The following is a 115,343-nucleotide window of genomic DNA, read 5'->3' as shown; positions in this document are numbered from 1 at the left end:
TGGTACTGCACACGAGAGTGTGTGGGAGAGTAAGACACCGCCGCAAAACCAACTTCACGAAAAGGAGGAGACCACGAAGCCGTGGCCTCCTCCTTTTCACATTCATGACATACTGACACGCATGAGCGTGCTTACCGATCTACGTGTACCCATCCTGTGCGCACCCATGGCAGGCGGACCATCGACCCCCGAACTCGCCGCTGCAGTCACCAACGCTGGGGGCTTAGGCTCCATCGCAGCTGGCTATCTCAGCCCGGAAGACTTCGACCAGATCCTGACACAAACGCGTGAACTCACTGACCTTTTCAACGCGAACATCTTCGTCCCCGAAACAGTTCGGTCAGACACCGATAACCTCAAACGCTACGCAACCGCACTCGGAGAAGCATTCAGCGAAGCAGTAGACGTCCCGGAGTTCAACGACGACCACTTTAGAGACAAGATTGACATTGTTCTCGACCACACACCCGCGATTGTCACGTTTACATTCGGCCTGCCAGACGCCGCAATCATCCAACGTGTTCAATCCAACGGAAGCCACGTAGGCGTCACAGTAACTAGTACGGCAGAAGCAGTGGCATCGGTCAAAGCCGGAGCAGACTTTCTCATCGTGCAATCGACGGAAGCCGGCGGGCACCTGTCGGTTCATCGACAAGACCAGGCAGTGACGCCAACCGTACTTCCGGTCTTAGTGCAAGAAGTACGCAATAAAGTCTCTGTGCCACTTGTGGCAGCCGGGGGAATTGGTACCGTGCGGCAGGGACAGCGAGCCCTTGACGCTGGTGCCCAAGCCGTATCCATCGGCACGCGTTTTCTCACTGCCGCTGAAGCCGGAACCAAACCTGCGCACGCACACGCGCTGATCAGCAGGGAGTTCTCGTCAACGGTGCAAACCAGGGCATTTTCTGGACGCATTGCACGCGGACTCGCCAACACGTTCACCTCCACTATGGAACCTGAACAGATTGTGGGATACCCACATGTTCACTACATGACGTCGCCTATCCGCAAGGCGCACGCCAACGACCCGCAGATGCTCAACCTGTGGGCTGGCACCGGCTTCACCCACTGTGTGACGCAGACCGCGAGCGACATTGTGCGCGAGTTCTCGGCGTTGAGGGTTGATCGTCGACACGGGTAGAGTAGATGTTCGATCGACATGAACGGAGCGTAGTGAACAACTTTAAGGGACGTCGCCCAGCGCGTCGTGGCGGACAGGATAGACGGCGCCAGCAGCAGCCCGGAAAACACTCCCGAGGATATGACCGACCTCGGAAGATGAAAGAACCCGAACTGCCGGAAGGCGTCTCAGGGCGCATTCTTTCCTCCTCCGTTCACCAACAGCTCACTCCGCTTTCGCGCGAACACCGTGAAGTCGTCTCCAACCACTTGGCGGCCGCGGGAACCCTTATCGACTCCGACCCCGAGGCGGCATACCAGCACGCCCGGTACGCAGTCGAATCAGCAGGTCGGATTGCGGCCACGCGCGAAGCACTAGGGCTCGTCGCATACCGCCTGGGCAAGTACGACGAAGCCCTCCGCGAGCTCCGCACCCACAAACGCATCACCGGAGCAACCGAGAACATTCCCGTCATCGCAGACGCCGAGCGCGGGCGCGCAAAACCCCAAAAAGCTCTGGACATGTTCGCAGAGGCGAAGCAGTCAGATTTCGACCCGCAAACGTGGATCGAATTCGTGCTCGTAGTGGCCGGGGCACACATGGACCTGGACAACTTGCCAGCGGCGAAAGCTCTCATCGAAGCACAAGGGTTCACCGGACACGCCCCCGGGTCGGCAGTCCGACTCTTAAGCATGTATGCGGATATTCTGCGCGCTCAAGGCGACACAGAAACCGGCGACAAGTACGAAGAACTCGCTCGGCGTACCGCGCAACGCACCAACGTTCTCTTCGGTGACGAAACGCCAGACCCCAACGAGGGCATCCAGATCATCACGATCGAAGAAGAACCGGAAGAAGAATCAGAAGAAGAACTGGCTGAAGAAGAACCAGCGACAGGAGAACCCGACGAAAAGCCGGAACCAGAGGACACCTCGGCGCCGGACCCCAACGTTGACGTCGAAGACGAATTAGACGAAATCCTGGAAGAAGCCGGCATCGACCCAGAAACCGTTCGCTAAACATGTACGACGCGATCCTTCTTGACCTTGACGGTGTGATCTACCGGGGGAAAGAACCCATCCCGGGGGCATCGCAGGCTCTGCAAACGTGGCACAACGCCGGCACTCCGTACGCGTTCATCACCAACAACGCGGCACGTGACGTCGAAGAAATCGCGCAGACGATTGCGTCGTTCGACATCCACTGCACGCCACAGCACGTGCGGACGTCCGCGCAAGCTGCAGCCGAAAAGCTCGCGCACGACATCGACACCGACTCCGCTGTTCTCGTTTTGGGCAGCGAGTTCTTGCGTTCATGTGTCGCGTCGCACGGGTTTAGCGTCATCACCCCTGACAACCGCGACTGGCTCACCCAGAACACTCCGGCGGCAGTGGTGCAAGGGTTCGGCCCAAGCACCACGTGGACAGACATCTCCTGGGCCATCACGGCCGTGCGTAACGGCGCCCAGTACCGTCCAACGAACCCGGACAAGGCCATCCCCACCGGCCGGGGGATCATGCCCGGAAACGGGACGTTCGTCGACATCGTGGCCAGATTCAGCGGTGCCACCCCCGTGTACGCTGGCAAACCCGAACCCACCATGCTCACCCAGACCATCGACGCGATGGGCGCGTCCAATCCGCTCATGGTGGGGGACCAGCTTGAAACCGATATCGAAGCAGCCGTGGCAGCCGGGATCGACTCGGCACTCACACTCACGGGCGTGACCAGTATCGACGCCGCATTGCGTGCTCCGCAGCACCAGCGCCCCACCCGGATCGTGTCCGGGCTACCTGATCTGCTGGAAGAGCTCCCCGTCGCCGAGGTGGGCCCCACCGAAGCGCGGTGTGGTTCGGCTTCCGTGCGGGTTGAGGCGGGTGTCGTGGCCCACGACGGAGATCCGTTACTGGCAGCGAACGCAGCCCTGGCTTACATGCACGCCCACAACACTGGCCTGGACGCCGGCACCTTGAGCGGGCAACTGTGAACTGGGAACAGCGCGCCCAGGAGATTCAAGCGTTACCTGGGGGAGACCTCGGCGAGATTGGTACCGCAATCACCCAACTGCACGAACTTCTTGACTCCATGGCCACAGAGCTGGATGGGTTACGGCCCTAGTGCCCAGGCTCGACACCGAACTGGTGGCCCGCGGACTCGTCGCCTCGCGTAACCGGGCCGCCCGCGAAATCGCAGCAGGCAACGTCACCGTCAACGGTCATCCAGTGACAAAACCCAGCCACGCAGTAGGGCCCCATGACCAGCTGGCGCTCACCCAAGCAGACCCGTGGGTAGCGCGGTCGGCGCACAAACTCTTAGGCGCGTTCAGTGATCTGGGAATTGACCGGGTAGACGGGCTGACATGCTTGGACGCGGGTGCCTCTACAGGCGGATTCACTCAAGTCCTGCTCACAAACGGAGCTGCGCACGTCTACGCAGTGGACGTGGGCCACGACCAACTCCACGCGAGCCTGCGTACCGATCCGCGCGTGACGAACCTCGAAGGGCACAATTTGCGTGAACTCACCCCAGAGTGGACGCGTGGCGAAGTAGACCTGGTTGTTGCCGATGTGTCCTTTATTTCCCTCACGCTGTTCATCGACCGGCTCATGCACGTCACACGCCCCGGCGGGCACCTGCTCCTCATGGTGAAGCCCCAGTTCGAACTGGACCGTTCGGCCTTAGACAAACACGGAGTGGTCACCTCGGAGCAGAAACGGCACGAGGCCGTCGACCGGGTTATCACGCACATGCGTTCGGCAGGTGCGCACATTCTGCGAACCCACGAATCTCACCTTCCTGGACCCAGCGGAAATATCGAGTATTTCGTCTACGCTGAAAGTCCGGTAGTTTCACAAGGGGAGGTGACATGAGAAATATCGTCGTCGTTTTGCACCCGCACCGTGCGCACGCCAGACAGGCGGCGCTGAACGTGTGCTCGCTTCTGCACGCAGAAAATGTCACCCCAGTCATGTCCCACGACGATTACGCCGGACTGGTCAGCTACGAAGGCGAACCGTCGACCCCCATCAAAGTGCTGTCGGCCAATGAACTCGAAACCGCAGACCCTGAACTCATCATGGTCTTGGGAGGCGACGGCACCATTTTGCGCGCGGCCGGCATGTACCACGAAACCGCGGTCCCCATCATGGGAATCAACCTGGGCCACGTGGGATTCTTAGCCGAGTCGGAACGCAAGGAACTCGAACAAGCCACCCAAGCCGCCATCATGCGCCAGTACTTTGTCGAACAGCGCATGGCGCTCGACATCTCCGTCACGCAAGACGGCCACCTGCTCCACCGCGATTGGGCTCTCAACGAAGCCACGATCGAAAAGGGGCGCTACTCCTCAATGATCGAAGTAGTCGTGGGGGTGGACTACCGGCCCGTGTCGTCGTTCGGATGCGACGGGGTCATTTTCGCAACCCCCACGGGCTCCACCGCGTACGCGTTTTCTGCCGGTGGCCCGGTTGTGTGGCCGGAAGTCGAAGCGCTCCTCATGATCCCCATTTCTGCCCACGCGCTTTTCACAAAACCGCTGGTGGTGTCGCCGCGTTCACGCTTGGGCGTGGAGTTCATTCCCACTCAGTCGCACACCGACGCGCAACTGTGGTGCGACGGACAACTTCGGTTCAAAGTCCCCGCAGGTGCCCGCGTCGAAGCCGTGCGTGCGCAAAAGTCCGTCTCGCTGGCTCGACTCAACCGCGACCTGTTCACCGACCGCCTCGTGGCTAAGTTCCAGCTTCCCGTCAGCGGGTGGAGGGGGCCACAAGCGTGATCGAGTCACTGTCGATTAACAACATGGGCGTGATTGAAAACGCCCACGTGGACTTGCGCCCAGGCTTCACCGTGGTGACCGGTGAAACAGGTGCGGGAAAAACCATGTTCGTGTCCGCGCTGAACCTGCTCACGGGCGCACGGGCAGAAACCCAGGCCGTGCGCACTGACGCTTCCAAGGCCGTTGTTGAGGGGATCTTTTCCGTAGATTCCCAGCCCGAGGTCGTCGACCGGGTGGAGGATGCCGGCGGGTCCGTAGATGACGGCGAGTTGGTGGTCACCAGGACGATTCCCACCTCGGGACGGGCCCGTGCCACGGCCGGCGGACGCACGGTACCTATCGCAGTTCTTTCCCAAGTGGGGGAGAAGCTTGTGAGCATGCACGGCCAGTCGGAACAGCTGACGTTGCGCTCCGCGTCTAAACAGCGCGAACTGCTGGACACATACGGTGGCCAAAAGCTGGCGCGCGTGCGTGACGCATACGTGAACGCATTTGAGGAATGGAAACGTGTTCAAGCGCGAGCACAAGAGTTGCACGCGAGCGAACAGGAACGCAACGTTCGCATTGAATATCTCGAAGGGGCGCTTGCACACATTGACCGGGTTCGCCCGGTTGACGGTGAGGATCAGCAGCTCAAAGGAATTGTGCTGAAGCTAGAAGCCGCCGATGACGTGAAACAGACAGTCCAGACGGCATGCGACATGCTGGTCAGCGACGGTTTTTCCGAAGCCCCCACAGTCGTAGATCTGTTGCACCGCGCAGCCGACCACGTCAACCACGCACGCGCTCACGACGAAGCGGTGAAAGAACAAGCCGAAGCCCTGACGGCGTTGGCCCTGTCCGCATCGGACGTGGCCTCTGAGCTGTCTGCGTACCTCGCGAGCTTCGCGGAACTCGATGACGTGTCGCTCGAAGATACGCACACGCGAATCGCTCAGCTGGCTGAACTCGAACAGTACGGCGAAGACGTCGAGGCCGTTCTGGAGTTTGAAACGAAAGCCGGTGAAGAGCTCCTTCAGTTGCGTGCCGACAGTTCTGACCTCGCTGGGATCGACGAACAACTCAGCCAGTGCGAAACTTCATTGCACGAGCACGCCCGTGCGCTCACCGAGGCTCGCACGAGTGCCGCACGCGACTTTACCGACGCAGTTCAGGGAGAACTCACCGCCCTTTCCATGCCACACGCCCGCGTCATCTTCGATCTTGAACCCACGGAGCCCGGGCCCCACGGAGCAGATACGATCCGCCTGCTGTTTTCCGCTCACGGGGGAACCGCGCCGGGCGATATCTCCAAGCTGGCCTCCGGCGGTGAACTTTCGCGCGTGATGCTTGCGATTGAAGTGGTGATCGCGCGTGCGCACGCATTCCCCACGTTCATTTTCGACGAGGTTGACTCCGGCGTAGGCGGTGCCGCAGCTACTGAAATTGGGCGCCGCCTGGCGCTTCTTGCACGACACAGCCAGGTGATTGTTGTCACACATTTAGCCCAGGTTGCGGCATGGGCAGACACACATTTGGTGATTCGCAAAGACGATTCCAACCCCTCCGGAGCAGTCTCTGGAGTGACAGAAGTCGCGGATAATCAACGCGAAGCCGAACTGGCTCGCATGTTGGGTGGGGTGAGTGACTCCGCCGCCGCGCGTGAACACGCAACGGAACTCATACAGACGGCCCGCGCCCAGAAACAGGGCTTTGTGGGCTAAACATGTCACAATGATTCGATAATGACGCAAAAGAAGGACCCGCGCATTCAGCTCGACTCGCTGGTAGGCGAGTTCGCGAGCGAACTTGGCGCCACGTTACACGAACACCCGGACCTCGTTGAGTCCGACATCGAGCTTCCTGAACTTCCTCAGTCGCTTCGCTCACGGCAAGCACTGGTTGTGGTCGCTGGCGCGCACTACAAAGAAGACCTCGAAATGTTGCGCGGGTACATCAAGGAATACAAGCCAGTCCTGATCGGCGTCGACACAGGTGCCGACGCCCTGCTGGACGCCCGGCTCACGCCCGACATTATTGTGGGAGACCTCAACTCGGTCGCCGATGCGTCAGCGAACTGTGGCGCACTGCTCTTAGCCCACTCACCTGACGAGGACGGTTCCGCAGGTACGGAACGCATGAAATCGCAAGAGCTGAAGTATCACAAGCTTCCCACTCTGGGCAGCAACCGCGACGCAGGTTTGCTCGTGGCAGATTCGCTGGACGCGCCTCTTATCGTGGCCGTCGGAAGCAATGACGTGCTCACCGACATGGTCGACGACGATGCGACCCTGTACGGCCCCAGTCTCATCACCCACTTACGCTTGGGAACTCGCCTGATCAATGCAAAAGGTGTCTCGCTTCTGTACCGGCGGCAGTTCTCCAACTGGTTCTTGGCAGGACTGGCGTTAGCCGGCCTGTTCGCCCTGTTTGTCGCACTCATGGCAACCGCTGCCGGACAGACCTTCTTGGGTCTTTTGGGTGCGCAATTCGATGGATTCTTTAGCTGGATAGGTAATCTCTTTTCGTGGTGATACCTCCCCGGATGGAAGGACAACTGTGATTGATTTTCGCTATCACCTAGTGAGCATCATCTCTGTGTTTTTGGCACTGGCCGTAGGGATCGTCCTGGGCGCAGGGCCACTCAAGCAACCCATTGGTGAATCTCTTCAGTCACAGGTCGATTCGTTGCGTTCTGACCGCGACGATCTGCGCACCAAACTCGACACCGCAAACGGTTCAATCGACAAACTGAACACGTACATCACGGAGTCGGCCCCTGCGCTTCTCACCGACACTCTCAAGGGAACGAAAGTCACCCTGGTCTCAACCCCAAACACACCCTCGCAGACCATCAAGGACGTGCAAGGGCGCCTAGAAGATGCCGGAGCCTCCGTGAGCGACGGGGGACAGCTTACTCCTGAGTCACTCAAACCTGAAGAGAGCGAAAAAGCAATCGAAGCTCTCAAAGAGATCGACCCCAAGCTTCCAGCCGACCCACGTGAGGCATTCGAGAAAGCGATTGCTCACGCCTACGCCGGTGAACATGAAGGCGCATATAACGCTGATCAAGCCACCAAAGTGATCGACGAACTGCGCTCGGCTAAACGCCTCAACGGCGGAAGCTACGCACGTGCCGACGTCGTGGTGTTCCTCTTAGGCGACTCCACTGAAGAAGACGCGCAACCCGTAGACGACTACACGGGACTGCTCACTGAACTTGGCGCAACAGCACCCACCGTTGCGTCTGGCACAGTGGACAGCGGAAGCCAGGGCGCCGTGAAACAACTGCGTGACCGCAAGGTTCCCGCTACCACTGTCGACGGCGTTGACCTTTCAGCTGGCACCGTCATTACAGCCCTTGCAGTTGCCGATCTCCAGTCCACCAAAAAACACCAGTCATACGGGTTCGCTGACAGTGCAAAAGCACTCGTGCCTAATCCACTTCCTGAACCTCGCAAAGGCTGATCTTGAACTCGGGTGGAATTCGATAGGCTAGGCGTATGGGTCCCACCGGTGAAAGGAACACAATGAGTGAACTGCTACCTGCAGACACACGCATTATGCACGTTCTGACTGACGCTAATTCGGTTCTCGCAGAAGTAGCACGTCACGCAATTCAGGCACAGCTCGACGCTGGCTACCGTGTGGCAGTTGCGTCGCGCGAGTCGGTTTTCAAGGCCTTGAACGTGGCCGGCGACCGCTTGCGCCACATCGAAATCGGAGCAGGTGCAGGCTTTCGCCTGGATGACCCAAACACGGCGCTGACACTGCACAAGTACTACCGACACATCGACCTGGTCCACGCGCACGGTCTGCACGCTGCAGCTCTTGCCGGCGCTGGTCTGACCGGCCTGCCGCAGTCCATGCACCCGTCGATTGTCGCTTCGGTAGGGCGTGACGGCAGCATGCTCGCTGACGCCCAGGCACAGATCGTCGCCAAAACTGCCACGGTGGTTTTGGGAACCACAGAACCTATCGTCGAAAAGTACGTGGACACTGTTGCGGTCGTGGAACGTGCCCAGTTGCTCTCAAGCGACGTTGACCCGGTTGCTCAGCCACGGCTGTCGCGCGAAGAGGCGCGCGACCTGCTCGATGTTCCGTCTGGTGCGTGGCTGGTGTCGAGCCCTGTCGCTCTCATTGATTCCCCTGCCGTGACCACCATCGCCGAGGTGGGTGTCCGGTTGGCAACGTACCGCTCCGACCGCTCGTGGGTGTTCGCACTGACCGGTGGCGGACGTTCCCGCTCTACGGTGCGCAGCGGAATCGTCGACAGGGTCGAGCACATGCGTTTGGCAGAAGAAGTGTCCACGGTCGATGTTTTGGCAGCGTCCGATGTCGTTGTGGCGTCTGACCGGATGACTACGGTTGACGCTGAACGTCTCATGCAGTTGGGCCGTCCGGTTGTGTTCGTCGGCTCGGAACAAAACGGTCGCATGTACGGCGACGGTGTTCCACAGTTCGCGCCAGACGACGTGGACGGTGCGCTACACGCTGTTGCGGAACTTATCGACCGCCCGGCCCTGCGCGTGCAAAACGGAATCCACGCTCACGACCGCGTGAGCACTGCGCGCCACACGTTCATCGCTGACCACCTCTTGAGCGTGTACGCACAGGCGCTTGTCCTCAACGACGACTAATGCGCGACCAGTACGTCGACACGCACATTGTCGACAGCTCGGTGGTTTTCACTGGTGCTGTGTGGGACGTGGTTGAACAACGCTTCGTGCTACCAGGAACTGACACCGCACTCACCCGCCAGGTCATGCGCCACCCGGGTGCTGTGGCCGTTGTGGCTCTCGACGACGACAACCGCGTCATGCTCATGCAACAGTACCGGCACCCGCTACGAGTCATCGAGTGGGAGGTTCCCGCTGGACTTCTGGACCACGCTGGAGAAGAACCACACGAGGCCGCTGCAAGGGAACTGCGCGAAGAAGTCGACTTAAGCGCCAAAACCTGGAACGTACTAGCCGATCAGCTGACCTCACCAGGCGGGTCCTCCGAGGCGCTGCGCATCTACCTGGCCCGCGATGTTACTACGCATCCCGCCAGCGAACGCACGGCTGAAGAAGCTCAGATCAAACCTCACTGGGTGTCCTTGAACGACGCTGTCAACGCGGTGATGGCCGGCCACATCACAAACGCAACCGCCTGCTTGGGCATTCTGCACGCGGCCAGGCACGCGGAGACCGGCTTTACGAACCTGCGTCCAGTCGATGACCCGTGGCCCGCACGTGACCACCTGCTCAACGGATTCCTGAACTCGTGACCGGGGCACGGCACGGGGCAGGCCTCCTGCCGGATGCCCCCTCGGGTCTCATCCGCCCCGTGAGTGAGTACCTCACGTACCTCCAGCTGGAACGCGGAAGCTCACGCAACACCGTCGACGCCTACGCCCGCGACCTCGCAAAATACGTCACCTACCTTGCAGACGCAGGGGTCAACGACCTCGGGGCCGTCACTAGCGAACACGTTGCCGGTTTCATTGAGCACATTGCGCACCAGAACTTTGCCGTGACGTCCAGAGCCCGGATCACGGTAGCTGTGCGCAGGCTCCACCACTTCACGGCTGCCGAAACCGGGGGAGCGAGCCCCGCCGATGACGTGCAACCACCTACGGACACGATGCGGCTTCCCAAAGCGCTGAGCGTCGACGAGGTGGGCCGGCTCATTCACGCTGCCGGCGACCCACACAGCGCCGACCCCGCCCAGTTGCGTGCCGTCGCTTTAGTGGAATTCCTGTACGCCACCGGCGCTCGCATCAGTGAGGCCGTGGGGGTTGACCGTGACGACGTCGATGTGGACGCCGGCATTGCGCGCGTGTACGGAAAAGGTAACAAGGAACGCCTGGTGCCGTTGGGCTCCCACGCTATCCAAGCGTTGGGGGCGTGGTTGACGCGCGGCCGGCCTGCGTGGGCCGCCTCAAGTCCCGCTGTTTTTCTCAACGCCCGAGGTGGCAGACTGTCCCGCCAAAGCGCGTGGGCGATCGTGAAAAAGGCGGCCGAGGTTGCCGACGTTCCGGGTGTCACTGCGCACTCGCTGCGGCATTCGTGCGCGACCCACTTGGTGGAAGGTGGGGCGGATATCCGAATTGTCCAAGAACTCTTGGGGCATTCGTCCGTGACAACCACTCAGATATACACTCAGGTCACGAGCCAAGCGCTGAAAGAGGTCTATGCATCGACCCACCCCAGAGCGCGATAGGGTGAAAGAAGATCGTTTCGAAGAAAGGCACGTGCGTGGAAGAACAGGAACTCGGACCCACCGGCCGGCCGGTTCGACAATTTCCGGAACCGCCACCGCTTGAAAGCCACGGTCCCGCACGGATCATCGCGATGGTCAACCAGAAAGGTGGCGTGGGTAAGACCACGTCGTCGGTCAACTTGGGTGCCGCTTTAGCGGATTACGGGCGTCGCGTACTGCTGGTCGACTTCGACCCACAGGGCGCACTGTCGGTGGGCCTGGGGCTCAACCCGCACGACTTGGAACAGAGCGTGTACAACGTGCTCATGTCGAGTCGCGTGAACCCGTCAGACGTCATCCAGCACACGGAACACCAGCTCATTGACGTGTTGCCGGCCAACATCGACCTGTCAGCCGCAGAAGTTCAGCTGGTCAACGAGGTAGCGCGCGAACAGGTGCTGGCCCGGGCTCTAGACAAAGTCGCCGACGAATACGATGTCATTCTCATTGACTGCCAGCCCTCCCTGGGGCTTCTCACCGTCAACGCGTTGACGGCAGCGCACGGTGTCATCATTCCGCTTGAAACCGAATTCTTTGCTCTGCGCGGTGTGGCCTTGTTGGTCGAAACAATTGAGAAAGTTCAAGACCGCCTCAACCCAGGTCTTGAAATCGACGGTATTTTGGCCACCATGTTCGACGGGCGCACCCTGCACGCCCGCGAAGTGATCTCACGTGTTGTCGACGCGTTTGATGACAAAGTGTTTGAAACCGTCATCAACCGCACCGTGAAGTTTCCAGACGCCTCCGTGGCCGCCGAACCTATCACCAGCTTCGCACCCAAGCACTCGGGCGCGGAGGCCTACCGGCAGCTGGCTCGTGAACTCATCTCCCGAGGTGGGGCTCCCTGAGCCACGAATTTGTTGTTGAACTCGACAACTTTTCCGGCCCGTTCGACCTTCTGCTTGGGCTCATCAGTAAACGTAAACTCGACATTACCGATGTAGCCCTCGCGGAAGTCACTGACGAGTTCGTCGAACACGTTAACGTGCTTACCACCTCGGCCCAGGAAGCCGGCTGGAGCACAGCCAAAACCCTGGACCAACTCTCCAACTTTCTGCTGGTCGCCTCCACCCTGCTTGACCTTAAAACCGCGCGCCTGCTGCCCGCCGGGACGGTCGAAGACGAACTCGATTTAGAACTCCTCGAAGCCAGAGACCTTCTCTTTGCGCGACTCTTGCAATACCGCGCGTACAAAGCCGTGTCTTTTGAACTGGGCGAACGGATCACCCAAAACGGATATTCGGTGGCCAACAGCGGCAACATGAGCGATTTCCAGGGCGTTCTGCCGCCTCTCATCATGTCGGCGACACCGGATATGTTGGCCGCCATGTATGCGACCGTGTTGGCGCGCGACACCACGCCGCCCACCGTGTCGATCGACCACATTCACCTCCAACACGTCAGCGTTCCCGAACAACGCGCCCATATTCTTGGTTTGCTCACCGAACGTGAGACGATTACATTTGATGAACTTGCCCAGACGGCCGACTCCACCCTGGTGGTCGTCGCACGGTTTTTAGCACTGCTGGAGTTGTTTAAAGCCGGCACAATCGATCTGGACCAAGACGCACCGCTGAGTACACTCGTCATCTCCGGGAGGACACATGACACCACTGACCACACGGATTGAAGCGATCCTGACGGTCATTGGCGAACCGGTGACCACCGACGAACTCGCAACCGCACTTGACGCCAATCCTGAAGACATTGAGCAGGCGATTGAAGAACTACACGACGAGTACTCCACCGGACGCGTCAGCGGTTTCGAGATCCGCAAGTCAGCTGGTGGGTGGCAGTTCTATTCGCGGTCAGAACACTACGACACCGTCAAACAGTTCCTGACTCGCGGCCAAACCGCCAAGCTCAGCCAAGCAGCCCTGGAAACCTTGGCAGTTGTCGCCTACGCACAGCCCGTGACCCGCGCGCGCATCGCAGCCATTCGAGGCGTTAACGTCGACGGGGTGGTGCGCACGCTACTCATGCGCGGTCTCATCGTTGAAGCCCCAAAAACAGAAGGCCCCACCCAGTTCGTCACCTCCCACGTGTTTCTATCAGCCATGGGAATCGACAGCCTCGACGAACTTCCAGCAATCGCACCATTCCTCCCAGAAGACGTTCCACAAGAAGCCACCTTTGACACGAAGGAAACAACGTGAACTTTGACAAGAAGCGCCCCAGCCGCAAACAGCGCGAAGCTAACATCGCCCGCGCCCAGAAACAAACCACCTCGGACCCACACACCCAAACCGGGGTGCGCCTCCAAAAAGTCATGGCGGACGCCGGACTGGGGTCGCGACGCACGTGCGAACAGATGATCCTGGACGGGCGCGTGGAAGTCGACGGCCACATCGTGATCGAACTGGGTACCCGAATCGACCCCTCCAAGCAGCGCCTAGTGGTCGACTCCATGCCCATCGAGGTGAACTCCGAAAAGGTGTACTTCGCACTCAACAAACCCTCCAAGGTCGTCTCGTCCATGGGCGACCCCGAAGGCCGGCGCAACCTCGACGAGTTCGTCCGCGACCGCACCGAACGCCTCTTCCACGTGGGGCGCTTGGACTACGAAACAGAAGGGCTGCTCCTTCTGACAAACGACGGGGACATGGCCAACCGGCTCACCCACCCACGCTATGAAATCCCCAAGAAATACCTGGCCCAAGTCAAGGGACCCGTTGCCAAAGATGTGGGCGCTCGCTTGCGTGAAGGAATTGAACTGGACGACGGCATCAGCCGGGTGGACTCGTTCAAACTCATCGACTCCCAGCCCGGGGTGGCCTTGGTGGAAGTGATTCTGCACTCCGGGAAAAACCGGATTGTTCGACGCCTGCTCAGTGCTGTGGGCAACCCGGTCTTACGCCTGGTGCGCACCGAGTTTGGGCCCATTGCCCTTGCAGAACAGCGCCAAGGCAAAATGCGGCAACTGCGCCCGGAAGAGGTTTCAGAACTCATGAAAGCTGTTGATCTGTGAACGTACACATTGTAGGGACTGGGCTGTTAGGCACCTCGCTTGGCCTGAGCTTGTCCCGGCACGGTTACCGTGTCACCCTCGAAGACCTTTCACCCACGGCCGTGCAGCTCGCCGCCGACATGGGAGCCGGCGAAGCGGATCACCCTCAGGACCCCGACGTCGTTGTCATTGCCACGCCACCCGACGTGGTCGCACAGGTCATTGTCGACGCACTGCGCACATGGCCCAACGCCACCATCACCGATGTCGCAAGCGTCAAAACCGCCATTCTGGACGCAGTCAAACAACACACCCGCGATCGGGAACTGGACCGTTACATCGGTTCACACCCCATGGCTGGCCGCGAAAAGTCCGGCGCGATCGCAGCCCGGGCCGACCTGTTCATGGGCCGTCCGTGGGTCGTGTGCTCCGACGAAGACACCCCACAGGAGCGCTTGGAACAGGTCGTGACAATCGCGCAGGCCGTAGGTGCCTCGGTCATGCACCTGGACCCGCTGTTCCACGACTCCTCAGTCGCACGAGTCTCCCACGCCCCGCAAGTCGTGGCCTCGATCATGGCTGCCCAGCTGATCGACATGCCCTCAGAAGGTGTTGCGCTCGCCGGTCAGGGGCTGCGAGACACCACCCGGATTGCGGATTCTGACCCGGGGTTGTGGACTCAGATTTTGGCGGGTAACGCCGCCGAGGTGGCAGCGGTGTTGCGTGATATCCGCAGTGATCTGGATAGAGTGATCGACGCGTTGGACGTGCGTCCGGGATCGCTGCGAACGATCGCCGGTTCGATTGCAGCTGGAAACGACGGCCGGGCTCGGATTCCCGGTAAGCACGGAATGGCACCGGCAACCTATGAGACGGTCACGGTGTACGTGGACGACGCACCGGGAACGCTGTCACGGCTGTTTGCCGACATCGGTGGCCTGGGTGTGAACATTGAAGACATCCGGATCGACCACGCCACGGGCGTTAAACTGGGTAGCGTCGAACTTTCGGTAGTGCCCGCTCACGTGCAAGTTCTTGTGCAAGGCTTAAGCGAAAACGGGTGGCGTCTACCGGAGCAGGCTCTCGATCCCAAGGAGGAAAAGTGACCGTTATTGCTATCGATGGCCCCAGCGGAGTTGGGAAGTCCAGCGTTTCGCGTGAGGTTGCGCGTCGTAACGGCTTTGGGTACTTGGACACGGGGGCGATGTACCGGGCGATGGCGTGGCTGTGCTTGCAGCGTGGAGTGAGTGACCCCGGCGACGTGGTTGAACAAATCCGTGGCGTGGACTTCGAAATCTCGACCGACCCAGAACACGCTTCCGTCGAGGTCGACGGGATCGACGTCACCACCGACATTCGGTCAGAAGATGTCTCTACGAATGTGCAGGTTGTTTCAAGCGTGCCTGACGCTCGCGAAGAACTCATCGGCATGCAGCGTGACATCATTTCTCGCGTGAGCGCAGACAAAGGCGGGATCGTCGTTGAAGGGCGTGACATTACTACGGTCGTTGCACCCGACGCCGATGTTCGGATTCTTATGACCGCCCGTGAAGACGTGCGCATTGCTCGTCGGGCAGGCGAGATCCACGGTGAAGCAACCGAAGAGTCAGTCGAGGCCACCCGCGCTCAGGTCGCTGACCGTGACCGCAAGGATTCAGCAACCACCAGCTTCCTCACGGCGGCCGAAGGCGTCCACACGCTGGACACCACCCACATTGATTTCGACGAATCGGTTGAGGCCGTCATGGGGCTCATTCACCAGGCGGACGGCGGTAACAAGTGACCAAGGAACCCGAATTTTCGCCCGTTCCTGACGAGGATTTCCACGAACGCTTCTCCGCTATTGATGGAGACGAAGAACGGCTCAGAGAAGAAAGTCTGCGAGCCGGCCTCGACGACTACGAACTCGAGGACGAAGACCGCGAACTTCTGGACCGTTCCCCGGACGACCACGACGCGAGTGGCCCCACGGGACCGTCACCGATCCTCGCGATTGTAGGCCGTCCAAACGTGGGTAAATCCACGCTGGTAAACCGTATTTTGGGCCGACGCGAGGCCGTGGTTGAAGACGTGCCTGGTGTGACCCGTGACCGCGTGAGCTACACGGCTCACTGGGCTGGCCGCGACATCACCCTGGTGGACACCGGCGGATGGGACATCGATTCGAAGGGGATGGCCTCACGGATCGCTGAACAAGCTGAAATCGCGGTCGAACTCGCCGACGCCGTTGTGTTCGTACTCGACGTACACACCGGTATCACCTCGACCGATGAGCACATTGTTCGCATGCTTCGCCGCACCGGTAAACCGGTGATCGTAGCGGCGAACAAGGTTGACGATGAGCGCTCGGAGTTGGCCGCGTTTGAGCTGTGGAACCTGGGGCTGGGCGAACCGTCACCGGTTTCGGCTATGCACGGCCGAGGTGTCGCTGACCTTCTGGACCGAGCTGTCGAAACTCTCCCCGCCGTGTCCGAAGTCGACCAGATGGTGGAAGAAGGCGGGCCGCGCCGGGTGGCTCTCATTGGTCGCCCGAATGTGGGGAAGTCTTCGCTTCTCAACCGCCTTGTAGGTAGTGAACGTGTCATGGTGGACAACGTGGCTGGAACCACCCGCGACCCCGTGGACGAACTGGTGGTCTTGGGGGATCGGCAGTGGCGTTTTGTGGACACGGCCGGTATCCGTAAGCGGGCACGGCAGTCGTCTGGGGCTGACTATTACGCCGCCTTGCGTACGCAGACGGCTTTGGAACGCGCCGAGGTGGCATTGGTTTTGTTGGAAGCCGACCAGCCTATCTCGGAGCAGGATCTGCGTGTGATCAACAGCGTCATTGAAGCTGGTCGCGCCCTGGTTTTGGTGTTTAACAAATGGGACTTGCTCGATGAGGACCGGCGTCTCGAGCTCGAAAAGGAAATCGAGCTACAACTTGGTCACGTGTCGTGGGCGCCACGTGTGAACATTTCGGCAAAGACGGGGCGTCACGCCGACAAGCTGGTGCCCGCCCTCGACGCGGCCCTGAAAGGATGGGATACGCGGATTCCGACCGGTCGTCTCAACGCTTTCTTGGGCGAACTCGTTGCCGCGAACCCTCACCCGTTGCGCGGAGGAAAACAGCCACGCATTCTGTTTGGAACGCAGGCTCACCCGCGTCCGCCCAAGTTTGTTCTGTTCACTACGGGATTCTTGGACCCGGGGTACCGGCGGTTCATTACGCGTCGCTTGCGTGAAACGTTCGACTTCACGGGAACCCCAGTTGAGATCAACATGCGCATTCGCGAGAAAAGGAAGCGCTAGTGGACACTGATTCCACTCGCCAGCCGATTCTTCCGCGATTCCTCATCATTGTTTTAGGACTCGCGGGTTTGGCGTTTGGAATCCAGTTTGTGCAAGGGCTGCAAACGATCGTGGCCCCTGTGTTCTTGGCGCTGAACCTGGTGGTCGTGGTGCATCCGCTGCAGGCGTATCTGATTTCTAAACGCGTGCCAGCGATTGTTGCAGCGTCGATCACTGTGGTGTTGGTCATGGCTCTGTTGGTTGCGTTCTTTGGGCTCAACGCGTGGGCAATCGCCGAACTGGTCATTGTGCTTCCCAGCTATTCGGGAAAACTGGCGGAACTCTACGGGGACATCATTGGCGTCACCACATCGTGGGGACTTACCCCCGAAGTCATCCAGAGCCAACTCAACGCATTCGATTTTTCGTCCTTGACCGACGCGGCCCTGAAAGTGCTGTCAAACGTGTCGGCCATTGTTGCGTTGTTGACCACGGTCATCATGACGGTGTTCTTCGTGATTATGGATTCGCTTCAGTTCCCGGCTCGTTTACAGGCGATCAGCAACGTGGCCCCACAGTTCACCTACGCCATGCGCTCCTTTGGGCAGGGCGTGCGACGCTACTGGATCGTGGCTACGATTTTTGGTCTGATCGTGGCGGTCTTCGACGTCATTGCTCTGTGGATCATTGGTGTTCCGCTCGCTTTAGTCTGGGGTGTTCTGGCTTTTACCACCAACTACATCCCCAACGTGGGGCTCATCATTGGCCTGGTTCCACCCACCCTCATGGCGCTTCTAGAAGGAAGTTGGTGGGACGCATTCTGGGTCGTCGTCGCGTACTTGACGCTCAACTTCGTCATCCAGTCGATTATCCAGCCAAAGTTCACAGGCGAATCGGTGGGCGTGACCCCCTTTATCTCGTTCCTCTCGCTTCTGTTCTGGTACTGGGTCTTAGGGCCGCTGGGCGCTCTTCTGGCCCTGCCTGCCACCCTGTTGGTCAAGGCACTCTTGGTGGACGCTGACCCTCGGGCGCGGTGGATCAACCTGCTGATCTCGTCAGGTTTTAACCGGCACACCGGCAAAATACTCGCCACGTCTGGAGCGCCCATGGGCCCGGAACCGGAAGCCACCTCGGAAACAGAACCCACCGCGGAACCTGCACCCACCTCGGAACCTGCACCCACCTCGGAGCCGGAAGAGGACCCACAAACCAACTCGGGAGATGCAGAAGGCCCCGAAAACCCGGGAACCACCTCGGGGGACGCCATAAAATAAAGCATGGCTGAAATTCTTGAGATCCATCCGGAAAACCCTCAACCACGACTCATTTCATCTGTTGTTGACGTGATCACAAACGGCGGTTTGATCGCCTACCCAACGGACTCGTGCTACGCGCTTGGGTGTTCGCTGGACAACAAGGACGGCATCGAACGCATTACGCGGATTCGGCAGTTGAACGCGAAGCACCACTTCACGCTCATGTGTCACGACTTTGCTCAGCTGGGCCAGTTTGTCATTGTCGACAACAGCGCCTTTCGTACCATTAAAACGCTCACGCCTGGGCCGTATACGTTTATTCTCAAGGCCACAAAAGAGGTTCCCCGGCGCATGTTGCACGCCAAGAAAAAGACTGTGGGAGCACGCATTCCGGACAATCGACTGTCGCTGGATCTGATTGAGCGCGTGGGGGAGCCGATCCTGTCGTCCACCTTGCTGTTGCCGGGTGAAGATGAGCCTTTGACTGATCCGGTTGATGTGGAAGCGCGCATTGGCAAGCTGGTTGATGTCATTGTGGCTTCGGGGGTGCCTGGAACTACTCCGTCGACTGTTGTGGACTTCTCCAGTGGCGCTCCCGTTGTTAGGCGCGTGGGGGCGGGGTCTATCGATCTGTTCGACACGGTCGACGAGGACTGAACACACGTGAGAACCGGTTGCGTCTAAACGAGTGTTCAGTTAAGAATGTGATAGACCACACAGACGTGGAGAATAGAGGTTGATTGTGAATAGAACTGCAATTGTCACCGGTGGAGCTCGCGGAATTGGCGCGGCTATCGCTACTCGTCTCGCACAGGACGGGCACAACGTAGCCGTCATCGACCTGCGCGAAGAAGACACTCAAGCCGTTGTCAAAGAGATCGAAGCGGCAGGCGGAAAAGCACTGGGAATCGGTGCCGACGTTACCGACGAAGCCTCCGCAACCCAAGCCGTTGAACGTATCGCTGAGGAACTGGGCGCGCCCACCATTCTGGTGAACAACGCAGGCATCATTCGCGACGACATGCTCTTCAAGATGCCACTGGACGGCTTCACCAAGGTCTTGGACGTTCACCTCACGGGTAACTTCATCATGACTAAGGCCGTGCAGAAATACATGGTGGAAGAAAAGTTTGGTCGCATCATTTCCATGTCATCCACCTCGGCGCTGGGTAACCGTGGGCAGACCAACTACTCGGCAGCAAAGGCCGGGATTCAGGGCATGACCAAGACGTACGCGTTCGAACTGGGCAAGTTCGGCGTGACCGCAAACGCTATTGCTCCTGGATTCATCCAAACCGACATGACCAAGGCCACGGCAGAACGCCTGGGCATGGACTGGGAAGAGTTCGTCAAACTCAACGTCTCCCAGATCCCTGTTGCACGCCCAGGTGTCCCAGAAGACATCGCTCACACCGCGTCGTTCTTGGCTTCAGAAGGCGCCGGATTCGTTTCCGGTCAAGTCATTTACGTCGCCGGTGGGCCACGCAACTAAAGGAGACGACTCATGACAGACGCAGTCATCGTTTCAACTGCACGCACCCCCATTGGTAAGGCTTACCGCGGTGCGTTTAACAACACGCAGTCGCAGACACTCGCTGGTCACGCGATCGAGCATGCAGTCAAGCGCGCCGGTCTCGAAGGTGGCGAAGTCGAGGATGTCGTGATCGGTGCAGCTCTTCAGCAGGGTGCCCAGGGCGGTAACGTGGCACGTCAGGCCGCAATCCGCGCGGGCCTGCCTGTTGAAGTGTCCGGCATGAGCGTGGATCGCCAGTGTGCCTCTGGCTTGATGGCGATTTCGATTGCTGCCAAGCAGATTCTGGTTGACGGTATGAATGTCGCTGTGGGTGGTGGCGTTGAGTCCGTGTCGCTGGTTCAGAACGACAAGATGAACACGTTCAAAACCAAGGACCCGTGGATCGTTGAGCACCGCCCGGACACGTACTACTCCATGTTGGAAACCGCCGAGGTCGTGGCTAAGCGGTATGGCGTGTCCCGTGAGGCTCAAGACGAGTATTCGTACCAGTCGCAGATGCGCACGGCGGCAGCCCAGGAAGCTGGGAAGTTCGACGACGAGATTGTTCCTTTGGAATCCACCATGCTGGTGCAGGACAAAGAGACAAAAGAGATCTCGGAAAAGACGCTGACGCTCACCAAGGACGAAGGTAACCGTCCGTCCACAACGCTTGAAGGACTCGCAAGCCTCAAGCCGGTGCTGGAGCCCAGTGAACTGTCCGACACTCCGTGCATCACCGCTGGAAACGCGTCACAGCTTTCCGACGGCGCATCGGCAGCAGTTCTCATGAGCGATGCCGAAGCCTCACGCCGTGGCCTGGAGCCACTGGGCATCTACCGAGGGATCGCAGTTGCGGGTCTGGCGCCTGACGAAATGGGGATCGGACCGGTGTATGCGGTTCCTAAACTGCTCAAGCAACACGGGCTGACGGTCGATGACATTGGCCTGTGGGAGCTCAACGAAGCGTTTGCTGTTCAAGCTTTGTACTGCCGTGACCGTTTGGGAATTGACCCGGAAAAGTACAACGTCAACGGTGGCGGTATTTCGGTTGGACACCCGTATGGAATGACGGGCGCGCGCCTGACCGGGCACGCACTCATCGAAGGTAAGCGACGCGGCGCTAAATACGTTGTTGTCACCATGTGTGTTGGTGGCGGCATGGGCGCTGCAGGACTGTTCGAAGTCTGTTAAAAACCCTGACACCGGGTGGCCACCGCGCCACCCGGTGTCTTTGTCACAAAGGAGTGACCCATGAGCTGGATTGACGAAAAACCTTGGCTGAAAACCGCCTACGACAACCCTGAAGACGCAACTCCTATTGCTCTCACACCTCCGCTGGACCTGTGGATTGACGCGGTTAACGAGGTTCCTGAACACCCCGCGATCTACTACTACGGAACCGAACTCACATATAGTGACGTCGACCGCATGAGTAACGCGTTCGCCGCATACCTTTCCCACAACGGTTTTGGTGAAGGCGATCCACTGGGTGTGTACTTGCAAAACGTCCCGCACTACATGGTCGCGGTTATCGCCGTATGGAAACTTGGCGGAGTTGTCGTCCCACTCAACCCCATGTATCGGGACGAACTCGACCACATTTTCAGTGACTCCGGGGTGAAAGCACTCGTGGTTTCATCAGCGGCGTACATGGATCGAGTAAAGGACCATGCCGGGCACATTCCGCTGGTGGTGACGGTGGGCGAACACGATTTCGTCACCACCAACGAACCGGCCATTTTCGACATGTTCCCGCAACAGATCGACACTGGCCAGCCTGACTTCCTCACCGTTCTCAAAGAACATGACGGTGCCACGGTCCCCGTGAACAAACGCGCACACGACCCAGACGCGGTAGGCCTCATCGGGTACACCTCGGGAACCTCTGGCAAATCCAAAGGCGCGCTCTTGCCGTTTAAGGGGCTGGGCGTCAACTCACTCATGCTGGTGCACCGCTATAAGTTCGAACCCAAGCTGACGTTCTACCAAATGGCTCCGGTCTTCCACATCACCGGATTTGTATGCATTTTCTTGTCTGCAATCTCCACCAAAGCCACTCTGGTGCTCAACTATCGCTTTGACCCTGCAGTTGCGCTCAAGCAATTCCGCGAAACGCGCCCGGTCTACATGGCCGGGCCAGCCACAGCGTTCACGGCACTGCTCGCTCAGCCGGACTTCACGCCGGACGACTTCAGTTCCTTCCGCTCCATCATGTCCGGTGGGGCCGCCCTTCCTGAAGGCCTTGTCAAGAAGTTCGAAGAACGCGCGGGCATCTACGTAGGTCAAGGGTACGGGCTGACGGAAACCAGCGCTCAGTGCATTACCGTTCCCCACTGGTTGCGCGCCCCCGTGGACCCGGAGTCGGGCAACCTGTCGTGTGGTCTGCCCAGTGTGGACGCGCACGTGCGCATTGCTCGTGAAGACGGCTCCGACTGCGACCCAGGCGAAGTGGGCGAAGTCTATGTCAGCGGCCCCATGGTGGCGCACTGCTACCTCAACAACCTAACGGCAACAGAAACCGACATTCCGGACGGCGAACTCCACACCGGCGACGTGGGCTTCATGGACAAAGACGGATGGGTATACATCGTGGACCGCAAGAAGGACATGATCAACGCCTCCGGCTTCAAGGTGTGGCCACGTGAGGTCGAGGATGTCCTGTACCTGCACCCGGCCGTATCGGAAGCCGCCGTTGTGGGTGTCCCGGACGACTACCGCGGTGAAAACGTGGTCGCGTTCGTGACACTTCGGGCCGGCGAGGACGTCACTGAAGATCAGATCATCGAACACTGTCGCAAACACTTGGCGGCCTACAAAGCGCCACGCCAGGTGAACTTCATCGACGCACTGCCCAAGACCGCCTCGGGCAAAATCCTGCGCCGCGAAATGCGCGCGGTCGCCGCGGACCACTAACTTCCACTGCGATAGAAAAACCACAAAACCCACACGCACGGGCTAGCCCACTACAATTGGGGCCCGTGCGTGCTGTTGATCGTGACATTCTTCGTTTGGCGCTTCCGGCTTTGGGAGCGCTCGCTGCCGAACCCATCTTCCTCCTCGCCGACACTGCGATGGTAGGCCACCTGGGGAAGGACGCCTTGGCGTCCTTAGCCCTGGCCGGTGTGGTAGTGCAGACGGTCCTGGGACTCATGATTTTTCTCGCGTATGCGACCACCCCGCGTGTGGCCAGGTTTGTGGGCGCAGGGGATTACAGGCGCGCCGTGAGTGCCGGGTTTGACGGCATGTGGTTGGCCCTGGTGGTGTCCGTCGTTCTGGTGGCCGCCGGTCTGCCCCTGTTGGGCCCGGTTTTGCGCATGTTTGATCCCTCGCCCGAGGTGTTCGCCGGCGCCCTCTCATATGTCACCGTGTCATGGTGGGGACTGCCGTTTATGCTGATCGTGATTGCTGCGACGGGACTGTTGCGCGGTATGCAAGACACGGTGACGCCACTCGTCGTGGCGGCTGGCGGGTTTGGCCTAAACATTGGGCTCAACGCCGTGTTCATTTACGGAATGGGCTTAGGTGTTGCCGGTTCGGCGTGGGGGAGCGTGCTGGCTCATGCCGCCATGTGTTCTGTGTACCTGGTTTTCGCCGGGCGGGCAGCCCGGCGCCACAACGCCTCCTTGGCACCTGACTGGTCGGGAGTGTTGTCAGCGGCTTCCACCTCGGGCTGGCTTCTCATCCGATCCGCGAGCCTGCGCGCGGCTCTCATTGTGCTGGTATCTGTTGCCAGCGTGATGGGCACCGTGAGCCTGGCGGCTGTGCAGATTGCCCAGACCCTGTTCAACTCGCTTGCGCTGGTGCTGGACTCGCTGGCGATCGCCGGGCAAGCCATGATCGGACTGTACGTGGGTAAGGACGACACTCAGAAGGTGCATGTTGTCAAAACCCGCCTGATTGTGTGGGGTGTGGGCTTTGGAATCGTTGTGGGTGTTGTGCTCGCTGTTGTGAGTCCGTTTGTGGGCAGGGCGTTTACGTCCAGTCCCGAGGTCGTTTCCACTGTCACGGGCCTAGTGCTGATTCTGGCGGTAAGTATGCCTCTGGCCGGGTACGTGTTTACGCTTGACGGGATTCTTTTGGGCGCCTCGGATGCCCGGTATTTGGCACTGGCGCAGTTTGGTGCGGCTACCGGATTTGCCCTGCTGGTATGGGCGGCGATGGGCATGAGTTTCACGATCAGTACCCTGTGGGCGTGCTTCTGTTTTGGGTTCATGGCTTTCCGTGCCGTGGGCTTGGGGGCACGGATGCGCGGCGAAGGGTGGATTCGTCGTGCGCGCGCCGTTGCGGTACTCGACGCAAAGCAGAAGGAACATTAGCCTGGTGCCATGAACTTTAGTGGTGCGACAGAGCCGTCGACAACGCAACTTTTAGAACCGTTTCTCATGCAGTGCATTAACTGGCCGGGCACTCACACCAATTTTGACGAACTCGACCCGCACGTGCGTGCCTACGTTGAGGACTGGGGCAAAGAAGGCGACCACGCACTGATCGCGTGGGAAGACGACCAGCCTGTGGGGGCTGCGTGGGTCCGTTACTTGCCCCATGGGTACGGGTATATCGCCGACGATGTTCCTGAACTCGCAATTGCGGTCATTCCGGAGTTTCAGGGCCGGGGGATTGCGACCAAGCTCATTTCTAAACTCCATTCCAAGCTGTATGACGAAGGAATCGAGTCTGTGTCACTGTCGGTGAACCACGCCAACCCGGCGGCCGCACTGTTTGCCCAGTTGGGCTACATTACTGCCGGTGTTAACGGTGATTCGAGCTTGATGATCGCCTCGACCTAGAGCGGTTCTCAGGCGGTTCTTATAACAGCCCGCCTGGGAAAGGCGGGAGTGACTGTTCGTAGAGCCACGGCGTGAGCACATCGTTGGCACCTTCGCCACAGACCTGATTCGTCATGGTGAGGAAATCCGTTGTGGTGGCGTTCGCATGCTTATATGTCTGTGTCCAGGCGCGCAGAAGCGTGAAGAACTTCTCATCGCCCACGTGATGGCGCAGGGAATGAACTGCCAGCGCGCCCTTCTTATACACCCGGTCGTCAAACATGTCTGGGGCACCGGGATTAGTGAGAATGAGCCCAGGCTTGAGCTTGAGCAAGCCCCAGTGGCGCTTGGCATGACTCGAAGCCGCTTGGTGACCCTTGGACTCCGCCCACAGCCATTCGGAATAACACGCGAAACCTTCGTTGAGCCAGATATCTGACCACGTGGTGAGGCTGACAGAGTTCCCGAACCACTGGTGGGAAAGCTCGTGCGCCACTAAACGTTCGGCTTCCCAGGACTGGCCAACATGGTTGGGCCCCAGGATGGAAAGTGGTTGGCTCTCAAGCGGGATTTCTAAGTGTTCGTTGGTGACGACCACGCCGTAACGGTCAAACGGGTAGGGGCCAAAAAGGTCCTCAAACACGTTCATCATTTGGTGCTGCAGGCTCAAGAAGTTCTGTGCTTTAGCCCAGTTGTGTTCGGCCGTTGCAAGCGCCATGGGAATGCGAGACGCTTTATGCTGGCCAGGCTCCAGGGGTCCCATCTTGTAGGGGCCGATCTGGACGGTAGCCAGATACGTGGCCATGGGGACATTGCACTCCCAGACCCATTCGGTGCGCGATGCTTTGCGCCGGGTAGACGTGAGCGTTCCGTTCGCAATCGACACGTAGTCGGAGTCCGAGAGGATCGTGATGGTGTACGTGGACTTGTTCCGCGGGTGGTCGTTGCACGGGAACCACGTGGATGCGCCGTTGGGTTGACCGGCAACCAGCACGCCCTCTTCGAGTTCTTCCCAACCCACATCGCCCCATGTGCCCATGGCAGGGGCGGGATTTCCGTTGTAGCGAATCTCGGCACGAACTGGCGTCCCCGGAGTAAGCGCGGACCGGACGGTGACTTGACCCGGAGACTGCTTGAACCTGGTGGTCTTGCCGTTGACATACACCTTGGTGACGGTAAGACCAGACAAGTCGAGTTTAAAAGAACTGACCGCTTCGAGAGGTTCGATCTGGAGTGTGGCAATTCCGTTTAAACGGTTTGGGGCAGTGTGGTAGTCCAACCGCAGATCGTAGTGTGCAACTTTGTACGAAGTGCTCCCGCTCTGCGGTAGATAAGGGTCGGTCACGTAAATCCTTTACTCTTGGTCAACAGGCGCATCGACCCAGGGGACAACTGGGTTGCCTGTAAAGTACGCGTTCGCGGGAACAAATTCTCCACGCATCACAAGCGACGTGGGCCCCACGGTAGACGACCTGCCCAGTGTGGCGGCCGGCAAGATAACGCTGTTTGGCCCAAGGGTAGCACCGTCCTCCAAGGTCACCGCGTCAAGGGACATGACACGGTCGTGGAAAAGGTGCGTTTGGACCACGCATCCACGGTTCACCGTGGAGTTGTTCTCCAAGACCACCAGATCGGCTTCTGGCAACCAGTACGTTTCACACCACACGCCGTGGCCAATCTTGGCCCCGAGCGCACGCAAGTACCACACGAGAGCCGGCGTTCCCACAGCCTTTCGGGTAAACCACGGGGCAGCAATGAGCTCAACAAAGCAGTCAGCGACCTCGTTACGCCAGATAAACGAGGACCAGAGCGGGTGTTCACCAGCAGGGATACGACCCACAAACAACCACTTGGTCACCACGGCAACACCGGCGGCAACAGCGCCCGCGCACATCATGACCAGTCCGGACAACACAATGGCCCACACAGCTGACTGTGTCGCTTGAGTAATCCACATAAGCGAAAGGATCACGCCAGCGACCATGAGACCAGCGACACCCACGGACAACAGACGCAGAGTCTCCCACGCTCCACGCGCCACCTTGAGTTTCTTGGGAGGTGCGTACGTGAGCGATTCGTCGGCCGCCACCTCGGCGCGCCGGAGCTCAACAGGAGGCGAACCGATCCACGAGCTACCCTTCTTTGACTTGGGAGGCGCTGCCGACAACACCGCAACCAGGGAGTTCTTCGGAACCCTGCGCCCGGCTGCCGCAATTCCAGAGTTACCCAGGAAGGCGCGCTTACCCACTTTGGCGTGGCCAATACGCATCCACCCGTTACCCAGTTCGTAACTGGCGACCATGGTGTCGTCGGCGAGGAACGCGCCGGAAGCGATGTGCGTCATCTTGGGAACCAACAGCACCGTCGAAGCTTCGACACCTGAACCCACCTTGGTGCCCAACAGTCGCAACCAGATGGGCGTGATCAGACCGGCGTACATGGGGAACAGTAGATCCCGGGCCATGTCCATGATGCGTTCGGTAGCCCAGACCCTAAAGCCCATGAGCGAACGCACGGGATACGTGCCTTCGCGCAAACCAATCGACAGCGTGCGCACCGCAATGAGGACAAACAAGGCGGTGAAAACAAACCAGATGAGTGCCAGGGCCGGTGACCATGCGAGAAGAGTCAGCGGCTGAGTGACAACGTCAACACCGTACATCCACAGCATGAGCGCAATGGGCGGAACCGCGGCCAAATACGGAATAGACGCGTGGAGGATCGAACCGACCGCGTAGAGCAAGAACGGCAAGTGCGCACGCTTGCTTGGCGGTGCCGGCCAGCGATGGTGTTTCTTCGATGTGCGCTGAGCAGGGGACCCGGAGTACACCTGCTTCTTGCGCACTTTACCCGTCACTGCCGAGCCCGGAGCGACACGGGCTTCTGCGCCCACGCGCGTGCCGGGCATGAGAGTTGAACGGGACCCAACAACGGCGTACTTGCCCACGTGAATGGGGCCAACCCGCAACAGATCTCCATCGACCCACCAGCCCTTGAGATCCACCTCGGGCTCAATTGCGGCACCCTCTTCCAAGGTGAGCATGCCTGTTACCGGCGGGATGGAGTGGAGGTCGATATCGCGCCCCAACTTGTTACCCAGCAGGCGCGCGTACCACGTGACCCACGGGGCAGAACCAACCGAGACGGCAGAGGCGTTGTCGGCGATGTGTTCGGCCAACCACAGGCGCAAGTGGACCCACCCGGAGCGCGGATACACGCCGGGTTTGAGGTTGCCCAAGAGCAGACGCGCACAGCCAGCTGAGACCAACATGCGCCCCCACGATGTGACGAACACCAGGTAGAGAACACCGATCAGCCACCATGACGTGGTGATGACAGGCGCGCCCATGAGTGCGAGCACGTTCATTGCGGCCAGCGTCATGACGATCCAGTGCATCGCCGCCAAAATGTGGACCGGAATGCCCAAGAGGGTCTGCATCCACTGCATGAAGCGACTGGTGCGCTTCACGGTGCGTTCGGAACGCTGGGTGGTGGGTTCGGTTCCCGTACACATTTCAGCGAGTGCGCCGAAGCGTGGGTGTGCGTAAATGTCACCTACGGTGATGGTCGAGAAGTTGGTGCGCAAGCGGCTCACCAGCTGAGCCGCGGCCAAGGATCCGCCACCGGCGTTAAAGAAGTCCGTGTTCATGCCGGGTGCTGCGCCCAGGGTGGCCTCCCACTGTTCGGCGATCCAGGCGTATTCGGCTGGGACATCACCGGTGTCCTCGGAGGTGTCCATGCCTGGAAGAGGCCAGGGGAGTGCGTTGCGGTCAACCTTGCCCGAGGTCTTGGTTGGCAGATCGTCGACGATGGCTAGGCGCGGAACAAGGGCAGGTGGCAACACGTCACGGAGTTGCTGGGACCAGGTTTCGAGCTGCTGCGCGTCAGCAGTGACGCCGGGTGAGGGTGCCAAATAACCAATCAGCAGTTGAACCCCGCCAGAGGTGGTTTTCACCGCGGCCGCGCCACCGTGAACGTCGGGTAGCGATTGGAGGGCGGCGTCGACTTCACCCATTTCAATACGGCGGCCACCCAGTTTGATTTGTTCGTCGGCTCGGCCGACGAAGATCAGACCGGCTGGGTCGTTGATGACGAGGTCACCGGATCTGTATGCGCGCTCCCAGCCGAGCGTTTCCATAGGAGCGTATTTTTCGGCGTCCTTTTCTGGGTCCAAATAACGCGCGAGCCCCACCCCGCCGATGATGAGTTCACCCGTTTCACCTTCGGCAACCGGGATGCCGGTTTCTGGGTTGACGACGGCCAGATCCCACCCGGCCAGAGGAAGACCAATACGCACGGGCTCTTCGCCCAGCGGGGCAGCACACGCAACCACGGTGGCTTCGGTGGGACCGTATGTGTTCCACACTTCGCGGTCCCCGTCAGACAGACGCTGAGCCAGTTCAAGTGGGCAGGCTTCGCCACCAAAAATGAGGAGGCGCACATTGTCCAAAGTTTCTGGTGGCCACAGGGCTGCCAGCGTGGGGACCGTGGAGACGACCGAGATGCGCCTACTCGCAAGCCACGGGCCCAAGTCCATTCCGGACTTCACCAACGCGCGGGGAGCCGGAACCAGGCAGGCTCCGTGACCCCACGCGAGCCACATTTCTTCACAGCTCGCGTCGAATGCCACCGACAAGCCGGCTAGCACTCGGTCGGATGGACCCAACGGTTCGTCCTGGCAGAAAATCTGTGCTTCGGCTGCCACGAACGCGGCCGCGGACCGGTGTGTGACGGCAACACCCTTGGGTTTGCCCGTAGATCCCGAGGTGAAAATCACCCAACAGTCGTCCTCGGGGACCGGGGCGCGAAGTTCGGGTGGCGTTTCGCGCGTGGTCACTTTGGTGATCGTGGGGCCGTCGGTGATGACGGCAGCGACATTGGCTTCTTCGAAGACCGTACGGGCACGCTCGTCCGGGTCGTCAACATCGACAGGGACGTAGGCCGCGCCGATCATGAGCACCGACAAAATCGACACGTACAGATCAACGGAACCAGAGGAGACGCGAACACCCACCTTGTCGCCTGGCCCCACCCCGTGCTCGTGCAGAGTGAGTCCAAAGTTACGCATCTGCTCAATGAGCTCCGCGTATGTGAGAACTGTAGTGCCGTCGTCGATCGCTGGAGTATCCGGGTGCTCTGCGACGTTCTTTAAAATGAGGTCGACAAGGGTTCCGGGTTCACTTGCGAGGTGACCGGCCGGAAATTGAGGCTCGTACGTGTTCACAGACCACCTTGGGTAGGGCTTTGAGATCGCCTTAATGGTACAGAACTAAACCGCTGGAGTTAATTTGGAGGAACGGGAGTGGATGCGCGAATCGTGAGGGACACCGATGCTTCAGCAGACCACATGCTGACTCAACTTGTGGCCCACCACTACGGTATCAACCCACATGACCTGCAGGTTAAATCGCACGCGCGAGGTAATCCCATCGTCACCGACGGTAACCACATCGTGGAATGTTCCGTGTCCCGATCACACCCTTACACGGCTGTTGCAATTCTCACACCAGGGGAAACGGGCTGGATCGGCATTGACATTGAACCGGCAGATGCCCTCACAGTTCAACCCCACACTTTCACCCACATCCTGGGACCCCACGAACGGCCGCACTTTACAGACCTTCCCGAGGACGACCTCGGCCGGGCTCTTCTGCGCGCCTGGGTGCGGAAAGAAGCAGTTCTCAAAAGCATGCACACCGGATTTGGGGCGTTAGAACCCGCTCAGATCGAATGCGGGCCACCCCAGAACGCCGACTGCACATCACACTCCTGGATCACCGTGACCGACATGGTGACGAAAGAATACGTGGCTGCGCTCGCGGTCAATCCAGCAGGTGGCAACGGCAGTGAGTAACATGCGTAACTAGCACGAGAGAAAGGCACGCATGACGGAATCGGCTTTTGACCAGGCAATCGCGGTGAGCTTTGACGGCAACCGGGCACAGGCCAGCACACACCCCAAGTTTCACAACATGGTGGGCCCGTTTGGCGGGATCACTGTGGCCACCATTTGCCACGCAGTCCAGACCCACCCTGGCGCCCAGGGGAGGCTCGCAGCAGTCACCACGAACTTCACGTCACCTGTGCGCGACGGCGACTATGAGCTGGAACTGGAGTGCGTGCGTACCAACTCGTCGAACCAACACTGGGTGGTGAAGGGGCACCAAGGTGAGGACACGCCACTGACGGCCACAGTGTTGCTGGTCGCCGAGCGTGGCCAGTTGCGCGCAAACGAGATTCCGTTCCCTTCTGTGGCAGCGCCGGAAGAGTACCCGGTCGCCGACGGTGCGGGACGGCCCGAATGGTCAAACAACTACGAACTGCGGTTTGTCGAAGGTGGCTGGGAACGGATCCAGGAAGGGCCGCAAGAGGACACCACATCCACGTACTGGCTACGACACGCAGATGGCCGCCCATGGGATTACGCGGCCCTTGTTGCGGCTTCCGATTCGTTCTTCCCCAGGTCCTTCCTGCGCGCGGGACGTCCACTGCCAGCCGGCACCATCACGATCACCACATACGTGTCGGCGGACGCGCACGTGCTGGAATCGGCAGGCGCGGACATTCTGTGTTCGGCGCGTGCGCAGTGGTTTGGGTCTGGTCTGCACGACCAAACAGCTCAGCTGTGGACGCGGTCGGGCGAGGTGCTCGCTGTCAGTCACCAGCTGGTGTACTCAAAGCTGTAAGGCGGGCCCTTTGTTCGCTGTCGCGGGCTCTTTACTCCTGTGGGCGTGAAGGCAAACGCGACAGACCTTCGAGGAGGAGGTCGGTGTCGCCTGCGAAGCACACGCGTACCCACCCTTCACCGTGCTGTCCAAAAGCGGTGCCAGGGGCTAGAGCTACTTTGTGTTCGAGCAAGAACTGTTCGGCCCATGTGCTCACGTCACCACCCGTGGCGTGTGACATGTTGATAAACAGGTAGATCGCACCGCGCGGAGTGAGGTACTCGATGTTCTTTGCGTCCAGGACTTCGCGTGCGCGGGCCAGGTTTGTGCGGTAGTGCTCAAGCGCCTTGTGGACTTCGTCCTGCGGGCCTTCAACCGCGGCGAGCGCCGAGTACTGTGCTGGGGTATTCACACACGACACGTTCGCTTCCTGCAAAGCGCCCACGCGAGTGGTCATCCCAGGGGGCGTGACCAAGTAGCCCACGCGACCGCCTGTGATGCCATAGGTTTTTGAAAAGGAATACACGGACAAGACGCGGTTGTCGTTGTCGAGGGTAGCCGGCGAAATGAACTCGCCGTCGAACACCAGGTACTCGTAGACTTCGTCGCTGATGACCCACAGGTCGTACTCCTTTGCGAAGTCCATGAGGGCGACCATGACGTCGCGTTCAAAAACAACACCCAGAGGGTTGGACGGGCTGTTGAGCAAGATGGCTTTGGTGTTGGGAGTGACCAGTTTTTCGAGGTCTTCGATCTGAGGAATGAAATCATTTTCAGACTTCAAGGGATAACCCACTGGGGTCGCGCCCACTGTGCGTGGAGTCATGAAGAACGTGGCGTAACCGGGGTCAGGCACAAGAATTTCGTCACCGGGCCCAAGTGCCAGGCTCATGGCCATGTGAAGCGAATTAGAACCACCAGCGCCGATGTGAATCTGGTCGGGGTCCACAGGGTATTTGTTGAACTCGGTGACCTTCTTTGCCAGTGCGCGCCGCAGTGGCATGATTCCCGAGTTGGGCGCGTAGCGGATCATGCCGTCCTTAAATGCGCGAGCTCCGGCTTCCAGAATGTGTTGGGGGACAGGAAGATCGGGTTCCCCCACGCTCAAAGGAATGACGTCGTCGAGTTCAAGAGAGAGCTCGAAGATGCGACGGATCTCGGAGTCAGGGAAGCTGTGCGCTGTCTGGCTGAGTTTGGGCATGTGTAGTCCTCATTGATTACGTCTTGAAGGTGGCAGATGCTGGGTCAGTCGCTACCACTCACTGAGGCATGATTTTAAGCACTAGCTTACTCTTCATCAATAGCCACATAATCATGATCGTCAGGAGCCCAACGAACATGTTCCACAGGGAGCCCTGCGCTTCAGTGATGATCACGATAAACGGCAAAATAATCGCCTGCAGACAGTAAGCAGTGAGCGAGTACTTTCCGAATGGAACTAAGACCCAGCCCAAGAACTTCATAATGGGGTCGCGCAGGACGTGGAAGAACGCGAGGAGCCCACCAAACCAGATGAACGCCAAGATCATGCGCCCTGGTTGCATGGGGAAGTTGGAGAAGGTGCCGTTGCCCCAGTGGTGGAGGTTCGTTTGGAATTCGCCCAGACCAAGCTGGTTCATCAGGTGCTCTCCATGGATCGCAATCCCACTGAGCACCATTGTTACGGCGGTGACGGATACGAGTCCCACGATCATGACATTGCGCCACGTCACGTGCTCAGCCATCCAATTTCGAACCGGTGTGAAGACATAACCCAACGCCGCCGCCAGGAAGAACAACAGCTGCCACTGGACGACCGCCTCGGGCGTTTCAAAAAACAAGCTGGAGGCGTACACAAGCACCGACGCCAGAACTGCCACCCACAGTTTGCCCTTGCGAACCAGCCAGAGGAATACAGGTGTCACCAGCAACATCACCGCGTACATGCGGAGGAAAAAGATCCATGCGTGAAATGTGCGCATGAGTAGGACGTTCACAACGGTGCTACCCACCGTGGTGTCTTCGGGAGGGAGAGAAGGCAGGGTATTCACGTTGTCCGGGGGAACCAAGGCCGTGATCGCCATGAGGAAAAGAGTGATGCCCACACCCCACAGATAGAGCTTGAGGGCGCGTCGCCACAGGCTCTTCGTGACCTGCCACAGGTCCTTGTGACGTCCCTTGTACGCGCGAATAAAACCGATAAGGAAACCGGAAATGAGGAAGAAGCCTTCTGCCGAACTCACCCACAGCCAACCCTTGCCTGAGAAGAATGCAAGAGGGGAGGGCCAGTAAGCCAGATGGTCAAGCGTAATGACCATGATGAAGAAACCCCGCAAAAGGTCGAACTCAATGATTCTGCGGGAAGTAGCGCGTTTTGCCATGTGTTGTTATGAATCCTTCCGTCTCTGAAGGATAGCCCACAAGACCTTGTCGAACAGACTCTGTTGAGCCGTGTTTTGCTCAGGGTGACGCCACGCTTGACCCGTGGACTTGCGGGCGATGTCGTCGGCAATCGCGTCGCCGATTTTGGTGCAGTCCTTTCTAGTGAAACGTGTGTCCAGAATCTCGTTCCAGTAGTGCACAACTTCGCGGTGATAACTGTGCCCGCGACCACCGGGGAGTTGAACCGACCGCGGCATATCCGCCAGGAGTTGCCAGAACGTGAGCCACGGGAACCACACAACATAGGGGCTCACATCTTTGCCCCGTGGTTCGCGTAGCCAGTCGGGCTTGCGGAACATTACGGACGGTGACCACCAGACCACCGGATCGGACGGATGCTGCGCGTATACGATGCGCGACCCAATCCACGGGCGATACGGGCCCAACGGAGACTCTTTGAGTTGCTTGGGCTTCTGCACGAATCGGATGCGGCTCCCGCGGCCAATCACCGGTTGAATCTCGGGGGAGAGGACGTGACGCGATGCGATGAGGCCTTTAAAAATGGGGGTGGTGCGTGGAGTCCCCGTCCACAGGGCGCCGTCCACGCGCTGACGCATATCGGTGATGCTAGTGAACGCGCCGTGTCCGCCCAAGGCGCCCAAGGATTCGCCGGTCACGTAAATGCGGGGGCGTTTGCCTAATGTGCTGACGTGACGCTCAACGGCCTCAAGTAGTGCGCGGCTGGCGTAGATTGCTTGATCGCGGTGGATGAGGAATGCCAGCCAAGAGCCTGCAAAGCTGTATTGGATTGCGACCGATGCGCAGTTTCCTCCCATGAGGTATTCGAAGGCTTCGATTGACCACTGTGGGGTCCAACCGGATCCGGTGTTGGTGACCAAGAGGAGGGCTTCGCGGTCGAACGCTCCCGCGCGGTCGAGTTCGCGTACGGCTGCGTCGGCTGCGTCCGCGAGGTCGGGGTGTGACAGGCGCCCAATGAAGACTCGGATGGGTTCGTGGGCGGCGTCGGTGGGGGTCTGTGATTTGCCCGAGGTGCGTGACAGTGTCGCTTGGATGCGGCCTTTGCGCGGGCCCGAGGCGACGAAATCACGGCCGTGGTAACCCAAAGTGGAAAAGGGTTCTTGTGAATAACGCGAACCGGAGCGTTGAGGTTCAGACGGGCGGCGGGCGAGTGACGGGCGGGCAAAGTCGGAGCGCACGGCTTCTTCGGCGAGCCTGAACAGCAGTGTGGTGATGAGTTTGCGTGATGAGTAAATCATGGCGCCGGCGGACAGCGTCGTGATGAGCAGTTCGGGCATGAACGGCAAACGTGTGTGGAGTCGGCTTTCGAGGAACCGACGGAACCGGTTCATCCCCAGGGACGCAAGGTCTAGACTCAGCCAGCCGAGTTCGCCTACGAGGTAACCGAATACGTGCTCACGAACAGACCTAGTGTGGTCGTTGGTGCGTTGCGCAATATCTTCTTGTTCTCGGACAGAACGCGAGATTGCGAATGCGGACCCCGCGCCTGCGAGGGATAAGAGCGCAATGTTGCGACTCACGCTTTGTGTGGCGGGACGGGCAATGCGGAAGCCGATGCGGTGGGATTGTGAGAGGTGTGGCGGTTGCGAAGAGCCAGCGGTGTTTTGGCGATTTCGGTTGAGTAGAGCGTAGGCGAGTTCGCCGATTTTCTGTCCCGCATACGCATTGGCTGCCACATTAATGGCAGTCATCCACCACGTGCGGGGAACGAGACTAGGAGTAAGGGCGGTCCAAGAACTTGCGTGACCAAAAGCGGCGGCAATGCGTTTCACCACGTGTCGCTTTCTCTTCGCTTCAAGGGGTGCATCGCTTAAGAACGATAATTAAAGACTACACAAATGTCGGGCTAGCGGGATTTGAACCCACGACCTCTTGACCCCCAGTCAAGCGCGCTACCAAGCTGCGCCATAGCCCGTATATGCATTGCGCACGAACTCCGACAGTCTACACATGCGCCACAAGCAAAAGCAATTTGCTTTGCCAGCAGGTATTTTAACTGTATATAGGTGGCGCAAATTACACGGACGTGGGCAAAAGTGCTAGCCTTCATGTGTTCAGCTGTTTGCACTATCCACCACGATAAGCTGAGAACAGCTATGCTTGAGTGTACAACTCGAGCTGATAACTTGAGCCGTAAATTGTGTAAGTGGTTTCTGCGGAAGCAACGCGTTATCGAGGGGGTCTGATGTCTCAACCCAACCAGCCTACTGGTCAGGGCGACTCATGGTATCAGGAGGACTCGGGCCAACAAGCTAAGAAGTTCCCGCTGGGTGGCCCAGCCAACGACAGCCCCCAGAACTCAAACGGAGCCGTTCAATCTCAGCCCGAACAGAACTCCAACCCGTTTAACCCCTTCGCAGGGCCGGGCCAGCAGGCGCCCGCACCGCAACAGGGATCCGCGCCTCAGCAAGCATCCGCTCCGCAGTACGGGTCTGCACCACAACAAGGTTCTGCACCGCAACACGGAACCACTCCAGGACAGTACGGCGGTGGCATCGAGCCACAGGTAGGATCCTCTGACCAGGCCCCACACCAGTCGTTCGCGAGCACCCCATCTAACCCACACAGCGGTAACCCAAACAGCAACGAACAGACCGACCAGCACCAGCCTGCCCAGTCTGCGCCTGCTCAGCAGAATGACAACGTGCCTGGCATCTACGACCCACGCACCGGCGATGTCATGCCGGTTGCTGACCTCAACCGACTGCAGGACACCGACGCTCTGCTCGTTGTCGTATCCGGCCCGGACGCCGGCGCACAGATTCTTCTCGACACCGATGTCGTCACGGTGGGCCGTAGCCCTAATGCGGACATCTTCCTTGACGACGTTACGGTTTCACGTAAGCACGCAGAATTTGTTCGCACCCCATCAGGGTTCACCTTGCGCGACACCGGATCGCTCAACGGCACTTACGTTGGCCGCCAGCTGATCGACTCGGTGGAACTTCGCAACGGCGCTGACGTTCAGATTGGAAAATTCCGCATGATTTTCCAACAGCGCCCCCGCCAGTAACAGTGGTGCACATCGAAGTTGAAGTTGTGGGCATCCGTGTCGAAATGCCCGCAAATCAGCGTGTCCTCCTGCTCAAAGGAGTAGACGTACCCAAATTCTTGCCCATTTGGATCGGTGCCCAGGAGGCCAACGCGATCAGCATTGCCGAACGCGGGTGGGAACCACCTCGGCCACTGAGCCACAACCTCTTAGTCGACATCGTTGAGGCATTCGGAACGGAACTGGACCGCGTAGTCATCACCCACCGCGACGGGCACACCATCCACGCCGAGCTTCGTTTAAGTGACGGCAAAGTCATTTCCGCCCGCCCTTCGGACGCCGTCGCCATGGCACTCATCTCTCATTGCACAATTGAAACCACTCAAGAATTGCTCGACGACATCGGTATCGACGCGCCCCAGGCCGACGAAGAAGAAGTCGCACAGTTCCGCGAGTTTCTTGACCACGTGTCGCCCGAAGATTTTGACTAACTGAAGGTAGGTAAGTTGAACGACAACATGTTCACCGCTGCAGGGACCGTTAAAGCATCGCAGGAGACCCTTGATGGTCTGGAACGCTGGCGCGAACTTAACCCGCTACAGCAGCCCACCTACCTGGACGCCGCCGAACTCGAAGAAGCACTCGCTGAGCTTCGACAGCAACCACCGCTGATTTTCGCCGGTGAAGCCGACGTTCTCACACAGCACATTGCAAAAGCATCACGCGGAGAAGCCTTCATCCTGGCTGGCGGTGACTGCGCAGAAACCTTCGCAGACGCAACCGCCGACCAAATCAGCCGTCGCGTGCAAACCATTTTGCAGATGGCAGCGATCCTCACCTACGGTGGTTCGGTTCCCGTCGTGAAAATGGGACGCATGGCCGGCCAGTTCGCAAAACCGCGTTCAGCTGAGACCGAAACCCGCGACGGCGTCACCCTGCCGTCATACCGCGGTGACATCGTCAACTCTCACGAATTCACGGAGGAAGCCCGCAGGCACGACCCTCGACGCCTGCTGGAGGCATACAACACCTCGGCATCAACCTTGAACCTCATCCGCGCGTTCACCACGGGAGGGTTTGCCGATCTGCGCTTTGTCCACCAATGGAACCGCGGCTTCCTCAGCGCAAACGAAAACTACATGCGTTACGAACGCACAGCAGCCGAAATTGACCGCGCACTGAAGTTCATGGAGGCGTGCGGAGCCGACTTCCAGAACCTCCGCTCAGTGGAATTCTTCGCAGCCCACGAAGCGCTTCTCCTCGAATACGAACGTGCGCTCACCCGTATTGACTCACGTACCGGAGAACCGTACGGGACGTCGGGGCACTTCCTGTGGATCGGGGAGCGCACACGCGACATCGACGGTGCGCACGTCGACTTCCTGTCGCGGGTCAAGAACCCTGTTGGCGTTAAGTTGGGGCCAACCGCCACAGCCGATGACGCGCTGCGCCTTGCCGAAAAACTCGACCCTCACGGCACACCAGGACGCCTGACATTCATCACCCGGATGGGTGCTGAAACCGTGCGCGAACGCCTCCCAAAACTACTCGCAAGCGTTGACTTGCCCCACGTCACCTGGGTGTGCGACCCCATGCACGGCAACACCATTACCAGCTCAAACGGTTTCAAGACCCGCCGGTTCGAAGATGTTATGAGCGAAGTCTCGGGCTTCTTTGACGCTCACGCCGAAGCCGGGACCATTCCCGGCGGGCTCCACATGGAACTCACTGGAGACGACGTCACCGAGGTGATGGGTGGTGGCGCCGAAATCGACGAAGAAGGCCTGCGCCGTCGCTACGAAACGCGTGTTGACCCACGCCTCAACCACGACCAGTCACTTGAAATGGCATTCCAAGTCGCGGAGTACCTGACGTCGCACTGACGGATTACTTGTCCTTCTTGTCGTCCTTTTTAGGTTCGTCCTTCTTTTTGTCGCCAGATTTCTTGTCATCCGCGGGCTTCTTGCCTTTAGAGATGCGCAGAAGGATGAAGTCGCCGGGGTGTTTGGGCGTGCCGGGCGCAGGGTGCTGTGAGATGACGCGACCCTTTGGAACCGTGTCGTGGTACTTCTCATCGGTCCCTACGCGGAAGCCAAGCTTCAACATCTTGTGGTAAGCACTCTTGAACTCCAGGCCTTTGACGTTGGGCACGGAGATCGGCTCTTCACCCTTAGACACCGTAATGTTGACGGACTCCGACCGTTCGACCTTGTCGCCGGGCTTGCGGGACTGTTCGATCACTTCACCCTTAGGCGAGTCGGAGTATGTGTCCTCAACGTTGCCAATGGTGATGCCGGCCTTTTCGGCTTCCTTTTCCGCGTCGTCACGCTTGAGCCCCGTGAGCGTGGGAATCGCGACCAGGTCCTTACCCTTCGAGACGACGAGCGTGACGGTGCCACCCGGTTCCACCTGACTTCCCGGGGCCGGGTGGGTTTCCAAAATCCTGCCGGCAGGCACCTCGGAACTGAACTTCTGGGTGATCGCGACGGTCAGTCCCGCCGATTCGATCATGTGCTGCGCGTCCGACTGTTCAACACCGGTAGCAATTGCGGGCACTTCCTTAGGTGCGTCCGTGTTCTGTCGGTTCCACACGATTCCGGACGCGACCAACACCAGGATGGCCGCTGCTGCGACGAGCGCGAAAATGGTGCGTCGTCGGCGTGCGACGCGGGGGTTGGGCACCGAGGCGGTCGCCGGCTCTGGGCTCGAGCCTGCGCCTTTGTCATGTGTGCCTTTGTCTTCTGCATCTTCCTCCACGTCTGCCGTGTGAACCACGGTGGTGGGGGAGAGCGTCTCGGCATCGTCGTCCTGCGCCTGGCTCTGTTCCGCCTTTTCCTCATCCACGTCGTCGCTGACCAGAGGCTGTTCGTTGGGACGTTGAATCGGGTCGGAGGACTCGACATCGGCGGTCGCGGTGATGACCGGCGCCGACGCATCTACGGGTTCCGACGCACCAAAGTCTAGTTCGTCGTCGCTGAGCTCAGCGCGCGCCTCGTTGAGGGCGTCCCTAAACGCGCGGGCAGATTCGGGCCGGCCCTCCGGTTCAGGGGACGTTGCCCACAACACCAGAGCGTCGATCGCGGGAGGCAGACCGGGGAGCGCCTCGCTGGGGGCGGGAACCCTGTCGTGAACGTGACGGTACGCCACCTGAATGGGCACCTCGTCGGTGTAAGGCTGGGACCCGGTGAGCATTTCGTAGAGCATGATGCCCAGCGTGTACAGGTCCGTACGCGCATCGGCACCGGCGCGCGTGACGAGCTCCGGTGCGACGTACCCCACCGTACCGATCAGGGTTTTTGTGGTGGTCGCCGTGGTGACCGCACGGGCTAGACCAAAGTCGGTGAGTTTAATTTTGCCGTCGGTGCCCAACAGAACATTGTCCGGTTTGAGGTCACGGTGAATCATGCCTGCCTCGTGAACGGCTTCTAGAGCTGCCAAAATTGCGTTGCTGACAACGATCGCCTGCCGAGGTGTGAGCTTACCCCGGTGCCGAAGCTCCTTGCGTAGCGTGACGGATTCGAGGTACTCCATCACCAAGTAGACGACGTCCCCGTCGCGTCCTTGGTCGGTGACCGAGATGAGGTTGGGGTGTTCGAGCCGCGACGCGTTCATGGCTTCGCGCTCGAACCGTTCCACGAATGACGCATCCGTCGCCAAGTGCGGGTGCATGACCTTGATGGCGATCTGCCGGTCCGTGGTCAGATCGGTGCCCAGGTACACCATGGCCATGCCACCGCGCGCGATTTTGTCATCGACGCGGTAGCGCTTGTTGAGAACCGTTCCTACGAGCGGGTCTTTCACTGCTCACCGTCCGTAGAAGAATCGCCGAGGTGGTTGCCGGGTGACTGCGTAGATCCGGTTGTCGCGAACCGGTCGGCGAGCACTTGAACAGCACGTACAAACGCGCGCGTATCGGGTGCGAGTCCATGAGCTTCGATGCTGGACGCGCCTTGATAGTACGCCGCGATTGCCGCCGGTACGGATTCGGTTGACCGAATGAGCGACCTGAGGATGACCAGCCCCGCCACGATATTGTCGGCAGGGTCGGTGATGTTGAGGTGACGTCCTGCCAGGGATGAAGCCCACATTCCCGCCCGTGGCGTGACTTGCATGATGCCTATCGCGTTGACGGGGGAGACAGTCCGGTGGTTGAGCCCGGACTCCTGGGTCGCGATCGCAAGCCCCAAGTGCGGGCTCACCCCGATCTCCGAGGCCAAGCGTGTGAGTGTTTTGTACACCCAGTCTCGGCGCGGTGCTGGGCGGGTCGAAAGCACCCACTTGTTAAAACGGGCAGCTTCGACAACGTGTTCGGGATACGGCTCGTCACCGTGGTGGGTAGGAAGTTTAGGTAGACGCTGGTCGACGGCAGGACGGGTCCTGCCAGATGTGGCTCCCGAGCCCTGCAACATGAGTAGCTCGCCTACCACAATGTGTTGGCTGGTCATCGCGTTGGCACGCATGAGGGCGCCAACGGTGGTCGAGTATTTCAGTGCGATCGATTCGAGCGAATCTCCCGGGCACACGCGGTGAGAGGCCGGCGGGGGAGCAACGTTCTTTTCTGGCAGAGACAGAATCTGGCCGGGACGTACCGCTCCTCCAGTCAGGTTGTTCAATTCCACGAGCGCGGGAATCGATACCCCGTGTTTCTTCGCGATGCTGAGTACCGTGTCTGAACTTTTGACCCGGTAGGTGCGTCCCCCGTGCGTGACGGGGACGGCCTCGGTCAGGGTGCCCGAGGTGAATCCCGGCGCGTCGTCAATGAGGGGGCGCTCTTCATAGCGTTCAGGAAGTGTGCGCGGCTGTTCGTGTTCCCGCTGGAGCAGAGCCTCGACCTCGAGCGCATCGGCACCTGGGTGCGTGCGCGGAGGTCGTTGGCGCGACGTGCGGAAATTGGTCATGAAAAATGCTCCGGGGGAAGACGGGTTTCGCACCTCCAGATTAGTTGCGGCCATCCATGTTTAGGTGGGTTTGCAGTGCGGCGTGTCGCAAGTACTCTTAAACCATGACTGTTGACACATGGCTCACGCGTGAAGAAGTTGCCCAGCTTCTGGGCGTCACCCCGTCGAAGGTGCGTCGCCTGCTGGAGGACCGGTATGTGTGCGGAGTCTAAGATGGGCACGTGATGAAGATTCCGGAACTGTTCTTCAAGGACAGCGAACCGGTTCCTGCTTTGCGCGGAACCATCACGCTTTTAGACGACGCAGGGATGGACGATCACCAAATCATCCAGTGGCTGTTCACTGATGATGAGACGCTTCCCGGTCGCCCCATCGACCACCTGCGCAAAGGCGCTAAATCAGAAGTGCGTCGCCGTGCGCAAGCGCTTGCGCTGTAGAGCTTTTACGTATCCCTGCGCGTGAGCCGGTTGGCGTAGGAGCGCAACAACTCCAGATCATTCGAGCTCACTCCGTGCTCACCCAGGGCGTCCAGAGCGACGAACGCGTCCTGGAGCTTCGAATCAATCAGGTCTTCGTGTTCGCGTTTCGCACCGCACTGATCCAGGAGCTCAATCATGCGACCGGTGTCGGAGTCGGTTCCCAAGCGCTCACGGAACCACTGGGCGTCGTCATCGTTCATGCGTGCCAACGCCAACCCCACGAGGACGGTCTTCTTCCCTTCAACAAGATCATCACCCGCGGGTTTGCCGGTCGCCTGCGGATCACCAAACACGCCCAGCTCATCGTCACGCAGCTGAAACGCCTGCCCCAACGGCAAAGTGAAAGCCGAAAGAGCGCGCACAAACTCAGATTTGGCACCCGCTAAGCGCGCGCCCAATTCAAAGGGCTGTTCAACCGAATACTTCGCGGACTTGTACGTGAGCACTTCCATGGCCCGGTCCACGATCTGTGCGTCTGGTACCGGGGCCGCCTGGATACGAATATCCAAGTATTGCCCCAGCATGACATCGCGACGAAACGCGTCGTGCGTGGCCCGGACATGGGAATCGGCCACCTCTAAACCGGAGGCAGTGAACAACTGCTCGGACAACCCCAGGCACACGTCACCTGCAATAATTGCGGCATTGACTCCGAAGCTCCGCGCATCGCCTCCGAACCCTTCGTCACTGTGCATGTGAGAAAAGAACGCGTGGGTAGACGGGTTCCCACGGCGCGTATCCGAGTTGTCAATAATGTCGTCGTGTATGAGAGCAGCCGCGTGAAGAAGCTCAACACTGGCAGCCACATGGGCAATTCCAGGATGTGTGCCACCCGCCAGTTGGTAACCCCACCACGTTGCCAGAGCACGGATCCGTTTTCCGCCCACGCAGAACGCGCGAATCGGGTCGGTGAGTTCAGAAGCCACAGGCGACAAACCGGCCAGTTCATCAGCGAACGTGCCAAGTTCCTGTTCCAAAACAGCGTCGACGTGGGCAATAATGTCCGCAGGCTGATGTAACCGATCCATGCCTGCAAGCCTACAGGGGGAAGTGTGAGCCGCAAGCAACTCGCCCGGTCTGGTGGGGACCTGTCCACGCTGTCCGGTGACGACACCGGGTGTACCACCCTGCATGTGGACATGGACTCCTTCTTTGTGTCCGTTGAGCTCTTGGATCGTCCGGATCTCAAAGGCGCCGAGGTGATTGTGGGCGGCCGTGCAGGTCGCGGCGTCGTGGTGTCGGCTTCCTATGAAGCGCGCGCATACGGTGTCTACGCGGGTATGCCCATGAGCAGGGCGCTCGCCCAATGCCCTTCAGCGGTCGTGATTCCGCCGTCCCGTGGCCTGTATTCGCAGTATTCCGCCCGGGTTTTCGACATTCTGAAAACCTTTACTAACGAAGTGCATCAAGTGAGCGTCGACGAGGCGTACATCGACGTCGCCTCGGCTGTGCGCAGACTGGGGCGACCGGGCGTGATCGCGCAGAGTATGCGCGCGCAGATCCGTGAGGCCACAGGGCTTGCTGCGTCTATTGGTGTCGCTCATTCACGTGTGGTCTCAAAAATGGCGTCCGCGCGGGCTAAACCCGATGGCATGCTCGTTGTTCCGCGTGCCCAAGTGGCACAGTTTCTTCACGACATGCCCGTTGAAGCAATCCCCGGTGTAGGGGGTAAGACCCAAGACAAACTGGCACGGTACGGAATCACTACGATCGGTCAGCTTGCTGCGTGCTCACCCGATTGGCTCAACGCCCGCTTCGGTGCCCATGGAAAAGGCCTCTACGCATCTGCTCACGGTGAAGATTCGCGAGACCCCAACAGAGTCCGCGACCACTCGATCAGCGCAGAACACACCTTTCCAGCCGACATTTTCTCCATCGACGAACTTGAACTCGAACTCATCCGTTTGGCCGACACCGTGGCGAGCCGGGTGCGCAAAGAAGGCAAAGCGGCCCGCACCGTGAGCCTGAAATACAGAACCGCGGACTTCTCCACCTTCACCCGGTCTGTGACTCTCTCAGCCCCCAGCGACGTCGCCAGCGAGTTCCGCGACGCGCTCCTCCCTGCACTCCGCACCTTGCACACACGGGGACCTGGAGTGCGCCTGCTGGGCGTGCGCGCGGCCGACCTCAACGACCTCGGCGAGGTTGGTAGGCAAGCAACGCTGGAGGATACGGACTCAGGAAAGCGGGACTCGGAGATCGCGTTAGACGCCGTTCGCAACCGTTTTGGGAGCGGGGCGATTTCACGCGCGTCGCTCATTCGCAACAATCCTGACAAAACCCATGACGCACCCGCGCACAAGACCGACTATGATAGTGATACCGAGCTTTGAAATGGGGGATTTGTGATGGCGCTGTCGGAACACGAACAGCAACTTCTTGACCAGCTGGAAAAGCAGTTGCGCAATGAAGATCCTCGATTTGCGCAAAACATTTCACAAACCCACAGCCCTGCAGGTATCGCACTTTCTCCTAAGCACCTGGTTACTGGCACGCTCGTGCTGGTAGTGGGCTTAGCTATTGCGCTCGGCTCGGTTTTCTTCTTGACATCGCCTCTGTCCATCGTGGGTGGAGTGCTCGGGTTCTTCCTCATGGTGGGAGGCGCCTATTACGGTTTCGCAGTGGCGTCTGCGTCAAAGTCCGCGGGAACCGGTTCGAAAGCTCAGAACTCGGCAAACAAACCGCACAAGAACAGTGGTTTCATGAACCGTGTCGAAGAACGCTGGGACAAGCGTCGCGGTTCGCTCTAGCCTTATTTTTCTTCAGCATTATTTTTTCTTCCACAGACTACGTGGCCACAGGGTGGCCTTCACACGCCCAAACGCTGAACCGGCTCGGTCTTTCTTCACGTCTTTGACCAGTCCGCGGGCGTCGAAATTGAGGGCCTCCGAGCCCGTTCCCGCGTAGTGCTCACGCTCCAAGGTGCCGACCAGTTTCGCAATGTCGTCCGCGTGGTCGGGGTACTGCTCCGACAGATCGCGCCCACGCTTGGCAAGCGTATCTGACGTAGGGGCAGCGTAACCGCAATCCACCTCGGTCGCCCGAATTTCTTCCCACACCAGGTTGGCGTTCAACGGGGTGCGCAGTCGCCGGCTGCGGGCCCGCGCACGCAACAACAGCGGTAGCAAGGCCAGGATGACTAGCGCAAACACGGCCGCTCCCACGATGAATGGAACCGCCGAGGTCGTCTCCGGCTCCTCTTCTTGAGCTGGCTCTTCCTCTGGGGTAGGTGTGGGTTCGGCGGCTTCTTCCTCTGGCGTCGGCTCCTCCGAGGGCTCCTGGGTAGGTTCTTCCGGTTCTTCGGTAGCCTCGCCACCTTCGACCGACCACGGTGGTGGGGGACCGGCGGGGCCACCGGGAGTGGGTTCGAACCGAACCCAACCGGCGCCTTCGAAGTACAGTTCGGGCCACGCGTGAGACCTCTGCATGGTCACGTCATATCCGCCCGCGTCGTTAGGCTCACCAGCAGTGAACCCGACCCCAATACGCGCCGGGATACCTTCCATGCGCGCCATCGTGGCCATTGCGGCCGAAAACTGAACACAGTACCCACGACGGTCTTTGAGGAACTGCGACAGCACACTTCCCGACGCCTCATTGGGGGCGTCGAGAGAGTACTCAAAGTCACGGAAATGCGCCTGCAACTTCGCGGCTTTATCCCAGTCGGTTTTGGCGTCTTTGGTGATCGCGTCGGCTTCTTCTTTAATGTCGCTAGGCAGATCGTTTGGCAGCTTCAGATACTGCTCAAACGCGCCCTCATTCACCGAAGGAGCCTTCTTCAACTGTTCTGCCGTGGGTTCAACTGACTGGTATGTGAGTGAGTAGTTTAGCCCTTCAACCCCCACGTTGTTGCCCACGATCGTGAGGGTGTCACGGTCATAGACCCACCGGTCGCCCAGGCCCGAGGTCTCAAGCGGGGCGTACTGGGCCGGCAAGTGGTTGCCACCCAGCCCTTTGATCGTAAAGGTGCTGGTGTAGGAGTTGGCTTCAATGTCTGGCCCGAGGTCGCCCACCGGTAGCCCTGCGTCAGGCGAGGCGCCGCGTTTAAAAGAGAAGGCGGCTGGTGCCCACTTCTTGCCGTCGAATTCGGACACGGATGTGAGCCGTACAGGTGGTTCCAGCGGGTCAGTGGATTCGTATGAGAAGACGACGTCGTCGCTCTTGTTGGTCAAATTCGCCCGCAGGTCAAGGAACGGATTGATGACTTTGACATCCTGGTCCTCTCCTGCTGGCTTGTTCGCTTGAGGAACGATGGGCGGCATGAGGAGAGGCAGCCCGATGCCCAAGATGAGAGCGAGGGCCCCAGCTGTGACAGCCCACAAGAAACCTCGCGAGGCACCCGTATGTGCGGTGAGCAGAAGCAAAATGAAGGCAACGGCAACGGCACATGTGTGCCACCACTGGATCGACGAGGCCGCAATCAAAACCGGAATGAGCCACGTGGCAAGAACCAGGGCGCCTGCGATGTGGGTCAAATGCAGGTCATGGACCAGGCTGTCGACCAACATGGTTAAGAGAGCAAAAGATACTGCAGCGAGAACGGTAAGGCCGGCCGTTGACGGAGCCGGGGCAGGAGCCGCATACACGTCTCGGAAACCTTGTGCGATCGACCCTGCGAGCTCAGAAAAGCTACTTCCCGTAGGGATCACGCCAGCGACTGTGGTTTCGGGCAACGTGACTGCGATGACCGCAAAGAACCCCACCACGAACTGCACTATCACGGTAAGGCCCGTGTTACGCGCGGTTTCAGACAAACGCGACAGCCACCCGGTGGCCACCGTGAGGAAGACCACCGCAACGGTGGGTACGAACCAGTTCCAGTCGCTAAAGACGGCCGAGGTCGCCACAACTGACAGCACCATGGCGACAAATACTGTGAGAGTCGAGATTATGCGCATGACACACCTCGCAGACTCCACTGAGAAGGAAGGTTCACATCGCCACCGAACATGCCTGTGAAGTTCATGTCGTCAACGGTTTCGCTATCGATGTCCGAAGCGTACCAGCGATGCGTGCGGACGCGCTGGCCACCGGTGATCCGGGGGACGTGATCGGGATCAGGTGCGCAGACAACAAGTTCTGACAATGCGCGCATTTCCCGAGCAGAAGGCATGCGTGCGGGTGCAGCATGTGCCCGGGCTGCCAAAACATCGACCGACAAATTGCGTTCTCTGGGCTCAGCTTGAACCGAATGTTCGCCCATGACGACACGGACCGAAAAACCGGACTGCGTGAGAGCGTGAACAGCACTCATGGCCGCAGCCACCAGCAAGTCGAATTCGACGGGGTGTGAAATGCCTTCACCGTGAACGATCACAGCCGCTACAGGGTTGTCTTCATCTGCTTCTTGCCTGACAACCAGCTGGCCGGTGCGTGCCACAGTCTTCCAGTGTATGTGTCGCAAATCGTCGCCCGGCGCGTATTCGCGTGTATAGAAATCGCGGGTGGAGGTTCCACGCGACAAACGTTCCGTTTCCGCAAGCGGGTTTGGTCGCCCACTCAAACCTGGGCTAGCCAACTGAACGCGTGGGGGAGCGACCGCAATCTTGAGACCCTGGGACACCTTCTTCTTAAACATCGTCAGCCTAAACGGGCCATTCACCGCCACCGTGACAGCGGAAATCCCGCGGAGACCTCGGGCCGATGGGGTGAACGTCGCATCCACCTCGACGGTCCCACCGCCCGCGACCGAAGGAACCTGCACCCCCTGGGGGAAGCCGAACCCATTTTCTGGCTCAACCTCCAGGTAGAACGACCCGCTACGAAACGGAAGTGCGTTCGTCACACTGACGCGCACATCGGTGTCTGTGCCCACGTACGTGAGGGGGTATCCGCTCACATGCGGCGCAAACGCCCGGAGCTTCACCTTCATGCGGGTGCTGGTCACGAGGGCGAAGATGAGTGAAAAAACAGTGAGGAAGACCAGCAAAATGCCTACTGGTAGCAGTGCCGGAAGCTGAAAACGGTACGCGGCAATGCACAGGCTCACGCCTGCAATCAAGAAAACAATGCCAGAGGTGGTTACGCGCATTAGGAAACCGGGGTTGCGGCCACCACGTCACGGATCAGCTGGGAAGTGTGTTCTGGGTGGTCGCTTTCAACAGCGATAATGCGGTGGGCCAAAACCTCCTGAGCCAAGTCCTGTACATCGTCAGGAGTGACGTAGTTGCGTCCATTGAGGACCGCGTGAGCCTGGGCTGCGCGCAAGAGGAGGACGCCACCACGTGGGGAAACACCCACGGAAATTGCGTCGTGAGAACGTGTCGCCGTCAACAAGCGAACCATGTAGTTACGTAGCTCGGCTGTGGCGGTGACATTTGTGACGGCCACGCGGGCACGTTCGATCTCTTCCAATGTTGTGACGGGGCTCAGTTCGTCTAACGGGTCGCGCCCGGTGTTGTGCGCCAACATTTGGGCTTCCGACTCAACCGACGGATAGCCCACCGACGTGCGGATCATGAAACGGTCGCGCTGAGCCTCCGGAAGACTGTACGTACCCTCCATATCAATGGGGTTCTGAGTTGCCACCACAATGAACGGCTGTGGCATGAGATACGTGGTCCCGTCGACACTGGCTTGGCCTTCGGCCATGCACTCCAGCATCGCTGACTGAGTCTTGGGGGAAGCGCGGTTAATTTCGTCGGCAATCACGACATTGGAAAAAACCGGTCCCGCACGGAACTCAAAATGGCGAGTTTCCTGATTAAACAGGTTCACACCCACAACGTCCGTGGGCAGAAGGTCAGGCGTGAACTGGATACGACGGACCGAACCGTCGACGACGCGACCCAGCGCTTTAGCGAGCAGGGTTTTACCTACGCCAGGGACGTCTTCGAGGAGAAGGTGTCCGCCTGCCAGAAGAGTGATCAAGCTCAGCTCAACAACGCGGTCTTTGCCATCGAGGACCGTGTTCATGGAGTTGCGGGCGCGCGCTGCGAGTTCAGCGATGGATGCGATTTCTGCCTCTGTGGGTGTGCTCATTTCTCCATTTTGGCCTATTGCGCAAGTCATCTCCACTTCACTCCACACAGCCACCCCACTTTGCCCCACTGAACACCTCCACTTTCCTCCCCTCGGTGTGTAAACGCTGTAGATCCGGACGAAAAACATGGTCTCAACCCCGGATAACGACACAACGGTGAAAATTTCTCCCACTTTCCTCCACCTATTTGACCTGCAGTTATGTATGTTCTCAGGGAGTTAGAGGCTGAAAAAGTGTATTTGGTGGGGGAAAGTGGAGTACAGTGGTCTTTGTCGGAGCTCATGGAGTTTCGAAAGGGGTGAGATGACATGTTCTTGGGCACGCATATGCAGCGGCTCGATGACAAAGGTCGCCTCATCCTGCCCGCAAAGTTCCGGGAGGAACTGGCCGGTGGACTCGTTGTAACTCGCGGTCAAGAACACTGCCTCACCCTGTTTTCAGCCCGAGAGTTCGAAACGGTTCACGAAAAACTGCGGACCGCCCCCATGACCAGTAAGGACGCTCGCGACTACCTGCGTGTATTCCTCTCTGGAGCTTCGGCAGAACAACCCGACAAACAAGGACGCATCACCATCCCGCAGATTCTTCGCAAATATGCGGGACTCGAGCGAGAGCTCGCGGTGATCGGCCTGGGAAATCGCGTTGAAATCTGGGATGCCCACACATGGGAGTCCTACTTGAACGAAACCGAACAGGGATTCGCGGATCGTACCGACGAGGTCATCCAGGGAGTCTTCTGATGTTGCTGGATTCCGATCTCTGTTCGTCCACGTTGTTTTGGAGCACTTCCCCGGTTCCAAAGCCCTAGTCCTGACACACTTCCCCGGTGCCAGGGCCGTGGACGAACGGAGTTCAGTTTTCAGCAGCACTACACACAACAACAGCCAGGAAGGAGGAGACCATGACATATCCACACATTCCCGTTCTGCTCGACATGTGCGTCGAACTGCTGGGACGAGGAGTCGAAGAAGCACGGGCCCGCGACATTACGCCCGTCATTATCGACTTCACTTTGGGTATGGGTGGTCACTCCGAAGGCATCCTGCGCGCATATGACGATGTCCACGTCATCGGAATTGACCGTGACCCCGCGGCTATTGACATCGCAACAACGAGGCTCGACCCGTTTGGCTCTCGCTTTGAGGCTGTGTGTACCTCGGACGACGACATTGCCCAGGTTCTCGACCAACGCGGAAACCCGCCGATCTCAGGAGTCCTTTTCGACCTCGGCGTCTCCTCTTTACAACTCGACGATGACGCACGCGGTTTCAGCTACTCCCGCGACACCCCGCTGGACATGCGTATGAATCCCACAGAGGGAATCAGTGCCGCCCACGTGCTGGCGACGTACTCAGAAGAGGACCTCGCTCGCATTATCTCCACGTACGGAGAGGAACGGTACGCGCGCAAAATTGCTCGTGCGATCGTCGTCGACCGGGAACACACACCATGGACGACCACACAGCAGCTCGCCGACCTCATTGGCCGGGTAGTCCCCGACCCAAAGAACCAACGGAAGCGGTCTCACCCAGCCAAACGCACATTCCAAGCCCTGCGCATCGAAGTCAATGACGAACTTGGCAACATCACGCGAGCTCTACCTGTGGCACTCTCAGCGCTCCACCTCGGGGGAGTGGCCGTTGTGGAGTCCTACCAGTCTGGCGAAGACACCATTGTCAAACGCATTTTCCGCCAAGGGACGACCGTACAAGCGCCGCCCGACCTTCCCGTTGTGCCCGACCACCTCAAACCGTGGCTAGAAGAAATTGTCCGAGGCGCCTACAAAGCGCCACAAGAAGAAATTAACCAGAATCCCCGCGCAGCCTCTGTGCGGCTGAGAGCCGTGAGAAAAATTGGAGTTGATCCCGCGTGAGCACTGCACTAAGGCGCTCCGTACAGCGGAGCCCAGTCACTACCCAACGACCCCTCAAGCTCATCACCTCTCCGGTTCGACGATCACGGTCGTTCCCGTTTGTATGCATGGGCATTCTGTTCATAGGCGTAGTAGCGGTGCTACTGGCCAACATCTTCGTTTCGAACACCACTTACCAGATCAACGAACTGAGCGAACGCAGCGAAGACCTCAAATCTCAGCGCGACCGACTTTCTGAAGACATCGCCTACCGGCAAAGCCCGCAGAACGTACACAAAGCAGCGCACGAGATGGGCTTGGTGCCCGCTGACAAGGTGTACTTCGTCACCACTGACGGCAAAGTCGTTGAAGCGAAGGAAGATCCTGGAAAGAAAGTGGGAACCGTGCCTGGCCCGCGTGCCGATACAAGGGATGACGCTCGACCAAACTTACGATCGGATGAGAGGCTTCCCGCAGTCGGTGAAAGTGGAAAAGACCTCGAAGCGCCCACTATCAGAACCCCGTAGAAAAGGATGAAAAATGCCCGCGACGATTGCCAGCCGAAAGGTTGCTAATCCCAAACGTCGCATGGCATTAGTCGTATTCGCGATTGCCGCTGTCCTTGTTCTTATCGTGGTCAAGCTCGTGTCGATTCAGGGCATGGATACCGCGAAACTGGCAGAGCAGGCATTGGACTCGCGACTTGTCAGCAAAACATTGCCTGCCAAACGCGGCTCTATTCTTGCGGCTGATGGAACTGTTCTCGCAGATAACGCCAGGCGTTTCAAGCTGGTTGCCGACCCGGTCAATGTGGCGGCTTACAAGGACGAAAACGGTCAGGTTGTTGGTGCATGGGGCGCTGCAAACGAAATTGCGACCGTTCTCAACACCGATCCCGGGCTTATCTACCCCAAACTCAAAGAACAAGGGGAGAAGCGGTGGAGCCCCATCGCAGACGGCCTCACGAGTGAAGTCTGGGTAGAGATTCGCGAACTCAAAATCCCCGGCATCACGGTCGAAGAGTCCTCAGTCCGCACCTACCCCGCAGGTGAAGTCGCCGGAAACATTGTGGGATTCGTGGGATCTGACGGTGAAGCCCTCACCGGTGTCGAGCGCCAATACCGTCACCTCCTTACCGGTAAAGACGGAAAGGAGCAATACGAACGCGGACTGTCCGGTGACCCCATTCCACTTGGAAGCAATTCACAAGTTCCACCCGTGGACGGAACGGGTCTCCAGCTCACCATCGACACCAATATTCAGATGTATGCGCAAAACGCCATTGGCGAAGCCGTGAGAAAGCACAAGGCCGAATGGGGATCCGTCGTCATTCAAGAAGCGGGCACAGGACGTATCCTGGCTGCAGCCGAATCGCCCACAGTTGACCCCAACAACCCCGGTAAGAGCAAGGCCGAAGACCGCGGGTCACGAACCTTCACCTCCAACTTCGAACCTGGGTCGACAGCGAAACTCATTACCACCTCGGCGCTCATTGAAACCGGCAAAGCAACCGCGGATTCTCAATACGTGGTGCCGGACAAATGGAAAGCCCCCAACGGCGAAGTCTTCCGCGACTCCCACAACCACGCCGACCAAAACCTCACCTTGGCAGGAATCCTCATGGACTCCTCCAACACGGGAACGCTGATCGCAGCCGAGGGGTTGAATAACCAAGAACGCTACGAGTGGCTCAAGAAATTTGGGTTCGGCACGCCCCCGGAACTGGAGTTTCCCGGAACGAGCCGCGGCATTCTGCGTCACCCCAAGTCGTGGGACGGACGTACCGAACAAACAGTATTGTTCGGTCAAGGTGTTGCCGCGACCGCGCTACAGACCACGCAAGGGTTTTCTATCATTGCCGATGATGGAGTCGCGCACCCACAACGCATCGTCAACGGGACTGTGGACCCCACCGGAAAAGTCACGGAAATCCCCTTCAAAGACGGCACCCAGGTGGTTAAGCCTCAGACCGCGCAGTCGATGCGAGAGATTCTCGAAGCGGTAGTCGAAGACGGGACTGGAGGCAATGCCAAAGTTCCCGGATACCGGGTGGGGGGTAAGACCGGAACAGCCCAAGCGCCATCGGACAAAGGCGGCGGATACGACGGGTACACCGCAAGCTTTATCGGAATTGCTCCCATTGACGACCCCAAAATCACCGTGTCGGTGACCCTGCAACGACCACGCAAAGGGCACTATGGTGGTGCGGTGGCCGCACCAGTGTTTTCCGATGTCACCGGCTACGCGCTCAAACAGATGCGTGTGCCTCCATCCGGCCCTGTCCCTGAACTTCCAGCTAGAGAGTGGAAAAATGAAGATCGCTGACCTCACGCTTGAGAACACCACGGTTGTGGGAGACACCGACCGTGACATCACGAGCGTGGACAACGACTCACGCACGACCAAGCCGGGTGGGCTATACGCAGCCTTTCCCGGCGCTAATGTCCACGGCGCTAGCTTTGCAGCCCAGCTGGTCAACCAAGGAGTTCACGCGTTCCTCACCGACCCGGCCGGCGTCGAAATCATGCGCGAAGCAGGCCTGGACTTTACCGACCTGACAATCCTTGTTCACGAGTTCCCGCGAGCAGTAGCTGGCCACATCGCCGCGCAAGTGTATGGAACCGGAGCAAGCCCTGCCATGTTTGGCGTGACAGGCACCAACGGTAAGACCACAACCACGTTTATCCTCGATGCGTTCCTCCAAGCGCTAGGTCACACGACTGGGTTGATTGGAACGGTTGCCACAGTGATCGCAGGTGACCGGGTTGACAGTGTGCGCACCACCCCTGAGGCTGCGGCTTTACATCAGCTTTTAGCTCGGATGCGGGACGCGGGTGTCGATACGTGCTCGATGGAAGTGTCCTCCCACGCGCTGAGCCAGCACCGTGTCGACGGGGCGCACTTCGACGTGGTGAGTTTCACGAACCTGTCCCAGGACCACCTGGACTATCACGGCACCATGGACGAGTACTTCAACGCGAAAGCTACTCTCTTTACCCCGGTGTTTGCCTCCCGCGGAGTGGTGGTTCTTGCGGATGACTGGGCGCGCAAACTCGTTTCCGTCTCCCAGATCCCAGTGGTGACTGTGTCGATGAACAGCGAAGACAAGCCCGACTATCTGGTGGTTCAGAGTGCGAAATGGGAATTGCACACGCCACAGGGGAATATACCGTTCACGCCTGTTCTTCCGGGCTTGTTCAACGTCACCAACACCGCGCTGGCCCTTGCCATGCTGTTGGAGTCCGGAGCTTCGTTTGAGGCAGTCGCGTCGATTGCGAACGGGACCGAGGTCGTTGTTCCCGGACGTATGGAAGTGGTCAACGCTGCGCACCCGCGGGCCATCATCGACTATTCGCACACGCCAGACGCCATTGAAAAGGTGCTGGATCGGTTGTCGGGCGACCCCGTGGTCGTGGTCGTGGGTGCCGGAGGCGACCGAGACTCCACCAAGCGCGCTGCCATGGGTGAAGCCGCCGCACGCGGTGCAGATGTGGTAATTGTCACTGACGACAATCCGCGGTCAGAAGATCCGGCCTCGATTCGCGCACAAGTTTTAGCTGGTGCGCGCGAAGCAACTGACGTACGTGCTCACACCATCGAAGAGGCTGATGGCCGTGGTTTAGCGATCCGCCGAGCGGTTGAGCTCGCAGGTGTAAACGGGACTATTGTTGTTGCTGGGAAGGGACACGAAACCGGTCAAGAAATCGCCGGTGAAGTGCTCCCGTTTAGTGACCGTGACCAGACACGCGAGGCCATTGAGGCCTATCACCGTGAAGAGAACCGGTAAAGTTCAGGAATGATATGAAGGAATTCACCGCACAGCAGATTGCTGACATCGTTGGGGGAGAGCTGTATGGCATTGACCCCCAGACAACCCTGAGTGCCGGAGTTGAAACCGATTCCCGCGAAATCTCCACCGGCGACATCTTTGTGGCTCGTCGAGGAGAAACGACGAACGGAATCGAGTTTGCGCCCTCGGCGATAGCCGCAGGTGCCGCGCTTGTGATCGCCGAAGCTGTCCCCACCGTTGGCGATGACACACTCCCATCGTGTGTGGTCACCGACGCGACAGTCGCGCTCGGAAAGCTCGCCTCGGCCAGTGTTGAAGCGTTGCGCGAATCGATGACCATCATCGCGATCACTGGCTCAAGTGGGAAAACCTCGGTGAAAGACCTCGTGTCTGTTCTTTTGGCTGGTGAAGGTGAAACCGTCTACCCGCCCAACTCGTACAACAACGAGGTGGGCGTTCCTCTGACAGCCCTGCAGGCAGGGGAGTCGACCCGTTTCCTGGTTCTCGAAATGGGTGCGCGATCCATCGGAAACCTCGCCTACCTCACGTCGCTTATCCGCCCCGATATTGCAGTCGAACTCAACGTCGGTGCCGCTCACTCGGGCGTTTTCGGTTCGATCGACAACACTGCACGGGCTAAAGCAGAGCTGGTTGAGTCGCTTCAGGAACCAGGCTGGGCGGTCCTCAACGCCGACGACCCGCGCGTGCGTGACATGCAGAACGTGCTTGCCCAGGGTGTTAACACCATGTGGTTCAGCGAAGGCGAACCCACGAACCCAGACTCAACGGTGTGGGCGAGCGACGTCACCACGGGAGCAACCGGACGCTCTTCGTTTGTTTTGCACCTTCCTGGCGAAGAACCCGCACAGGTTGAACTGTCGCTTTTGGGTCAGCACCACGTATCGAACGCGCTGGCGGCCGCGACAGTAGCGCACCTGTGTGGCGTGACTGCCCGCTCAATTGTGACCACCCTGGCAACCGCTGGTGCTGCAAGCAGGTGGCGAATGGAACTCGTCGACTCACCAAATGGTGTGACCGTCATCAACGACGCGTACAACGCCAACCCCGACTCTATGCGCGCCGCCCTCAAGACACTCGCCGAGATGGGCCGAGGCGATGACGAAAACCCACCTCGGCGCACGGTAGCGGTGTTGGGTGAAATGCTCGAACTGGGCGATGCGTCAGTCGAAGAGCACGACAAGATTGGAAGTCTTGTGGTGCGCTTGAACATCTCACGCACGATCGCGGTAGGTGAAGGCGCACGTCCCATCTACCAGGCAGCAAACCTAGAAGGATCCTGGGGGAACGAAGCCACATGGGTTGAGAATGTCTCGGACGCCCGCGACCTTCTGCAATCCGAACTCAAACCAGGAGATCTGGTCCTTTTCAAGTCCTCGCGTGATGCTGGACTGCGCTTCCTCGGCGATGAGATCGCCGGAGTTTCGGGGGCCCAGTGATTGCCGTACTTCTTGCCGCATGCATTGCGCTCGTCCTGACGCTGGTGGGTACGCCCCTCTTTATCCGTGTGCTCGTGAAACGCGGTTACGGACAGTTCGTCCGCGACGATGGTCCAGCGTCCCACGCCACCAAGCGCGGTACCCCCACCATGGGTGGTGTCGTCATTCTGTTGTCGGCAGTTGTTGCGTACCTCCTGGGGCACTTGTTCACCAGTTCGAGCCCTACGCCTTCCGGCCTTTTGGTGTTGTGGTTGGCAGTGGGCCTGGGAATCGTCGGGTTCTTGGACGACTACATCAAAGTGTCCAAACAGCGGTCGCTCGGTCTGCGCCCCGCAGGCAAACTGATCGGGCAGGGTTTCGTGGGCGTCTCGTTCGCGGTTCTTGCCCTGCTTTTTCCGAATGACTACGGGCGTACTCCGGCGTCAGCAAAAATCTCTTTTTTGCGCGATATTGATGCGTTAGATCTCGCTTTCTGGGGAACAGCAGTGGGGGTGGTCCTGTTTGTGGTGTGGGCCAACCTCATCATCACTGCTGCATCGAACGCGGTAAACCTCACCGATGGTTTGGACGGACTCGCTTCCGGTGCGGCCGCGGTGGTATTCGCCGGGTACGTCATCATTACGTCGTGGCAGTCGATCCAGAACTGTGACCTCATGAGCACTGCCCGCGCCGGATGCTACATCGTACGCGACCCACGCGACTTGGCCATGGTCGCAGCGGCAATGGGGGCAGCGTGTATCGGGTTCCTGTGGTGGAACGCTTCGCCCGCCAAGATCTTCATGGGTGACACTGGTTCACTCGGAATCGGTGGTGCGATTGGTGGTCTCGCGATGATGTCACGCACCGAGCTTCTGCTGGTTGTCTTGGGCGGCCTGTTTGTCATCATCACCGTTTCGGTGATTGTCCAGGTGACATCGTTCAAGCTTACCGGTAAACGCGTGTTCCGCATGGCCCCGCTGCAGCACCACTTTGAGCTGAAAGGATGGGGCGAAGTGACCATCGTGATCCGTTTCTGGATCGTGGCGCTGATCGGTGTTGTGATCGCAGTGGCCCTGTTCTACGCCGAGTGGGTGTCCTACCTTGGCTGATGTCTTGGTACCCGGTGCCACACCCGTGGACTATCCGCTCGCTGACAAGATCCCCGAGCAGATTATTGGCCCTGAGTCGCCCTTAGACGGTCTCACGATTGTAGTGACCGGCTTGGGTGTTTCTGGCTACCCCATGGCTGTTCACCTCGCTGAACGAGGCGCTCACGTCATTTGTGTCGACGGCGACACTCAGATCGACCGGAGTGAACACGAAAAGATCTTGCGCGTATTCGACGTGGACATTCGCCGTGGCCCCGAACACGTCACGGAGCTTCCCACGGCCCCCGACGGTTCGCTTCCCGACCTGGTGTGTACGTCCCAGGGATGGCGTCCCGACCAGCCGCTTTTGGTGGACGCTCAGGCCAAGGGCGTGCCAGTGATCGGTGAAGTCGAACTTGCGTGGCGGGTGCGTGGCACGAACGCCGCACCGTGGCTGGTCGTCACGGGAACGAACGGTAAAACCACGGCCACGTCCATGCTCGCGTCGATGTTTCAGGCCGCGGGCGTGAACGCTGTTGCGTGTGGCAACATCGGTTCTCCTCTTCTTGAAGCTGTTTTGGACCCGGCTGCTGAAGTCCTTGCGATTGAGCTTGCGAGCTTTCAACTCCACTGGCAGTTTTCGATGTGCGCCCACGCCGCAGTGGTACTCAACCTCGCGCCTGATCACGTGGATTGGCACGGGTCGTATGAGAACTATGTGGCTGACAAAGCACGGGTGTTCTCGAACGTAATGAAGGCATGCGTGTACAACCGGGAAGATCTGGCTACGCGTACGTTGGTAGAAGATGCCGAGGTGGTTGCCGGGGCCCGCGCGGTCGGTTTTGGTTTGAGTGTCCCCGGGCCCGGAGAGTTTGGCCTGGTAGAAGACGTCTTAGTGGATCGCGCCTTTGCGCCTAACCGTTATTCGAGCGCGTTGGAATTGGCCAGCCTGGAAGATGTTGCGCACGCAGCTGGAACAACGTCCGCTCCAGCCCACTACGTCATGAACGCGTTAGCAGCGGCTGCGCTTGCCCGCAGTATCGACCTTCCACCAATTGCGGTGCGTGACGGCTTGCGGTCGTTCTCGCCAGGTGACCACCGGATGCGAGTTGTGCGCACACACGACGACATCACCTGGGTGAATGACTCGAAGGCGACGAACCCGCACGCAACAACGGCAGCGCTGGGATCCTTTGACCCGATCGTGTGGATCGCCGGTGGTCTGCCGAAAGGGGCCGACTACCACGACATCGTTGCCACCTTTAAAGACCGCCTCAGGTCAGTGGTCGTCATTGGTGAAGACGACTCTGCACTGAAGAGCGCACTGGAAGCATCGCAGGTTGACGTGATCCGCATCGAACCTGGGCCCAAGGTCATGGAACGCGCGGTCAGTGCCGCTAACGACGCCGCGCAGGCTGGCGACACGGTGCTGTTGAGCCCAGCCGCAGCAAGCATGGATCAGTTCACGAACTACGTGGAGCGTGGCGACGCTTTTGAACAGGCAGTAAGCGAGCTGTAAACGTGGCGAGCCAGGCAGTAGAGAACCCGTCTCGTGCGCGCCGTTGGGTCGAGCAGTGGAAAGAACTGTTAGACGCCCCGGTCGCCACTTACCACATCGTGCTGTGGTGTGTTGTTCTGCTCACCTCGTTTGGTCTCATCATGGTGCTTTCGGCGTCGTCCATCACCTCGTACGCAGGTGGTGAGGGAAACCCTTTCAGTGTGTTTCTTCGGCAAGCCATGTTCGCTGTGGTCGGGATGGGCTTGATGTTTGTTGTCGCACGCTTCAAGGTAAAGACCTGGAAGAAGCTCGCTCCCGTGCTTCTGATAGGCGGACTTCTGCTACAGGTTCTGCCGTTGACCCCGCTTGGCGTTGAAGTCAACGGAAACCGGTCATGGTTCTCGGTGGGTGGCGGTTTTCGAATCCAGCCAGCGGAGTTCGTCAAGATTGCGCTGTCGCTGTACATCGGTCGTTTCATGGCAGCGAAAATCCGAGAGCTTTCGTCTTTTACCGTTGTGATTCCAGTCCTTGCCGCCACTGGCCTGTCGATCGGGCTCGTGATAGCCGGGCACGACCTCGGGACCGGGCTGGTGCTCATCGCAGTTGCCCTTGGCGCGCTTTTTGTGGGAGGACTGCCGTGGAAGTGGATTATGACGCTCATGGCGGCCGCGATCGCTGGTGTGGCGGTGTTGGTTCTGACGAATGCGAACCGAATAGCGCGCATTCAAGCGATGTTCACCGGTCACTCGTCTGACGTGTCGGATCCGCTGGGGCAGCACTGGCAGTCCAACCACGGTCTGTACGCGCTTGCCTCCGGAGGATGGCTAGGAGTCGGCCTCGGTGGGAGCCGCGAAAAGTGGGCGTGGTTGCCGGAAGCTCACAACGACTTCATTTTCGCGATCATCGGCGAAGAGCTGGGGCTCGTGGGAACGTTGGCTGTAGTTTTGCTGTTTGCTCTTTTGAGCTACGGAATTGTGCGCATCATCATGCGTTCGCAAGACCGGTTTGTCCAAACGGTTTCGGCGGGACTCTTAGCGTGGTTGGCCGGTCAGGCGTTTATCAATATCTCGGTTGTGACTGGCCTGTTGCCGGTGATCGGTGTGCCTCTGCCATTCGTGTCATACGGTGGTTCTTCGCTGGCCGCGACACTGATAGCTGCGGGGGTTTTGTTGTCATTTGCACGTTCTGAACCTGGTGCTTCGGAAGCGCTTGCGTCGCGTGGTTTCCACCTGCGAAGTACGCTGCTGGGCCGAATGTCAAGAAAGAGTAAGAATGGTTAACGTCCTTTTTGCTGGTGGTGGGACAACGGGGCACGTGGCTCCGATGCTTGCTATTGTCCGCGACTTCACGTTCCAAGACCCCAACGGAAACGTGACGATCCTGGGTACCGAGGAAGGGCTAGAGAGTCGCCTCGTTCCTCAGGCAGGATATGAACTCAACACGATTGAAAAGGTGCCGTTTCCCCGCTCCATCAATGCGTCGCTTGTGAAGTTCCCCGGTCGTTTGGCCGGAGCAGTTTCGCGTACCAGGAACTTGATTAAGCAAAACAACGTCGACGTGGTTGTGGGTGTGGGTGGATACGTGTCTACACCTGCCTACTTGGCCGCAAAATCCTTGGGAGTGCCAATCGTGGTCCACGAAGGCAACGCCGTACCGGGACTTGCGAACAAACTGGGGGCACGTTTTACCAAGCATGTCGGCTACACGTTCGCCTCGACCCCAATGAAGGGGAAGCACGTGGGAATGCCCATGCGTCGCGAGATCGCTCAGATCAACCGCAAGGACCCGCTGACTCGGTACGAAGCCATGCAGAAACTCGGCCTGGACGCGTCCCTTGCCACCGTGATCGTGACGGGCGGTTCCAGCGGTGCACAGGCTATTAACGACGCGTTCTGCGACGCGGTTGACGAAATTCGGCGCACCGGTGTCCAGGTACTGCACATCACGGGAATCGGCAAGGCTGACAAGATTCGCGAAGCCACAGCAGACCTGCGCAACTACCATGTCACGGAATACGTAGACGGTATGGAGACGGTGTACTCGGCTGCGGACCTTCTGATTTGTCGAGCTGGCGCAGGGACTGTCGCCGAGGTGACCGTCGCCCAAGTGCCGGCACTGTATGTTCCGCTGGCGATCGGCAACGGCGAACAAGTGAAAAATGCCTCGGATCCTGTCACTGCCGGTGGGGCGCTCATGGTGGACAACGCGGCGTTTAGCGCAACGACCATCAAGAACACGGTCATTCCGCTTGCCAAAGATCCCCACCGTTTGAAGAACATGACCAAACGCTTGAACGAACTCAAGTTCCCGGCAACAGCCGACCGCGATGTGACACGCATGATCTTCGAGGCAGCGAACGTCCCGTACCCGGACAGGGCATACCCGTATGAACTCATGACCCGTGACGAACGAGAGGACCAGACGTGAGCACGTACCACTTCATTGGGATCGGAGGAGCCGGCATGTCCGGCATTGCCCGCATCATGCTCAGCCGTGGCTACACCGTGACTGGTTCAGACGCAAAAGAGTCAGCGGTGGTCGATGCGCTGCGCGCTCAAGGTGCCCACGTGTTCATTGGGCACGACGGCTCACACGTCGAAGGCGTCGACACCGTTGTTGTGTCTTCGGCCATCCGGCCCACTAACCCCGAAATCGTGCGCGCACAGGAACTCAACATTCCAGTGATTCACCGTTCGGACGCACTTGCCATGCTCATGGAGGGCAAGCGGACCATCGCAATCGCCGGGACGCATGGAAAAACGACAACCACCTCGATGACCACAGTGGCCCTGCAGGCAGCGGGGGAGGACCCTTCCTTTGCGATCGGTGGGCAACTCTCGAAAACTGGTACCAACGCGCACGCCGGTTCAGGAGATGTGTTCATCGCTGAGGCTGACGAATCTGACGGGTCGTTCTTGAAGTACCGCCCAGAGGTTGGCGTCATCACGAACGCTGAAGCAGATCACCTCGACCACTATGGGAGTTGGGAGCGTGTCCGCGAAGCATTCGTCGACTTTAGCTCCCACGTAGGAAAAATGGGCGGCACCCTCATCGTGTGTGCAGACGACGAAGGTGCGGCCTCGATCGGACGTGAAGCTCGTGAACGAGGGAGCAACGTCATCTTCTACGGTGAAAATGACGATGCTGACGCACGCGTTAAGGCGACGACCCACGGACAAGGGGTTAGCGTCTCGATCACATACGAGGGGCAGAGCTATGGGTTCGACATCGCGTTGCCTGGAACGTACAACGCGCTCAATGCAACAGCTGCGTTCTTGAGTGCGCGCACGGTAGGAGCGAACCCTGCAGGAATCATCCAAGGGTTGGAAAGCTTCACGGGTACGCGTCGCCGTTTTGAACTGCGCGGAACCGAAAAGGGAGTACGCGTCTACGACGACTACGCCCACCACCCCACCGAGGTGACAGCTCTGCTGACGGCAGCGAACAAAGTGGTAGATCCATCAAACAAAGTCCACGTGGTCTTCCAACCGCATCTGTTTAGCCGTACCAAGAACTTCTACCGCGAATTCGCACAAGCTTTGAGCCTGGCCGACGACGTTATCGTCCTGGACGTCTTTCCTGCACGCGAAGATCCAATTCCTGGTGTAACAGGGGAACTCATCGCTCGCGAGGTCACGAGCGACGTGACATATGTGCCCGCATTTTCTGACGCAGTACCAACTGTCGTCGAACGTGTGAAACCCGGCGACATCGTTTTGACGGTGGGTGCCGGCGACGTCACGATCTTGGGACCGGAGCTACTGGGAGCACTCGCACGGTGACATCCATCCCGGTCATTGGGAAGAAACGCGGAATCCACCTCGGCGTGAAGGTGGGCGCCGGAATCGTCGCGGGGCTCGTTCTCGTTGCGTGCCTCATGTTCTTTACGCCCATCATGGGTCTCAAAAACGTGAGCGTAGAGACCGGAGATCTGACTCCGGCAGAAGACGTGCGCACGTTTGTGCTTGAACGATATGGCGGTCGTCCGCTTCCCAGAATCTCCATGAATACGCTTTCTGGGGATATCCGCGCCGCATTCACGAAGTCCGAAAACGTGCGCGTGAGATGGTCGGGGATCAACACTCTGCACGTCACCATCACGGATAAAAAACCCGTTGCAGCACACAAAACCGACGACGGGTGGGTCAGGTACTCGTCGCGTGGCGAAGAAATCGACGTGGTTCAGCACGACCCTGAGCTCGTCAACATTCGCGGAGGCAGCCCCCGCGCAATTGAACAAGCTCTCGTTGTGGTTAAACACGTGCCAGATATTTCACGCGTCGAGTCAGTCGATGCACAAACCGAAGACGCCATCACGGTGGTGGTCACGCACGATGACTCCACGCGGCAAATCCGGGTGGGAGACGCCAGCGACATCGAGAAGAAGTTGAAAGTAGCGTTCAAACTCCTCGACCATTCCAAGGAATACGTCGATGTTTCTGCGCCAGATACCCCTGTCGCGCGATAAAGTTGAGGGCAGAGCCCACACGGCTTAAACGACACACCGCGGCGGTAGTTGCGCGAGTCCGTGAGTGGCAATAGCGTCGAGACAAAGACACCTGTCCCTTAAGCGTCGAAAGAGGAACCGACTTGGCTGAATACCCTCAATCCGGAGCAGACATCAAGGTCGCCGGAACCGGTGGCGGTGGTGTTAACGCTGTACAGCGCATGATCGACGTGGGCCTCCGCGGTGTCGAATTCATCGCGATCAACACCGACGCCCAGGCACTCGTGCTGTCAGAAGCAGACACCAAACTTGAAATTGGGCGCGAGCTCACCCGCGGTCTCGGTGCCGGTGCCGACCCAGAGATTGGTCGCAAAGCTGCTGAAGACTCCGAAGAAGCCATCCAGGAAGCACTCGAAGGTGCCGACATGGTGTTCGTCACCGCAGGTGAAGGTGGCGGAACCGGAACGGGTGCGGCGCCAGTTGTCGCACGCATCGCCCGCTCACTGGGTGCGTTGACCATCGGTGTCGTCACACGCCCCTTTACCTTTGAAGGACGTCGTCGTTCCGCACAGGCCGAAGCCGGAATTGAAGCACTTCGCAAAGAAGTCGACACGCTGATCGTCATTCCGAACGACCGACTCCTCACGATCTCCGACCGCAACGTCTCGGTCGTTGAAGCGTTCAAGTCAGCCGACGAAGTTCTGCGCTCCGGTGTGCAGGGCATCACCGACCTGATCTCAACTCCCGGCATGATCAACCTGGACTTCGCCGACGTGAAGTCAGTCATGCAGGACGCGGGAACCGCGCTCATGGGAATTGGTTCTGCGGTTGGTGAAGACCGCGCAGTCAAGGCAGCCGAAGCAGCAATCGCTTCACCGCTGTTGGAAGCGAGCATCGAAGGTGCGCACGGAGTCCTTCTCTCGATCCAAGGTGGCACCGACCTCGGCTTGTTCGAAGTCAACGAAGCCGCCCGCCTGGTGCAGGAAGCCGCTCACCCAGAAGCCAACATCATTTTTGGTACCGTGATCGACTCCAACCTGGGTGATGAATGCCGTATCACCGTTATTGCGGCTGGTTTCGACGTTCCTAAGAGCGAAACTCAGGCGGCAAGCCCGGCGGTGGCGACACAGGAAGCCACGCCCGCCTCGGACGGTCCTGCACAGGAAGCGGAAGAGAGCCCAGCGCCAGCGCCGGCAACGGAAGCCGAGCCAGCCCCTGCGGCGTCTCCAGTTCCGGAGTCCCTGCCGGAAGAACGAACCAAGAACTTCGATAACAACATCGAAATTCCGGACTTCTTGAAGTAAACGTGCTCTACAGCCGTTTCGTCCTCCCCAGCAGTCGCACACGCGCGCACGTCGCGTTCACCGACCGCTGGGGAGGTTTCAGTTCTACCTCTTTTAGCACGCTGAACCTGGCGTTGCGCGTGGGTGACGACGACACAGATGTGGCGGCTAACAGGGGAGTCCTCGCCAATACGCTGGGGCTCAATCCAGAAGCCCTGCGGTTCATCGACCAGGTTCACGGAAACCGGGTGATCGCGTGGGACGCAGACGGAGCGCACGATCCCCACACAGGTGAACGCGCGGAGTCGGTGACGGCCGATGCGCACGTGACGAAAACGCCTGGGCTGGGGTTAGTCATCATGGTGGCTGACTGTGTGCCGGTGATGTTCGCAGACCCCGAGGTCGGTGTCATCGGGGCGGCGCACGCCGGGCGAGCAGGAATGGTGGACGGCGTGGTGCCCGCAACGGTGGCGGCCATGCGTGAACTAGGTGCGTCTAAGATCCAGGTGGCGATCGGCCCGTCGATTTGCCCCCGTTGCTATGAAGTTCCTGCCGACATGCGCGCTCAAGTATCAAGCGTTGAACCGGTGACGGCTTCGGTTTCTCGGGATGGAACGCCTGCTTTGGATGTCGCCGCCGGGGTCGCTGAACAGGCTGCCCGTGAAGGGTGTGAGATTGTCGACTTCTCGAGCACGTGTACTCGCGAGTCCTCAGATCTGTTTTCCTACCGCAAAGACTCTATTACAGGGCGGTTCGGCGGTCTGGTGTGGCTAGAAGAATTAACGACACACCCACGCAAAGACGCATAACAACACCCGCCCTCCGGTACCTTCAAATATGAGGGAACCAAACCACGAGGAGTGCCAATGTCCACCCTGAAGAAAATCAGCAACTACTTTGGCTTCGGCGAAGAAGAAGCCTACGAAGCCGAGCCACGTCACGAACGCAACAGTCAGTACGAAGCTCCTGTGTACGAAGAAGAACCACAGGAAGAGGAACCCGCTGACGTGACGCCTATCCGTTCTTCTGTCCGCCCAGTAGAAACGGCATCGCCTGCGAACATGTCAAACATCCACGTGATCCACCCACGCAGCTACAACGATGCGAAAACGATCGGTACTGCTTTCCGCGACGGAATCCCCGTTGTCATGAACCTGTCTGCCATGGACGAAGCCAACGCAAAGCGTTTGGTGGACTTCTCTGCAGGCTTGATCTTTGGCTTGCACGGCTCGATCTCTAAAGTGACAAACAACGTGTTTCTGCTTACTCCTGCCAACGTTGAGGTGGGCGAAGAAACCGATTCCGTAGCAAAGACCCAGGCGAGCTTTTTTAACCAAAGCTAATTCGTGATTGTTCCCTCTGACGGGCTACCGTATACGGTGGTCCGTCAATTTTTTCTGAAAGAGGTTTCGTGGCAATAGTTCTACAGATTCTTGCGTGGCTCTTGTCGCTGTACGTGTATGTACTTATCGGCCGAGTCATTATCGATCTGATTCAAGTCTTTGCCCGAGACTGGCGCCCCACAGGTGCAGTGTTGGTGCTGTGTGAAATCATTTACACCATCACCGACCCTCCGATAAAGGCAATTCGCAAAGTTATTCCTCCACTCAGACTAGGAAATGTTGCGATTGACCTAGGGTTTATCCTTGTATTTATTGGGGTTCAGATGCTTTCGAGATTTCTCTTCGTCCTCTCGACGCAGGTAGGTTAGACTGTCCCCATATGATGACTTGACACATTCATGCTGGTGGTGCGGTATTGTGGCAGTGATCATCAAAAAAAGAATTTGTACGCACAACCGAAGGTGGCCACATGGCTCTTACGCCTGAAGACGTAGTCAACAAACAGTTCCAGCACGTTAAGTTCCGTGAAGGATACGACGTAGACCAGGTTGACGACTTCCTCGACGAGGTTGTCGTTGAACTGCGTCGCTTGAACGAAGAGAACGATTCACTTCGTCAGAAACTGTCTGTGGCTGAACAGCGCGTAGCCGAACTCGAAGCTAAGGGTTCGAACACTGAAGACGCGAACGCTACCCAGGCAATGCCAGCAGCTGTTGACGCTCCTAAGGAAGAAGCGCCTAAGGAAGCCACTGCCAAGAAGGAAGAAGCTAAGCCTGTTGTTGCTCCACAGCAGCCTGCTTCTGTTAAGGCGGAACCGGCTAAGGCTGACGCTCCAAAGGAAGAAGCAGCTAAGGCCGAAGCACCTAAGGCCGAGGTTGCCGACGACGCTAAGGTTGGCGAAGAAACCCAGGTTGCTCCTGCAGTTGCTACCCCAGACGCAAAGCCTGCAGCTGCTCCTGCCGCACCTGCTGCCACCGCACCTGCTGCGGCACCTGTTGCTGGCGCAGGCGACAAGGACGCTCACGGCCTGATCGCTTTGGCACAGCGCGTCCACGACGAACACGTTGCTGAAGGTGAGAAGACCCGCGACCGCCTGATCGGTGAAGCGAAGAAGAAAGCTGCCGACATCGTTTCTGAAGCTCAGAAGAAGCGTGACGAAACCCTGCAGCAGCTCGAAACGCAGAAGGTCAACCTGGAAAAGGACATCGACGGTCTGCAGAACTTCGAACGTCAGTACCGTACCCGTCTCAAGAGCTACCTCACCGACCAGTTGCGCGACCTCGAAAGCTCAGGTTCGCTTGCTCCTGAGACCCTTTCCAAGGACGCTAAGCACACGCTGTAAGCAGAGAGTCCGTGTGTAGTCTTTGACACAAACACGTTAAACGCACCGCACGTTCCTACGTGCGGTGCGTTTGTATATCGTAAGATCGAATTCGTTGAAAAAGCCCAAAGGAGATGTACGTGAGCACACGAGCTGTGACGCTATATGCACTAGCGCTAGGCGTCATCGCCATTGACCAGCTCGCAAAAGTTCTCGCGGTGAACTTCCTTCAAGGTCAGCCACGGATCGCAATCGTAGGAGACCTGGTGGGACTCACGTTTTTGCGCAATCCCGGAGCGGCGTTCGGAATCGGTGCCGGAGCAACGTGGATTTTTTCGGTGATCGCGATTGCGGTGTTCGCCGTGATCGTCTTTATCTCTCGTAGGCTTGCCTCCACGTGGTGGGCAATCGGCCTGGGCTTACTTTTAGGCGGTTTGACGGGGAACCTCATCGACAGGTTCTTCCGCATGCCAGCAAATGGGCAAGTCCCACAGTTTATGCACGGAGCCGTTGTCGATTTCATTGATTTGCACTTCTTTGTGTGCAACATTGCTGATATCGCAATCACAGGTGCAGCCGTCGTCATTGCACTTCTCACACTCAAAGGAACCAGCATCGACGGGAGGGAAGAGTAGTGGAACGCTCAATCCTTGTGCCCGAAGGGCTCGAAGGTGAACGCATCGATACCGCGCTGTCGCGCCTCCTTGGCCTGTCACGTTCGGCAGCTGCCGGACTCGCCGAGAACGGCGACGTTGAAGTCGACGGTGCCAAGGTGCCTAAGTCGATGCGAGTGACGGCAGGTTCACGTATCGACGTGACAATGCCGCAGCCTAAGGAACCGTTGTCGATCGTTGCTGAACCAGTACCGGGAATGAACGTGATCTACGACGACGACGCTTTTGTCGTGGTCGACAAACCAGTCGGAGTCGCGGCGCACGCAGCCGCCGGGTGGTCCGGCCCCACCGTGATCGGTGGTCTTGCTGCAGCTGGGTACCAGATTGCCACCTCGGGGGCGGCTGAACGGCAAGGGATCGTTCAGCGTCTGGACGTGGGCACCTCGGGAGTCATGGTGGTCGCCAAAGGCGAACACGCCTACTCTGTCCTCAAACGGGCGTTTAAAGAACGCACCGTCGACAAGACCTACCACGCCCTTGTGCAGGGGCTCCCAGACCCCGTGGTGGGCACAATCGAAGCTCCGATTGGCCGGCACCCACGCAAAGACGGTCTCTACGCGGTACGCACAGACGGCAAACACGCCGTCACTCATTACGAAGTGATTGAAGCCTACAGGTCAGCGTCGCTGATTGAAGTCAAGTTGGAAACCGGGCGCACGCACCAGATTCGCGTACACATGTCCGCTACTAAACGGCCCTGCTGCGGTGACATTCCCTACGGGGCGGACCCCGTGTTAGCTCAGAAACTGGGGCTTGAACGCCAGTGGCTCCACGCCGTCAAACTCGGTTTCGAGCACCCCGAAACAGGGGAGTACGTCGAATTCACATCTGACTATCCACACGATCTCGAGACCGCGCTCGAACGCTTACGAGCAGCACAGTGGTGAGGTAATTGGCTGACGACTTCGTACACCTGCACGTCCACACTGAGTACTCGATGCTCGACGGGGCGGCCCGTCTGGGTGACCTCATGGCGGCAACCAACGAACTGGGAATGCACGCATTGGCCACCACCGACCACGGGTACCTGTTTGGTGCGTTCGACTTCTGGAACCAGGCAACTAAAGCCGGCATCAAACCCATCATTGGTGTCGAAGCCTACGTGACTCCCGGAACGGCCCGTAACGACAAAACCGTCGTGAAGTGGCGCACCGACGAGTCCCAGCGTTCCGACGACGTGTCAGGTGGTGGTCGCTACACGCACATGACACTCCTGTCGCGCAACAACCGGGGAATGCAAAACCTGTTCAAAGCCTCGTCGCTTGCATCCTTGGACTCAGCTTTGGGTAACCGCCCACGCTTGGACCGGGAGCTTTTGCAAAATTATTCGGAAGGTCTAATCGCGACCACCGGGTGCCCGTCCGGTGAAGTCCAGACACGTCTGCGTTTGGGCCAGTACGACGAGGCCCGCAAAGCTGCGGGGGAGTACCGCGAAATTTTTGGCGCGGACTACTACTTCTGCGAACTCATGGACCACGGGCTCGAAATTGAACGCCGTGTAACCAAGGATCTTTTGCGGCTGGCTAAAGAGCTCAACCTGCCGCTTGTCGCTACCAACGACTTGCACTACACCCATGAGTCCGACGCCACAGCGCACGAGGCTCTGCTGGCTCTGCAATCCGGGTCCAAACTCCTTGAACCCACATACGATCAGGGCGGAAGCCGATTCGCGTTCTCGGGAACCGGGTACTACCTCAAATCGCCTGCCGAAATGCGGCACCTGTTCAAAGAGCTCCCCGAAGCCTGCGACAACACGCTCAAAATCGCAGACATGTGCGACGTGTCGTTCGACACCAGTGCGAACTACATGCCCAAGTTCCCAACGCCCGAAGGCGAAGACGAAACGTCGTGGCTCATCAAAGAGGTCGACAAAGGGTTGCACTATCGCTACCCACAAGGCATTCCTGATGAGGTGCGGAAGCAAGCCGACTACGAACTCGACATCATCATCAAGATGGGGTTCCCCGGTTACTTCCTGGTGGTTGCCGACTTCATTAACTGGTCCAAGGACAACGGAATCCGGGTGGGGCCAGGACGTGGGTCCGGAGCGGGCTCCATGGTGGCATACGCGATGCGTATCACTGACCTCGACCCCCTTCAGCACGGCCTCATCTTCGAACGATTCCTCAACCCTGAACGTGTGTCCATGCCGGACTTCGACGTGGACTTTGACGACCGTCGACGCTCCGAAGTGATCGACTATGTGACACAGAAATACGGTTCCGAATACGTCGCGATGATCGTGACCTACGGAACGATCAAGACCAAACAAGCGCTGAAAGACGCGGCCCGCGTGCTGGGGCACCCGTTCTCGATGGGTGAAGAACTCACGAAAGCCCTGCCTCCCGCCACGATGGCGAAAGACATTCCCCTTGCCGACATCGAAAACCCGGAAGCACCTCGGTACAACGAAGCCGGGGACTTCCGCAACCTCCTTGCCAGCAATGAACAAGCACGCGAAGTTTTTGAAACCGCCCGAGGTCTCGAAGGGCTCAAACGTCAGTGGGGCGTTCACGCGGCCGGTGTCATCATGTCGTCGGAGCCCATTATTGACGTCATCCCCATCATGCGGCGCTTTCAAGACGGTCAGGTCATCACCCAGTTTGACTACCCCACCTCGGAGGGGCTGGGCCTTATCAAGATGGACTTTTTGGGGCTACGAAACCTCACCATCATTTCTGACGCTCTTGAAAACATTCAGCGCAACCGCGATGTGGAACTGGACCTTGAGCGCCTCGAACTCGACGACGCCGACACGTACAAACTACTGGCACGCGGGGACACGCTGGGTGTGTTCCAGCTCGACGGTGGGGGTCTGCAGGGGCTACTCAGGCTTATGCAGCCGGACAACTTCGAAGACATTTCCGCAACGCTTGCTCTGTACCGTCCGGGCCCCATGGGTGCCGACTCACACACCAACTACGCCAAGCGTAAGAACGGCCTGCAAGAGATTACCCCGATCCACCCGGAGCTTGCTGAACCGCTCAAGGAGATCCTGGACACCACGTTCGGTCTGATCATCTACCAGGAACAGGTGATGGCGATCGCGCAGAAGGTGGCCGGGTACTCGCTGGGTCAGGCCGATATTTTGCGCCGTGCGATGGGTAAGAAGAAGAAAGCCGAACTGGATAAGCAGCAGGTCGGGTTCTTTGGCGGCATGAAGGAACGGGGCTACTCGGAAGAAGCAGCCCAAGCGCTGTGGGACATCCTCCTGCCATTCTCTGACTACGCGTTCAATAAGGCTCACTCCGCTGCGTACGGTGTGGTGTCCTACTGGACGGCATATCTGAAAGCTCACTATCCGGCCGAATACATGGCCGCTCTGCTCACCAGTGTGGGTGACAACAAAGACAAACTGGCGGTGTACCTGGGTGAGTGTCGCAAAATGCACATCACGGTCCTGCCACCGGATGTGAACGAATCTGAACTCAACTTCACACCAGTGGGCAACGACATTCGCTTCGGCATGGGCGCGGTGCGCAACGTGGGTTACAACGTGGTCGACGGGATCGTGGAATCGCGTACCGAAAAAGGCGCGTTCACGTCGTTCTCCGACTTCTTGGACAAGGTTCCTGCGCACGTGTGCAACAAGCGCACCGTGGAGTCGCTCATTAAGTCCGGTGCGTTTGACTCGCTGGGGCACACCCGCAGGTCACTCGTCGAAGTTCACGAAGAAGCCGTTGACTCGGTCATTGGGGTTAAGCGTCAGGAAGCCGCGGGGCAGTTCGACCTGTTTGCTGGCCTTGGTGACGAAGACTCTTCGAGCTTCTCGATCCCTATCCCTGATCGAGTGGAGTGGGACAAGAAAGAGAAGCTGGCGTTTGAACGCGAGATGATCGGGCTGTACGTCTCGGACCACCCGCTCAACGGACTCGAGGGAGTCATCGCGTCTGAATCCGATCTTCCTCTTGTGGATCTCATCAGTCACGGGCGACCCGACGGGTCCACCATCACGGTATGCGGCATGATCACGTCACTTGTGCGGAAGGTTTCGAAGAACACGGGACGTCCATACGCGATTGTCACGATTGAGGACTTGGAAGCTTCGATCGAGGTGCTGTTCTTTGGCGACGTGTATGAACCCGTTGCCGACATTCTGACGAGTGATTTGATCGTGACGATCCGTGGGCGTGTTAAACAGTCCGAAGACCGGCCCATCAGCCTCATGGCGCAGTCCGTCACGCTTCCCGATGTCTCCAACGCATCCGGTAGCCCGTTGCAACTGACCATTCCGCTAGATCGTGCAACCCAGAACACCGTGGAGGAACTCGACGAGATTCTGCGCGCGAACCCTGGCCCCACGGAAGTGCGGGTCAATGTGATGGAACCAGGGAAGCGCACGTTGATTCGTTTGAACCGCCGGGTCGAAACTGGTCCCAGCCTCTACGGGGACCTGAAGGCTCTGCTGGGCTCCCGCTGTCTGGGATGACCCGCTGCTATGAGGGGATGGGGCGCCGAGGTGTTCCACACCACTCTGAGTAGAATGGCTGTGTGAACGAACTGTTAAGAATCATCAAGGTGCCAGCGGGAATTTCTACTCGTAAGCTTCGCTCACTCGTTCCGCGAGCACATGATTCTTTGGACAAGGCACGCTCCAGTGTCGCCCCAGTGGTTGACGATGTCCGGGACCGAGGTCGTGCAGCAGTCATCGATGCAACGTCGCGTTTCGACGGGGTTGAGTTAGAAAACGTGCGGGTTCCTCGCGAAGAACTCACCCGCGCTCTGGCCGAATTGGACTCAGGAGTACGCGAAGCACTGGAAGAGTCAGTTGCGCGCTTGCGTCAGGTGAGCACACGCGATGTCCCGCAGGGTTCGACGACGGACTTTGACGGTTCTGTCGTGTCAACGCGGTGGACCCCGGTGGACCGCGTGGGACTCTACGTTCCCGGTGGTCGTGCCGTGTACCCGTCCACGGTCGTTATGAACGCGGTGCCCGCACAGGTTGCGGGCGTGGGGTCGTTGGCGCTCGCGTCGCCTCCCGGACCTTCTGGCTTGCCTCAACCGGTAGTTATGGCGACAGCTGAACTTTTGGGTGTGGATGAAGTGTGGGCCATGGGAGGAGCCCAAGCGATCGCGGCGTTTGCCTACGGTTTTGACGACGGCGAAGTGTGTGAGCCCGTCGATGTCATCACCGGCCCAGGTAATGCGTACGTGGCAGGTGCTAAGTCGCTTGTCCGATCGTTTGTGGGCGTTGATTCGATTGCAGGACCCACTGAGATTATCGTGTGTGCTGATGATCATGCGAGGCCTGAGTTTGTCGCTGCGGATCTCATCAGCCAGGCTGAACACGACCCGCTGGCGGCTTCTGTTCTTGTCACGGACTCGACTGACCTGGTGGACCGCGTGCAGGACGAACTGGCCCGCCAGATCGAAGAAGCCACACACCGCGAACGGATCCGTGAAGCGTTTGCTGGGTCTCAGTCGGGTATTTTGTTGGTCGAATCGCGTACGGACATGGTGCGCGTGGCGAACGTGTACGCGGGCGAACACGTCGAAGTCATGGTCGAAAACCCTCACGAGTTTGCGCAGGAACTGCGCCACGGTGGAACGATTTTCATCGGCGACTACTCACCCGTGGCATTGGGCGACTACTGTTCAGGATCGAACCACGTACTGCCCACAAGCGGAACAGCTACCCACGCGTCGCCACTAGGGGTTCACAGTTTCATGAAGAGTAGCCAGATTGTGAGCTACACACGTAACGGCTTGCTCGATGTGGCCGATCACATTGAGACGCTGGCCGATGCTGAAAACCTTCCCGCCCACGGTTATGCTGTGCATCTACGGAGGGAGAGCTAATGCACTGTCCGTTTTGTCGCCACAGCGATTCGCGCGTTGTCGATTCGAGAACCGCTGAAGACGGAGCGTCGATCCGCCGTCGCCGTCAATGCCCCAACTGCTCACGCCGCTTCACCACGATCGAAGCGACGAGCTTATCGGTGATTAAACGTTCGGGAGTCTCCGAGGAGTTTTCCCGTCAAAAAGTGGTCTCCGGTGTGCGTAAAGCATGCCAAGGACGTCCCGTCTCTGAGGACGATTTAGCGAAACTCGCTCAACGCGTCGAGGAGAACATCCGCTCGCAGGGGATCGCTGAGATCGACGCCGACGAAGTGGGACTGGCCATTCTGGACCCCCTTCGCGAACTCGACCAAGTTGCATACCTGCGTTTCGCTAGCGTGTACCAAGGGTTCGACTCACTCGAAGACTTTGAAGCGGCAATCTCCTCACTCCGTGCAGAACGCGAAAATGCACGTCTCGAACAGTAAAACCGTAGCCTAAATGGTCAGAAACTGATTCGATTTGCTCCTTGCACTGAGGTTCTGTGTAAGATGAAAGGGCGCTATGGCGCCTGCCACTGGTGGCTTCGGAGGGGAAGCCGATGCCACCAGTGGCCTTCTTATATTCCTGCAGGTCACTCGCGGTGAACCTCTACGCTGCTTGGGCAAGCTGAGGCTTGCGCGTAACCGCCCGGATTCCCTGGGCTGTGAGCTGACATTCCACGTCCTCTGCTGTTGCGCTCGGACCCCACTCGTCAGCGATCTCGGACAGAGTGCGCAGGTATGTGCCATACGTTGAGGCAGTCCACGCTGACCTTTGCTTCATGTTCAAAGCTCGAGCAGTTCGACCGTCGAGAATCAGCGGCATGTTCTCGCTTTCGTACAAGGGGTTTCGTCGCGAAAAGTACATGAGTTTCGTGAAATGCGATGGTCCCACGAACGGGATGCGCAGATCGGTGCTCCATGCCCAGTACGCATCTTCCGGTTCGCATTCGCGGGTCTTCGTAATCGCATCGTAAAGACGTAGAGCAAAATCTTCGGTTTCGAGCGGTTTGCATGCCCGGTAAACGGACCTGGGCGCGTTCCCGGCTGCCCACATGCTCACACCGGCATAGAAATTGAGTGCCGATTCAGGATCGTGGATGTGCGAACCCAAGTTAAAGAGAGTCCAACGGCTGATGACCTCGCTGGCTCCATTGAGAATCGCCGGGCGTGGACCCGTCCAAAACTTATCCCAGTGCGCTCTTCGCACGGGAGCTGACAGGGATGGAACGTGGGGTATATGTGGGCTGAACGATTGAATGAGTTGTGCGTACATTTTTCCTCCTGTTGTGTGTTGTGTACACGATCGTGACAGGAGGCACTGACACAGTTTTTCGATCACATGTACGAGTCGAGCACCGACTCGTTCGACGTGACAACAGTTAGACGTGACGTTGCACGCGTTAGCGCAACATACAGTTCACCCACGCCCTTCTGCGAATGTGCAATGAACGCAGGCTCAAAAATCACGACGTTGTCGAACTCCAGACCCTTTGCTCCGAACGGCGTGAGAACAGCGACTGTGCGGTCGATCCCCGCAGGGCCCATACCGTAGTCAAGACCCGTCTCCGTGAGCATTGCTTCAAGGATCTCGCGGTGTTCGGCGGCCGTGATGATCGCGCACGTTCCACCCAATTCCCAGTCAGTCAGCACTGAAGCCAACCGAGCCACGGACTCAGAAACCGAGGCAGTCCGAACGACCTCGGGATCGTGAGTGCCTTCCCTCACTGGGGTGGGGACGGCCAGCGTGGGGAAGTGGTCACTGAGAAGCTGGTTCGCAATCGACATGATGCGACCCGGGGTGCGGTACGAAACCGTGAGTTCTTGCGCATCAAAGGAATCGACGTGCGGTGACAGCATGGTGTTCCATGTGCGCTCTGAGTCCACAATTGAAGCCTGAGCCAGGTCACCCACAAGCGTGGCAGATTTGGACGGCACCCGGTTAAACAACAGGCGCAATTGCATGGGGTTGAGCTCTTGTGCCTCATCGACGATGAGGTGCCCATACGTCCATTCGCGATCCTCGCTGGCCCGCTCCGCCAAGGTTTGAGACGCGCCTGTGTCCGTGTACCGCTGCGCCAACTGCTCGGCAGAAATAAGGTCACCCGTTCCCGTCATCTCGAGGACACGTTCGGCGTACTCGACCTCGTGGTTCTGTTCATGTGCCTGACCGGGTGCGGCTCCTAATAGTTCGGCCAGCTCGTCCAGAAGAGGGACGTCCTCGACCGTAATGTCTGAGCCCGCAGGACGACGCAGACGCGCCATTTCTTCAAACGTCAGCACCTTGTCGGCAGCCGCCACCAACTTGTGCGGCTTGGAAAACAGAGCGTCCAGAACACCTCGGGGAGTCAACGGCAACCAATGCGAGTTGATCGCAACACGAGCGTCGCGTGAGCGGCGCACATCATCGACGATTTCCGCAATCTGGTCCTGCGACGCACCGCCCTCGCCGTTATCCACGATCCGCTGTGCCAAAGCATTCATCAACGTTGTTGCAAAGACTTCACGAGCGCGGTTGTGCGCGTACCCGGACCGGCGTGCTCGTTCGCGTGCGGTCTTCACCATGTCTCGAGTGAGCGTGACGCGCCGCAATCCCACGCTCAACTCGATGTCTGAAGCGGGGATTCGCTGGTAGTTCCGCACGGCTCGGGACAGCACCTTCACCATGCGGAGGTCGCCCTTCACCGCCGAGGTGGCAGAAGAGTCCCGTAGCGTCGTATCGACCCCGGGGAACAGTTGGCCCGGGGTTAACAGAACGGCGCCTGTTTCACCCAAGCTGGGCAAGACTTTCTCGATGTACTTAAGAAACACGGGAGACGGCCCAACGATAAGAACACCCGACTGAGCTATGGTCGTGCGGTGTTTATACAGGAGGAACGCGGCGCGGTGGAGTGCAACAGCGGTTTTTCCTGTTCCAGGCCCACCCTGGACCACGACAACGCCAGACAGAGGCTTGCGAATGATCGCGTCCTGTTCTGCCTGAATCGTTTCGACGATGTTCGACATCCGGCCCGTGCGGTGGGCATCGAGCGAGGCAATTAGGGCGCCTTCGCCACGCAGGTGCTTACGCTTGTTAGAGTCCAGGTCGTTCAAGTTCAGAACATCGTCTTCGATGCCCACAACTTCTCGCCCACGCGTGGTGAGGTGGCGCCTGAGCACCAGGTTTTCTGGTTGCGCGGCAGTCGCACGATAAAACGGTTCGCTGGCCGGAGCTCTCCAGTCCATGAGCAACTGCGACCGGTCCTGATCGCTGATCCCGATCCGCCCGATATACGTGGTGGTGCCGTCGCGGTCGTCGATGCGCCCAAAGCACAGTCCTTCTTCGGCACTGTTGAGGCGAATGAGCTGATCTTCGTACACCGTGGCAAACGCATCGCGTTCAGACCTGTTCTGGTGGTGGTTCCCCACGTGTGTGAGCCGTACATTCTGAAGTTTCTGGGTGGTTTCGGTACGGAGTTCGTCTAGCCTCGTGTAGACCGCATCGACGTGTTGCTGCTCGATGGAAATTTCGTTCAAATCGTTCACCCTGTACCTTTCCGGCATTCAATTATGCCGGAACCGAACGACCTTGGCGTCGAATTCCATGTGAATTTTGGTTCGTGCGCCGTGAGTTAAGTCATGCTTTGGTGACGGTGGCTGGAGCGAATCCAGTTCGCAACGAGGCGGCAAGGCCAGTTGCGTTGATGGCGCTTGCTGAGGCCACTACTACGACGTTCGCGCGCTGCCCCCGCGTCCGCCCGGTCGCGTTGACGACGTACACGTGTGCGAAGTGGGTGGCAATTGCCTGGATTTCTTCTCGCGCGTGCGCTGGGGTGCCTGCGATATTGAATAGCGCCAGGCCCTGTGGTTTAAGGGCCGAGGCGGTGTAGGCAAAGTAGGCATCAGTCGTGAGTGCCTGCGGAGTTGCGTCTCCGTCGAACGCGTCACGGACCACGATGTCGAGGCTTTCCGGTGCGAACGTTTGGATTTCGCGTGCCCCGTCACCCACCCTGAGCGCAAGTGCGGGGGAGCGGGGAAGATCAAACCACTCGCGTACGTAGTCCATGAGAAGAGCGTCGATGTCGATGGCTGTTTGCCGGGACCGTGGGTGAGTGGCGTGCAACCGGCGGGCTAAGGAACATCCGGCTGCTCCAATGTGGACTGCTCTGACCGAGGTGCCGTGCGGGAAAACCTGATCAATCGTGGTTGCCATCCAGTGGAGGTATGGGAAGTCTAAGCGATTCGGATCGTCCGTCGTGATCGACGAACTGGGTACTGAGTTGACGTAGAGAATCCACGAGTTGGGTTCACCTGGAATGTTTTCCTTGCGAGCAATTCCTGTGGATATCTCGACCTCGACGCTGGTGTCGCGTGTCCGTTTCCGTCCCATATGGGCCAAGTGTAGTTGTTGTCCCCGGTCACAGAGGTGGAATGCGGGAACCGTTCGTGTGTACACGGAGAGTGTTGCAGCGACTTCTCGTTGTGGAGAAAACGGCTATATCCACAGGCTGAAACGAGTGGGTTTCCGGTGGAGTAGATGAGCATGAAAGTGAGGTCATGGAAACAATAAACATCAGTACACCCGTCGATATTGTTCGTCTCGTCAACATGGCCATGGGACACGTCCCGCCCGATTCGCTTGTTTTTGTTCTTAAGCGCAACGTGGAAGGTCCAGGGGCTCTGGGCGGAAGCGTGCGCGTCAATTTCGATATGGAAGCTGTCCGTAGATTCAGTGCCGATGTCGCTCAACAAATGGCGCAGGTGGTTCTTCGTTTCGAGCCGTGCGAAGTGGTCTTCCCCGTGTTTTCGTGCGACGAAATCGCTCAAGCTCTAGGGCACACAGGAGAAGAACTCAGGAGCTCCGATGTTCACGCTCTTGTTCACGCGTGGACTGGGATTCAACGCGAACTCTCAAGAGTCGGAGTGAGATCTATTCCTCCCGTGTGGACAGGCCACAATAAATGTGGCTGGATTCTAGAACCTGAAATGTGTTCACCCGTTTCGAACGTAGAAACCACCACAAATCTGCCACCGCTGTCAGCACTCCCACACGTCAGGAAACGTGTGCGTGCGCAACTCGAGAGCTGCGTAGGTGACAAACGGAGTGATCTTGAAGCGCTTATCAGTGATGCAAGTGAGCTTTGTACCTTCGCTCTTTCAGAAACCACCCCGCCCGATTGGGACAGTATCCACGTGAGCGCTGGAGCAGTCCGAGCTATCGAGACGTTGAGCGACAACGGTGTAGGCCGAGACGCTCTCATCACTGTGTTTTCAGCGCGGCACCCCAGCTTTAGACCCGATGTGGTGGGGAACTTGAGTCCAGAAGAATTTCTGGAAACGATCTTGGAAATCTTAGAAGGGGACATTGAACAGTACCTTGCTGGAATGGACGCGATCCGGCCACACATGCCATACACGTACTCCGTTCTTATGTACCTCAAACTCGTCGCAGTCCACGCATCTGACGAGTACTTTAGTGAACTACTAGGCGTGATCGCGTGGTTCGAATGGGTTGCCGGGCACAACTCGTACGCTCATCATTTCGCACGGTCGGCGCTCGCTGTCGACTCGGCGAATAGCTTTGCTGGCACTGTCGAAGCGTTTGTAGAGCGGGGGATCACCGCTGTGTGGACGCGCTAATTTCACTTGCCGGGAATATCGTGCGAAAATTGGGTGTTGACCCAGTTGTATCCGCGAGGATTTGACTTGGGTCTTAGTACTGCCCATGTGGCAACTTAGGTGAAAGGTGACTTCGTGCCAGCTGTCGACAACGAGAAGCAAGCCTCAACTACTGCAAAGAAGAAGGCGACAACATCTAAAGCCTCTACCACTGCAAAGAAGAAGGCGACATCGACATCTAAGTCAACAGCTTCGAAGACTACCGGCACCAAGAAGACCGCCACCACGGCTAAAAAGACTGCTACGACTGCAAAAACTTCCACGGCAAAAAAGAGCACCAGTACTGCCAGGAAGTCGACCGCTTCCACCGCGAAGAAGAGCACTGCAACCGTGGCCACGAAGACTTCCACCGCTACGAAGAAGAGCACCACGGCTCCCAAGAAGTCCACCACCGCAGCCAAATCGGCAGCTACTGCGAAGCGCGCTGCCAAGGCAACTGCGGCAAAGGAAGCAGCGGCAAAGACCTCGACCCGGAAGAAAGCTCAGGACGCTGAAGAGGTCGAGACTGACAAGGTTGAAACCGACGACGTCGAAGATCTCGCTACGACTGACGAATCGACGGAAACGCGTAACTCCCAAGAAGAGGAGAAGGACGCTCAGATTAAAGAAGCCGGTGGCTTCGTGGTGTCCGACACCGATGATGAGGATCAGCCTGCACAGCAGGTTGCGACTGCCGGTGCAACCGCTGACCCAGTTAAGGACTACCTCAAGCAGATCGGTAAGGTCGCACTCCTTAACGCTGCCGAGGAAGTCGACTTGGCAAAGCGTATTGAAGCCGGAATGTATGCCGAGCACCTTGTCGAAGAAGGCAAGGTTACCGAAGCGCGCGATCTGCGTGACTACAAGTGGATTATCCACGACGGTCGTATTGCCAAGAACCACCTGCTCGAAGCTAACCTTCGACTCGTGGTATCGCTTGCAAAGCGCTACACGGGTCGTGGAATGCTGTTCCTGGACTTGATCCAGGAAGGTAACTTGGGTCTGATCCGTGCCGTTGAAAAGTTCGACTACACCAAGGGCTTTAAGTTCTCCACGTATGCAACCTGGTGGATCCGCCAGGCGATTACCCGCGCTATGGCCGACCAGGCACGTACCATTCGTATCCCGGTTCACATGGTGGAAGTCATCAACAAGCTCGCACGTGTGCAACGCCAGATGCTTCAGGACTTGGGTCGCGAACCCACGCCAGAAGAACTTGCTAAGGAACTCGACATGACCCCCGAACGTGTTGTCGAGGTTCAAAAATACGGGCGTGAACCCATTTCTTTGCACACCCCACTTGGTGAAGATGGTGACAGCGAATTTGGTGACCTCATTGAGGACTCCGAAGCCGTTGTGCCCGCTGACTCGGTCAGCTTTACCCTGCTTCAGGAACAGCTCCACTCGGTTCTCGACACCTTGTCAGAGCGCGAAGCTGGAGTCGTTTCTATGCGATTCGGACTCAACGACGGGCAACCCAAGACGCTCGACGAGATCGGCAAAGTGTACGGCGTGACCCGCGAACGTATCCGCCAGATCGAATCGAAGACGATGGCTAAACTCCGCCACCCGTCTCGCTCCCAGGTGCTACGCGACTACCTCGACTAATACCGAGGCCCATCAAGGACAGTGCGCAACTCAGCGAGTTGCGCTCACAATCGCGATGGCCGCGTTGTGGCAGTCAATGATCTGCGCGACGCGGCCCATGTGGGTGTCGACGGGCTGTGACAAAACAGCGCCTCCATGTTCTTGCGCGCGCTTCAAAGTTTCATCGACGTCGTTGACTCGCACGTAGATCTTCCAGTGCGCAGGAATTGAGAGGTCTGAGATATCGACCATTCCTGCAACGGGGGATCCACCAGCGGAGAAGGTGGTGTAGTCCTCCTCGTCCGCTTGAGTCTCCCATCCGAATACGGTGGTGTAGAAGTCTGCGACACCGGTATCAGTGGTGTGAAGTTCAAACCACGCCGGCGCGCCGACCGCATCGGTGAGGGCGAATCCACGGTCGTCGCCATACGACAAAACGCCAAAGCCAGTCTGCGCTGAGTCGGCAACGAGAGCCACCGAGGCGTCACCGTCAAAGTTGGGGATCGCCATCAACGCCTGTCCCTTGTTGTCGGCGATGTTTTGCAAGAACCCATCGAAATCCGCGACATGGAAATACAGAGACCAGAACCCAGGCTGACCTTCGGGCGCCTCGGCGGGTTGCTGACTGATACCCGCAACGGACGAGCCGTTCACAACGGCCCGCGTTCCGATCCCCATGGGACCTACCCCGTCAAACTCCCACCCGAAAACAGCGGAATAGAACGATTGGGATTCATCAACGTTTGGAGAGCTCAGCTCAATCCAGCATGGAGTTACAGGCTTGTTGTCAGTCACAGCCCCATTGTTGCATAGGAAGCATATGTGTCGATGCCGTCGACTAACGCTTTCGCATATGCCTCCGGGTCCTCCTGCATGCGTTTAGCTTCTTCCGGATTGCGCATTTCACCACATTCGACGATGACAGCTGGGACGGATGCGTGGTTCAAACCAGCGAGGTCGGTGCGCTCCACTAAACCGTCCTTACCGTAGCCTGCCCGGTTAATAGGGAACTTATTGTCCGTGAATCCTCGAACAATCGCTTCGCCTAGTTTTGTGGATTTCTCGAGGTTGTCACCCGGCGCCACAATCACGCCAAATCCGCGAATCGACCGATTGTCCGATCCATTGGCGTGAATGCTGACCATGAAGTCGGCGTCGTCAGCGAACTTCCCGCGTTCATCTACACACGGCCCGACCCCGTCATTGGAATCGCGTGACATGATGACGCGCGCCCCACGTTTCTCGAGTTCGTCGCGCACCTTCGTTGCGACGTTCCAGTTGAATTCGTGTTCGGGAAACCCATTGTCGGTCGCGGTGCCCGTGGTGTTGCACGCCTTTTTCCCGCCTCGGCCGTCGGGAACCTTCTTGTTGATGCGGGAAAGGTGCGAAGCATTGCCACCGTTGTGGCCGGGATCCAGGGCGATGACCAGCCCGTCAAGGGACTCGCTAGGTTTGCTTTGAGGAGTTTCCGGGGCCGAGGTGTCCCCGGGGCTGTGTTCGGTTGTGATGGGTTCGGGTTCAACCGTCGTGCGGGGCTGTGCTGTCTGGGTGCTCCCACAGCCACCCAGAAGGACCAATACTGCACACGCGTATAGCGCTATTGCGTGTCTCACACCCATCAGTCTACTCGACACAAGCCCCGTGAATCCAAGGTTTTGCACCGGCGTCGGCCTAGACTGGGACGGTGGCAACATCGGATTACGGAGCACGGCAACTGCAGGTCCTCGAAGGTCTCGAGGCGGTACGTAAGCGTCCCGGAATGTATATCGGGTCTACCGACTCGCGCGGCCTCATGCACTGTCTGTGGGAGATTATCGACAACGCTGTGGACGAGGCGTTGGGCGGTCACGGCGAAAACATCACAGTGACCCTTCACAAAGACGGATCGGTCACTGTCGAAGATAACGGACGTGGAATTCCCGTCGACATCGAGCCGCGCACAGGGCTCACTGGTGTTGAACTCGTCATGACCAAGCTTCACGCAGGAGGAAAGTTCGGTGGAGGCTCGTACTCAGCAGTGGGTGGCCTCCACGGTGTGGGCGCGTCAGTGGTGAACGCCCTTTCGAGCCGCTTGGACATCGAAGTGACGCGGTCCTCCAAGGTGTACCGCATGTCCTTTCAGCGGGGAGCACCTGGAACGTTTACGGATAAGAATGAGCCACACCCGGATAACGACTTCACCCCATTTAAAAAAGAGTCCAAGCTGGAGGTCGTCGGCAAGGCGAAACGAGGCGTCACGGGTACCAAAATTCGCTACTGGGCCGACCCTCAAATCTTCATTACCGACGCTAAGTTCAACTACGACCACCTCGTGGACCGTGCCCGCCAAACCGCGTTTTTGGTCCCGGGGCTTAAGATCACTCTTGTCGACAATAGGGGAGTGGCCGTCGACGAGACCGGGGCGCCTATTCCTCACCGCGTTGAAGAGTTCCAGTTCGACGGTGGGATCTCGGCGTTCGTCGACCACTTGGCACATGACGCAGCGGTGACGGACACGTGGCGTTTCACTACCCAGTCCTCGTTTAAAGAGACGGTCCCAGTTCTTAACTCCTCAGGGCACATGGAGTCGCAGGAGGTGGAGCGCGACATCACGGTCGATGTCGCGCTGCGCTGGGGAAACGGTTACGACACCATGCTGAAGTCGTTCGTTAACATCATTGCCACCCCTAAGGGCGGAACGCACGTCTCCGGGTTTGAACAGGGAATCGTGAAAACGATCCGCAAAGCGGTGGAAAGCAACGCTCGTCGCCTCAAGGTGGGCAAGGACAAACTTGAGAAAGATGACATTCTCGCCGGTCTCACCGCGGTGGTGACAGTTGCACTGGCCGAACCTCAGTTTGAGGGCCAGACAAAAGAAGTCTTGGGAACGCCTCCTGTTAGAGGAATCGTTTCGCGCGCGGTTGAAAAAGAGCTGACCTCTGTTCTTGAGTCTTCGAACCGCACTACTAAATCCCAGGTGAACACCTTGTTGGAGAAAGTGGTGGCGGAAATGAAATCGCGCATTTCGGCGCGTACACACCGCGAGAACCAGCGTCGCAAGACAGCGTTGGAAAGTTCGTCTCTACCTGCCAAGCTCTATGACTGCAGGAAGTCAGATGTCGAAGAGACCGAGCTTTTCATTGTCGAAGGTGATTCGGCGATGGGAACCGCTAAAGCGGCGCGAAACTCGGAAATGCAGGCGCTTTTCCCCATTCGTGGCAAGATTCTCAACGTGCAAAAGGCTTCTGTTGCCGACATGCTCGCCAACGCCGAATGCGCCGCCCTCACACAGGTCATCGGCGCGGGTTCGGGACGCAGTTTTGATCTCGAGCAGGCACGCTACGGAAAGGTCATCATCATGACCGATGCCGACGTTGATGGTGCGCACATTCGTACACTGCTCCTGACTCTGTTTTTCCGCTATATGCGTCCTCTTGTCGAGGCAGGTCGGGTGTTTGCCGCTGTTCCACCCCTTCACCGCATTGAGGTCGTCAACCGGGGTAAAGCAAACGACGTGATCTACACGTATTCGGAAGCCGAACTGCACAAGACGCTTGCGCGGTTGGACCGTCAGAAGAAGAACTACAAGACCCCGCAACGCTACAAGGGTCTGGGCGAGATGGACGCGGATCAGCTTGCGGAAACCACCATGGATCCAGAACATCGCATGCTGCGACGCGTGACAATGGACGACATCGCTCACGCTGACTCCACGTTCAACCTTCTGATGGGCTCCGAAGTGGCTCCCCGCAAACAGTTCATTGTCTCGGGCGCCGCGTCCCTGGATGCTGAGCGTATCGACGCGTAGATCACGCTCACAATTGCCGTCGAAACTTCCAGTCTGACCGGGGTAACTACCCCTAGCCGAAGAATGAGACCAACCATTTCGAATGTGTCTAACCGGCCCTGCAATCCTGTGAAAATCGTTAAAATTGTGGAGGATTAACCGCACTGCTGCGCACATAGTGTGCACATTTGAGGAGGCGACGTGGACCCGGTACTCATCGGACGGTGGCAGTTTGGAATTACCACCGTGTACCACTTCTGGATGGTCCCGCTCACCCTCGGGCTTGGACTGCTCGTGGGTATCATGCAGACCTTGTATTACCGCACCGGTGATGAGCGGTGGCTACGCTCCACAAAGTTTTGGGGCAAGCTTTACCTGATTAACTTCATCATGGGTGTCGCTACCGGTATCGTTCAGGAATTTCAGTTTGGAATGGCGTGGAGTGAGTACTCGCGTTTCGTGGGAGACGTCTTCGGTGCGCCTCTAGCAATGGAAGCACTCATCGCGTTCTTCCTGGAATCGACTTTCCTGGGAGTCTGGATCTTCGGTTGGAAGCGTCTTTCCAAGCCGTTGCACTTGACCGTTCTGTGGGCCGCCGTGATCGGATCGTGGCTGTCGGCCTACTTCATCATTGTGGCCAACTCGTGGATGCAACACCCCGTAGGTGTTGAAATGATCGATGGCCGCCCAGTCATGGTTGATGTTGTCGCTGTTTTGACCAACAACACGGCTCTATGGGCATACGCTCACACTCTTGCAGGTGCAGTTGCTGTAGGTGGTGGGTTCCTCCTCGGTATTGCGTGGTACCACCTGTGGCGCCGTCGCAAAGACGGAATCGACACCGTTGATGACAACGGCAATGTTGTCGTCGGTGACGCCCCTGAAATCGCTGGCCGTGACGCAAAAGACCACTCAGTGTGGATCAAATCGCTCCGCATGGGTGCATGGACTGCCATCATCGCGTTTGTGTTCGTCGCTATCACGGGTGACTTCCAAGCGAAGCTCATGTACGAACAGCAGCCTATGAAGATGGCGTCGGCCGAGGCTGCCTGCCACGACGGCGGACAGTTCTCTGTTCTGACCGTGGGTAAGCCCGACCTCAACTCGTGTGACTCCGTTAAACCTATTATTGAGATTCCTGGCTTGTTGTCCTTCTTGGCAAAAGGCGACTTCACCAGCGACGTTCCCGGCGTGAACACGCTGATTCCGGAATATCAAGAGAAATACGGAACCACTCTTCCCGAAGGTGACATGTACGGCGAGTACTCGGGTGCGGAAGTGGACTACCAGCCTCTTATGATCGTCACCTATTGGGGCTTCCGTATGATGATCGGATTCGGTGTCCTCTCAGCAGCGTTCGCCGCGTTGGCGCTGGTGCTCACACGCAAGGGCACTGTGCCACAAGCTAAGTGGCTGAACACCCTAGCCGTTTTGTCGATCTTTGCTCCATTTATTGCGAATTCGGCAGGGTGGGTGTTTACCGAAATGGGACGCCAACCGTTCGTGGTTGCCCCTAACCCTGACCCGTCAGGTGTTGATGGCGTGTTCCTCTACACGGCTGCGGCGATTTCACCGTCAGTCACGGCTGCTGAACTGATGTTCAGCTTGATTACGCTGACACTGTTGTACGGTGCGCTCATGGTGGTTGAGCTTAAGCTCCTCATTAAATACACCCGGGGAGGTGTCGTGTCAGCCATGCCAGAACTCGACACCCGCAACAACAAGCCCACTGTTGATGCGAAGAACGACGACGTCTTGGCGTTCGCTTACTAAGGAGTGGCCATGGAAATTCTGCAGACTATCTGGTTTATTCTCATCGCCGTCCTGTGGTTGGGGTACCTCTTCCTCGAAGGCTTCGACCTGGGTGTAGGTGTCCTCATGAAGACACTTGCGAAAAACGAAAAAGAGCGGCGCGTTCTTCTCAACTCAATTGGCCCTGTGTGGGACGGTAACGAAGTGTGGCTACTCACCGCTGGTGGTGCCACGTTCGCAGCCTTCCCCATGTGGTATGCGTCCCTGTTCTCGGCGTTGTACCTTCCGCTGACGCTCGCGCTCGTTGCACTGATCCTCAGGGCTGTGTCGATCGAGTACCGCGGAAAAGGTCATTCGGACCAGTGGCGTAACTTCTGGACCTGGGCTATGGCTGGTGGCTCGGCATTGGCAGCCTTCTGTGTGGGTGCAATGCTCGCACTGACAACGACCGGTCTGCCACTCAACGAAAACGGTGACAACATCGGCGGCCCGTTCGCGTGGGTGACGCTGTACGCCGTCATCGGTGGCTTGGGCGTACTCGGCTTCTCGATTCTGCACGGACTGCTGTTTGTCAGCCTCAAGACCGAGGGCGACATTCGCCACCGCGCTCACGCACTAGCCGCGAAGTGGGGCCCTGTGTTCTTGCTTCCGATCGTCGTGTGGGTGGTCATCGTCCAGGTGATGCACGGTCCTGCGTGGGGCTGGGCAATCATCGCGGTCGCCGCTGTCTTCGCTGCGATCAGCTGGGTACGCCTGCGTGCCGGTTCGGAAAAGGGCGGTTTCATTTTCCAGGGACTGTTCCTGGTCGCGGGAGTCGTGAGCGTATTCGCTTCGATCTTCCCCAATGTCCTTCCGTCCACCATCAACCCGGACTTCTCGCTCACCATCGCAAACGCGTCGTCGTCTAACTACACGTTGGGCGTCATGCTGTGGGTGACGGTGATCTTCGTGCCGATCGTTCTGGCGTACACGGTCTTCTCGTACACGCTGTGGGCGAAGCGTCTGCACGTTGACCACATTCCGGAAGCTCACCAGATTCCGGTGGTAGCTCGAATCAAAGCGTGAGTAAATCTCCCGTAGCGATAGCGCTCGGAGCACCTCAGGGTGCCCGGGCGCTCGCTTGGTTGGGGCTCGTCGCGGTTCTCAAAGCGGTGGGCCTCGTCCTCATTGCCGAATCCTGTGCGCGGGGAGTCGTCGCGCTCATGCACAATGAACCGTTTACATTCGCGCTCGTTTTGGGGTGTTTGGGTGCATGTGTGCGCGGAGTGGCGGTGTGGCTGACGAAGGCCGTGGGTGCGCGAGCCTCAGTGGGCTTTAAAACGGAGCTGCGTTCACGTGTGTTAGCCCGAGTGACCGCGGGTTCCGGCCGCGATACCGGAGTGTCTGACGGCGCCCTGTCGGTGAGCGTGACACGGACGCTGGACGAACTGGACGACTATTTTGTCCGTGTTTTGCCAGCACTGTTAACCACTATGTGCGTGCCGGCGATCATCATTGTGCGAGTCCTGTTCGCAGACTGGGTCTCGGCCCTTGTGATCGTCGTGACGCTCCCGCTGGTGCCACTTTTCATGATCCTGATCGGCAAGTACACGCTTGAGCGTGTGAGTGAAGCGACCCAGTCGCTGGATCAGCTGTCGAACAACCTGGTGGAACTTGCCCGTGGCTTGCCGGTGCTGGTGGGTCTGGGCCGAGTGTACGCTCAGACCGCGGCGCTGAAGTCCATGAGCGAGTCCTACCGCACCACCACACTGCAGACTTTGCGCGTGGCGTTTCTTTCCGCCCTGGCTCTTGAACTGATCGCGACCCTTTCGGTTGCAGTCGTCGCGGTGTTCATTGGCGTTCGCCTGGTAAACGGCGGTTTGGACCTGGAGGCGGGTCTGCTCGCGCTCATCCTCGCGCCTGAGTGCTTTTTGCCTCTGCGTCAGTTGGGCGCGGCTTTCCACGCAACCGAGAACGGTATGGCTGCGTATGAGCGGGTCAACGACGTCATTTCGCGTCCCGTTGATGCGCCAGTTGAGGGCCGCCCTGGCGGCCTTGCCGTCGCCGAGGTGTCCGTCACCTACGCGGGTCGACCTCGGCCGGCACTGTCCCCAGTGTCAGCTGACTTTTCAGGTCTTACAGCCGTGACAGGTGGGTCCGGTACTGGAAAATCGACGTTACTGGGTGTGCTGGCTGGGCTTGTGAGGTCAAACGACACGTGTACCGTGAGCGGGCACGTTGTGGGTGTCCCCGGAAAAATTGCGTATGCGGGTCAGGCACCTCGCACATGCGGAGAGACTCTTGAAGAAGAGGCTCAGCTGTACGGCGCTGAGCTCACGCCCTACCTCCAACGCGTGGGATTGGACCTCGACCCGCTGACGCCACCGTCGGCCCTGAGCCCGGGGGAGTTGCGCCGCTTCGCTATTGCTCGTGCTCTCATGCGGGTTGACGCAGGAGCGGAACTGCTCATCGTGGATGAGCCAACCGCTCACCTCGACGCGCAGACCGCGCACACGATCCGCACGGAGCTCCTCAACATCTCGCAATCGATCCCCGTGATCGCTGCGACCCACGACCCGGAACTCATCAAACTAGGCAATGAACTGCGCTTAGACGGTACCGCAGCCTCGGCGGAAGCCCAGGCAACCCCGCTCCCAACCCAGCCTGCACGCACCTCGAAAGCAGCGCCCACCTCGGCGGGGGAATCCCATATCAGCGCCCGCACGGCCCTTCGCAGGCTCATGAACGCCATGAACGTGCTTTCAGCGAAGTTCATCGTATCCACGTTGTTTGCGGTGGCTGCCGTGGCGTCCGCGGCGGCCCTGTCCGGAGTGTCCGCATGGCTCATTGTCCACGCGTCGTTCCAACCGCCCATCATGTATTTGTTGGTGGCGATCGTGGGTGTCCGGTTCTTTGGACTGTCGCGGTCGGTATTCACCTACGTCAAGCAGTTGCTGCTCCACGACGCGATGTTGACGTCGCTCACGCACTTGCGCGAACGTGTGTGGTTGGGTTTCGCGCGGGCCGGTACCGCGAACCGCACGCTGGTCCGAGGAGAGTTGGCCCTCACCCGGCTCGTCGCCGATGTCGACGATGTGCGCGACGGCGCCCCTCGTGTTGTGCAACCCCCGATCGTCGCCGCTGTGATCGCGGTGACGGCGACCGTGGTGATGGCGCTGATCCACCCCTTGGCGGCCGTGCTGACTGCTGTGTCTGCGTTGGTGAGCTTGGTGCTCGCGCCCGCGGTGACGCTTGTGGTGGACGGTCAGGCGAGTTCCGCCAGGTTGAGCACGCGCACCCAAGTGTTGGCGCGGATCAGCGCGTTCTTGTGGGCGCGTGAGGACGTCATGGTCAACGGCAGGGCGGCCGAGGTGGTCGACCGTATCCGTGAAATTGACCAGCGGGCGTCGCGCGCCGAACTTCGGGTCCTGTGGGCGGCCGGAGTTGGCGAAGGTATCGTCACAGTGGTCACCACACTCAACGCGGTTCTCATGCTTCCACTTTTGGCGACAGCCGTGGGCAGCGGAGCGGTTTCACCGGAGCTTTTGGCAGTGACCGTGCTGTTGCCACTTGCGCTCATCGACTGTTACATCGATTCGCTGACGGCTGTTCAGAACTGGCCTGCTCTTAAACACAGCCTGGCCCGTGTTCCGGCGCTGGACGAACGTGGAGAGATACTGCGTGATGCTCGCGAACCGATTGCTGAGTTTGATTCGGCTGAGCTCGACGATGTGGCCGCCCGCTGGCCAGGAATGACCGAGGACGTGTTCAGTGGCGTCTCGGCCTCCATTACCCCGGGGTCGTGGACGACGGTGACGGGGCGTTCGGGATCGGGGAAGACCACGCTGGTGAGTGTTCTGTTGCGCTTCATTGATCCGGTGCGCGGAAAGTACACGCTGAACGGTAGCGACGCCGTTGAACTCACAGCCACGCAGCTGTCGTCGGTGTTTGCGTGGTGCCCGCAGGAGTCACACGTGTTCGACTCCACGGTACGCAACAACCTGGCGATTGCCCGCGACCGGGACAATGCCCCAACGGATCAAGAGATTCGTGAGGTTCTGGCCCGTGTGGGCTTGGAAGAACTGGCTGAAGTCGACTCCCGGATCGGGGCCTCGGGTGCGTACCTTTCGGGAGGTCAACGTCAGCGACTAGCCGTAGCTAGAACGCTCCTCGCAGGGGCACAGGTCATCATTCTGGACGAACCCACCGCCCATCTAGACGAACAGCTTGCAACATCTCTCATGGACGATCTGCGGGAGGTCCTCAAGGACAAAGCAGTGGTCGTGGTGACCCACGACCACTCGCTGGTCCGGCCTAGCGACCGCGTAATCGCTGTTGACGAGTCCTAACGTTTAGTCCTTCTTCCCGAACATGATTTCGTCCCAGCTGGGAACCGAGGAACGTCCCTTCTTCTTGGGCTGTTCGTCGTTCTGTTCGTCTGCGTAGTCAGACACGCCAGGTTCGTCCAACAGCGACGGTTGGTCATCGTCTTGAGTAGGAGCCGGAGCGGCCATCACGGCGTCGTCGTGTGCGTCCTGCGGGCGCGACAGCGCCGAGTGAGCGCCGTCCGGCTGGGATTCGGGAGCGTCGGGAACAGACTGCACAATCGGCTGTGTTTCGTTCTTGCGACGACGTAGGCTCTCGAGAATGCGACCAGTTTCGGTTTGAGGGTCGCGGGTGTCGCGCTGGGTGTGATCGGCTTCGACATTAAACACCGAACCGTAGTCCGGGATGGGGCCGGAGTCAGATGGACCGGTGTCCGACAGCCAGCGTGCTTCTTCGTTGAGCGCGGTGACGGAACCGGCGCGGTACTCCCAGCTTGCGACCGAGGTAGTGTCGCCCACTGGGTAACGTAGCTCAACGTGCCACGCACCGGTGTCGGTGCGCCATGCGTCCCATGACTGTTCCTCAATGTCGCGTGCCTCGAGGCGTTCGGTGACAACCTCGCTGAGCGGGCGGGACCCGGACTCGGAGTACACCGGGCACTGACCGGCTGTGTAGGCGATGTGGCGACGTTCCGCAAGAACCGGGCCCTCGTACTGCTGGATCTGCGTCAGTGGGGCACCGGTGTCGTGTGCGACGTCCTCGGCCGACATGCCGGAACGAATCATCGCCTGAATCACCTTTGGTCGCACGTGGCCCGAACTGTGGCCGGTAACAGCGTGTGTGCGAACTCGACGGATCGCAGCGAAAACGTCTTCGGTAGCAGGCAAGAAATACTCGTTGCCTTGCTCATCGACGAGCTTGAGCGAGCCTTCTTCAATGCTTTGAAACGACAATTTAGTCACAACACACCATCCTTTTAGTCTTTCTAAGCGTGTCACGTCCAGGCCTCTGTCCCTGTCATCTGGGCGTGGCGAGTCGAAATTCTCTGGGTCCAGAAGTCAGGGTTAAAGTGGTTGTATGACTGAATCGCCCCTGTCGCCATTCGACGCAGTAGTTCTCATGTCTTTCGGAGGCCCTGAAGGGCCCGACGACGTTCTCCCGTTCCTCAAGAACGTGACAGCGGGTCGCGGGATTCCCGAAGAGCGACTCAAAGAAGTGGGCGAACACTATTATATGTTCGACGGTGTATCGCCTATCAACGAACAGAACATTGCACTCCTGCAGCAGCTCGAAGGTGAGCTTGAACGTCGAGGCATCACCACTCCGATCCTGTGGGGCAACCGCAACTGGGACCCGTTCCTCACGGACACCATCCGTACCCACCACGAACGCACAGGTGCCACGAAGTTCTTGGCGATTACCACCTCGGCGTACTCTTCCTACTCATCATGCCGACAGTACCGGGAAGATTTTGGCGCAACGGTAGACACTCTGAAAGCCGAAGGTATTGACGTGACCTTCAACAAAGTGCGCCAGTACTACAACCACCCGGGGTTTGTGAACGCGCAGGTGCAGATCATGCGTCACGCGCTCGTGGACTTTGAAGCGAAAGTGGGCGAACTCGACCCGCAGAAGCACCGCATTCTGTACGTCACCCACTCGATTCCCACCTCGATGCAAGAGGCGTCCGAGGTGGCGACGGCTGGGTACGCAGATCAGCACCTGCAACTGATGAACGCGATCGATCAGCAACTCGACGATTCGCTTCCGCACGAACTGGTGTTCTGCTCGCGGTCGGGCCCTCCTCACGTCCCATGGCTCGAACCGGACGTGAACGACCGCATGGAGAAGCTTGCTTCACAAGGCATCACCGGAGTGATCGTGGCACCCATTGGGTTCGTGTCCGATCACATGGAAGTAAAGTACGACCTGGACGTCGAAGCCGCTGAAACCGCGGAACGTGTGGGCTTGGCGTATGAGCGCGCAGCGACTGTGGGGACCAACCCTGCATTTGTCATGGGTCTTGTGGACTTGCTCGAAGAAAAAGCCGCCCAGGTACGTGGGGAAGAGCCACACCAGCCGGCTCTTACCCCTGAAGGCCCGGTTGACGGGTGTACCTTGGCGCAGTCGGGTCAGTGTTGCAAGGGGAGAGTAGAGAAACCGGTTATGCCCTAAGGCTTAGGACTCTTCCTCGATGACGGGGAGCTGACCGGTTTCGGCGGCGATGACCTGTCGGATCTCCGAGGTGTCCAGGTTGTGATCGCGAGCGATCAGTTCGATGTTGCGGAGTTCGTCAACGAGCTGTTCGGCGAGGAATTCGTTGTCGTTTTCGCGAGCCTCGACAATCTTTTCACGTAACAGATCGGCCTTGCGCTCGACCTCTTCGGTAAATTCGCTCATGCGTTTTCCCTTCTGAGTCAGTTCGTGACTAAGACAGCATTATGTGAACAAGGTACATGACGATGACCTTCCGTGCGGTGACGGTTTGTCAAATTATGGTCGAATCGACACATATTGACGTGAGTTCACCTGCCGTTTACTCTTATGCGGTAAATCACATGCGCAGTTGCTTTTGTGTTCTTGCCAAAAGCTCACTGAGAATGCAAAATGCTTTAGACATTGCGCATCAACGTGTGCGCATCTGACACTTGTACAGGAGTGTGATTAGGGTTTATGGCCACCGACTACGACGTTCCGCGCAAGCAGGATGAGGATCTTTCGAGCGATTCGATCGAGGAACTGAAGGCCCAGCGCAATCAGCAGCAGGCAAGTCAGGTTGATGAGGACGAAACTGCAGCTGCCGAAGGGTTCGAACTTCCTGGCGCAGACCTCTCCAACGAAGAACTGTCGGTGCGTGTTTTGCCCAAGCAGAACGACGAATTCACCTGCACTGAGTGCTTCCTGGTGCGTCACCGTTCACAGATGTCTGAAGAATCAGAAGAAGGTAGCCCAGTCTGCACGGACTGCGCTGACTAGGCTGACAAGTACGTCTTTAACCCTGTGGGGCGAGGACCCGGGCGAGTTCGTCCGGGTTGTGCGTCGAGACAATCCAGTACGGCGTGGGATCGTTCGGATCTTCGATATCGACTTTGACAAGGGATGAAGCCCACGGGCGCGTCACCAAAAAAGCCCGTGCGTCAAGATCTTGACCACGTGCCTTAAACGCGTCGTCGCCCGTCATGGGTGTTGCGCCCATGATGAACGAGCGCTCAATGTGAGCAGGGCCAGCAAACAGCACGTCCTGGGTTACCGTCACTCGTGGAATCAGCGAACGCAAGGTCAACGCAACCGCAATAAAAACGACGATCGGAACGATGATTCCGGCGATCCACGACAGCGGGATCACCATGAGGGACGTCATCGCAGAAAGAACGAGTGCCACAACCCACCACCAGATGGATGGGGTTACGCGTTCTGAATAAAGCGGAGAAGGTGCAGTCATAGGGGCTATTCTTCCATGGCTCACATGTTTCTTCTGCAACTCGGCTTTTCTTACGTTTCCTAGGTCGATAGAGTCAAGGCGTGGAAACCTTACCCATTCAACTCATGCGCGTGCATGAAAGCGCACAGGTCCCCACTTATGGTCATCCAGGGGATGCCGGTGCGGACCTCCGCGCATGCATCGATGTGACAGTCCAACCTTTTGAACGCGTGACCGTTCCTACGGGTATTGCGCTAGCCATCCCCATGGGGTACGTGGGGCTGGTTCACTCGCGATCGGGACTGAGCACCAAGCACGGCCTCACGGTCGTTAACGCTCCGGGCACCATCGACGCGGGCTACCGGGGGGAAATCAAGGTAGCGCTGATCAACCTCGACCCACACGAACCCGTGCAGATTTCGGCAGGCGACCGAATCGCGCAACTCGTCATTCAGAAGGTTGAGCAAGCAGACTTCGAAATTGTCGATTCACTCGACGAAACCCAACGTGGAGACGCTGGGTTCGGATCAACGGGAAAGTAGACACACAATGGGATTGTTTAAGAGCTTTTTTGGTCGCAAGGACAACGCAGACGACATTGTTGACGACCAGGACGTAGACACCGCAGACGACGTTGACATTGAGCCAGAAGACGAGCTCGTGGAAGACGAAGCCGGTGACGCCGCTGACAGCGACGACGATGACAATGACGACGGAGCTCAGAAGGAAGCACCTCGGGACCGTGTAAAGAACGGGCCCTGGGACGAATCCGAGGAGGCTGGAGAAGCCAACCGAATCGACCTCGGCGCCCTGCGCATTCCCGTTATTGACGGAATGCAGGTGCAGCTTGAAGCGCAAGAAGAAAGCGGGTTGATCCTCGCTGTTTCGCTCATCCACAAGGGTGGAGCGTTGCGCGTTCAGGCGATGGCCGCTCCTAAGACTGAAGGCCTGTGGTCGCAGGTGCGTAGCCAAGTTTCGGCCAGTGTCACCGCGGCTGGGGGATCGGCCAAGGAAATTTTCACCGACCTGGGATACGGCTTGTCGGCGGCAATCCCACACAAAATTGACGAAGATCAGGTTGGGGTGCAGAACCACGAATACGTGGGTGTTGACGGGCCCCGTTGGTTTCTCATGGGAATTATTGCCAAGACCGACGGCTTGCCTGAAGAGGTTCGCGAGGAGCTCGTCGAAGTGTTCCGTGGCATTATTGTGGTCCGCGGTGACGCCCCTATGCCACCCGGACAGGTGCTTGAACTCACTCCGCCTAACCTCGAGCCGGCGACAGACTCGGAAGACTCATCTGACGATGACATCGACCCGTTTGAACGCGGGCCAGAAATCGCAGAAGTGCGTTAAAGGCGGTCGCGCTGAACGCAATCTCAAACTTCGCGGACGTGCGCGCCCGCGAACAGTTGTGCGCCCGAGGTGTCGTGTCCTCGGTGACTCGCTCCACCCCGTTGGAACCACCTCGGCTAGAAATCACCGTGTCAGACGGGCGTACTGAAATTCACGCCGTTTTCATGGGACGGCGCGACGTTCCCGGACTCACGGTGGGCCGCCCGGTCACCGTGTGCGGGCGGTTCACAACCGTGGACGGCGACCTGGTGACGCTCAACCCCGAATACGAGCTGCTCACCAACGTAGGTGGGGAAACTAGCTAAACAGCTCGCGCAGACGCGGTTTTGCCGAGGTGTTCGCGAGGAAGAACAGCTCGTCGCCGTCGACCAGGGTGTCGTCGTCTTGCGGCGCGAAAGCCCGGTCTGATCGGACAACAGCCACCAGAACGGTGTCCTGGGGGAGGTCGATATCGCCGACCCGCTTGCCCAAGACCTCCGACGCTTCGTGGAGAGTCATTTCCATAAGTGTGGTGCCAGCCTGTTGCAAGGTCAGAAGTTGTACCAGGTTACCCACCTCGACGGCCTCTTCCACCAAGGCGGTCATGAGTCGAGGGGTGGACACCGCCACATCGACGCCCCAGTTGGAGTCGAAAAGCCATTCATTGCGCGGGTGGTTCACTCGGCCTACCGTGCGGGGCACTCCAAATTCGGTCTTTGCCAGCAAACTCAACACCAGATTGGTTTTGTCATCACCCGTAGCGGCGACAACCACATCGCAGTCTTCCAGCTGGGCGTCGGCAAGGCCGTCGAGCTCGCACGCATCCGTGTGAATCCACCTGGCGTCGGGGACCAGGTCCCGGCGTATCGCCTGTTTGTCGTTGTCGATCATGACGATCGTGTGGCCCTTGTCGATGAGTTCACGTGCAACCGAACGTCCTACTGATCCGGCTCCTGCAATCACGACCTTCATCAGTTGTCCCCTTCCGTAATCGGGCCGTCGAGTGACCTCACGACGTCGTCGAGGGCTTCGGACCGGCACATCACGTGTACAAGATCGCCGTCTTGAATGAGAGTGTCAGGGGTGATGTCGATACCTTCGCCCATCCGCGTGAAGTATGCGACGCGGGCGCCACTGTGGGCCTCTAATTCACTGACGGAACGGGCAACCCAGTCGGGGTGAACATGAACCTCCGACAGCACCATGCGCCCGGACGGGTCACGGAACTCGTTGACCGCTCCAGAAGGGATAAGTCGCCGCATCATTTGGTCGGCCGTCCACCGCACTGTTGCCACCGTGGGAACACCCAAACGTTCAAACACCTGGGCGCGCCGAGGGTCGTAGATGCGGGCGGCGACGTGCTTTACGCCGAATGTTTCCCTGGCAACTCGGGCGGCCAGAATGTTGGAATTGTCCCCGGAGGATACGGCCGCGAAGGCGTATGCGTCCGAGGTGCGTGCCCGCACGAGCGTGTCGCGGTCAAAGCCGATGCCGGTCACCGTAGTGCCCGTGAAGTTCTTGCCCAGCTTCACAAAAGCGTCGGCGTTCTTATCGACGACAGCAACAGTGTGGCCCTTGGCATCGAGTCCGCGGGCCAGTTGGGCTCCAACGCGTCCACATCCCATGATGACGAAGTGCACGATCCAAACTCCCTTTGACGTACCATTGGTGCCCGTGGCAAACAATTTTGCTCTTCTCAAGCGAATTATCGTTGGGCGACCTTTCCGCAGTGATCACTTTAGACGCGAAGCTCTCCCAAAACGTTTCGCCATGCCAATTTTCGCATCAGATATGTTGTCTTCTGTTGCGTACGCGCCCGACGCGATTCTTTTGGCCCTATCGCTTTCAGGCTTTGTCGCAATTTCGACGGCCCCGTGGATCGGTATCGCAGTTGGTGTGCTCATCCTCATTTTGGTGGGAAGTTACCGGCTAAACCTGAAAGCCTACCCAGGTGGCGGTGCCGACTACGATGTGGCCACCCGCAATCTGGGCAACCGCCCTGGGCGTGCAGTCGCCGCAGCGCTTCTGGTGGACTATGTCCTCACGCTGTCCGTGTCCATGGCAGTTCTCGCCAGTTACCTAGCGTCGGCCTTTCACGTGCTTGAAGGCTACCTGACCCTCATCACCACGATTGGGATCGCAGTCGTAACGTTGTTTGGACTGCGCGGTGGGCGCGCAATGCCACTGCTTTTGGCGATCCCCACCTATTTGTTTGTGGGCGCCGTTCTCGTCACGGTGGGCTACGGGGCAATTCGTATCGCACGCGGCGATGAGATCCAGGCCGCTACCGCTCACTTGTCGGTAGTGCCGCTCGACGGTGATCTGCAGTGGCACGGCGCCGTTGTCACCATCATTATTCTCCGCGCTTTCTCTTCTGGTCTGGTTGCCGTAGCGGGTATAGAAACGGTGGGAACGGCTGTTCCCAAGTTCGCAAAACCCCGAGGTGTCAACGCCGGGAATACCTTGGCGTTTACCGGACTCTTGAGCGCCGCAATGCTGATTGGGCTCACGTGGCTGGCTACGCAAGTTGGCGTCAAATACGTGAGCAATCCGTCGACTCAGCTGTTTGAGCGTAGCCAGCCAGTGGGGGAGGAATTCCACCAAGTTCCGGTTCTCGCGCAATGCGCCGACGCAGTTTTTGACCACATGCCGGCGGTCGCCACAGCGATCACCCTCATCACCGCCCTCGTTCTGCTGGTGGCGGCCAACACGTCCATGGAAGGATTCCCCGGCCTGGCATCCAAGCTGGCGCGCGACTCGTTCTTGCCTAAACAGTTGGCGTCCTTGGGTGACCGCATGACGTTTTCGAACGGCGTGGTGGTCCTGTCGATCAGCTCGATCATCCTGGTGATCCTGACCGGCGCCAACGCGGAACGCCTCATCGACATGTATCTGGTAGGAGTCTTCGCGTCCCTGGCTCTTGGCCAGTGGGGCATGGTGAAGCACTGGACCAGCCGGATCAGGGCAATCGTGTCGGGTCCGGTTCGCACGCGCATGATGTTTAACCGGGTCGTGAATACGATCGGTGCAATCACCGCAACGGCGATCCTGGCCGTTGTCCTGGTCTCAAAGTTCTTCTTAGGCGCGTGGCTGGCGCTCGCACTCATGCTGGTGGGCTACGTGGCCATGGGACTCATCCACCGCCACTACACGCGCGTGGCACGCGAACTCAACGTCAATCCCAAAGACGGAAGCGTCAAGGCGCTACCACCTCGGACGCGGGCCGTGGTCGTTGTATCCGAAATCAACAAACCCACAATGCGCGCGGTTGCTTTCGCGCGCGCTACCCGCCCCAACGTCCTCACCGCCGTCGCCATCGCCGTGGACGAAGACCAGGCGGCACTGGTGCAAAAACGATGGGACGAACTCAAACTTCCCATCCGGCTCACCCTGCTGGACTCTCCTTACCGCGAACTGATTCGCCCCGTGATGAACTACATCGCCCACATGCACGCAAAATCACCGGACGACCTCATCACGGTGTACGTACCGCAATACATTGTGGGACGCTGGTGGGAACAGATTTTGCACAACCAGGCACTTTTGGGGCTCCGCAAACGTCTGCTGTTCTTGCCCAACGTGCAGGTCGTCACCGTGCCGTGGCGGCTCAAATCCTTCAACCGCAACCGTGAATTGCTCATGGGCCGTGGCGGACACGTCGACGAACGCGTCATGAGGATGTACGAATGAACCACGTAGAACTCACGGTAGATGCGCCGGCAGCCGGCGGAGAGTCTGTAGCGCGTACCAATGATGGCGTCATTTTTGTATCCGGTGCGATCCCGGGTGAGCGAGTCCGCGTCGAAATCACCCAAACGAAGAAGTCGTTTTCGCGTGGCCGGGTGGTCGAGGTGTGTGAGCCGTCCCCGCACCGCGTGCCCGATAGGCGGATCGCGTGGGGGTGTCCGGACGTGGGTGGAGTCGAGTATGCCCACGTTACTGTGGAGCATTCACGCGAACTCAAGTGGTTAGCCGCGCTGGATCAGTTCTCCCGAATCGGCAAGTTCGACCGCGACCTCATGGGCCGTTTTGAGCGAAGTTTTCGCGTGACGCCGCCGCACCACGACGGGGAAGAGTGGCGCACCCGAGTTCAACTCGCTGTGACGGGCGGCCAGATTGGCATGTACCGGGCGGGCAGCCATGACATCGTTCCGGTGACCCACGTGCCCCTCGCAGTTCCTGCGATCAACGACCTGAACCTGCACCAGGTGGATCTCACGGGCGCTGAGCGCGTTGAGATCGCCGTGGGTGACACCGGGGGAGCGGTGACTGTGGTGGGGCGTGAAGAAGTTGCGCACAAGCTCGCCGAGGTCGTTCCCCCTGAGTGGTCGCTCATGAGTCGCGCTGCCGGCAGGCGGAACCGGTCAGCCGGGCGAACCACGCTCATTGCAGGTGCAGGGCGCGTGAGCCATACCGTGCGTGGAGTGACGTTTGACCTCGACGCTGAAGGGTTCTGGCAAGTCCACCCGGACGCGGCTGACATTCTGAGCCAAGGTGTCGTGGAGCGGGTACGTGGCGACGTGGTCGATCTGTTTTGTGGCGCGGGACTACTCGCCATCATAGTCGCCCGCGAAACCGGGGCCCGTGTGTGGGGTGTCGAAGGGTCGTCTCTGGCGATTGCGAGTGCGCGTGCTAACGCTCAGCGAGCCGGGGTGGAGACCATATTCGACGTGAGCAGAGTCGAGAAGTTGGGCGCACTCACAGACGCTGACACGGTCGTGGTGGACCCACCTCGGGCGGGCCTTGACCCTGCCGTCATCCGATTGATTGAGGCTTCGACGTGTAAGCGCGTGGTGTACGTGTCGTGTGACGGAGCCACGTTTTCTCGTGACGCACAACGGTTGCAAAACTCCGGTTTCGAGTGCCGTGACATTCAAGCGTTCGATCTGTTTCCGCTCACTGCACACGTGGAATTTATTGGGTCGTTCGACCGGGTGTGACGGTAGAGAACTACTGGGATATGCGATAGAATTTATCTTGATGTCAAGATACTTTAGGTAACAGATGTGTGCCCTAAATGGATCGTCTGACGGTCCCGGGTACGCGTTGGGACAGACCCGCAGTTGCCGGTATCTTCGCAACCAAAAGAGGAGACCATGAGTACTGTCGACAGCTTTAAGTCGAAGAGCACCCTGGACGTTGGTGCTCAGTCGTACGAAATCTACCGCCTAGACGCCGTAAAGGGTTCCGAAAAGCTTCCTTTCAGCCTGAAGGTGCTTCTGGAAAACCTGCTGCGCACTGAAGACGGCGCTAACATCACCAAGAAGCACATCGAAGCGCTCGCTCAGTGGGACGCGAAGGCTGAACCAAACACGGAGATCCAGTACACTCCGGCTCGCGTGGTCATGCAGGACTTCACCGGTGTTCCTTGCATCGTGGACTTGGCAACCATGCGTGAAGCCGTGAAGGAACTGGGCGGAGACCCTTCGAAGATTAACCCACTGGCTCCTGCTGAACTCGTGATCGACCACTCAGTTCAGATTGACGCGTTCGGAACCGAGCAGGCAATCGAACGCAACATGGACATCGAATACCAGCGCAACGGCGAACGCTACCAGTTCCTGCGCTGGGGTCAGACCGCATTCGACGACTTCAAGGTCGTGCCTCCAGGTATGGGTATCGTCCACCAGGTCAACATCGAGCACTTGGCTCGCGTTGTCATGGCCCGCGAGGTTGACGGTGTGAAGCGTGCATACCCTGACACCCTCGTTGGTACCGACTCCCACACCACCATGGTGAACGGTCTGGGTGTCCTCGGTTGGGGTGTAGGTGGTATTGAAGCCGAAGCAGCAATGCTGGGTCAGCCAGTTTCCATGCTGATCCCACGTGTTGTAGGTTTCAAGCTCACCGGTCAGATTCCTTCCGGTGTGACTGCAACCGACGTCGTTCTGACTATTACCGACATGCTCCGTCAGCACGGTGTGGTTGGAAAGTTCGTAGAGTTCTACGGTGAAGGTGTGACCGCTGTTCCTCTGGCTAACCGTGCCACCATCGGTAACATGAGCCCCGAATTCGGTTCCACCGCAGCGATCTTCCCTATTGACGACGTGACGCTTGACTACCTCAAGCTCACCGGCCGTAGCGAAGAGCAGATCGCCCTGGTTGAGGCATACTGCAAGGAACAGGGCCTGTGGCACGACCCTAAGAACGAAGTTGAGTACTCCGAATACCTCGAACTCGACCTCTCCACGGTTGTTCCTTCGATCGCCGGACCTAAGCGTCCGCAAGACCGCATCGAACTGTCCGACGCTAAGGCGCAGTTCGCTAAGGACCTGCCTAACTACACCAAGCCAGGTGAAGAAGCGAAGTCCGCTCCAGTGAAGATGGGCGACGGACGCGAGTTCGAACTCACCAACGGTAGCGTTGCAATCGCATCGATCACTTCGTGTACAAACACGTCCAACCCATCGGTCATGATGGCTGCTGGTCTGTTGGCTCGCAACGCCCGCAAGCGTGGCCTGAACTCCAAGCCATGGGTCAAGACCTCGATTGCTCCCGGTTCACGTGTTGTCACCGACTACTACGAAAAGTCGGGACTGCTCGAAGACCTCGAAGCTCTCAACTTCTTCGTCGTCGGTTACGGATGTGCGACCTGTATTGGTAACTCCGGTCCGCTGGAGACCGAAATTTCACAGGCGATCCAGGACAACGACCTCGCTGTGACGGCGGTCCTTTCCGGTAACCGTAACTTCGAAGGCCGTATTAGCCCAGACGTCAAGATGAACTACTTGGCTTCGCCTCCTCTGGTCATCGCATACGCACTTGCGGGAAGCATGGACTTCGACTTCGAATCGCAGCCTCTGGGCAAGGACGCTGACGGCGTTGACGTGTACCTCAAGGACATCTGGCCAACACCTGAAGAAGTCGAATCGGTCATCGAAACCTCGATTGACACTGAAATGTTCGACAGCAAGTACTCCACCATCTTCGACGGTGACGAACGCTGGCAGGCAATCGACACCCCTGAAGGAAACCTGTTCGCATGGGACGAGAACTCGACCTATGTGCGCAAGCCAAACTACTTCGACGGCATGTCGCTCGAACCTGACGCTGTTGCCGACGTCAAGGGCGCACGCGTTCTTGCGAAGCTAGGCGACTCGGTGACCACCGACCACATCTCGCCAGCTGGTTCGTTCAAGGCTGACACGCCTGCGGGTCAGTACCTGGTGGCTAACGGTGTCGAACGCAAGGACTTCAACTCCTACGGTTCCCGCCGTGGTAACCACGAAGTCATGGTGCGCGGTACGTTTGCCAACATCCGCCTCCAGAACCAGTTGCTCGACGGTGTTCAGGGTGGCTTCACGCGTGACTTCACGCAGGCAGGCGCTCCTCAGACCACCATTTACGATGCAGCGATGAACTACCAGAAGGCTGGAACGCCGCTGGTTGTTCTGGGTGGTAAGGAATACGGTTCAGGTTCGTCGCGTGACTGGGCTGCCAAGGGTACCAAGCTCCTGGGTGTTGCCGCTGTTATCGCGGAGTCCTTCGAACGTATCCACCGTTCCAACCTGATCGGTATGGGCGTTCTGCCACTGCAGTTCCCTGCAGGCGAAACCGCTGAATCGCTGGGTCTGGACGGCACTGAGGTCTTCGACATCGAAGGCATTACCGAACTCAACTCGGGAACCACGCCTAAGACCCTTCACGTCACTGCGACCAAGGAAGACGGCCAGAAGGTCGAATTCGACGCAGTCGTACGTATCGACACACCAGGTGAAGCAGACTACTACCGCAACGGCGGTATCTTGCAGTACGTTCTGCGCCAGCTGGTCAAGAAGGGCTAACAGCCTCACATAAAAAGCGCTCCGGGTATTTACCCGGAGCGCTTTTTGTTGGCCAAATGCTGGGGGGTGTTGCTGAACCAGCGCTGGCTGAGCTCGCGGGTCTAGAACCGCGACGAGCTTCCTGCTCCGGAGAATCCGCCTCCACTGCTGCCGTAGCCAGTTGTGGTTCCGCCACTACCGCCACTGTGGTGAGAATCTTGGTAACTGCGGTAGTCGCGGAGCCCGTTGTTGTACCCGGTGGCAAATGCGGCGGGAGCGTAGAAGGAGCGTGTGTCGAAGTACCCGGTCAGTGAGTGTGAGCGCGCCCGGTTACTTCGGAGACTGCGTTCAGTGGCCTCCTGGATGAACCGCTTCTGTTTGCCAGAGCGAAGTAGAACATCTTCATGAATGTTGTTCATGCGTGACGTAAGTTCTTCCCTGATCCGCGCAATTTGGTCCAGGTACGCCGAGGTGTTCGTTCCGTCGTCGTAGGCCACGCCGTACTCGATCTGGTCGAGCTTCTGGATACTTTCCTTGGCGAACTCGCACAGTGACTGGTACAGGGATGAGTCTGCCTTGGTCGCGAGTGTACGGTCGCTCAGTACTGTCTTGAGGTGCGAGCGGGTGTCGTCGATCTCTTGCTTCCATACGGCTTGCCAGTTCTGTTCGTCACGCGAATATAGGGCAGTTGCCCGGTCCACCATGTCGGTGGCGTTCTCAATCTGGTCTGTTTTGTCAGAAAATGCGTCGACGCGCTTCTTGAGGGGCCGGTTGAGAACATTGAGCGCGAAGAATGACGTGGACTTAATGGAGTCACGTAAATCCAGAGCATCCGTGTAATTGCGCAAAAGCGTTCCCGCCGCGTTGTGAATTTTGGCCCCAAAACCTTCGTCGAGAATGAAATCTGTCGCCGCGACGCGCTCGTTCACATTGACCGTGACGGCGTCGAACACCTTGGCATCGGATTCGAACCGCCTGACACGCCTGAAAGCGGAAACAAAATTCACGACGCTGAAAACGGCGACTGCAAGCGCGATTCCTTGCAAAACAGTGGGGTTGCGCACGGCTGGGCGCGCCATGCGTCTCGCGTTAGCTTCAGTGATCGCAACGACTCCTTGCGACCAATTGCGTTGTTTGAAGTATTGGTAGCCGGGTTCACGCAGTTCTGTCTGTGCTTCAGTGCTAGCGATTTTGATGTCTTCGCCAAAGTACGTGCCCACTTGGCCCGAGCCGCGGGTCGAGTTGTCCTCAACGGACACGGTGATGATGAACGTGCCATTGGACCACGCAGGGCCGGACATCAAGTTGAGATCTTGGTGCTGGCGTGCCCAGTTGAGTGTTTCGGCGTTGATATTGTCCTGGGGTGAACCGTTTCGAGTCCACACGATGACGCGCGTGTCCTTGAACGTGTTTACCTGGGATAGCTCTCGTTCGACAAGAGTGGAGTCGAGTATCTGGGCATCGTCGAAGATTTCGACGTCCTGTACTGGGTTCCGCGGGCCGGTAAACAGGTAAAAGGCAAGGCAACCGATCGCAACCAGTACAGTGACGAGGACGCCCGCGACTGCCACAAGAATGAGGTTTAAACGTAGTTTCGTCATGCGCAGACCTTAAATGGGGATCATGTGAGGGCAGAGCTTCATCACCATCGTACATTTTCGGTATCACTCTCAATGAGTGTGACAGGCGACGTCAATGCCTGTGTGGCACGTGCAGTCCGCTTTCTGCAGGCGTTAGGATAGTGACTCGACTATACGACTACAACACGAGGTAAGTCCGTGACGTTTCTTGAACGCATCGCATCTCCTGCCGATGTGCGAGCACTTTCTGTGGCTGAATGCCAGGTTCTCGCAAAGGAGATTCGCGACTACCTCATATCAATTGTGTCGACAACGGGCGGGCACTTGGGGCCCAACTTGGGTGTCGTCGAACTGACAACCGCAATCCACCGCGTTTTTGAGTCACCGCACGACACAATTCTGTTCGACGTGGGCCACCAGGCGTACGTCCACAAGTTGCTCACCGGAAGGTACAACGACTTTCCCACCCTGCGTCAGCGTCATGGACTTTCAGGCTATCCGTCGCGAGCCGAAAGCGAACACGACGTCATCGAGAACTCACACGCGTCCGCCGCGCTGTCATGGGCAGACGGAATCGCAAAAGCACACCAGCTTCGCGGTGAACTCGACCGGCACGTGGTCACGGTGATCGGTGACGGTGCGCTGACCGGCGGAATGGCGTGGGAAGCACTTAACAACATTGGCGCCGACAAGTCGGAACCACCTCGGAAAATGGTCATTGTCGTCAACGACAACGGACGCTCATACGCGCCTACGGTCGGAGGGTTCGCACAACACCTCGACCACCTGCGCACCATGGGGAGCTACGAGAAGTTCCTGTCGTGGGGCAAAGAACAACTCCAAGAGTCCGGGCCTCCCGGGCGAGCCGTGTACTCAGCTATTCACGGCATGAAACGCGGGCTTAAAGACATGGTGTCTTCGCGTGAAGCCGGAATGTTCGACGAACTCGGAATCAAGTACATCGGTCCAGTTGACGGCCACGACCTCGAAGCGATGGAACGCGCGCTCTACCGGGCAAAGAAGTACGAATACGGGCCCGTTATTGTCCACGCCATTACGCAAAAGGGCCGCGGATACGCTCCCGCCATTCAGGACGAAGACGACCAGTTCCACGCTGTGGGCGTCATCGACCCGGCAACCGGGAAGGCGACAACGAAATCCTCAACGTCGTGGACACAGGTCTTTGGTGAAGAGATCGTCAAGGCAGCGCGCAAACGCACAGACATCGTGGCGATCACGGCAGCTATGCTCAAGCCAGTGGGGCTCGATAAATTCGCCCACGAGTTCCCCGAACGCGTTTTCGACGTGGGAATTGCCGAACAGCACGCCGTGACCTCGGCAGCTGGATTGTCATACGGCGGCCTGCACCCTGTAGTGTGCCTGTACGCCACTTTCTTTGGACGTGCATTTGACCAACTTCTCATGGACGTGTCCCTGCACAATCAGGGCGTCACGTTTGTTTTGGACCGTGCAGGCGTCACGGGCCCCGACGGCGCGTCCCACCACGGAATTTGGGACATGGCAATGCTGCAGATCGTGCCGAATCTGCGCCTTGCGGCCCCGCGCGACGCCAAACGCCTGGCGGAAGAGTTCAACGAAGCGATCGAGATTCGCGACATTCCCACGGTTGTGCGGTTCTCCCGAGGTAAAGTCGGTTCCGATATCGACGCGCTCACACGCACCTCGGATGGTGTGGACATTCTGGCCGTTCCAGAAGGCACAGACGCGAACAACGCTGAAAGTGCCGACATCCTGATTGTGTCGGTCGGTGCCCTGGCAGACCGCGCTCTGGCCGTCAAGGAGGCCTTGGCAAAAAAGGGTTTGAGCTCCACGGTTGTCGACCCGCGTTGGGTTCTTCCCGTTCCGCAGTCGGTCCTGGACATGGCCGCTGAACACGAGCTGGTCGCAGTCATTGAAGATGGCGTCAAGGTAGGTGGGATCGGTTCCCAGCTTCGCCAAGACCTTCGCGATGAACTGGTGCGCACGGGTGTTGTTGAACTGGGAGTTCCCGATTCGTTCTTGCCCCACGGAACCCGTGAAGAGATCCTGTCTTATGCCGGTCTCGACATTGACGACATGGTGGAAAAAATCATGGACATGCTTCCACCGGATCTGCTCAAGCAGGTCAGCGAGTAGCGTCCTACGACCCCGAGGCGTGTGCTGCCTTGGCCAGGGGTTCTGTCACCAGCTCGATCTGCCAGGGCCGTGCTCCCTGGTCCCGCAAGAAATCGGCAATGTCACCTTCGTCGCCAATCGTGGTGAGTGTCGCGAGGCGTTTCACATAGCGCGGAGTCACCACCAGGTCGTGTGGCATGTCCAGTTCCTTGGCAATCTGAGCAATTGCCGGTTTCATGTGCTCTAAACGCTGTTTTGACGTCACTCGGTCTGCGCGCTTGACCCGAGGTGTGTTCCGCACAGGTGGCATAAACGAGTCGGGCAGGCGGTCGGCTGCTTTGATAACGCGGAAGAACTCGCCTGCGTCCTCGGAGTCCATGCGCGAAAACTGACGCTTGACGTCTCTTTCAGACTTCACCGACTCCACTGCGAGCGCAATCATCGCGCGGTCGGGGAGAATTCGGGACGGGGCGATGTCGCGTTCTTCTCCCAGGTCGTCGCGCAGGGCCCACATGGCACGGACGCGACCCAGACCTCGGGCGGTTTTAACCCGTCCCAAGCCGTGGGTGCGCCGCCACGGTTCGTCGTGAACAGGAGGCGTAAACGACAGCAGGTGGTCAAACTCTTGCTGGGCGTATTCCCATTTGCCGCTTGAGCGTAGGCGGTCAGCGAGTTCGGTGCGCAGATGGCCCAGTACTTCGACGTCGAGTGCCGCATAAGCGAGCCATTCGTGGGGGAGTGGCCGGGTGGACCAGTCGACGGCTGAGTGTTCTTTAGCCAAGGTCACGCCCATGATCTCTTCGGTCAGTGAGGCCAGTCCGAAGCGTTCAAAGTTGAGCAGGCGAGCGGCGAGTTCGGTGTCAAAGAGTGCGTCGGGGCGCATCCCTTTTTCGGCCAGGCACCCCAGGTCTTGCGTTGCCGCGTGGAGGATCCACTCGACCCCGTGGAGGGCTGCGTTTAAGGAAGACAACACGGGGAGCGCTTCTGAATCGATCAGGACGATCCCTGCGCCTTCGCGTTTGAGTTGGACAAGGAATGCACGGTTGCCGTATCTGATTCCCGAGGCGCGTTCCGTGTCGATCCCTACCGGCCCGTGACCGTGTTCGAGTTGGGTAGCAACAGTATGGAGGTCCTCCGGGGAGTCGGTGACGGGAGGGACCCCTTGCTCAGGTTCAGACAGCAGGGTTAGCGGAGGCGACCCGGAAATGCCGAGACTCCTTCCGGAAGAGGGGGAACCCCAGCCACTGTGGACAGCAGGTGCGCCCATGCGTGAACGTGGGACTTAAGTTCTTTGGGGTGTTGGATGACGGGAGTCCAGGAAGCCCGCATTTCTAAGTCGATCGTGGCGGGTCGTGCTGCCAGGGTGCCAAAAGACTCACTCAAGGCACGGGTGGTGGTGCCTCCCACCTCGGTCACGTTACATTCGTGGGATTCGAGGGCATCCGTGAGCCATGACCACGCGACGGGCCCTAAAAGAGCTTCGTGGCCCAGTTCGTGCTCGAGTTCGGCGCGGATATAGGTGACTAGCCGGAACTGCCCCTTCCACGACTCTGGTTCGGACGGGTCGTACAGGAGGACTACCCGGCCTGTGGCGACTTCGTCTTCGCAACTGGGAGTGTGGGGGACGGCATTGGCATCGACGTCTCCGTTGAGGGCAAAGGCCCAGGGGGCTAAGCGACCGGGAGCGGGGATCTCTTCCAGGCTGATGTGTGGTGTGGACCCGGATTCGCAAAATGTGCGCAACACGTCTGAGGCTTGCGCAAACGGCTCTGGAGTAAAGGGGACTGGAGCGACCACGTTTCTAATGTACGTTTTGTAGGTAGGGGAGTGAAGCTCCCACGCGGAGGTCTTGTGAGACTTGGCATATTGCAGAGTGAGCGTGTGGCGACCCGCTGGGTAAGTCTGAAAAGATGAAGGGCATGGTAACGCTTACTCGTGCTGCATTGTCTGAGCCTGTCAGTCGTACTCCCGTGTGGTTTATGCGGCAGGCTGGCCGGTCGCTTCCGGAGTACCGGGAGGCACGCGAAGGAATCGCGATGCTCGACGCCTGCCTCATGCCCGATCTCACCGCGGAGATCACCTTGCAACCGGTGCGTCGGCACGGCGTGGACGCGGCTATCTTCTTCTCCGACATTGTTGTGCCTTTGAAGATCGCCGGAATGGACGTCGAGATCAAACCGGGTGTGGGCCCAGTGTTTGCCCACCCCGTGCGCACGCGTGAAGACCTGGCCCGAATCCCAGACCTCACAGCAGAAATGTGCCACGCGATTTCCCAGGCGGTGACCCTCACCCGCGAAGGTCTTCCAGACGACACCGCGCTGATCGGGTTCGCGGGAGCGCCGTTTACGGTGGCCAGCTACCTCATTGAGGGTGGCCCCAGTAAGAACCACGAGAAAACCAAGGCCATGATGCTGGGGGATCCGGAACTGTTTTCGGCGATCCTGAGCAAACTCGCCCACATGTCCGCGACGTTCATCCAGGCTCAACTTGACGCGGGGGCGCACGCATTCCAGCTGTTCGACTCATGGGCTGGATACCTGAACCGTGCTGACTATGAGCGCTATGTTCTCCCTCATTCGCGCACCGTCTTTGACGCGCTCGCCCACAACGACGTCCCGTCCATCCACTTTGGTGTGACTACGGGAGAACTGTTGGGCTCCATGTCCCGTGCGGGGTCCTCGGTCATGGGCGTCGACTTCCGCGTGGCACTGGAAGATGCTTCGAAGCGGGTCCAACCCGGCCAGGCGCTACAAGGGAACCTGGACCCGGCCCTGGTCTTCGCGCCGTGGGAGGTCATCGAATCAAAGATCGAAGACATTGTGCGGGCCGGTCTGCGTCACGGTGGCCACATTTTCAACCTGGGCCACGGGGTTCTCCCCACATCTGACCCAACCGTGCTCACGCGCATTGTGGAGGAAGTCCACACGATGTCGGCCCGACTTATCGCATCGGGTGAGTTCGCGTGAGCACAGCCGTTATTGGCGCAGGTATCTCCGGTTTGACCGCCGCGTTTGAGCTGGCTCAAGCGGGTGAGAAGGTGACCGTTTTTGAGGCGAATGACCGAATAGGTGGAAGCCTCGTGGGCTCTGATCTTGGCGGTTATGCCCACGGCGATGTGGGGGCCGAAGCCAGTCTGTACGCCCGCCCCCAGACCCGAGAACTCATGCAACAGCTGGGCCTTGAGCCCCAGTATCCGTCCACGGAACACAAGTCGCAGCTCCTTGTAAACGGGCAGCTGACCAAGATCCCGGCAGGCACATTGATGGGCGTGCCCGGCCGCCACACGGATGTGAGCGACGTGCTCAGCCCGGCTGGCATTGAGCGCATACAGCAGGAACAGTTGGCGGGTCCGCACCAAGATCCGGCTGTGGGAGATTTCATTGCCCAGCGTCTGGGTGCCGAGGTCGTTGACACCCTGGTGGATCCCCTCCTTGCCGGGGTGTATGCGGGCTCGGCGTACCACTTGTCGTTACGGTCAACCCTGCCAGCTTTGGAGACAGCGGCACGGGAGAACACCTCGGTCTTGGATGCGGTGGATCAGATCCTGGCCTCCCGGCGCGTCACACAGGGCGCGAACATCCCCGGAACCACCGCCCGTCCCGTGTTTGTGAGCCTGGACGGTGGCATGAACGGTTTGGCGCGTGCCCTGTATGAGCGCTGCCGCGAACTGGGCGTGACGTTCCGGCTGGGGGAGAAGGTGAGCCGTGTGCGGGCTGGGTACTCGCTGACGGTGAGTGATCCGCAGGGGGAACGCGCCGAGGTGGCAGACCGTGTGTTGGTAGCGACGCCTGCGCCTGTCGCGGGGCAGCTACTGGGGTCGTTGGGTGAGGACCTGGGAAATTCTGAACTTGCGGGCGCCGGCGCGGCCCTTGAGCGGGTAGAGACCGCTGATTCGGCAGTGGTCACGGCTGTTGTTGAGTGTGCGTCGGAGCTTACCGGTTCGGGTTTTTTGATTCCGCCCAATGAACCCACGTTTATTAAGGCCTCTACGTTCGCGTCGAACAAGTGGCCGTGGTTGCAGGCGCGTATTCCAGACGGCACCGCTGTTGTGCGCATGAGTGTGGGCAGATACCGCAGTACCGAACTTGCGACGCACACGGATGAACAGCTTGCCCAGAAGTCGGTGGCTGATTGGATGTCGATCACGGGGCGTAGCGACCGGGTTCTGCACACCGAGGTGTGGCGTCACGTGGGAGCGTTGCCACAGTACCAACCTGGTCACGCCCACATGGTTTCTGGCGTAGATTCAGTTGTGAAACGGATTCCCACGCTGGGGCTTGTGGGGAACGCGTTCGAAGGCGTAGGGATCCCAGCCTGCATCAACCGAGCAAGAAGTGAAGTACAGCGTCTTATGACAGAAAGGACAGCATGAAAGACTACGAAGCGCCCTCGAGGCACGAAGCTGAAGAGCTCAACCAGCAGATCCGTTACTTGTCGTATTCGGTTTTCCGGGTCGCAGGTGACTTGGGTGATCTGAACCGCGAGGACCTGGCTAACGAGCTCACGGAAGCGATTTCGCAGGTGGACAACGTGGTTGTGCGCGGAATCTACGACGTGTCGGTTTTCCGCGCCGATGCCGACATCATGTTCTGGTACCACGCACCTGCGGTAGAAGACCTGCAGAAGGTGTACGCCGCGATCCGCACCTCAGCACTGGGGTCGGTTCTTGAACCCGTGTGGTCCGTGGTGGGAATCCACCGCCCAGCCGAGTTCAACCGCTCGCACGTTCCTGCGTTCCTCACCGACGACGACCCAGGCGAATACCTGTGCGTCTACCCGTTTGTCCGTTCGTACGAGTGGTACCTGCTGGAACCACGCGAACGTGGCAAGATGCTCCACGACCACGGAAAAGCGGCGTCGGGCTACAAGGACATCAAGGCCAACACCGTGTCGGGCTTTGCCCTGGGAGACTACGAATGGTTGCTCGCGTTTGAGGCCCAGCACCTTGAGCGCATCGTTGACCTCATGCGCGACCTGCGTAACACCGAAGCGCGGATGCACGTACGCAAGGAGATCCCGTTCTTCACTGGTCCCCGTAAGGAACTGGTCGACATCATTTCCGGCTGGCGTTAAAAGCGCCCGAACCGTTCAGGCGTCTAGCCAGACACCCACAGACGCCCGCTTAATCCTCGAGTGTCAGACACACCGAGTTGATGCAAAAGCGGGCGTCTGTGGGTGTATCGAAGCCTTCTCCGTAGAACACGTGGCCCAAGTGGGAGTCACATGCCGTGCACCGCACTTCCACGCGTTCCATACCTAAGGACATATCGCGAATGTAGCGCACGCGGTCTTCTGCCAGCGGGGCGAAGAACGCGGGCCAGCCACACATCGCGTCAAACTTGGTCTCGGAACTGAACAGCGCAGCCCCGCACGCGCGACACGAGTACGTGCCTGTGCGCGTCTCATTCACATACTTACCCGTGTGGGGTCGTTCGGTTCCCGCTTGGCGCAGAACATAAAACTCCTCGGGACTTAAGATCTCTCGCCATTCTGCTTCTGATCGCTCCATGTTTTCCTCCTTTATGTGAACTTTATGTCTTTCTGGTTTTGCGTGACGTGTTTAGGATTGACAAGGAGGTTCTTATGACAGCGCACGTTTCACGCGGATGGCGGTACGCCCTGACCGGAATCGGTGTGGGGGCCGGAATTGGTTTGCTCGCTTCGGTCGCGTCGTCGGGGCTGGCGGTGTACTTTGCTCGTCGCCTGATTGTCCCAGAAACTGCTCCCGAAGATGTCGAGATCCTTCACGTTGAAGGCTTTGACGACGACATGATCGTCCACTTGAGCGCCGACGACGACGTTTTGGTCAACGGAACGTACGGCCTGTTCTTCAACTCCGGTCAAGGGCATGCTCAGATCGGCGACATCATTGAATATGACCCGGTTTCCCAGACCGTGTCGCGCGAAGTTATCTCAGTCACCCGAGGTGATTTGCGCACCGCCCGCTGGGGTCGGCTGACCGGGGTGGTCTACCCGCACCCCAGTGCTACCGGACTTCCATACCAAGACATCACACTGCGGTCCGACGCAGGTGAACTGCCCGCGTGGTTCCTCCCCACAACCGACCCCACCCCGTCGGACACGTGGGCGATCCTGGTTCACGGGCGTGCAGGTTCCCGCGCGGAAGGCCTGCGGGCAGCGGGCGTCCTCAACGACCTCGGCGTGCCTTCCTTGGCCATTGCGTACCGCAACGACACCGAGGCGCCCCGCGAAAGCACGTCCCGGTACGGCCTGGGCGACACCGAATGGCTGGACGTGGATGTTGCGATCGACTGGGCGCTGGCCAACGGCGCTAAGAACGTGGTGCTGTTCGGCTGGTCGATGGGTGGTGCGATCGCTTTCCAGGCTGCGTCCCGAGGTCGTCACATCGACCGCGTGAAAGGCATGGTTTTGGACGGCCCGGTTGTCGATTGGTACAACGTTTTGGACCACCAGGCCCGGAAGAATTTCCTGCCCACACCGGTTGCGCGTTTGACCTTGGACATGATCACTCGCCCGTGGGCGCGTCCGTTCACTGGTTTGGAAACCCCGCTGGACCTGGACCGGATGGACTGGGTGCGCAGGGCGGCGGAACTGGCCGTGCCCGTGCTGTTGATCCACTCCGATGACGACGAATTCGTGCCGGTAGGGCCGTCGCGTGCGTTGGCGGCTGTGCGAAACGACCTGGTCACCATGCCGCCGTGGAAAAAAGCGCGTCACACAAAAGAGTGGAACGTGGACCCCGTGCAGTGGAACGACGACGTCGCTAACTGGATGACGCGGTTGCTCAACGACTAGAGTCGCGGGTCTGTACTTTGAGCCGGTACATCATGGACTGGCCGTCGGTGACCAGGCTCAAAACCTCAACGTCTCGCGCAGTTACAATCCCCTCACCGAACAACCGGGGAGCGCCCGGGGTGCTCAGCAGTTTAGGTGAGACGGTCAGGCACATTTCATCGATGAGCCCGGCATCCATCCACTGTGCCAACACGCTGGGGCCACCTTCGCACACAAGGCGACGCAGACCTCGGGCAACAAGGGCGTCCTTCACCGCTTGCGGGCTCAGATCGCATTCGAGAACGTCGTCAGCGTGACGGTTCAGGTCTGCACGGACGAGTGGGTCTGAGGTGTTCGTGGCCACCACAACGGGTGACGTTCCGCGCGCATTGATGCGGTCCCACGGAAGGTTCCCACTGGAGGTCACAATCACCATGACGGGGACATGGTCCTGTCCGCGAGCGTGGCGTTGGTCAAGGTGGGCCGGCTTGGCAGACATACGAGTGAGGTGTTCGGTGCGGACGGTCTGAGCGCCCACCACCACCGCATCGGCAAGTGACCGCACTACGGAGAACACCCGCATATCGGCTGGGGTAGATACGGAACGCGACAGGCCGTCGGCGCCAGCTACGGCACCGTCCACGCTGATGACCATGTTGGACTGCACGCGGACACCGTCAGGTGGCATGTGGGAGTCGTAGAGTTCGACAAGATGGGGTTCGCCCGAGGTGGGAGGCAGTGGGCGGTGTTGAGGCAGGACCGTCCAGAGGTCGGTGGTTGGGTCGGTGGTTGCTGGGGTCACTTGGAGATGAACGCCTGGTCGCCCATGACGATGTGAGGGTTCTTGCCCGGGTCGAGGTTGCGCAGAAGCCAGGCCATTTCATCCTTTTGCACTGTCACACACCCGTTGGTTCCTTTTCCGTGGTCGACGTGCAACCAGATGCCACCACCGATTTTCTTGCCGTGCGGGCGTTCGGTGTTGGTGGGTGCGGTGCCCGTGACGCGGTTGAAGTCAATTGCGATGACGTAGTCGAAAACTTCAGCGTAGTCGGGCCCGTACACGTTCTGCGCGGTTGCCGACAAGTTGGTGTCCTGAGTGTACGGCAGTTTAGAACCAGGGTTCTTCAGCGTTCCTCCGGCATCCGACAAGGAAAACACGCCAGCGGGAGTGGTTTCGTCGCCTTCGGTACGGTTTTCACGCCAACCGGCGCGCCCGTTGTGGGAGGCAAAAGCCTTGACGTGTTGCCACTTTCCGTCACGGTATTCGTATAGCCTGAGCGACGAAGCCGTGTCGGAAGGTTGAGCCGATGTCGCGACCAACACCTGGCGGGCGTCGCTGGGAAGCTGGGCCATGGTGTTGGGGCCAACGCCGGGAATGAGCCCCTGCGTGGTGCGGTCCGTTCCCAGGTTTACCCGAGGTGCTTCCAGGTATGTGCTCTGGGAAGGGTCGTCTTTCAGAGCTGGGGCGGGCGTGCGCAACGCCGGTG

General features: G+C 58.8%; 101 protein-coding genes, 1 tRNA gene, 1 rRNA gene and 1 pseudogene (1 of these 104 running past the window's edge). 76 read left to right on the top strand and 28 right to left on the bottom strand.

The annotated features are described in order from the left end of the window. The 27 genes from rrf to MHX53_RS09170 all read left to right on the top strand — a co-directional run. Positions 1-46 (top strand): 5S ribosomal RNA (gene rrf, locus MHX53_RS09295) (it extends 70 nt beyond the left edge of the window). Between the two features lie 75 nt (positions 47-121). After that, positions 122-1,141 carry a nitronate monooxygenase gene (locus tag MHX53_RS09290; protein WP_102238376.1) on the top strand — a complete coding sequence of 340 codons (1,020 nt, stop codon included), beginning with the start codon at positions 122-124 and terminating at the stop codon, positions 1,139-1,141. Between the two features lie 32 nt (positions 1,142-1,173). After that, on the top strand, positions 1,174-2,139 hold the full coding sequence (locus MHX53_RS09285; RefSeq protein WP_239272399.1) for a hypothetical protein: 966 nt from the start codon (positions 1,174-1,176) through the stop codon (positions 2,137-2,139). A 2-nt stretch (positions 2,140-2,141) separates the two neighbouring features. Next, positions 2,142-3,107 carry an HAD-IIA family hydrolase gene (locus MHX53_RS09280; protein WP_102238302.1) on the top strand — a complete coding sequence of 322 codons (966 nt, stop codon included), beginning with the start codon at positions 2,142-2,144 and terminating at the stop codon, positions 3,105-3,107. Then, positions 3,104-3,238, top strand: a complete 135-nt coding sequence (locus MHX53_RS11660; RefSeq protein WP_257994493.1) for a hypothetical protein — start codon at positions 3,104-3,106, stop codon at positions 3,236-3,238. The genes MHX53_RS09280 and MHX53_RS11660 overlap by 4 nt, the downstream gene beginning before the upstream one ends. Then, the gene (locus MHX53_RS09275; RefSeq protein ID WP_102238301.1) at positions 3,238-3,990 is read left to right on the top strand and encodes a TlyA family RNA methyltransferase; all 753 of its coding nucleotides are present in this window, start codon (positions 3,238-3,240) and stop codon (positions 3,988-3,990) included. The genes MHX53_RS11660 and MHX53_RS09275 overlap by 1 nt, the downstream gene beginning before the upstream one ends. Beyond that, a complete protein-coding gene (locus tag MHX53_RS09270) occupies positions 3,987-4,895 on the top strand; it encodes an NAD kinase (protein WP_102238300.1) in 909 nt (302 codons plus the stop codon). Before MHX53_RS09275 ends, MHX53_RS09270 begins: the two co-directional genes overlap by 4 nt. Continuing rightward, the gene (gene recN / locus MHX53_RS09265) at positions 4,892-6,598 is read left to right on the top strand and encodes a DNA repair protein RecN (protein ID WP_239272398.1); all 1,707 of its coding nucleotides are present in this window, start codon (positions 4,892-4,894) and stop codon (positions 6,596-6,598) included. Before MHX53_RS09270 ends, recN begins: the two co-directional genes overlap by 4 nt. A 21-nt stretch (positions 6,599-6,619) precedes the next feature. Further along, a complete protein-coding gene (steA, locus tag MHX53_RS09260) occupies positions 6,620-7,408 on the top strand; it encodes a putative cytokinetic ring protein SteA (RefSeq protein ID WP_239272396.1) in 789 nt (262 codons plus the stop codon). Positions 7,409-7,433: 25 nt separating this feature from the next. Further along, positions 7,434-8,342 carry a copper transporter gene (locus MHX53_RS09255; RefSeq protein WP_239272394.1) on the top strand — a complete coding sequence of 303 codons (909 nt, stop codon included), beginning with the start codon at positions 7,434-7,436 and terminating at the stop codon, positions 8,340-8,342. Positions 8,343-8,404: 62 nt separating this feature from the next. Further along, positions 8,405-9,514 carry a group 1 glycosyl transferase gene (locus tag MHX53_RS09250; RefSeq protein ID WP_239272392.1) on the top strand — a complete coding sequence of 370 codons (1,110 nt, stop codon included), beginning with the start codon at positions 8,405-8,407 and terminating at the stop codon, positions 9,512-9,514. Next, the gene (locus tag MHX53_RS09245) at positions 9,514-10,146 is read left to right on the top strand and encodes an NUDIX hydrolase (RefSeq protein WP_239272390.1); all 633 of its coding nucleotides are present in this window, start codon (positions 9,514-9,516) and stop codon (positions 10,144-10,146) included. The genes MHX53_RS09250 and MHX53_RS09245 overlap by 1 nt, the downstream gene beginning before the upstream one ends. Further along, the gene (locus MHX53_RS09240; protein WP_239272388.1) at positions 10,143-11,081 is read left to right on the top strand and encodes a tyrosine recombinase; all 939 of its coding nucleotides are present in this window, start codon (positions 10,143-10,145) and stop codon (positions 11,079-11,081) included. The genes MHX53_RS09245 and MHX53_RS09240 overlap by 4 nt, the downstream gene beginning before the upstream one ends. A gap of 35 nt (positions 11,082-11,116) precedes the next feature. Beyond that, entirely contained in the window at positions 11,117-11,968 is an 852-nt protein-coding gene (locus MHX53_RS09235; protein WP_293847642.1) for an AAA family ATPase, read from the top strand. Beyond that, positions 11,965-12,750: a ScpA family protein gene (locus tag MHX53_RS09230; protein WP_239272404.1), complete on the top strand. Its 786-nt coding sequence runs from the start codon at positions 11,965-11,967 to the stop codon at positions 12,748-12,750. The genes MHX53_RS09235 and MHX53_RS09230 overlap by 4 nt, the downstream gene beginning before the upstream one ends. Beyond that, positions 12,725-13,276: an SMC-Scp complex subunit ScpB gene (gene scpB / locus MHX53_RS09225; protein ID WP_239272386.1), complete on the top strand. Its 552-nt coding sequence runs from the start codon at positions 12,725-12,727 to the stop codon at positions 13,274-13,276. The genes MHX53_RS09230 and scpB overlap by 26 nt, the downstream gene beginning before the upstream one ends. Further along, positions 13,273-14,088 (top strand): pseudouridine synthase, encoded by an 816-nt coding sequence (locus MHX53_RS09220; RefSeq protein ID WP_239272384.1) that lies wholly within the window; start codon positions 13,273-13,275, stop codon positions 14,086-14,088. The genes scpB and MHX53_RS09220 overlap by 4 nt, the downstream gene beginning before the upstream one ends. Then, positions 14,085-15,173: a prephenate dehydrogenase gene (locus tag MHX53_RS09215; protein ID WP_239272382.1), complete on the top strand. Its 1,089-nt coding sequence runs from the start codon at positions 14,085-14,087 to the stop codon at positions 15,171-15,173. Before MHX53_RS09220 ends, MHX53_RS09215 begins: the two co-directional genes overlap by 4 nt. Continuing rightward, a complete protein-coding gene (gene cmk, locus MHX53_RS09210; protein WP_239272380.1) occupies positions 15,170-15,850 on the top strand; it encodes a (d)CMP kinase in 681 nt (226 codons plus the stop codon). The genes MHX53_RS09215 and cmk overlap by 4 nt, the downstream gene beginning before the upstream one ends. After that, positions 15,847-17,358, top strand: a complete 1,512-nt coding sequence (gene der / locus MHX53_RS09205; protein ID WP_239272378.1) for a ribosome biogenesis GTPase Der — start codon at positions 15,847-15,849, stop codon at positions 17,356-17,358. Before cmk ends, der begins: the two co-directional genes overlap by 4 nt. After that, positions 17,358-18,611 (top strand): AI-2E family transporter, encoded by a 1,254-nt coding sequence (locus MHX53_RS09200; RefSeq protein ID WP_239272376.1) that lies wholly within the window; start codon positions 17,358-17,360, stop codon positions 18,609-18,611. The genes der and MHX53_RS09200 overlap by 1 nt, the downstream gene beginning before the upstream one ends. A 3-nt stretch (positions 18,612-18,614) precedes the next feature. Further along, positions 18,615-19,250, top strand: coding sequence for an L-threonylcarbamoyladenylate synthase (locus MHX53_RS09195; RefSeq protein WP_204515782.1), 636 nt, complete (start codon positions 18,615-18,617; stop codon positions 19,248-19,250). An 85-nt stretch (positions 19,251-19,335) separates the two neighbouring features. Next, on the top strand, positions 19,336-20,085 hold the full coding sequence (locus MHX53_RS09190) for an SDR family oxidoreductase (protein WP_219722362.1): 750 nt from the start codon (positions 19,336-19,338) through the stop codon (positions 20,083-20,085). A gap of 12 nt (positions 20,086-20,097) precedes the next feature. Continuing rightward, complete coding sequence (locus MHX53_RS09185) at positions 20,098-21,297, top strand: acetyl-CoA C-acyltransferase (protein WP_239272374.1); 1,200 nt, start codon at positions 20,098-20,100, stop codon at positions 21,295-21,297. A gap of 60 nt (positions 21,298-21,357) precedes the next feature. After that, on the top strand, positions 21,358-23,019 hold the full coding sequence (locus MHX53_RS09180; RefSeq protein ID WP_239272372.1) for an AMP-binding protein: 1,662 nt from the start codon (positions 21,358-21,360) through the stop codon (positions 23,017-23,019). Positions 23,020-23,084: 65 nt separating this feature from the next. After that, positions 23,085-24,422, top strand: coding sequence for an MATE family efflux transporter (locus tag MHX53_RS09175; protein ID WP_239272370.1), 1,338 nt, complete (start codon positions 23,085-23,087; stop codon positions 24,420-24,422). Positions 24,423-24,431: 9 nt separating this feature from the next. Next, complete coding sequence (locus tag MHX53_RS09170; protein ID WP_239272368.1) at positions 24,432-24,893, top strand: GNAT family N-acetyltransferase; 462 nt, start codon at positions 24,432-24,434, stop codon at positions 24,891-24,893. Between the two features lie 19 nt (positions 24,894-24,912). On the opposite strand, the gene MHX53_RS09165 is transcribed toward MHX53_RS09170, so the two are convergent. Both MHX53_RS09165 and MHX53_RS09160 read right to left on the bottom strand, forming a co-directional pair. Beyond that, a complete protein-coding gene (locus MHX53_RS09165; RefSeq protein WP_239272366.1) occupies positions 24,913-26,217 on the bottom strand; it encodes a M1 family metallopeptidase in 1,305 nt (434 codons plus the stop codon). 9 nt (positions 26,218-26,226) lie between these two features. Then, on the bottom strand, positions 26,227-30,096 hold the full coding sequence (locus MHX53_RS09160) for a Pls/PosA family non-ribosomal peptide synthetase (RefSeq protein WP_239272364.1): 3,870 nt from the start codon (positions 30,094-30,096) through the stop codon (positions 26,227-26,229). 78 nt (positions 30,097-30,174) lie between these two features. On the opposite strand from MHX53_RS09160, the gene MHX53_RS09155 reads away from it, so the two are divergent. Beyond that, positions 30,175-30,726, top strand: coding sequence for a 4'-phosphopantetheinyl transferase superfamily protein (locus MHX53_RS09155; protein WP_204515790.1), 552 nt, complete (start codon positions 30,175-30,177; stop codon positions 30,724-30,726). 31 nt (positions 30,727-30,757) lie between these two features. Continuing rightward, positions 30,758-31,558, top strand: a complete 801-nt coding sequence (locus tag MHX53_RS09150) for a thioesterase family protein (protein WP_239272362.1) — start codon at positions 30,758-30,760, stop codon at positions 31,556-31,558. Between the two features lie 31 nt (positions 31,559-31,589). Here the strand turns inward: MHX53_RS09150 and MHX53_RS09145 are convergent, their stop codons facing one another. The 4 genes from MHX53_RS09145 to MHX53_RS09130 form a co-directional block, all read right to left on the bottom strand. Further along, positions 31,590-32,738 carry an aminotransferase class I/II-fold pyridoxal phosphate-dependent enzyme gene (locus MHX53_RS09145; protein ID WP_239272360.1) on the bottom strand — a complete coding sequence of 383 codons (1,149 nt, stop codon included), beginning with the start codon at positions 32,736-32,738 and terminating at the stop codon, positions 31,590-31,592. Between the two features lie 58 nt (positions 32,739-32,796). Next, a complete protein-coding gene (gene opgC, locus MHX53_RS09140; RefSeq protein ID WP_239272358.1) occupies positions 32,797-33,897 on the bottom strand; it encodes an OpgC domain-containing protein in 1,101 nt (366 codons plus the stop codon). A gap of 6 nt (positions 33,898-33,903) precedes the next feature. After that, positions 33,904-35,709 (bottom strand): alpha/beta-hydrolase family protein, encoded by a 1,806-nt coding sequence (locus MHX53_RS11825; protein ID WP_343212366.1) that lies wholly within the window; start codon positions 35,707-35,709, stop codon positions 33,904-33,906. A gap of 69 nt (positions 35,710-35,778) precedes the next feature. Then, a tRNA-Pro gene (locus tag MHX53_RS09130) sits at positions 35,779-35,852 on the bottom strand. Positions 35,853-36,656: 804 nt separating this feature from the next. Here MHX53_RS09130 and MHX53_RS09125 point away from each other — a divergent pair. The 3 genes and pseudogenes from MHX53_RS09125 to MHX53_RS09115 form a co-directional block, all read left to right on the top strand. Next, a pseudogene (locus MHX53_RS09125) lies at positions 36,657-36,950 on the top strand (FHA domain-containing protein); the annotation flags it as partial. Positions 36,951-36,994: 44 nt separating this feature from the next. Continuing rightward, positions 36,995-37,420 carry a bifunctional nuclease family protein gene (locus MHX53_RS09120; RefSeq protein WP_275433710.1) on the top strand — a complete coding sequence of 142 codons (426 nt, stop codon included), beginning with the start codon at positions 36,995-36,997 and terminating at the stop codon, positions 37,418-37,420. 27 nt (positions 37,421-37,447) lie between these two features. After that, positions 37,448-38,812, top strand: coding sequence for a 3-deoxy-7-phosphoheptulonate synthase class II (locus MHX53_RS09115; protein WP_239272402.1), 1,365 nt, complete (start codon positions 37,448-37,450; stop codon positions 38,810-38,812). Between the two features lie 4 nt (positions 38,813-38,816). Here MHX53_RS09115 and pknB read toward each other — a convergent pair whose 3' ends face one another. Together pknB and MHX53_RS09105 are read right to left on the bottom strand one after the other, a co-directional pair. Continuing rightward, on the bottom strand, positions 38,817-40,730 hold the full coding sequence (gene pknB, locus MHX53_RS09110) for a Stk1 family PASTA domain-containing Ser/Thr kinase (protein WP_239272352.1): 1,914 nt from the start codon (positions 40,728-40,730) through the stop codon (positions 38,817-38,819). Continuing rightward, positions 40,727-41,827 (bottom strand): lytic transglycosylase domain-containing protein, encoded by a 1,101-nt coding sequence (locus MHX53_RS09105; protein ID WP_239272351.1) that lies wholly within the window; start codon positions 41,825-41,827, stop codon positions 40,727-40,729. The genes pknB and MHX53_RS09105 overlap by 4 nt, the downstream gene beginning before the upstream one ends. 224 nt (positions 41,828-42,051) lie before the next feature. On the opposite strand from MHX53_RS09105, the gene MHX53_RS11820 reads away from it, so the two are divergent. Then, the gene (locus tag MHX53_RS11820; RefSeq protein WP_343212365.1) at positions 42,052-42,264 is read left to right on the top strand and encodes an Rv2175c family DNA-binding protein; all 213 of its coding nucleotides are present in this window, start codon (positions 42,052-42,054) and stop codon (positions 42,262-42,264) included. A 5-nt stretch (positions 42,265-42,269) separates the two neighbouring features. On the opposite strand, the gene MHX53_RS09095 is transcribed toward MHX53_RS11820, so the two are convergent. Continuing rightward, the gene (locus MHX53_RS09095) at positions 42,270-43,334 is read right to left on the bottom strand and encodes a polyprenyl synthetase family protein (protein WP_239272349.1); all 1,065 of its coding nucleotides are present in this window, start codon (positions 43,332-43,334) and stop codon (positions 42,270-42,272) included. Between the two features lie 24 nt (positions 43,335-43,358). Between MHX53_RS09095 and dinB the strand changes: the two genes are divergently transcribed. Both dinB and MHX53_RS09085 read left to right on the top strand, forming a co-directional pair. Continuing rightward, positions 43,359-44,639 carry a DNA polymerase IV gene (gene dinB / locus MHX53_RS09090; RefSeq protein WP_239272347.1) on the top strand — a complete coding sequence of 427 codons (1,281 nt, stop codon included), beginning with the start codon at positions 43,359-43,361 and terminating at the stop codon, positions 44,637-44,639. A gap of 15 nt (positions 44,640-44,654) precedes the next feature. Continuing rightward, entirely contained in the window at positions 44,655-45,056 is a 402-nt protein-coding gene (locus MHX53_RS09085; RefSeq protein ID WP_239272345.1) for a DUF3040 domain-containing protein, read from the top strand. An 18-nt stretch (positions 45,057-45,074) separates the two neighbouring features. Here the strand turns inward: MHX53_RS09085 and MHX53_RS09080 are convergent, their stop codons facing one another. From MHX53_RS09080 to MHX53_RS09070, 3 genes are read right to left on the bottom strand one after another with little or no spacing between them, the layout of a single operon-like run. Then, entirely contained in the window at positions 45,075-47,204 is a 2,130-nt protein-coding gene (locus MHX53_RS09080) for a DUF3488 and transglutaminase-like domain-containing protein (protein ID WP_239272343.1), read from the bottom strand. After that, positions 47,195-48,337: a DUF58 domain-containing protein gene (locus tag MHX53_RS09075; RefSeq protein WP_102238259.1), complete on the bottom strand. Its 1,143-nt coding sequence runs from the start codon at positions 48,335-48,337 to the stop codon at positions 47,195-47,197. Before MHX53_RS09075 ends, MHX53_RS09080 begins: the two co-directional genes overlap by 10 nt. Beyond that, positions 48,337-49,287, bottom strand: coding sequence for a MoxR family ATPase (locus tag MHX53_RS09070; protein WP_180965286.1), 951 nt, complete (start codon positions 49,285-49,287; stop codon positions 48,337-48,339). Before MHX53_RS09070 ends, MHX53_RS09075 begins: the two co-directional genes overlap by 1 nt. A gap of 309 nt (positions 49,288-49,596) precedes the next feature. Here MHX53_RS09070 and mraZ point away from each other — a divergent pair, with 309 nt between their 5' ends. The 22 genes from mraZ to nrdR all read left to right on the top strand — a co-directional run bounded on the left by mraZ (position 49,597) and on the right by nrdR (position 74,286). Further along, positions 49,597-50,028 carry a division/cell wall cluster transcriptional repressor MraZ gene (gene mraZ / locus MHX53_RS09065; protein WP_102238258.1) on the top strand — a complete coding sequence of 144 codons (432 nt, stop codon included), beginning with the start codon at positions 49,597-49,599 and terminating at the stop codon, positions 50,026-50,028. Positions 50,029-50,189: 161 nt separating this feature from the next. Then, positions 50,190-51,161, top strand: coding sequence for a 16S rRNA (cytosine(1402)-N(4))-methyltransferase RsmH (gene rsmH, locus MHX53_RS09060; protein ID WP_239272341.1), 972 nt, complete (start codon positions 50,190-50,192; stop codon positions 51,159-51,161). Between the two features lie 107 nt (positions 51,162-51,268). Next, complete coding sequence (locus MHX53_RS09055; protein WP_102238256.1) at positions 51,269-51,667, top strand: hypothetical protein; 399 nt, start codon at positions 51,269-51,271, stop codon at positions 51,665-51,667. A 13-nt stretch (positions 51,668-51,680) separates the two neighbouring features. Further along, positions 51,681-53,465, top strand: coding sequence for a penicillin-binding protein 2 (locus MHX53_RS09050; RefSeq protein WP_239272339.1), 1,785 nt, complete (start codon positions 51,681-51,683; stop codon positions 53,463-53,465). Further along, a complete protein-coding gene (locus tag MHX53_RS09045; protein WP_239272337.1) occupies positions 53,452-54,927 on the top strand; it encodes a UDP-N-acetylmuramoyl-L-alanyl-D-glutamate--2,6-diaminopimelate ligase in 1,476 nt (491 codons plus the stop codon). The genes MHX53_RS09050 and MHX53_RS09045 overlap by 14 nt, the downstream gene beginning before the upstream one ends. Before the next feature lie 14 nt (positions 54,928-54,941). Continuing rightward, positions 54,942-56,387: a UDP-N-acetylmuramoyl-tripeptide--D-alanyl-D-alanine ligase gene (gene murF, locus MHX53_RS09040; RefSeq protein ID WP_239272335.1), complete on the top strand. Its 1,446-nt coding sequence runs from the start codon at positions 54,942-54,944 to the stop codon at positions 56,385-56,387. Next, complete coding sequence (gene mraY / locus MHX53_RS09035) at positions 56,384-57,475, top strand: phospho-N-acetylmuramoyl-pentapeptide-transferase (protein ID WP_239272333.1); 1,092 nt, start codon at positions 56,384-56,386, stop codon at positions 57,473-57,475. Before murF ends, mraY begins: the two co-directional genes overlap by 4 nt. Then, complete coding sequence (murD, locus tag MHX53_RS09030) at positions 57,468-58,973, top strand: UDP-N-acetylmuramoyl-L-alanine--D-glutamate ligase (protein WP_239272331.1); 1,506 nt, start codon at positions 57,468-57,470, stop codon at positions 58,971-58,973. Before mraY ends, murD begins: the two co-directional genes overlap by 8 nt. Positions 58,974-58,975: 2 nt before the next feature. After that, positions 58,976-60,232, top strand: a complete 1,257-nt coding sequence (gene ftsW, locus MHX53_RS09025; RefSeq protein ID WP_239272329.1) for a putative lipid II flippase FtsW — start codon at positions 58,976-58,978, stop codon at positions 60,230-60,232. Further along, positions 60,225-61,379: an undecaprenyldiphospho-muramoylpentapeptide beta-N-acetylglucosaminyltransferase gene (murG, locus tag MHX53_RS09020; protein WP_102238249.1), complete on the top strand. Its 1,155-nt coding sequence runs from the start codon at positions 60,225-60,227 to the stop codon at positions 61,377-61,379. The genes ftsW and murG overlap by 8 nt, the downstream gene beginning before the upstream one ends. Beyond that, a complete protein-coding gene (gene murC, locus MHX53_RS09015) occupies positions 61,376-62,734 on the top strand; it encodes a UDP-N-acetylmuramate--L-alanine ligase (RefSeq protein WP_239272328.1) in 1,359 nt (452 codons plus the stop codon). Before murG ends, murC begins: the two co-directional genes overlap by 4 nt. After that, positions 62,731-63,420, top strand: a complete 690-nt coding sequence (locus MHX53_RS09010; RefSeq protein WP_239272326.1) for a hypothetical protein — start codon at positions 62,731-62,733, stop codon at positions 63,418-63,420. The genes murC and MHX53_RS09010 overlap by 4 nt, the downstream gene beginning before the upstream one ends. Before the next feature lie 122 nt (positions 63,421-63,542). Further along, positions 63,543-64,703, top strand: a complete 1,161-nt coding sequence (gene ftsZ / locus MHX53_RS09005; RefSeq protein ID WP_239272324.1) for a cell division protein FtsZ — start codon at positions 63,543-63,545, stop codon at positions 64,701-64,703. A 2-nt stretch (positions 64,704-64,705) separates the two neighbouring features. Then, positions 64,706-65,491, top strand: a complete 786-nt coding sequence (pgeF, locus tag MHX53_RS09000) for a peptidoglycan editing factor PgeF (protein ID WP_239272322.1) — start codon at positions 64,706-64,708, stop codon at positions 65,489-65,491. Between the two features lie 57 nt (positions 65,492-65,548). Then, positions 65,549-66,025: a cell division protein SepF gene (gene sepF / locus MHX53_RS08995; protein ID WP_102238244.1), complete on the top strand. Its 477-nt coding sequence runs from the start codon at positions 65,549-65,551 to the stop codon at positions 66,023-66,025. A gap of 68 nt (positions 66,026-66,093) precedes the next feature. Beyond that, the gene (locus tag MHX53_RS08990) at positions 66,094-66,393 is read left to right on the top strand and encodes a YggT family protein (protein WP_239272320.1); all 300 of its coding nucleotides are present in this window, start codon (positions 66,094-66,096) and stop codon (positions 66,391-66,393) included. Between the two features lie 101 nt (positions 66,394-66,494). Then, on the top strand, positions 66,495-67,367 hold the full coding sequence (locus MHX53_RS08985; RefSeq protein ID WP_239272318.1) for a DivIVA domain-containing protein: 873 nt from the start codon (positions 66,495-66,497) through the stop codon (positions 67,365-67,367). 119 nt (positions 67,368-67,486) lie between these two features. Continuing rightward, entirely contained in the window at positions 67,487-67,981 is a 495-nt protein-coding gene (locus MHX53_RS08980) for a signal peptidase II (RefSeq protein ID WP_239272316.1), read from the top strand. Further along, positions 67,981-68,907, top strand: coding sequence for an RluA family pseudouridine synthase (locus MHX53_RS08975; protein ID WP_204515818.1), 927 nt, complete (start codon positions 67,981-67,983; stop codon positions 68,905-68,907). Before MHX53_RS08980 ends, MHX53_RS08975 begins: the two co-directional genes overlap by 1 nt. A 5-nt stretch (positions 68,908-68,912) precedes the next feature. Further along, complete coding sequence (gene dnaE, locus MHX53_RS08970) at positions 68,913-72,449, top strand: DNA polymerase III subunit alpha (RefSeq protein WP_275433696.1); 3,537 nt, start codon at positions 68,913-68,915, stop codon at positions 72,447-72,449. A 62-nt stretch (positions 72,450-72,511) separates the two neighbouring features. Further along, on the top strand, positions 72,512-73,819 hold the full coding sequence (gene hisD / locus MHX53_RS08965; protein ID WP_239272314.1) for a histidinol dehydrogenase: 1,308 nt from the start codon (positions 72,512-72,514) through the stop codon (positions 73,817-73,819). Beyond that, positions 73,819-74,286 carry a transcriptional regulator NrdR gene (nrdR, locus tag MHX53_RS08960; protein WP_102238238.1) on the top strand — a complete coding sequence of 156 codons (468 nt, stop codon included), beginning with the start codon at positions 73,819-73,821 and terminating at the stop codon, positions 74,284-74,286. The genes hisD and nrdR overlap by 1 nt, the downstream gene beginning before the upstream one ends. A 163-nt stretch (positions 74,287-74,449) precedes the next feature. On the opposite strand, the gene MHX53_RS08955 is transcribed toward nrdR, so the two are convergent. From MHX53_RS08955 to MHX53_RS08945, 3 genes are all read right to left on the bottom strand, one after another. After that, a complete protein-coding gene (locus tag MHX53_RS08955; RefSeq protein ID WP_239272312.1) occupies positions 74,450-75,115 on the bottom strand; it encodes a hypothetical protein in 666 nt (221 codons plus the stop codon). Between the two features lie 62 nt (positions 75,116-75,177). Next, on the bottom strand, positions 75,178-77,364 hold the full coding sequence (locus tag MHX53_RS08950; protein ID WP_239272310.1) for an ATP-binding domain-containing protein: 2,187 nt from the start codon (positions 77,362-77,364) through the stop codon (positions 75,178-75,180). Between the two features lie 91 nt (positions 77,365-77,455). Next, a complete protein-coding gene (locus MHX53_RS08945) occupies positions 77,456-78,208 on the bottom strand; it encodes a fused MFS/spermidine synthase (RefSeq protein ID WP_102238235.1) in 753 nt (250 codons plus the stop codon). Between the two features lie 167 nt (positions 78,209-78,375). On the opposite strand from MHX53_RS08945, the gene MHX53_RS08940 reads away from it, so the two are divergent. Next, positions 78,376-79,458 carry a hypothetical protein gene (locus MHX53_RS08940; RefSeq protein WP_239272308.1) on the top strand — a complete coding sequence of 361 codons (1,083 nt, stop codon included), beginning with the start codon at positions 78,376-78,378 and terminating at the stop codon, positions 79,456-79,458. A 99-nt stretch (positions 79,459-79,557) separates the two neighbouring features. Continuing rightward, positions 79,558-81,084, top strand: coding sequence for an RNA polymerase sigma factor (locus MHX53_RS08935; protein WP_102238233.1), 1,527 nt, complete (start codon positions 79,558-79,560; stop codon positions 81,082-81,084). Positions 81,085-81,114: 30 nt separating this feature from the next. On the opposite strand, the gene MHX53_RS11815 is transcribed toward MHX53_RS08935, so the two are convergent. Together MHX53_RS11815 and MHX53_RS08925 are read right to left on the bottom strand one after the other, a co-directional pair. Next, complete coding sequence (locus MHX53_RS11815) at positions 81,115-81,858, bottom strand: VOC family protein (RefSeq protein ID WP_102238232.1); 744 nt, start codon at positions 81,856-81,858, stop codon at positions 81,115-81,117. Further along, positions 81,855-82,676: an N-acetylmuramoyl-L-alanine amidase gene (locus MHX53_RS08925; protein WP_239272306.1), complete on the bottom strand. Its 822-nt coding sequence runs from the start codon at positions 82,674-82,676 to the stop codon at positions 81,855-81,857. The genes MHX53_RS11815 and MHX53_RS08925 overlap by 4 nt, the downstream gene beginning before the upstream one ends. A gap of 71 nt (positions 82,677-82,747) precedes the next feature. Here MHX53_RS08925 and MHX53_RS08920 point away from each other — a divergent pair, with 71 nt between their 5' ends. The 4 genes from MHX53_RS08920 (at position 82,748) to cydC (ending at position 90,909) form a co-directional block, all read left to right on the top strand. After that, positions 82,748-84,850 carry a DNA topoisomerase IV subunit B gene (locus tag MHX53_RS08920; protein ID WP_102238230.1) on the top strand — a complete coding sequence of 701 codons (2,103 nt, stop codon included), beginning with the start codon at positions 82,748-82,750 and terminating at the stop codon, positions 84,848-84,850. A 180-nt stretch (positions 84,851-85,030) separates the two neighbouring features. After that, entirely contained in the window at positions 85,031-86,602 is a 1,572-nt protein-coding gene (locus MHX53_RS08915) for a cytochrome ubiquinol oxidase subunit I (RefSeq protein ID WP_239272304.1), read from the top strand. A 9-nt stretch (positions 86,603-86,611) separates the two neighbouring features. Further along, entirely contained in the window at positions 86,612-87,646 is a 1,035-nt protein-coding gene (cydB, locus tag MHX53_RS08910) for a cytochrome d ubiquinol oxidase subunit II (protein ID WP_102238228.1), read from the top strand. Next, complete coding sequence (gene cydC, locus MHX53_RS08905) at positions 87,643-90,909, top strand: thiol reductant ABC exporter subunit CydC (RefSeq protein ID WP_239272302.1); 3,267 nt, start codon at positions 87,643-87,645, stop codon at positions 90,907-90,909. The genes cydB and cydC overlap by 4 nt, the downstream gene beginning before the upstream one ends. A gap of 3 nt (positions 90,910-90,912) precedes the next feature. Here the strand turns inward: cydC and sepH are convergent, their stop codons facing one another. Further along, complete coding sequence (sepH, locus tag MHX53_RS08900) at positions 90,913-91,848, bottom strand: septation protein SepH (protein WP_239272300.1); 936 nt, start codon at positions 91,846-91,848, stop codon at positions 90,913-90,915. Between the two features lie 115 nt (positions 91,849-91,963). Between sepH and MHX53_RS08895 the strand changes: the two genes are divergently transcribed. Beyond that, positions 91,964-93,061, top strand: coding sequence for a ferrochelatase (locus MHX53_RS08895; RefSeq protein ID WP_239272298.1), 1,098 nt, complete (start codon positions 91,964-91,966; stop codon positions 93,059-93,061). A gap of 3 nt (positions 93,062-93,064) precedes the next feature. Here MHX53_RS08895 and MHX53_RS08890 read toward each other — a convergent pair whose 3' ends face one another. Continuing rightward, on the bottom strand, positions 93,065-93,286 hold the full coding sequence (locus MHX53_RS08890; RefSeq protein WP_239272296.1) for a hypothetical protein: 222 nt from the start codon (positions 93,284-93,286) through the stop codon (positions 93,065-93,067). A 273-nt stretch (positions 93,287-93,559) separates the two neighbouring features. Between MHX53_RS08890 and MHX53_RS08885 the strand changes: the two genes are divergently transcribed. Beyond that, the gene (locus tag MHX53_RS08885; protein WP_102238223.1) at positions 93,560-93,862 is read left to right on the top strand and encodes a DUF4193 domain-containing protein; all 303 of its coding nucleotides are present in this window, start codon (positions 93,560-93,562) and stop codon (positions 93,860-93,862) included. 16 nt (positions 93,863-93,878) lie between these two features. On the opposite strand, the gene MHX53_RS08880 is transcribed toward MHX53_RS08885, so the two are convergent. Then, positions 93,879-94,328: a DUF3093 domain-containing protein gene (locus MHX53_RS08880; RefSeq protein ID WP_239272295.1), complete on the bottom strand. Its 450-nt coding sequence runs from the start codon at positions 94,326-94,328 to the stop codon at positions 93,879-93,881. Positions 94,329-94,408: 80 nt separating this feature from the next. On the opposite strand from MHX53_RS08880, the gene dut reads away from it, so the two are divergent. Genes dut through MHX53_RS08865 form a run of 3 tightly spaced genes read left to right on the top strand, consistent with a single transcriptional unit; the run spans position 94,409 to position 95,968 of the window. Next, positions 94,409-94,849, top strand: coding sequence for a dUTP diphosphatase (gene dut / locus MHX53_RS08875; protein ID WP_239272293.1), 441 nt, complete (start codon positions 94,409-94,411; stop codon positions 94,847-94,849). Positions 94,850-94,856: 7 nt separating this feature from the next. Then, positions 94,857-95,663: a DUF3710 domain-containing protein gene (locus MHX53_RS08870; protein ID WP_239272291.1), complete on the top strand. Its 807-nt coding sequence runs from the start codon at positions 94,857-94,859 to the stop codon at positions 95,661-95,663. Between the two features lie 38 nt (positions 95,664-95,701). Beyond that, positions 95,702-95,968 (top strand): OB-fold nucleic acid binding domain-containing protein, encoded by a 267-nt coding sequence (locus MHX53_RS08865; protein WP_146004621.1) that lies wholly within the window; start codon positions 95,702-95,704, stop codon positions 95,966-95,968. Here the strand turns inward: MHX53_RS08865 and MHX53_RS08860 are convergent. Together MHX53_RS08860 and MHX53_RS08855 are read right to left on the bottom strand one after the other, a co-directional pair. Next, positions 95,961-96,614: a TrkA family potassium uptake protein gene (locus tag MHX53_RS08860; protein ID WP_102238367.1), complete on the bottom strand. Its 654-nt coding sequence runs from the start codon at positions 96,612-96,614 to the stop codon at positions 95,961-95,963. The genes MHX53_RS08865 and MHX53_RS08860 overlap by 8 nt on opposite strands. Beyond that, the gene (locus tag MHX53_RS08855) at positions 96,614-97,282 is read right to left on the bottom strand and encodes a TrkA family potassium uptake protein (RefSeq protein WP_239272289.1); all 669 of its coding nucleotides are present in this window, start codon (positions 97,280-97,282) and stop codon (positions 96,614-96,616) included. Before MHX53_RS08855 ends, MHX53_RS08860 begins: the two co-directional genes overlap by 1 nt. Positions 97,283-97,412: 130 nt before the next feature. On the opposite strand from MHX53_RS08855, the gene MHX53_RS08850 reads away from it, so the two are divergent. From MHX53_RS08850 to acnA, 3 genes are all read left to right on the top strand, one after another. Then, a complete protein-coding gene (locus MHX53_RS08850; RefSeq protein ID WP_239272287.1) occupies positions 97,413-99,332 on the top strand; it encodes an APC family permease in 1,920 nt (639 codons plus the stop codon). Beyond that, on the top strand, positions 99,329-100,582 hold the full coding sequence (locus tag MHX53_RS08845; RefSeq protein ID WP_239272285.1) for a methyltransferase: 1,254 nt from the start codon (positions 99,329-99,331) through the stop codon (positions 100,580-100,582). The genes MHX53_RS08850 and MHX53_RS08845 overlap by 4 nt, the downstream gene beginning before the upstream one ends. A gap of 156 nt (positions 100,583-100,738) precedes the next feature. Next, positions 100,739-103,426, top strand: coding sequence for an aconitate hydratase AcnA (acnA, locus tag MHX53_RS08840; protein WP_239272283.1), 2,688 nt, complete (start codon positions 100,739-100,741; stop codon positions 103,424-103,426). A gap of 101 nt (positions 103,427-103,527) precedes the next feature. Here acnA and MHX53_RS08835 read toward each other — a convergent pair whose 3' ends face one another. After that, entirely contained in the window at positions 103,528-105,006 is a 1,479-nt protein-coding gene (locus MHX53_RS08835; RefSeq protein WP_239272281.1) for a DUF5129 domain-containing protein, read from the bottom strand. A gap of 177 nt (positions 105,007-105,183) precedes the next feature. Here MHX53_RS08835 and dxs point away from each other — a divergent pair, with 177 nt between their 5' ends. After that, on the top strand, positions 105,184-107,121 hold the full coding sequence (dxs, locus tag MHX53_RS08830) for a 1-deoxy-D-xylulose-5-phosphate synthase (RefSeq protein WP_239272279.1): 1,938 nt from the start codon (positions 105,184-105,186) through the stop codon (positions 107,119-107,121). 4 nt (positions 107,122-107,125) lie between these two features. Here the strand turns inward: dxs and MHX53_RS08825 are convergent, their stop codons facing one another. Beyond that, positions 107,126-108,367, bottom strand: a complete 1,242-nt coding sequence (locus tag MHX53_RS08825; protein WP_239272277.1) for an HRDC domain-containing protein — start codon at positions 108,365-108,367, stop codon at positions 107,126-107,128. Beyond that, positions 108,286-108,897 (bottom strand): DUF3000 domain-containing protein, encoded by a 612-nt coding sequence (locus MHX53_RS08820; RefSeq protein ID WP_204515840.1) that lies wholly within the window; start codon positions 108,895-108,897, stop codon positions 108,286-108,288. Before MHX53_RS08820 ends, MHX53_RS08825 begins: the two co-directional genes overlap by 82 nt. Positions 108,898-109,019: 122 nt before the next feature. Between MHX53_RS08820 and hemE the strand changes: the two genes are divergently transcribed. The 3 genes from hemE to hemQ are packed head-to-tail and all read left to right on the top strand — an operon-like array spanning position 109,020 to position 112,173. Then, positions 109,020-110,066 carry a uroporphyrinogen decarboxylase gene (gene hemE / locus MHX53_RS08815; RefSeq protein WP_239272275.1) on the top strand — a complete coding sequence of 349 codons (1,047 nt, stop codon included), beginning with the start codon at positions 109,020-109,022 and terminating at the stop codon, positions 110,064-110,066. Beyond that, positions 110,063-111,472: a protoporphyrinogen oxidase gene (gene hemG / locus MHX53_RS08810; protein WP_343212364.1), complete on the top strand. Its 1,410-nt coding sequence runs from the start codon at positions 110,063-110,065 to the stop codon at positions 111,470-111,472. The genes hemE and hemG overlap by 4 nt, the downstream gene beginning before the upstream one ends. After that, on the top strand, positions 111,469-112,173 hold the full coding sequence (gene hemQ / locus MHX53_RS08805; protein ID WP_204515841.1) for a hydrogen peroxide-dependent heme synthase: 705 nt from the start codon (positions 111,469-111,471) through the stop codon (positions 112,171-112,173). Before hemG ends, hemQ begins: the two co-directional genes overlap by 4 nt. 49 nt (positions 112,174-112,222) lie before the next feature. On the opposite strand, the gene msrB is transcribed toward hemQ, so the two are convergent. Further along, positions 112,223-112,609, bottom strand: a complete 387-nt coding sequence (gene msrB, locus MHX53_RS08800; protein ID WP_239272273.1) for a peptide-methionine (R)-S-oxide reductase MsrB — start codon at positions 112,607-112,609, stop codon at positions 112,223-112,225. Positions 112,610-112,683: 74 nt separating this feature from the next. Between msrB and MHX53_RS08795 the strand changes: the two genes are divergently transcribed. Then, complete coding sequence (locus tag MHX53_RS08795) at positions 112,684-113,877, top strand: alpha/beta hydrolase (RefSeq protein WP_239272271.1); 1,194 nt, start codon at positions 112,684-112,686, stop codon at positions 113,875-113,877. Here the strand turns inward: MHX53_RS08795 and MHX53_RS08790 are convergent. Together MHX53_RS08790 and MHX53_RS08785 are read right to left on the bottom strand one after the other, a co-directional pair. Continuing rightward, entirely contained in the window at positions 113,867-114,658 is a 792-nt protein-coding gene (locus MHX53_RS08790) for a dihydrofolate reductase family protein (protein WP_239272270.1), read from the bottom strand. The two genes, MHX53_RS08795 and MHX53_RS08790, sit on opposite strands and share 11 nt — an antisense overlap. Continuing rightward, a partial coding sequence (locus tag MHX53_RS08785) for a L,D-transpeptidase family protein (protein WP_239272269.1) occupies positions 114,655-115,343 on the bottom strand: 689 nt, incomplete at its 5' end. The genes MHX53_RS08790 and MHX53_RS08785, both read right to left, overlap by 4 nt.

It is taken from the genome of Brevibacterium sp. ACRRH (assembly GCF_022346365.1).
Classification (GTDB): domain Bacteria; phylum Actinomycetota; class Actinomycetes; order Actinomycetales; family Brevibacteriaceae; genus Brevibacterium; species Brevibacterium paucivorans.
This window is presented reverse-complemented; position numbering and strand designations above follow the sequence as displayed.

Bases quoted from the DNA above. Each gene is read 5' to 3' on its own strand.
- MHX53_RS09290 (WP_102238376.1), top strand. From the start codon at position 122: ATGAGCGTGCTTACCGATCTACGTGTACCCATCCTGTGCGCACCCATG.
- MHX53_RS09280 (WP_102238302.1), top strand. From the start codon at position 2,142: ATGTACGACGCGATCCTTCTTGACCTTGACGGTGTGATCTACCGGGGG.
- MHX53_RS09270 (WP_102238300.1), top strand. From the start codon at position 3,987: ATGAGAAATATCGTCGTCGTTTTGCACCCGCACCGTGCGCACGCCAGA.
- steA (WP_239272396.1), top strand. From the start codon at position 6,620: ATGACGCAAAAGAAGGACCCGCGCATTCAGCTCGACTCGCTGGTAGGC.
- MHX53_RS09250 (WP_239272392.1), top strand. From the start codon at position 8,405: ATGAGTGAACTGCTACCTGCAGACACACGCATTATGCACGTTCTGACT.
- MHX53_RS09245 (WP_239272390.1), top strand. From the start codon at position 9,514: ATGCGCGACCAGTACGTCGACACGCACATTGTCGACAGCTCGGTGGTT.
- scpB (WP_239272386.1), top strand. From the start codon at position 12,725: ATGACACCACTGACCACACGGATTGAAGCGATCCTGACGGTCATTGGC.
- MHX53_RS09195 (WP_204515782.1), top strand. From the start codon at position 18,615: ATGGCTGAAATTCTTGAGATCCATCCGGAAAACCCTCAACCACGACTC.
- MHX53_RS09185 (WP_239272374.1), top strand. From the start codon at position 20,098: ATGACAGACGCAGTCATCGTTTCAACTGCACGCACCCCCATTGGTAAG.
- MHX53_RS09180 (WP_239272372.1), top strand. From the start codon at position 21,358: ATGAGCTGGATTGACGAAAAACCTTGGCTGAAAACCGCCTACGACAAC.
- MHX53_RS09170 (WP_239272368.1), top strand. From the start codon at position 24,432: ATGAACTTTAGTGGTGCGACAGAGCCGTCGACAACGCAACTTTTAGAA.
- MHX53_RS09150 (WP_239272362.1), top strand. From the start codon at position 30,758: ATGACGGAATCGGCTTTTGACCAGGCAATCGCGGTGAGCTTTGACGGC.
- MHX53_RS09145 (WP_239272360.1), bottom strand. From the start codon at position 32,738: ATGCCCAAACTCAGCCAGACAGCGCACAGCTTCCCTGACTCCGAGATC.
- opgC (WP_239272358.1), bottom strand. From the start codon at position 33,897: ATGGCAAAACGCGCTACTTCCCGCAGAATCATTGAGTTCGACCTTTTG.
- MHX53_RS09120 (WP_275433710.1), top strand. From the start codon at position 36,995: ATGCCCGCAAATCAGCGTGTCCTCCTGCTCAAAGGAGTAGACGTACCC.
- MHX53_RS09115 (WP_239272402.1), top strand. From the start codon at position 37,448: ATGTTCACCGCTGCAGGGACCGTTAAAGCATCGCAGGAGACCCTTGAT.
- MHX53_RS09105 (WP_239272351.1), bottom strand. From the start codon at position 41,827: ATGACCAATTTCCGCACGTCGCGCCAACGACCTCCGCGCACGCACCCA.
- MHX53_RS11820 (WP_343212365.1), top strand. From the start codon at position 42,052: ATGAAGATTCCGGAACTGTTCTTCAAGGACAGCGAACCGGTTCCTGCT.
- MHX53_RS09095 (WP_239272349.1), bottom strand. From the start codon at position 43,334: ATGGATCGGTTACATCAGCCTGCGGACATTATTGCCCACGTCGACGCT.
- MHX53_RS09085 (WP_239272345.1), top strand. From the start codon at position 44,655: ATGGCGCTGTCGGAACACGAACAGCAACTTCTTGACCAGCTGGAAAAG.
- MHX53_RS09080 (WP_239272343.1), bottom strand. From the start codon at position 47,204: ATGCGCATAATCTCGACTCTCACAGTATTTGTCGCCATGGTGCTGTCA.
- MHX53_RS09075 (WP_102238259.1), bottom strand. From the start codon at position 48,337: ATGCGCGTAACCACCTCTGGCATTGTTTTCTTGATTGCAGGCGTGAGC.
- MHX53_RS09070 (WP_180965286.1), bottom strand. From the start codon at position 49,287: ATGAGCACACCCACAGAGGCAGAAATCGCATCCATCGCTGAACTCGCA.
- mraZ (WP_102238258.1), top strand. From the start codon at position 49,597: ATGTTCTTGGGCACGCATATGCAGCGGCTCGATGACAAAGGTCGCCTC.
- rsmH (WP_239272341.1), top strand. From the start codon at position 50,190: ATGACATATCCACACATTCCCGTTCTGCTCGACATGTGCGTCGAACTG.
- MHX53_RS09055 (WP_102238256.1), top strand. From the start codon at position 51,269: ATGGGCATTCTGTTCATAGGCGTAGTAGCGGTGCTACTGGCCAACATC.
- MHX53_RS09050 (WP_239272339.1), top strand. From the start codon at position 51,681: ATGCCCGCGACGATTGCCAGCCGAAAGGTTGCTAATCCCAAACGTCGC.
- MHX53_RS09045 (WP_239272337.1), top strand. From the start codon at position 53,452: ATGAAGATCGCTGACCTCACGCTTGAGAACACCACGGTTGTGGGAGAC.
- murF (WP_239272335.1), top strand. From the start codon at position 54,942: ATGAAGGAATTCACCGCACAGCAGATTGCTGACATCGTTGGGGGAGAG.
- murG (WP_102238249.1), top strand. From the start codon at position 60,225: ATGGTTAACGTCCTTTTTGCTGGTGGTGGGACAACGGGGCACGTGGCT.
- sepF (WP_102238244.1), top strand. From the start codon at position 65,549: ATGTCCACCCTGAAGAAAATCAGCAACTACTTTGGCTTCGGCGAAGAA.
- MHX53_RS08985 (WP_239272318.1), top strand. From the start codon at position 66,495: ATGGCTCTTACGCCTGAAGACGTAGTCAACAAACAGTTCCAGCACGTT.
- nrdR (WP_102238238.1), top strand. From the start codon at position 73,819: ATGCACTGTCCGTTTTGTCGCCACAGCGATTCGCGCGTTGTCGATTCG.
- MHX53_RS08955 (WP_239272312.1), bottom strand. From the start codon at position 75,115: ATGTACGCACAACTCATTCAATCGTTCAGCCCACATATACCCCACGTT.
- MHX53_RS08945 (WP_102238235.1), bottom strand. From the start codon at position 78,208: ATGGGACGGAAACGGACACGCGACACCAGCGTCGAGGTCGAGATATCC.
- MHX53_RS08940 (WP_239272308.1), top strand. From the start codon at position 78,376: ATGGAAACAATAAACATCAGTACACCCGTCGATATTGTTCGTCTCGTC.
- cydB (WP_102238228.1), top strand. From the start codon at position 86,612: ATGGAAATTCTGCAGACTATCTGGTTTATTCTCATCGCCGTCCTGTGG.
- MHX53_RS08895 (WP_239272298.1), top strand. From the start codon at position 91,964: ATGACTGAATCGCCCCTGTCGCCATTCGACGCAGTAGTTCTCATGTCT.
- MHX53_RS08890 (WP_239272296.1), bottom strand. From the start codon at position 93,286: ATGAGCGAATTTACCGAAGAGGTCGAGCGCAAGGCCGATCTGTTACGT.
- MHX53_RS08885 (WP_102238223.1), top strand. From the start codon at position 93,560: ATGGCCACCGACTACGACGTTCCGCGCAAGCAGGATGAGGATCTTTCG.
- MHX53_RS08880 (WP_239272295.1), bottom strand. From the start codon at position 94,328: ATGACTGCACCTTCTCCGCTTTATTCAGAACGCGTAACCCCATCCATC.
- MHX53_RS08870 (WP_239272291.1), top strand. From the start codon at position 94,857: ATGGGATTGTTTAAGAGCTTTTTTGGTCGCAAGGACAACGCAGACGAC.
- MHX53_RS08860 (WP_102238367.1), bottom strand. From the start codon at position 96,614: ATGAAGGTCGTGATTGCAGGAGCCGGATCAGTAGGACGTTCGGTTGCA.
- MHX53_RS08850 (WP_239272287.1), top strand. From the start codon at position 97,413: ATGCCAATTTTCGCATCAGATATGTTGTCTTCTGTTGCGTACGCGCCC.
- MHX53_RS08845 (WP_239272285.1), top strand. From the start codon at position 99,329: ATGAACCACGTAGAACTCACGGTAGATGCGCCGGCAGCCGGCGGAGAG.
- acnA (WP_239272283.1), top strand. From the start codon at position 100,739: ATGAGTACTGTCGACAGCTTTAAGTCGAAGAGCACCCTGGACGTTGGT.
- MHX53_RS08835 (WP_239272281.1), bottom strand. From the start codon at position 105,006: ATGACGAAACTACGTTTAAACCTCATTCTTGTGGCAGTCGCGGGCGTC.
- MHX53_RS08825 (WP_239272277.1), bottom strand. From the start codon at position 108,367: ATGGGCGCACCTGCTGTCCACAGTGGCTGGGGTTCCCCCTCTTCCGGA.
- hemE (WP_239272275.1), top strand. From the start codon at position 109,020: ATGGTAACGCTTACTCGTGCTGCATTGTCTGAGCCTGTCAGTCGTACT.
- hemQ (WP_204515841.1), top strand. From the start codon at position 111,469: ATGAAAGACTACGAAGCGCCCTCGAGGCACGAAGCTGAAGAGCTCAAC.
- msrB (WP_239272273.1), bottom strand. From the start codon at position 112,609: ATGGAGCGATCAGAAGCAGAATGGCGAGAGATCTTAAGTCCCGAGGAG.
- MHX53_RS08795 (WP_239272271.1), top strand. From the start codon at position 112,684: ATGACAGCGCACGTTTCACGCGGATGGCGGTACGCCCTGACCGGAATC.